The organism is Myroides marinus, assembly GCF_900109075.1.
Taxonomy (GTDB): Bacteria; Bacteroidota; Bacteroidia; order Flavobacteriales; family Flavobacteriaceae; genus Flavobacterium; species Flavobacterium marinum_A.
Genome location: NZ_FNYS01000002.1, coordinates 115,343 through 230,685, shown reverse-complemented (window position 1 = coordinate 230,685; position 115,343 = coordinate 115,343). Strand labels below are relative to the sequence as shown.

Sequence of the window (115,343 nt, the reverse complement as noted above, 5' to 3'; positions counted from 1 at the left end):
ATGGTATTTCTAAACAAACAGGAGAACGCTGGTGTGAATATTACTACAACAAATTTGGAGTAGACGTACGTAGTATCCGTTACCCAGGTTTAATCTCTTGGACTACACCTCCAGGTGGTGGTACTACAGATTACGCTGTAGATATATTCTATAAGGCTATTGAGGATAAACACTATAACTGTTTCTTATCTGAGGGGTCAGCTCTTCCGATGATGTATATGGAAGATGCTCTTAATGCTACTGTAGGTATTATGCAAGCGAAGAAAGAAGATGTAAAGATTCGCTCTTCTTATAACTTAGGAGGTATCTCATTCACGCCAGAAGAGATCGCTGCTGAGATTACTAAACATATTCCTGATTTTACTATCGAGTATAATCCAGACTTTAGACAAGCTATCGCTGATAGCTGGCCAGCTAGTATCGATGATACATCTGCACAACAAGACTGGGGATGGAACCATAAGTATGACTTATCTTCTATGACAGAAGTAATGTTAGAAAACTTAGAAAGAGAATTAAAGAAATAAGTCTTTATATAAACGATAAGCCAGCTATAAGCTGGCTTTTTTTGTATTTTAGCATACTTAATTAGAGAGTAGTTCTCTAACGTGTAACTTTATAATCGTATTATGATTTTTATTTGGCAATTTTTTCTATTAGTATTACTTATATTAATACCGTATAGCCTGTATAGAGTAGGTAGAGCAGATCTAGAATATAATTATAAGATTATTTGGTGTTTATTAATCATATTCGTGCCTGTACTAGGTGCTATTGCATACTTACTAGTAGGAAATAGTAAAAAAACAAGCCAGCTATAATTAGCTGGCTTTTTTATTTTCTCAATCTTTTAAATACTAGATTGTATAGAGGTACTACTACTATTATCAATGCTATGATAGCCAATGCTAGGATAGCACTACTGTTAATAGCCGTTGCAGTTCGTAATATTATCGTGATTATAAATAGGATTGCTCCTAAAAGTAATAACTTTACATTTTTATCCATGCTTAGTTTTTTATTGCAAAAATAAGGTTTTAGTTTAACTTATTGAATAAATAGATCACTAATGGACTTACTATCATCACAAAAGACAGTAGAACGATAAAGTAAGCTAACTGCGCTCCGATAATATTCAGATAAAACAGGGTAAATGACAGGGCAAATAAAGCGATGCCAATTAGAAATATAACTTGATTTCTTCTCATGGTCATTTCATTAAAGTGTGGTACTAATTTAGTTATTTTAGAGTAGATATCAAATTTTATATCTGTACAACAGTGTTGATTATAAAACAATTATTAATTTTAGTAAATAGAAAATATACGATATATGAATGCATTAGTTTCAACAACTTTAGATAGAGCTAACCAATCTTTTCTAGAATGGAAAAGAGTGAGTATAGCAGAGAGAGTGGTTTACCTTCAACAAGTAAAAGCTAAATTATTAGCTAATCTACAGGAGTATGGTAAGTGTATGACACTAGATATGCATAAACCTATAAGGCAAGCAGTAGCTGAAGCGGAGAAGAGTGCAAGGCTGATAGATTATTATATCGACAATGGAGAAGAGATATTAAAAGGACGTACGATAAAGACTGACTGGACAGAGACTTATACAGTGAATGATCCGCTGGGGGTAATATTAGGAGTAATGCCGTGGAACTTTCCGTTCTGGCAAGTGTTTCGCTTCGCTATTCCTGCGATATTAGCTGGTAATACTGTAGTAGTGAAGCATGCTAGTAATGTACCTCTAAGTGCTAAAGCACTAGAAGACTGCTTTAGCATAGAAGGATTTGAACAAGTGTATTTTAATATTACAGTGTCTGGTAAGGAGGTAGATGCTATCATCGAGTCTCCTATCATTAAGGGGGTATCTCTGACAGGTAGTGAAGCTGCAGGTAGCTCAGTAGGTAAAAAAGCAGGAGAATTAATCAAACCTGTGGTGCTAGAGCTAGGAGGTAGTAATACCTTTATCGTAAGAGAAGACGTAGATATCGATGCTATAATACCGACTGCTATCAATGCTAGATTTCAGAATACCGGTCAAAGCTGTATAGCAGGGAAGCGATTTTTAATTCATAACTCTATAAAACAGGAGTTCACAGATAAATTGGTAGAAGCAGTTAAGTTGATTAAGTTTGGCGATTTAATGGACCACGAAACGAATATCGGACTTATGGCGAGAGAAGATCTAGCTGTAGAATTAGAGACAATCATGAATGACTCAGTGAAGATGGGAGCTAAGGTGTTAGTAGGAGGTAAGCGCGATGGAGTTAAATTTGAACCAACTGTAATCACTGATGTCACAGATCAGATGCCAGCGTTTCAGTTAGAGACTTTCGGTCCTCTAGCTGTGATAGTAGGGTATGAGACATTCGACGAAGCTATCTCGATGAGTAATGATTCGAGATTTGGGCTAGGAGTGGCGATGTTTAGTAAAGATGTTGAATATTTAAAGTCGAAGGTACACGAGTTTGACGAAGGGGCTGTATTTATCAACGAAATGGTTATTTCTGACCCTAGAGTACCCTTCGGAGGTAATAAGTTCTCAGGAATAGGTAGAGAGATGGCAGAAGAAGGACTATTATCATTTGTAAACAAAAAATCAGTTGTAATTAAGTAAGGCGGTTATCATATATATTGTCGTGTTATGCTAGATAAGTTTTTTGAGTTTTGGACTACAATACACTTTGTAGACATCATTGAGTTTTTTGGTACTTGTGCTTTTGCTATTTCGGGTATCCGTATGGCCTCAGCGAAGAGTCTTGATTGGTTCGGTGCATTAGTAGTAGGATTTGTCACTGCTACAGGAGGAGGTACATTACGTGACCTTCTATTAGGCGTTACTCCATTCTGGATGTTAAACAGTGTTTATGTATGGTGTACCATTATAGCATTATTCTTTGTAGTAGTCTTCAGAAAACAGTTAGTGCATCTAAACAATACATTCTTATGGTTTGACGGTATTGGTCTTGGGTTGTTCGTAGTAGTAGGTACTGAGAAGACGATGTCACTAGGCTATCCATTTTGGGTAGTGGTGATCATGGCTACTATCACTGGAGTAGTAGGAGGTATCGTCAGAGATATCATGATTAATGAAATACCAGCTATCTTTAAACAAGAGTGGTACGCATTGACTTGTATTTTCGGAGTGATGATCTATTATACTTTAGATTTTTTTAATGTAGGTACAGTTTTTACACAACTATTTTGTGCTACATCTGTTTTTGTAATTCGTTTGATAGCAACCCGTTATAAACTCGGGCTTCCGACACTCAAAAGCGAAGATTAAAAAAGTTTGATTTTTTTTATTTAAATGTTTGCAGATACTAAAAAACGTTATATATTTGCACCGCAATAAAGGTAATACACCTTCCTCCTTAGCTCAGTTGGTTAGAGCATCTGACTGTTAATCAGAGGGTCCTTGGTTCGAGCCCAAGAGGGGGAGCATAAGAGAAGCCAGTCGTAAGACTGGCTTTTTTATTTGGTATAGATTCTATTTAGTAGAATTCCATTTTCTTTTCTTCTTATGATTTCTTTGCTATCCCTCTAGCTTATCTTTTATACTTCTATTCAATATAACTCGAAAAACTTAGCTAATTACGGTCGTTTTTTAATTCTGTAATAGTACGTTTTGGGTTGTATTTATCTATATAGTGTATCGATTTTACTAATTGGGGTGTTTTTTTTAGAAAATAATTGAAGTTATTTCTAGCTGATTATGAGTTAGTTTTGTTTTAGAAGTAAATTTTTTTGACAAAAAATGCTCGTTAAACGTAGAAAACGTGCGGTATTTGGTCAAAAATATATATATTTGCAATGCAATAAAGGTAATACACCTTCCTCCTTAGCTCAGTTGGTTAGAGCATCTGACTGTTAATCAGAGGGTCCTTGGTTCGAGCCCAAGAGGGGGAGCATAACAGAAGCCAGTCTTACGACTGGCTTTTTTATTTGGTTATATTTTCATTACTTTTATTTTTGATAATTCCTCCTAGATCATTTCCTCTTTTCTTTTATTTAGATCTATAGTAGATCCTTTGGGTACGAGTTGGCTACGGTTTTGAAAACACCCTTCTAACCCAAGTAAACACTAGAAGTTACCGAACACTATCCAAACAAAACTAAAATCATTTATATTAAAATGCTGTAATTCAGTATTTTATTTGTTTTTTAAAACTTCATATGTGGTCAAAAAGTGCAGGAGAGGTCATTTTAACCAAATGAGGGCAAATCAATTGAGCATTAATGAGAGATTAAGTGTGATGTGGCTATGTGAAAATATAGTTTGAATAGGAGTTTACTTAGCTTTGTTTTTGGGGTAGGTATAGTATGCATTGTGTTATTTAAGAATATGTCCTTTGTTATTAGTTTTTGAGTACTTTTAGTAGAATAAAGTGTTATTAGAGAAATGGAAGAAAAATTTGCTGAATGTATTCCTTATGATAATAGTATCAAAGGAAGGATAGGTGGTAATGTGCCTGGTATAATAGAAAATGATATTCCTGAGGGATATGTGTTTTATGCTACAATAGTGCATCCAGATATGGAGGATAAGATGTTGTCTATTTTGATATATGAGGATTTTGAAATATTGCTTGATAAGTCGATTTATCCAGATATAGCTGTAAGAGTGATAGAACATGATTACTCTACGATGAGTAATAAGCAATCTGGTATAAAGGACTTAGGAATATGTTCTATATCTGAATATACTAGTAAAAGGATGGATGAAGAAGAAGCAATACTTATTAAATGTTATGGTGCTCCTGACCTAATCCAAGAAGAATCTTTTTATATTGAACCTTTAGAGAAAGATAATTATAGTTTTTATCTTATGATAGATGAGGATGGTTATAATACTGAAATACTTGGTGATTATGTTTTTATGTATGGAGCTTTGTATCTATATAAACATAATGAGACAGGTAAGGTGATAGCTGGTTACTGGCAATGTAGTTAGAAGATAGATTTAGAGTATGGAATAACTATGTATTGATATAAACACTCCCAATAAGATGTCCTATTGGGAGTGTTGTTCTGATTATTGTAGAGGTTAAGTGTCTTATTACTGTCCTTCTGTATTAAAATTGACCATCCACTGAATACCGTATTTGTCTATAGCCATCCCGAAGTAGTCCCCCCAGAAGGCATCGGCGATAGGCATAGTTACTATACCGCCTGCTGATATCTTTGCGAATAGTGTGTCTGCTTCCTCTTTAGAGTCTGCTGAGATAGATATAGAGAAGTTATTACCCATGACTAACTGCATTGGGGTACTACTAGTTATATCGCTTCCCATTAAGATCGATTGTCCTATAGGTAGTGAGACGTGCATAATCTTATGTTTGTCTTCTACGGATGTTACGTATTCAGGACTGTCTGGGATACTGTCAAATCTGACTAAGTATGCAAATTCTCCTCCAAATACAGATTTGTAAAAATTAAATGCTTCTTCACAATTACCATCAAAGGTTAAATAGGTGTTCGTTGTTGCCATATTAACTAATTTAAGTTGTTAACTATGAGGCAATTTAGAAAAAAAGAGCGTTCGTATGTTGAGGTGTTTTGAGATAAATTATAACAATCTTTATTTTTTGAGGAATGATAAGGTATGAGCTGAGGTATTTGTGCCTTTATATTCGAGTTATGTGATTAAAAAGTATTGTTTTTGAATGAGTTGTTATATAATTTATGACATTTTTATTTACTAAAAACTGCTTTTTATCATGTATTATGAATTTACAATGTACAATCTTTGTACTAGCATAATAAAATAACTAACACTATGAAACAAAGAGTTCCTGTATCACAAATTATGGCTAAAGCTCTTATAGCTGTGCCTACGAACAAAAAATTGAGCGAAGTAAATCAGTTATTTATCGAATACAATATTCGACACATTCCAGTGGTAGAAGCTGAGACTGTGGTAGGAATAGTGAGTAGTAATGATATCCTTAAGATCGGATACGGAGTGTCAGATCTAGATAAGGATGCGTTAGATGCTATCTATGATGCATATAAATTAACTGATGTAATGACTAAGAATCCGATAGTGGTAACGGATGAAACGAGTATTAAAGACGTGGCAGAGATATTCTCTAAACAACAGTTCCACTCTCTTCCTGTAGTGAATAAAGACAATGAGCTACAAGGAATAGTAACAACAACAGATATGATCAATTACTTGATCGCACAATACTAATTTGTACTTTTTTTAAGTCCCCACAAACAACCTTTTAGGCAGAAATAATAAATGGTAACATAGCGCAGTTTATCACTATTGTAAATAAAAAGGTTTTGTATGAAAGTATTCATCTTTGCTAGTCATAGATGAGTACTTTTGTTTTTTATGGAAGGCTGATTTACTTTTTATTGTTGTAATAAAGAGGAAGTATTAAGAATGAGAGTGCTCCTAATACAACTACAATAGCAGTCTGTGTAGTCCATAATATCCAACCAAATGCGGTACCTGCTACTGTGGATATACCATATAGAGATAGTAGCTCGGCAATAATAAGCGGAAAGGCTCCAAAACCTCCATTAGTAAACGATACAGCAAAACTGCCTGCTACGAATGCTGACATAACGATGGGGAAGCTCAGTGTACTGGTGGATGCTAGGGCATGTGTGCCAAAGTAGAAGGTGGCTATATATCCAAACCAAATTAAGAAGGTATGAAATAGAAATCCTGCTCGATGTGGCATCTTAAAAATACTGATAGCACCTTCAGTTAATCCTTTTACTTTTTGTTTAATAAAGAGAATAATTCTCCATTTACTGTAATAAAATATCGCGACTACTACTAAGAAGCCTGTTAAGGCTATAGTACCTAATATGGCTAGTTTTTCTATGGGTACTTTAGCTAATAAGAAGTCTTTTAGTACTTGATACTGTAATAATAATGCAGCTAATACACATATAAGTAAACAGATTAGATCTATTACTCGCTCAGATACTATAGAGCCAAACCCTTTGTCAAAAGGGACTTTCTCGTATTTCTGTAATACAATAGCTCGTGATACTTCTCCAGATCTAGGTACGGTAAGATTGAGCAAATAACCAATGGAAATGGCCATAAAATTAGTAGAAGTAGAGACAGGGTGCCCCATGTAGTTTAGTGCATATTTCCATCTATAGGCGCGTGCCCAAAGGCTCAGTAAAGAAAAGAATGAGGAGATGAGAATATAATTGTAATTCGCATCTCTAAATTGAGATTTCATCTCCTCAATCTGTTGGTCAGTAAATTGACTATAGGCATAATAAACCAAAAAAACTCCCAACAAAAGTGGGAGTAGTATATTAGTTAATTTACTGATATTTTTTTTCAAAAAGAGGCTATGTTAAAGTGTTTGTCTCTTCATTAGGGAATACGATAGAAGGCTTAAATGACTTAGCTTCTTCGAAGTCCATAATACCGTAAGTGATAATGATAATGATATCCCCTTTATGCACTTTACGTGCAGCAGGACCGTTTAAGCAGATTTCTCCACTGTTACGAGGACCTGGGATAGCGTAAGTTTCAAAACGTTCTCCATTGTTAATGTTAACAATCGAAACTTTCTCGCCTTCTATGATGTTAGAAGCTTCCATTAAAACTTCGTCAATCGTAATACTTCCGATGTAGTGTAGGTCTGCTCCAGTTACAGTTACTCGGTGAATTTTTGATTTTACTACTTCAACTTGCATTTCGCGTGAGTTTTAGTTAAAAGATAAATTGTCGATTAGTCGAACACCTTCAATATGAGCTACTAAGAATCCTCTGTATTTATGGTCTACTTTTTTATCAGTAGCTGTTTTTAGAGAATCTTCTTCTGCGATAGTGAAGTATTCGAGTTCAAAGTTAGAATTATTTTTAAATTCATTCTCTACAAAAGCATTAACTTTAGAAATACTTTCACTTTTAAATAATTCCTTGGCTTTCAATAAGACTTGGTATAAGAAAGTAGATTTTTGAAGTCCTTCTGCAGATACGCGCTCATTACGCGAGCTCATCGCTAAACCATCGCTTCCTCTAAAGATAGGAACTCCAATTACTTGTACAGGAATGTGAAGTTTCTGTACCATCTTGCGAATGATTTGTAACTGTTGGAAGTCTTTTTCTCCAAAATAAGCTTTGGTAGGTGACACAAGTTCGAATAATTTACCCACGATAGTTCCTACTCCATCAAAATGGCCAGGGCGAGAAGCACCTTCCATTTCGTTTTCTAGTCCATCAAAGTCAAATGATTGGGCTACAGTATTTCCACCATAAATTTCATCAACTGATGGTGCAAATATTACAATTTGTTCAGAAAGAGACTTAATAATCTCCTTATCTCTTTCTAAAGTACGAGGGTATTTTTCTAAATCTTCCGCATTATTAAATTGCGTAGGATTTACGAAAATACTTACTACCGTACATTCATTTTCGTTTAAAGATTGTTCCATTAATGAGAGGTGCCCGTTATGAATGGCCCCCATTGTTGGTACAAGACCAATTGCCTTATTAGCATCGCGAAATGTTTTTAAATACGCTTGTAATTCGGCTTTTGTACTAAAAAGAAACATTAGCTTCGTGTTTAAAATAATGGCAAAATTAGTTATTTAGAAAATAACTGCATAAATTTTTGTAAATTTGCAATGTTTATTTATTTCAAACACAGAAATTATAATTGAAGATGAAAGAAAAGAGGATATTATATGTATCATCTGAAGTGGTACCTTATTTAGCAGAAAACGAAGTTTCATTAATGTCTTATGATGCTCCAAAAATGATTAATGATCAAGGTGGACAGATAAGAATATTTATGCCTAGATATGGTAGTATAAATGAGAGAAGACATCAATTACACGAAGTTATTAGACTGTCTGGTATGAATCTAGTCGTGAATGACATGGATATGCCATTGATTATAAAAGTAGCTTCTATCCCAAAAGAGCGAATTCAAGTTTACTTTATAGATAATGATGAGTACTTTAAAAGAAAATCTACATTCTCGGATGAAGACGGGACGTTATATCCTGATAATGACGAGAGAGCGATATTCTTTACTAAAGGTGTTATCGAGACAGTTAAGAAGCTTAACTGGGTGCCTGATGTGATACATGTACAAGGGTGGATGGCGTCACTACTGCCTACATACCTAAAACATTATTATAAAGATGAAGCTATCTTCTCTGATACGAAGGTGGTTACTTCTATCTTTAGCGAAGGATTCGAAGGAGTACTTGATGCTACTATGAAAGAAAAAATCGCATTTGACGGTTTCTCAGAGGATATTGTAAGTGATTTTACAGAGCCTACGTATGAGAATATCATGAAAAATGCTATTAAAAATTCTGATGGGGTGATCATTGCTTCTGAAGAGGTAAGCTCAAATTTAACAAAATTTATAGAGTCTTCTGAAAAACCTTTTTTACCTTTCGTAGCTAAAGATGAGTTTGCTCAGGCTTATACTGAATTTTATCAGAAGTTTTTTTAATAACTACATCTCTATAGAATAGTAATAACCCATATACATTGGATTGACTAGATGAACCATAAAAAAATATTAAAAGGAATATCTCTTGTAGTAGGCTTAGTAGCCTTACAAGCTTGTGAAAGTGATTTTACATCAACAGGAAATGATTTAATCGGTGGAGGAGCTTTTGAGATTGTTCCACATACAGTTAAAGATTTGAAGGCTTATAATAAGTCTTATGGTGTTGTAGATGGAAGTAGATTAAACGAGGTGCCTTTTGGGTATTTAGACAATGGTTTATTCGGTGCTACTAGCAGTAACTTAGTATTGCAACTGGTAAATCAAACTAGTACTATTAGTGAGATAACGGATAAAGTTAAAGTAGATTCTGTATATGTGTATATTCCTTATTACTCTCAATTTGATAAAGTAGAGGATAAGGTGACTAAGTATAAATTAAAGAACGTTTATGGTGAAGGATTGATAGATCTTAAGGTTTATCAAAATGGATACTATCTTATGGATGTTGATCTAAGTGATGGTAGTACTTCTAAGTTCTTTACTAATAAGAATAGTGACTTCGAACAGAATAAAGTAGGAGATGTTCTGAATAAAAAGAGAAGCTTCTTCTTCGACAATAAAGAAATCGTTATCTATAAAAAAGATAAAGACGGTGCTCCTATTAAGGATCCAAAAACTGGTGAGAACTTAGTAAAAGAGCGTTTGACTCCTGGTGCTTGGTTAGATCTAGATGAGGCACATTTCACTAAGTTTATGAAAGACAATAAATCTAAGTTGACTACAGGAAGTGGGTTTAACGAAGCGTTTAAAGGTCTTTACTTTGAAACTAATCAAGGGGTTAATGGAGGAACAGGTTCTGTGGGTCTTTTAGATGTAACTAAAGGGAAAATGGTAATTATTTATCATGATGATGTTACAACTAAGGATAAAGATGGTAAAGAAACTGTGACGAATGAAAGAAAAGAAATCAGTATTCCTTTTGGAAATAATAGCTTAGGATCTAAGAAATTTACAGTTAATACTTATAAGTCTCAAAAAGATGCTGTGTATCAATCGGCTGTAGCTAAAGCTAATACCATGCAAGGTGATGAGTCTATCCTTTTAAGAGGAGGAGAAGGTAGTATTGCTATTATCGAATTATTAAGAGATAATGATTTCGCAGAGTTAAAAGCTATTAAAGAAAGTGAAGGTTTACTAAATGATGCTTATCTAACTATTTTTGTAGATAAAGAAAAGATGAGTGGGCAGCCTATTCCTGAGCGTTTATATTTATATGACTACGATAACAGTATTGCTATAACGGATTTTGCGAATGATGCAGTAAGTTCTGCTCAGTATATCAAACAAGGGTATAATGGTATATTCGTAAAAGAGGATACTGAAAAAGGTAAACAAGGATATTACTATAAGTTTAAAATCACTGATCACATTAGAGGTTTACTGAAGAGTAAAAATACTGTAAGTCCTAGATTAGCTCTTACTGTAGCAAATAACTTTGCTGTAGCAGGATATACTAATCAAAAACTACAAACAGAAATAACTAACACCCCAACTAACGTAACTGTCATTCCATCATTCTCTGTGAGTGCTCCAATAGGTGTAGCACTTTATGGTACAAATGCTCCGGAAGGCAAAAAAATGAAGTTAGAAATCTATTATACAAAAGCTAAAAAGTAATAAAAAGTAACAGCTATGTGTGGAATTGTTGGATATATAGGGCATCGCGATGCGTTTCCTGTTATTATTAAGGGATTAACAAGATTAGAGTATAGAGGATATGACTCTGCTGGTCTTGCTATATTTGATGGAGAGACGATTAACCTTTGTAAAACAAAGGGAAAGGTTGTTGATTTAGAAGAAAAAAGTACAGAAGCAATAAAAAAAGGAACTGTAGGAATAGGGCACACTAGATGGGCTACTCACGGTGTTCCTAATGATGTAAACTCTCACCCTCACTTCTCTAATTCTGGAGAATTAGTGTTGATTCACAATGGGATTATTGAGAACTACGATTCATTAAAACAAGAATTAATCAAAAGAGGATATACGTTTAAGTCTGATACAGATACTGAGGTGTTAATCAACTTAATCGAAGATGTTCAAAAAACACAAGGAGTAAAATTAGGTAAGGCTGTACAGATTGCACTTAATCAAGTTGTAGGTGCGTATGCTATAGCCGTAATGGATATCAAGAAGCCAGACGAAATTATCGCTGCTAGATTAGGAAGTCCATTAGCTATCGGTATTGGAGAGAATGAATATTTCATTACTTCTGATGCTTCTCCTTTTATTGAGTATACTAATAATGCTATTTATTTAGAAGATGAGGAGATGGCTATTATTAGATTACACAAGCCATTGCGTATCCGTAAGATTAAAGATGACTCTTTAGTAACACACTATGTTCAAGAGTTGCAATTAAACTTAGAACAAATAGAGAAAAATGGTTATGACCATTTTATGCTTAAAGAAATATATGAACAACCAGAAGTAATTAAAGATACTTTTAGAGGACGTTTAATCGCTGACCAGGGTCTAATCAGAATGGCTGGTATCGAGGATAATATCGATAAGTTTTTAAACGCTAAGAGAATTATTATTGCTGCTTGTGGTACTTCATGGCATGCTGCGCTAGTAGCTGAGTATGTAATCGAGGAGTTCGCTAGAATACCTGTAGAGGTAGAATATGCATCTGAGTTTAGATATAGAAACCCTATTATTGATTCTAGTGATGTATTAATTGCTATTTCTCAATCTGGAGAAACTGCAGATACATTAGCAGCTATTAAATTGGCTAAAGAAAAAGGTGCTTTCGTATTTGGTGTATGTAACGTAGTTGGTTCTTCTATTTCTAGAGAGACACATGCAGGTGCTTATACACATGCAGGTCCTGAAATTGGTGTAGCATCTACAAAAGCATTTACAACTCAAATTACGGTATTGACTTTAATTGCTCTTAGATTAGCTAAGGCAAAAGGAACTTTAGCAAACTCTGAGTATTTAAAATATTTACACGAATTAGAATTAGTTCCAGAACGTGTAGAAGAGGCATTAACTCAAAATGAGGAGATTTTAAGCATTGCTAATGTTTATAAAGATTCTACAAACTGTCTTTACTTAGGAAGAGGGTATAACTATCCAGTGGCATTAGAAGGAGCTCTTAAATTAAAAGAGATTTCTTATATCCATGCAGAAGGATATCCAGCTGCTGAAATGAAACACGGTCCAATCGCATTAATCGATGAGCATATGCCTGTGATTGTGATTGCACCAAGTCAAGATCACTATGATAAGGTAGTGAGCAACATTCAAGAGATTAAAGCAAGAAACGGAAAAATTATTGCTGTGGTAACTAAAGGGGATAAACAAGTTAGAGAACTTGCTGACCACGTTATCGAAGTACCTGGTATTTCTGAGGCTTTAACTCCGATATTAACGACAATCCCATTACAATTATTATCTTACCACATCGCTGTTTTAAGAGAATGTAATGTTGACCAACCGAGAAACTTAGCTAAGTCAGTAACGGTTGAATAATAATAAGAAAGTGAGCCTTTTTTAGGCTCGCTTTTTTTTGTGTAAAATAAAATTTCAAACTTTTTAATATTCAGAGAAAAAAACTATCTTTGCACTCTGAAAAAGTAGAATTTTTCGATAAACGTAAATAGCTGTTAAATAAATACATAAGCAATGTCTAAAGTTACAGGAAAAGTTGCGCAAGTTATCGGACCAGTAGTTGACGTAGTATTCAACACTGCAAATGCCGAGCTTCCAAAGATTTATGATTCATTAGAAATCACAAAACCAAATGGTACGAAATTAATCCTAGAGGTACAATCTCACATTGGAGAAGATACAGTAAGAACAATTTCAATGGACTCTACAGACGGTTTAAGTAGAGGATATGAAGTTTCTTCTACTGGAGCACCTATACAAGTTCCAATTGGAAAAGATGTATTTGGTAGATTGTTTAATGTAGTAGGAGACGCTATTGACGGTCTTGGAAACTTACCTAAAGAAGGTACTAATGGTTTACCAATCCACCGTTCAGCTCCAAAATTTGAAGATTTATCTACTTCAACTGAAGTATTATTCACAGGAATCAAAGTAATCGACTTAATTGAGCCTTACGCAAAAGGAGGTAAAATTGGTTTATTCGGAGGTGCTGGAGTTGGTAAAACAGTATTAATTCAAGAATTAATTAACAATATCGCTAAAGGACACGGAGGACTTTCAGTATTCGCTGGAGTTGGTGAGCGTACTCGTGAGGGTAACGACTTACTACGTGAGATGTTAGAGTCAGGTATTATTAAATATGGTGATGATTTCATGCACTCTATGGAAAATGGAGGATGGGATTTATCAAAAGTTGATCGTCCAGGAATGAAAGAATCGAAAGCTACTTTCGTATTCGGACAGATGAATGAGCCACCAGGAGCACGTGCTCGTGTTGCGTTATCAGGATTAACAATCGCTGAGTTCTTCCGTGATGGAGCTGGAGATGATCAAGGTAAAGACGTATTATTCTTCGTTGATAATATCTTCCGTTTTACTCAAGCTGGTTCTGAGGTATCTGCATTATTAGGTCGTATGCCTTCTGCAGTAGGATACCAACCAACATTAGCTACTGAGATGGGAGCTATGCAAGAGCGTATTACTTCTACTAAAAAAGGATCTATTACTTCTGTACAGGCGGTTTACGTTCCTGCGGATGACTTAACTGACCCTGCACCAGCAACAACGTTTGCTCACTTAGATGCTACTACAGTATTATCTCGTAAGATTGCTGAGTTAGGTATTTATCCTGCAGTGGATCCATTAGAGTCTTCTTCTCGTATCTTAACACCAGAGATCTTAGGAAAAGATCACTATGCTTGTGCTCAAAGAGTAAAAGAGATTTTACAGAAATACAAACAATTACAAGATATCATCGCGATCTTAGGTATGGAAGAGTTATCTGAAGAAGATAAACAAGCTGTATACAGAGCTCGTCGTGTTCAACGTTTCTTATCTCAACCATTCCACGTTGCGGAGCAGTTTACTGGTATCCCAGGTGTATTAGTTGATATTAAAGATACTATCAAAGGATTTAATATGATTATCGATGGTGAGTTAGACCACTTACCAGAAGCAGCTTTCAACTTAAAAGGTTCAATCGAAGAAGCGATTGCAGCTGGAGAGAAAATGTTAGCAGAAATATAATCTAATTAATATTTAAAGAGATCAACATGAGATTAGAAATTGTATCACCTGAGGCTACTTTATTTTCTGGAGAAGTTACTTCAGTATCGGTTCCAGGAGCAAATGGAGAGTTTCAGATGTTAAATAATCACGCTCCTATTGTTTCTATCCTAACAAAAGGGAATGTAAAGTTTACAGGGCAAAACATTTCTATTGCACCAGAGTTTAGTTCTAAATTCGAGAAAGTAAGTAATGATACTTATCATTTACCTATCAATCTTGGTACTATCGAATTAAGCGATAATAAGATTATTATATTAGCTAACTAATTAGCTGATTATAAATATTAAAAAAGACCTACTCATTGAGTAGGTCTTTTTTGTTTAATGTATTTTAAAAGTTGTAGCCTATAGATAGCCTTATAGCTGGCCCTGTTCTATTCTCTGTTGGGGCATTGTTATAGTGTATTTTATAAAAATCTAAACCTATACCTGCTTCGTAGTTGAAGTTTGATTGACCAATGTTTCTTCTAATATTCCACATTGGCGATAAGTGAGATGATTTTTCGACTTTAATGTTATCTGATGAACTCGTGCTTGTTAATAGGTCTGGCATATAATCAAAGCCTAGAGAAAAGAAATTAGCAGCATTGTGTTTAACATTTTTGCCCTTTTGAACTCTTTTGTTGTAATTGTAGTAGTATCTTGATTCTATTCCTAATGAGAGTGAAGCTATGTAATCAACATAGTCAGAGTTCCCAAAGATGCCCATTTGATATTGAGCTTTACCTAGTACTGTCAATTGATCTATAATAGGATATTCATAGCTTATTCCTACTCCTAGTAAGTGTACTCCTGCTTCAAAGTGCTTCTCTAGTGGTTTTTCTTGTGCGTGTACAATTGTTATACCTAAGGCTGTAATCGCAAGTATAGCACAACAAAGTGTCTTTTTCATATTTATTTAAGTGTTTTTATGTATAAGTAAATATAATTATTATTTAATTGTTCGGATTATATCTTTAATTGCTTATTTGATTAGTGTTACGATTTATAGTACCTATTCCTTTCTAATAATACTTTTTCTGATGTTTTCTTGTCTAATCATAACATCGTATCTTCGTATGTAGATTTAAATAGTATATCTAATGGCAAAGGTAAAAACAGCTTTTTTCTGTCAGAGTTGCGGTACGCAGTATGCTAAATGGCAAGGACAGTGCAATGCATGTAAAGAGTGGAATACACTAGTAGAAGAGGTTATTCAGAAGGAAGAAAAGACTGCATGGAAAGCAGTTAGTAGTTCTGCAAGTGTTGTAAAGACAGTAGCCAAACCTTTAAAGGTTCGTGATATTGACAGTACTGCTGAGATCCGTATGAATACGATGGATGGAGAACTTAATCGTGTATTAGGAGGAGGTCTTGTGCCTGGGTCTATGGTATTGCTTGGTGGTGAACCAGGTATTGGTAAGAGTACCTTACTACTACAGATCTCTCTGAGATTGCCATTTAAGACACTTTATGTGTCTGGTGAGGAAAGTCAGAAGCAAATTAAGATGCGTGCTGAGCGTATTAACCCTGCTAATGATAACTGTTATATCCTAACGGAGACGAATACACAGAACATCTTCCGTCAGATAGAAGAGATACAACCTGATGTATTAATTATTGACTCTATTCAAACACTACATACCGAATATATCGAATCATCTGCAGGTACTGTTTCCCAGATTAAGGAATGTACAGCAGAGCTTACTAAGTTCGCTAAAGAGACAGGTACCCCCGTATTGATTATTGGACATATTACTAAAGATGGAAGTATTGCAGGACCTAAGATGTTAGAGCATATGGTAGACACTGTGCTTCAGTTTGAGGGTGATCGCAATCACGTCTATCGTATACTAAGAGCGAATAAGAACCGTTTTGGTTCTACAGCAGAACTTGGTATATATGAGATGCAAGGCAGTGGGCTTAGGGAAGTATCTAATCCATCAGAGATATTAATTTCGCATAAAGAAGAAGAACTATCAGGTACAGCTATTGCTGCAACTTTAGAAGGGATGAGACCACTGATGGTAGAGGTACAGGCTTTAGTTAGTACAGCAGTATATGGTACTCCTCAGCGCAGTGCCACAGGGTATAATCTGAAGAGACTTAATATGATATTGGCTGTATTAGAAAAAAGAGCTGGATTTAGATTAGGACAGAAAGACGTTTTCTTGAATATCACAGGAGGTATCTCAGTAGATGACCCAGCTATTGACTTGGGAGTGGTAGCGGCTATTCTTTCTTCAGATCAAGATGTCTCAATAGGTAAAGACTTTGCTTTTGCAGGTGAAGTAGGATTGTCTGGAGAGATTAGACCTGTTAATCGTGTAGATCAACGCATACAAGAAGCAGAGAAGCTTGGATTCTCAACAATCTTTGTATCTAAGTATAATAAGATTAGTCATAACAGTTCTGCCATTAAAGTGATACTAGTGACTAAAATCGAAGATGTAGTAGAATACCTCTTTGGTTAATTTAAAAATTGAAAACTATGAAAAAGAACCTAACAATTGTTGCTTTAGCTTTGTGTTCAGTTGTGACTTGGGGGCAGAAGCCCGTGTTTACACAAGCTAGTTTAGAGAGTGCTCGCGTTTACTTTAACAGTGCTGAACTAACACATAAAGCAAAAGTGAAGTTACCAAAAGGAACTTCTGAACTTGTAATTACTAACGTAGCTGATTATTTAAATGAGAGCTCTATACAGATAGGATCTATCAGTGATGTGACAGTGATGTCTATTCAGTATAGTAATCGTTATGTAGAGGAATATGATAGCGCAGTAGATTCCCCATTGATTAAACCTGTAAAGGATAGTATCAAATTAATTAAAGCTGAGATTAAGAAATTAAGCAATGCTTTAAACGTAGAAAATAAAACTATAGATCTATTAGATAAGAACCAGAATGTAGGAGGGGAGAATGGTACGACTACTGCTGAAGTAATGAAGATGGTTGATTATTATAAAACAAAGAGATTACAATTAGTTACAGAAGTTGACAAGCTAACAGAGAAGAAAGAGATCTTAGAAATAAAGCTTTCTAACTTAGAAAGTAAACTTGCATTTAACGAAGGTAAAGACGAGAAGTCAAGTAAAGGAAAGCTTATCATACAAGTGATGAATGATAAAGAAGGAGATGTACCTTTTCAGATTAAATATCTTACTCAATCTGCGTCTTGGAAGCCGTTCTATGACTTAAGAGTAGATAAGATTAACTCGCCAGTTAAAGTAGTGTATAAAGCAGATGTGAAACAGTATTCAGGTATTGACTGGAGAGGAGTGAATCTTAGCTTGACTAGTGGTGTAGCTAATCAGAGTAATGTTATCCCTACTTGGAGAACGTGGTTTTTAGACTATAGATCTAATGCAACTTATGGGCAGTATGGTAAAGGGGTAGGTATAGGTGTAAAGAAAATCAGTCCTTCAGCTATGTTGGACGTGTCAGATAGCTATGAAACTAAGGACTATGCTAAGGCAGATAAATCTGTAGTTTATGAAACGAAGAGTGTGAGTAGCTATACACAAGTAAATGAATCTCAACTTAACGTATCATTTGATATCAGTATTCCTTATACGATATTATCTAATGGGAAGTCTCATAGTGTATCGTTAAATGACTTTAGTATTCCAGCAGAGTACAAGTATTACGTTGCTCCTAAGCTAGATCTAAATGCTTATTTAGTTGCTACTATCACTGATTATGGGAACTATAATTTATTAGCAGGAGAGGCTAATGTGATATTTGACGGAGTATATGTGGGTAAAACTATTCTTAACCCTGCGAATACAGAGGAAGAGATGAAGTTAAATATGGGTAAAGATCCTAAAGTAACTGTAACTCGCACGCTGATGAAAGATAAGTCTGGTACGAAGGTATTATCATCTAAGAAGACTCAAAACTTCGTTTATGATATTACTGTTCGCAATAATAAATCAGAACAAGTAGTGATACAGGTGGAAGATCAATATCCTCTAAGTAATAATACAAGTATAGAAATTGAATTAACAGATACATCTTCTGGTGTTGTAGATACTGAAAAAGGATTGGTGAAATGGGATCTTAAGCTAAAAGCAAATGAGACTAAGACACTTCGTTTTGGGTATCAAGTGAGATCTGATAAGAGCCAAAATCTTAATTTGTAAATAGATTGCCTAGATAGTTTTATAGACAGTATTTTTAAGAAGTATCTGTCTTATAAGATAAAGAAGGGAAGCATTTTGTGCTTCCCTTTTTTTGTTTGCAGAAGTATGATTAGACAACCAATAGTTGCTTAAGCGAATCGTTGTTTGATGTTTAAGGTTCGATTAGTTATGTAAGTATACTTTTATCATAATGCTAGTATAGTTTTAGTACCATTTTATGCTGTTTTGGTACTTGCACTATACTTACACTATACTTGCATTGTACTAGCACTAGGTAAAAAGTACAACTTATTATAAAGAGAAATGGAAGCGGGGAATGACCTTTTTTAAGCCTTCTTTGGTATTTCTACAAGAGCCTAAATTTGTCTTATGTGGTCGTCAATAGAAGTATTGTTGTTGATCATGTTTTTTAATTTCTCAATTGTATGATGTATGGATTAACGAAGTAGGATAGTATATTATAGCGATGAGTTTACTATTAAAGCAGATTTTAATATGGGTTGAGAATAAGAGTAGGGAATTTAGAGCAGGCTAATTCATAATGTGAGATCTGGATTAGTGTATTGCAATCTGAGAGATATAGCTTTTTAGTTATATCTTTATCAGTAGTGATGTTATGGCTCTACTTTTGCTATTGATTATTAAGCTAAAAACAATTGATTATGGAGTATTTAGATATTGTATTGAGAAGTGTAGTTGTATATCTGTTTATGATTATAGCGATGCGTGTCTTCGGTAAGAAGCAATTATCTCAATTAAACACGTTTGACGTTGTTTTAATGCTCTTAATTAGTAATTCGGTACAGAATGCTATGGTGGGTCCTAATACGAGCTTAGAAGGTGGTATTTTGGCTGCGTTTATTTTGTTTTCGTTAAACTATGGGATGAAGCGTCTGATCGCTCGCAATAAATTTGTCAATAGGTTATTACAACAAAAACCAGAGGTGATAATACAGCATGGGGTGGTAGACTTCGCTAAGGCGACTCAACTAGGAATAACATCTGAGGAGCTTACTGAGGCAATGCATGAGCATGGAGTAGAGTATTTTAAGCAGGTGAAGTTAGCTACCTTAGAGATTAATGGTAGCATCAGTATAATCGCTAAGGATAGTAAAGGAAACTACAAAGAGACATTTCACAACAGAAAGATAAAACCGTTAGGAGATAATAGTGATATAAATTAACATTGCTAGATTAAACGTTACGCATTGTTAACCTGGTTTTAATTCTCTAATAATACCATAAGAGTTGTTTTGTAATAAAAGTAAGTATTATGAAACAACCACAATTAAACAGAAGAAACTTCTTGCGTTCTTCTCTGTTAGCTTCAAGCAGTATATTCTTGGCACCAGTTATCATTAGTTGCTCTAACGATGATAATAATAACTCTACTAATGAACAAATAGGTGATTTAAACATTCGCAACTTTGATTATGGAGTAGCTAGTTTTGACCCTACTGCTACTAGTGTTATTATCTGGTCTCGTTATGCTAAGGCTGATGTAGAAGTTAATTGGCAAGTAGCACGAGATATTGCGTTTAAGGATGTGGTGCGTCAGGGTGCTGTACTGATTCAATCTGCTACCGATAATACATTAGCTATAGAGGTACAAGGGTTGCCATCTAATAGCAAGTTTTACTACAGATTCTTTAATAAATCTTCTAAAGATACTTCAGTGATAGGGGAGACTATCACACTACCAGCCTATACAGATAATGTGTCTAATGTGAAGCTAGCTGTAGCATCGTGTTCTAACTATCCAGCAGGATTGTTTAATGTATATGCTGAGATGGCTAAGTCTGATGCAGATGTGATTATCCATCTAGGAGATTATATCTATGAATATGCACCTGGTCAATATGGTACTAATGCCAGTACAGCATTGTTAAACAGGGCACATAAACCGAATAAAGAGATAATAAGTCTAGATGACTATAGAGAGCGATATAGACAGTATCGCAGTGATGTTAATCTGCAGTTGGCACATCAGAAAAAACCTTTTATATGTGTATGGGATGATCACGAAATAGCAAATGATACATATAAGGATGGTGCTGAGAACCATCAACCAGAAACAGAAGGTAGCTTTGAGGTTAGAAAGCGTGCTGCACTTCAGGCATACAGCGAGTTTATTCCATTAAAAACGGGGAAAGATACTCGAATCTATAGAAGCTTTGACTTCGGTAATATCTTATCACTTCACATGTTAGATACTCGTGTTATCGCTAGAGATAAGCAGTTGAGTTATAATGACTATTTTACTAAAGAAGGCTTTGATACTAATGGCTTTATGCAAGCGTATATGAACCCTAATCGCCAACTTATGGGACAAGAACAACTAGGGTGGTTAGCAGGACAAATGAATAATAGTAAAGCTTCTTGGCAAGTATTAGGACAACAAGTCTTAATGGCTAAGATGTTAGTGCCTGCAGAATTTCTGATGATTGTTAATCAGATTATGGCTGAGATAGAGAAGACAGGTAGCGCATCAGCAGCTTCGTTAGGAGCTCTTCAGAAGGCTATCAGTGAATTAGTAGTAATCAAAACTAGAATGCTAAAGGGTGATCCTACTTTAACTTCAGCAGAAAAAGCGAGAATAACGACTGTACTACCATATAACTTAGATGCTTGGGATGGATATGCAGTGGAACGCGAGAAGTTATACAGCCTATGTAAAGGCAAAAAAGTAATGACATTGGCAGGAGATACACATAACGCATGGTATAGTCAGATGAAGACTCAGACAGGAGAAGTAGTAGGTTATGAGTTGGCGACTAGTTCTATTAGTTCACCAGGGATGGAGACTTACTTAGGACTTTCTAATGATATGTCTCAGGCAAGACAACTAGAACAGGTAATGCCAATGTTAATAGATGAACTAGAATATGTCAATTTATCTGATAGAGGGTATTTATATGTTGACTATACTTCTGCTGGGGCTAAGGCAGAGTGGAGATATGTTGATACTATAACTAGTGCTAGCTATAGCACACAGACTAAAAAGACAGTTGTAATATAAGTTTTGTTGTTGTGTTTTTGTTCTAAGAGGGTCATTATGGCTCTCTTTTTTGTTATAAAGAATATAGGTAGTTGATTTCGTAATAGTTAAGAGGAGAATTGATTGGATATTAACTAATATGGTTTGATTTGCAGTCTTTTAGGCGTGAAATTTAGTGATTCATGTGTTTTTGTTGATTGATTATGAATTGTTTATAGATGTTTAGAGGATTTGAAATAATGGAGTACATTTGTGTAAGAAAGTAAGTATAATTATTATGAAAAAAGTTTTATTATCTGCATGTTTAGTGTGTTTCGCAATCGGAACCGCTAACGCACAATTTGGTAAATTAAATCCAAAGAAAATCGAAGCTGGTCTAAAAGCTGTTTCTGCATTTACAGTATCTGATGAGGATATCGCTCAGTCAGCAGCTGCATCTGTGAAGTGGATGGATGAGCATAACCCTGTATGTTCAGTTAAGGATAAAGATCCTAAGAAGAAAGCATATGCTGAACGTCTAGAGCGTATCTTCGGGCCATACAAGAACTACGATGGACTTAATTTAAACTACAAAGTGTACTATGTGACTGATGTTAACGCATTCGCATGTCCTGATGGTAGTGTACGTGTGTTCTCTTCATTGATGGACATTATGACTGATGATGAGTTATTGGGAATCATCGGACACGAGATTGGACACGTTAAGTTAGAGCACTCTAAAAAAGCGTACAGACAAACATTAATCACTGAGGCTGCTGTGCAGTTTGCTGGTTCTACTCAAGGAACTGTTGGAGATTTAATGAAGTCTAACTTAGGAGGAATGGCTGAGAAATTAACTGGAGCTCAATTCTCTCAATCTCAAGAGTCTGATTCAGATGATTACTCTTATAAATTCTTAGTAGCTAATGGTAAAAATCCTCAAGCTTTAGCAGATGGATTTAAGAAATTTGCTGATATGGAAAAAGAGTATGGAGCTGATAAGTCTATGGGATCTAAAATGTTCTCAAGCCACCCAGACAGTGAAAAACGTGCTAAACGCGTAGAAGAAAAAATTAAAAAAGACGCTAAGAAAAAATAACCTAAGCGTATAGAATACAAGAAGTCACCTCTGCAAAGAGGTGACTTTTTTAGTTTATAGCGATGTTAGATAGTGAGTATTAAAGGAACTCTTTAGTTTATCATCATGGATAGTATAATAGCTATGAGCATGATTATAGAACAGAGGAGTATCGTTTTAAGACGTGTATTCTGTGTAGATCTTTCGGGTTCTGTAATTTCGTTATCTTCCCAATCAATTGTATTTGCATTCTGATAGGACAGTAGGTCTTCGAAAGCTTCATTATACTCAGTCGGTATCCCTGTACCTGTATAGATGAGTTCTGTAAGGATGAGAAATCTTGTTTCAGTGTAGAAAAGATATTCTAATGCTTTTACTTCATTAGTCATTTCAGTGATAAAATCCTGTTGGTTCTTATAGCACCATATGTACTCATGTATATCTAGGCGGATGACAGCTCCTTCGTAGAGATGCTGAGTAAGGTTAGTGACAAAGTCAGTAAATAACGGGAGTGCAGTAGGATAGTATTCTGCTATAAAAGGTTTGTGTTTAGCGGAGTTAGTTAGTAATTTTTCTTTGGTGATGAGAATGTCATGATTGATCAGACTAACTTCATCTTCTTTTAGATTGGCATCTAGATAGGTAGCAGGTTCTAACCAATCCGATTCCTTATTTGCTATCAATTCAAGGTCTAATAGACATATCCAAAAATAAGGGAAGCAGTTCTCTATTTCGAATAGTACAGTGTTCAACCTGTCTTTATAAATACTTAAATAAATAGTCACGTCCATCTTTAAAATGTCTTATAGGTTAAAGAAAAATGTAGGTATGTGAGTTTATGGTTAGAGATGTTGTTGTTTTCTTTTCTTTTTTATATCATCTGTTAACATTCGTAAACTGATATAGTAGAATAATAAGTTGAATAGCGCTACTATGATAATAGCTACCCTTGGTACATCTGCTATGTACATCCAATAGATAATACCTGAAAATAGCACACAAACTAATAGCCATATAAAGCCAGACTTAATATCTCCATGTTTATATGGGGAGTCTTGATGTTTAGGATTGATTCTTATTTCTTCAGCTAGTTTATAGTTGTCTAATGTATTAAACACTTGATTATCTATTGACGGGAAGCCTGTCCCCATATTAGTTAGATCAGTAAGACTTAAATATCTTATCTCAGTAGATGTGTTATTCTCTATCGCCTGTACTTCATTTAGTAGCGAGTCGGTAAACTCTTGTACAGTATCATAGAACCAAATGTGCTCTATCAATTCTATAGCAACCACTCCATTGTCGTTAATATGTTTGTTGATACAGTTGAGAAAGTCATCATACAGTGGTAAAGTAGTTGGGAAGTGTTGTTCTAGAAATGTCCTTGACCTATCAGCATTAGAGATGTAAATATCTTTCGCCAATATGAGGATGCATTTGTCACTTTGTTCATCTTGATCAAAGTCTTCCTCTTCTTCCTCCGCCATCGCTTCTTTCCAAAGTTGACTTTTGTTATTGACTATATTTTGATCTAGTAGACATATCCAAAAGAAGGGTAGAGTGCCCTTTCCTTCAAATAGGTAGTGAGATACATTGTCTTTAATAACACTTAAGTAAGTATAGTTAGCCATAACACTATTTTATATTATAGTGTTAAATATAAGATATTTATGAATAGAAGGAGACAAAAAAATACGTTACTGAGGAGTAACGGATTGTGTATTTATCGTTTGATTATCTTTTTGATAACGGTATTTTCAAATTTGTAAACCATCCCTAAGAAAGCAATTATAAAGGCGATGCCGATGTAGTAGTTCTCTCTGAAACAGTAGAAGTAAACAAAGCTCAATAGTATCGATAGTCCTAGATATCCACCTATTGCTTTTTTGTCATAAGGGATAGGGTATTGTTTTTGTCCCAGCACATATGAAACTAGCATCATAGAAGCGTAAGCTATTAGTGTTGCGATAGCAGACCCCATATAACCCCAAATAGGGATTAATAGGTAGTTAAATATTAGAGTGAACACAGCTCCCATAATAGAGATATAAGCTCCTATAGCGGTCTTATCTCTTAGTTTATACCACACAGATAGATTGGTATAGATACCCATACACAGGTTTGCCAATATGATTAGGGGTACAACTATCATTGCATCCCAATAAGACTCGTTTCTGATAAAAAGCACTTTTAATACATCTGCAAAGACTATAACTCCTAACATGATAAGGCTCCCGAAGATAGTAAAGTACTTCGTGATAGTAGCATACTTAGTAGGTGCATCATCGTTCTTAGCATAGTTAAAGAAGAAAGGTTCTATTCCTAAAGTATATGCTTGTCTAAACAGCACCATGAACAATCCTAGCTTATAACACGCTGCGTATTTACCTACTTCTGATAAGGCAACGTCTGCTGGCAATAAGCGCTCTAATAATATCTTGTCAAATCCTTCATTAACAGCAAAAGCAAGTCCTCCTACCATAATAGGGAAACTGTACTTAAGCATTTGTTTATTTAGGTCTTTATTAAACTTAAATTTGATACCAAAGTAGTCTTTGTAGAATACTAAGAAGGTAGCTAAACTAGCGATAAGGTTAGCAACGAAGATGTAAACTACTTGATTTCCTTCTCTAAACAAGCTGTGAAATATGCTGTCTGGGTAGCTAGTACTAAGTTTAGGAAGGTAGTATAAGAAGAATATATTAAGTACTGTGTAGATACACACATTCGCAATTCTGATAGCACTGTAGTAAAGTGGACGTTGGTCAGCTCTCAGTTTAGCAAATGGTACAATAACTAAAGCATCTAGCACTAGAATACATAATACATAGTATAATAGTTTTGTAGAAACATTAAGTATAGATGCCCAATAATCAATAGTCAATAATCCAAAAGCAGCGAAAATCAGTGAGGTGCAGCCAAGAAATAACAAACTGTTATTAATAACTTCTTTCTTGTCATCTTGTTTGTTATAGAATCTAAAGAAAGCTGTTTCCATCCCGAAAGATAGGATAACATTAAGAAACATCATGATCGAAAAAATAACGCTATACTGGCCATAGTCGTTATTTTGCATGATGTCTGTGTGAAATGGAACTAGGAAGAAACCAATTACTTTAGGGAATACAGCTGCTAGTCCATAAATAGCTGTTTGTTTAAAAATTTTCTTGTAAATGCTCACAATCTGAGGTTCTAGTATTGTTTAGGAAATATTATTTGTTGGTATTAGGCTTAGGCGTTAAGTCAAAGCTTAAGTATGGTGTTACTTCTTCTTTAGTTAGCGTGATAGTAATTACCTTGTTAGCTAAAGCTCCTAATTCACTGCTGTTAAAGTTAAGAACAATACTATCTTCGTAGATGAAGATATCTTCAGGAAGTTGGAAAGAGCTCTCGTCAAAAGCTAATTCGTCTTTCTGTATTGTATCTCCTTTGTCAATACTTTTAGAGCCTTTTAGTTTAGTAATAACTAATTGTTTAAAGTCGTTATAGTTTTTAAACAATTGCTCATTTGTATATTGTTCACCAGTAGTTGGATTGTAGTGTATAGCTTTCTCTCCTTTAAATCCACTAGCACCACCTGTAGACATATAGTAATCTAAGGTGAAACTTAGTAAGTTGTCATTATAGAATGTGACAACATTATCTGCTGTAGCTTGCCATGGAATAGTAGCTTTAGGATATTTAGCTACTAGAGCAGTATAAGCATTAATGAATGACTGTACGATGTCATCATATGTAGTAGCCGTCTTCTTTTCATCTTCAAACGAAAGAATGTCAGTGATAATCGCTAAGTTGTTTTGATTAATTTTAGTACTTATCTCATCTGTAGGCTTTATTATTTCGGCTGTAGTGATTTTGATTTCAGTACAGTCGTCTTCTACACATGTTTCTAATAATAATTTTTGGTACACTTTCTCCTCAAAAGAGAAGCTTTTATCCTTTTTACAGCTTATAACTGCTATAGAAAGGAATAGGATTAGTAGGGTTTTCTTCATGGTGTTTTTTTCATAGGTAATTGCAAAGCTATGAAAATTGTAGTGATTATAATCTCATATTGTAAGATTTCGTTTGTCCTTATTTTTAGATGTATTTATACTGTGTAATAGTCTTTTAAGAATAGAATTGTGCTATGTTTTTTACACCAATGAGAGATGTGTTCGCTTATTATTTTAATACTTTTGCACAGAATTAGACTAAGATGATTATTTTTAGACGTTTAAATGGAGGGATAAATGCAGATAAAGACTAAAGCAATTGTACTTAGTGCTTTAAAATACCAAGAGAAGAGTTTGATAGTGAAGTGCTTCACAGAAGAGGTTGGTGTGGTTAGTTTCTTCGTGCGCAATGCTTTCGCTAAAGGAAAATCAGCACAGAAGATGGCTTACTTTCAACCATTGACTATACTTGATCTTGATTTTACGTATAAGAATAAGGGAGGACTTGAGTATTTTAAAGAGGTTAAAGTAGCTCAGGTATATCAGGATATCTATTATAACTATAATAAGAACTGCATTGCTATATTCGTAGGGGAAGTATTACATTCAGCATTTAGAGAGCCTGTAGTAGATAAGGACTTCTTTGCTTTCTTAGAAGCAGCCTTACTGTGGTTTGATACCCATGATGAGGTAGCTAACTTCCATTTGATTTTAATGTTAGAGTTGACTAAATACTTTGGTTTTTACCCAGCGGTTGATACTCAAAATAGTTTGTATTTTGATTGGGAAGAAGGGGTGTTTACCAACCGTTTTTCTCCTTGTTGTTTTGATGAAGAACCTACTTTTTTGTTCAAAAAACTATTGGATTTGGGATTCTCTACAGATCAAAAAGTATTTAATAACCGAGATAGAAAGAGGTTGTTAACCATGTTGATTAGCTATTATGAGCAACACCTAAATGACTTCAGGAAACCTAATTCTTTGGAGGTTTTGAAGGAGGTTTTCTCTAATTGACTATTTTTAATGTTTTTCCTACCAATTAATTAGGGAGATATTAAAGTAAATTGTTTAAATTCGCGAAATTGATTAAAAAATATTATAATAATAACGATGAGCACTAAATTTACAGAATATAAGAATCTTGACATGTCAGGGGTAGCATCGGAGATGCTAGAGTTTTGGAAAGAACAATCAATATTCGAAAAAAGTATTAGTACTAGAGAGGATAATAAACCTTTCGTGTTTTTCGAAGGCCCACCTTCAGCTAATGGTAAACCAGGAATTCACCACGTGATGGCTCGTGCTATTAAGGATATTTTTTGTCGTTATAAAACTCAAAAAGGGTACCAAGTAAAGCGTAAAGCTGGATGGGATACGCATGGATTACCTGTAGAGTTAGGTACAGAGAAAGAACTTGGAATCACAAAAGAAGATATCGGAACAAAGATTACAGTAGAAGAATACAACCAAGCGTGTAAGCGTACTGTAATGCGTTATACTGACCTATGGAATGACCTGACTGAGAAGATGGGTTACTGGGTAGATATGAACGATCCTTATGTGACATACAAGTCTAAATATATGGAATCAGTATGGTGGTTGTTAAAACAAATCTATGATAAAGACTTGTTATACAAAGGATATACTATCCAACCATATTCTCCTAAAGCTGGTACAGGTTTATCATCTCATGAGATTAACCAACCAGGAGCATATAAAGATATTACAGATACGACTATCGTAGCACAGTTTAAAGCTATTGATGAGACTTTACCTGCTTTTTTACAAGGGTTCGGTACTATTCATTTCTTAGCTTGGACGACTACTCCATGGACGTTACCATCTAATACAGCATTAACTGTAGGACCTAAAATAGACTATGTACTTGTTAAGTCATTTAACCAGTATACAGGAGAAGCTATTAATGTAGTATTAGGTAAACCATTAGTTGGAAAACAGTTTGCTGGTAAGTTTGCAGCTGTAGAAACAGAAGAAGAATTAAACGCATATAAAGAAGGTGACAAGAAGATTCCTTACTTAGTAGTTAAGGAGTTTAAAGGTGCTGACTTAGTAGGTACTAAGTATGAGCAATTGTTGCCATATACATTACCATACCAAAACCCTGAGAACGCATTCAGAGTAATTGCTGGAGACTTCGTTACTACGGAAGATGGTACAGGTATCGTGCATACAGCTCCTACTTTTGGTGCTGATGATGCTAAGGTAGCTAAAGAGGCTACACCAGAAGTACCTCCAATGCTTATCCTTGATGCTGATGAGAACCCTGTTCCATTAGTAGATTTACAAGGTCGTTTCGTTAAAGAAATGGGTGACTTAGCAGGTAAGTATGTGAAGAATGAATACTATGACGATGGGCAAGCGCCAGAGCGTTCTGTAGACGTTGAAATAGCTATTCGCTTAAAAGAAGAGAACAAAGCATTTAAAGTAGAAAAATACGTTCACAGTTACCCACATTGTTGGAGAACTAATAAACCAGTGTTATACTACCCACTTGATTCTTGGTTTATCAAGATCACTGAAGTGAAAGAGCGCATGTTTGAGTTAAACGAAGAAGTAAACTGGAAACCTAAAGCGACTGGAGAAGGACGTTTTGGTAACTGGATTAAGAATGCAAATGACTGGAACTTATCTCGTTCACGTTTCTGGGGTATTCCATTGCCAATCTGGAGATCTGAAGATAAGACAGAAGAATTAGTAGTTGGTTCTGTTGAAGAATTAATGAAAGAGATTGAGAAGTCAATGGCTGCTGGTATTCAAACGACTAATCCTTTTGAAGGATTCGTAGTTGGAGACATGAGTGAAGAGAACTATGATTTAGTGGATTTACACAAGAATGTAGTTGACAATATCGTATTAGTATCTCCATCTGGTAAACCGATGCGTCGTGAGTCAGATTTAATTGACGTTTGGTTTGATTCTGGATCAATGCCTTATGCACAATGGCACTATCCATTTGAAAACAAAGAGTTAATAGATAATAATCAATCATACCCAGCTGACTTTATTGCAGAAGGAGTTGATCAAACTCGTGGATGGTTCTATACACTTCATGCTATTGCTACATTAGTATTCGATACTAAAGCATATAAAAATGTTGTATCTAATGGATTAGTGTTAGACAAGAATGGATTGAAAATGTCTAAGAGTTTAGGTAATACTGTAGATCCATTTGAAACATTAGCAGAACACGGACCAGATGCTACTCGTTGGTATATGATTTCGAATGCTAACCCATGGGATAACTTGAAGTTTGACCTTGATGGTATCACAGAAGTGAGAAGAAAGTTCTTTGGAACATTATATAATACATATAACTTCTTTGCGTTATATGCTAATATTGATGGATTTAAATACGAAGAGAAAGACATCCCATTAGCAGATAGACCAGAGATAGATAGATGGATTTTATCAGAATTAAATACATTAGTTCAACGTGTAGACGAATTCTATGCAGAGTATGAACCAACAAAAGCGGCTCGTGCTATTACAGATTTCGTGACAGAGAACTTGAGTAACTGGTACGTTCGTTTATGTAGAAGAAGATTCTGGAAAGGTGAATATGCTCAAGATAAGATTGCTGCTTACCAAACATTATATACATGTTTATTAACAGTGTCTAAGTTAGGAGCACCTATTGCACCATTCTTTATGGATAAACTTTACAGAGACTTAACTTTAGCAACACATGGAGAAAGTTTTGAATCTGTACATTTGGCTAACTTCCCTGAGTTTAAGGAAGAGTTCGTTGATAAAGCGTTAGAAAGCAGAATGCAAAAAGCTCAAATCATTTCATCATTAGTGTTATCACTTCGTAAGAAAGAAATGATTAAGGTACGTCAACCACTACAGAGAGTTATGATTCCTGTATTAGATGTAAACCAAAAGAACGAGATTTTAGCTATCGCTGATTTAATTAAGGCTGAGGTTAATGTTAAAGAAATTGAATTGTTAGATGATGCTTCAGGTATCTTAGTAAAACAGATCAAACCTAACTTCAAAACTTTAGGTCCACGATTCGGTAAGGATATGGGGCTGATTGCGAATAAGATACAAGGTTTTGGCCAAGAAGAAATCGCAGAACTTGAAAGAAAAGGTGAGATAACACTAGATATCTCGGATAAAAGTGTTAATTTAACAGTTGCAGACGTAGAGATTACATCTCAAGATATAGAAGGATGGTTAGTTGCTAACGAAGGAGGACTTACAGTAGCTCTTGATATAACAATCAGCCCAGAATTGAGAAAAGAAGGTATCTCTAGAGAGTTAGTAAACAGAATCCAGAATATTAGAAAAGATTCAGGATTAGAGGTTACTGATAAGATTACAGTAAAAATACTAGAAGAAAAAGAAATAAAAGAGGCTGTTTTGGCGAATGAAGACTATATTAAGTCTGAAACACTAACACACACATTAGAATTCGTGACTGAGTTAAGCGAGGGTGTAGATGTAGAGTTTGATGAGCTAAAAACACGAGTGTTAATTTTAAAATAATTAAAATTATGAAAGAAGTAGGTGAAATGGTACGTTATTCTGATGCGGATTTAGCTGAATTTAAAACATTAATATCGGCTAAAATTGAGAAGGCTCAAGCAGACTTAGAATTAATAAAAAGCGCCTATATGAATGATTTGAACAACGGTACTGATGATACATCACCTACATTCAAGGCATTCGAAGAGGGAAGCGAGACTATGTCTAAAGAAGCAAATGCTCAGTTAGCAATACGTCAAGAGAAGTTTATTCGCGACTTAAAAAATGCATTAATTCGTATTGAAAATAAGACTTACGGAATATGCAAAGTAACAGGGAAATTAATCGATAAAGAGAGATTAAAATTAGTTCCACATGCTACTATGAGTATCGAGGCAAAGAATCTGCAACGTTAATCTTTAATAAATTTGAAAACGCTCCATTAGGAGCGTTTTTTTTATCTGATAAAATAACTACATTTGTTGCTTGAAATTAGAGAAAAATGTCGTTAAAGAAAGCATACTTACTTGTTTTGGTAGTTTTAGTATTAGATCAAGTATTAAAGATATACATTAAAACAAACTTTTTATTGAATGATGAAATCATATTTTTTGATTGGTTTCGTATCCATTTTATAGAGAATGAAGGTATGGCATGGGGTGTTGAGTTACCAGGAGATTATGGTAAACTTGCCCTTACACTGTTTAGAATTGTAGCTGTATTTGGTATCGGTTGGTGGTTAAATGATTCTTTTAAGAAGAAAGCATCTAATTATCTTATCGTGGCTATTGCTTTAATTATGGCAGGAGCTTTAGGTAATATTATAGATTCTATTTTCTACGGCGTTATCTTCAACGAGAGTACTCCAGGTCAGATAGCTACTATGTTCTCTAATGAACCTTATGGTTCTTGGTTTCACGGTAAGGTAGTAGATATGTTCTATTTTCCTATCTGGAAAGGGTATTTACCTAGTTGGTTACCTATTTGGGGAGGTAAATACTTTACATTCTTCAATGCGATATTTAATCTAGCGGATGTGGCTATATCTGTAGGTGTAGGTATCCTGATTATATTTAATAAAAAAGTATTCAAAAACTAATATACGGCTTCCTTTTAGGGAGCCTTTTTTTTGTTTTATACGAGTATGTGATTTGACAGTGATAATGGCTAAGAATGCTTTATTATAACTCTATGATTAGTATAGATGAGGTAGTTCACTATATATAAATTAAAAAGGCTTCCCTAGGGAAGCCTTTTACGTATTATTTGATATCTTTTAATATCTCTTGAACAGCTCTCTCTAATTGAGGATCGTTGTTGTTCAGTCTATCTGTAAATGTATTTTTTACATAGATATCCGGTGCTACACCTGTTTTCTCTAAGTTTTGTCCATCTAATGTATATGTACCCCAAGAAGGTAATCTGTATGAAGAACCATCTACCAGACTCTTACCAGAAGTAAAGATGATCCATCTATAGGTCTCTTGACCGATGATCTTACCTAACTTAAGGGCTTTAAATCCTGCTGCAGTCATCTCAGCATCACTCAGTGACGATTCGTTTATTAGCAGTACTATTGGTTTTCCACTAGGAGTGAAGTTACTTTGTACTGTTAACTTACCTTCTCTATACTTCCATTGTAAATAAGGTCTTTGAGCTAAGAAGTTTAATACTTTATCGTGTACATTACCACCAGTATTATAACGCAAGTCTAAGATCACACCTTCTTTATTCGCTTCTTGCTCCACCATATCAAGTAAGAATCTATCTAACTCAGGCGAAGTCATATTCTTCATATATGAGTAAGCGATACGGTTATTACTCAGCTGGTTCACACGTTGTTTATTAGTATGTATCCACTCGTCGTATAGCAATGACTTCATTGTAGAAGAAGAGATAGGATGTAGTTTAGTATTTATTTCTTTACCACCTCTGTTAAATGTCAATGTGATTTCGTCTTGACTATTAGCGAAAGTGAAGTAAGTATCTCTATTTATCTTTTCATCAACCTTCTGACCGTTAACTTTGATTAATACATCATTAGGTTGTACATCGATGTCTGTAGCATAAGCAGGTGATTTGCGTGCGATTCGCTCCACCTGATAAGGTTTGTCAGCACTGAATACGATACCAGTTTCATACGTTCTATAGTTAAGTTTAGTTTTCTCTTCGTCTCCACTAGAATTGAAACCTAAGTGAGAAGAACCTAACTCTCCTAACATATCGTTTAATAGTATACGTAGATCATTTCTGCTATTTACCTCAGGTAAGTATTGAGCAAACTGACCTTTCATTTTATTCCAGTCTATTCCGTGGAAAGTTTCGTCATAGAAGTTTTCTTCTACACCTGCCCAAGTCTCATAGTACATCTGGTTAAACTCATCAGATAAGTTTTTAGTAAAGCTGTGTTTGATTTTGATTTGCTCAGGTTTTCCTTTGCTTAGTTCAAAACTGTAGATGTTGCTATCTATCAATGCGTACATCTTTTTGTCTCGTTTTTGTAACTGACTAGCTCTTTTATCAAATACTTTCTCTGCTTTTGGAGCTTCGAAGTCCTCGTATACTTTTTTGTATAAGTTGCCTTTCCCGTTTTCTTGATTTGTGTTATAGAACACTACCTCTTTCTTATCATCAGCGAATACCATAGGAGCATATTGGTTACCAAAACGGTCACTCACTAGTTCTATACGGTCTAGTATTCCCTCTGTATTTACTTTGATAGACGATATTTTAGGGCTTTCTACTTTAGCAGTTTCTTTCGCTTTTTTATCTTTTTTAGAAGGCTCTTTTTTTACCTCTTCTTTCTTTTCTACAAATAGTTTGTCAAACTGATCAGACTTAAATGGATCTGTTGTCCAGTCTAGTGAGAATCTGTAGATACTTGGGTTTTGTAACCCTAGAGGATAAGATGGATTAAATCTATCACTCGTAAAATAGATATACTTACCATTAGGAGACCAATATGGATTAGACTCAGATACTCCAGTATTTGTCAGGTTTGTAGTCTCATTCTTTGCTATGTTGTGGATAAAGATATCCTCTTCGAAGTTGCGCTTAGCAGTGAATAACACATACTCTCCTTTAGGAGAGAACGAAGGCACAGAGTTTTGGAATGCCCATATCTCATCCTTAACTATCGTCTTAGAAGTAAACGAAGTCAAGTCTAATAACCTTACTTCATCTCTACCACTGATATATACAGCCTTCGTCATATCACTATTTAATGTGATATCTCGATTATTTCTAGCATCACTAGTTAATTGCGTAGGAGTACCTTTGCCATTAGCATTGATCTTAAACCAGTTTTGATATCCATTATACGTCTGACTGTAGACTAATGTCTTGTTATCCTTCATCCATACAACCTCCATTACACGCTCTTTACCATCTGTAATGCTTTGGATAAACTTCCCTTCAATATCAGACACGAATAGCGTACCTCTACTCACAAAAGCAATTTTCTTAGCATCAGGAGACACATCGAAGTTGCTGATATTATTTTCCACAGCGTATGATTGATCTTTCTCTATAGCCTTGTTTGTATTTACAGAAGAGGCTAGAGGAGACACAGTCTTAGTAACAGTATCAAAAACATAGATCATATAATCCTTTTCGAATACTACCTTGCTACCATCAGCCGACACATAAGGTTTCTTAATTGAAGAGTCGAAGTTAGTTAATGCTACCTTTTTACCGTTGTCGAATGTATATAAGTTATAGTTCCCGTTATTCTCATCTGAGATAAAGTATATCTTACCATTCTTGTCCACAGTAGGATTAAAGTCTTTTCCTTCGTAATCAGTATATGATTTGAATGCTTTAGTAGTTGGGTTATATCCTAAGATATCAGGGTTATTCTCCCCTTTATATCTCTTACGAGTAGTCTGGCTAGCACTCTCCATAGAGCTAGTGAATAAGTATTCACCAGCAGGTGTAACTACTAGTCCATTAGTATTATTAAAGTAGTTCGTAAACAGTGGTCTAGGTGTACCACCAGTAACATCTATGGCAAAAGAACCAAAGTTATTATTTGCAGTCGAAGTGAAGTAAATCGTCTTGCTATCCCAGCTCCAACTCTCTACTTCTTCAGAAGCTTGGTGATAAGTAAGTTGAGTGATTTGACCTCCAGTCAAAGGCATTAAGAATACATCTTTATTGCCATACTGATCAGAAGTGAACGCTAACCATTTGCCATCAGGAGACACGCGTGGATTAGACTCATTCCCTTCTAGAGCAGTTATTCTTAAGGCTTCACCTCCAGCAGTAGGAGCTTGCCATATATCGCCATTATAGCTAAAGTAAGTTGTCTTTCCATCTGGGCTAAGCGATGGAGTAGAAGCAAATTTAGGCGACTTCTGCCCCCAAGCCAAACTCACTAAAGAAAGAGTAAGTAATGTTATAGTATTTTTGATCATTGGTGAATATTTTCAATAAACATAAAAATATTTTTGCTAACTCACCAATACTTGTTCAGTTTTAGTATTTAAAACCAGACTATTTAGTTCAAAATTAGAACTAAAAAAGCCGAAACAGTATATAGATACTATTTCGGCTGTGTATAATTAGAATTTGAATACTTCTGTTGGAGTAATGCAATAATCAAGAGGAATATCTCCATCTCTTACATCACTGATACGCTCTTCAGGAGGGAAGAAACTCAGTCCAACTTTGATAACATCAGGTTTGCACTCCGCTAAGAAGCGGTCATAAAATCCTTTGCCATATCCGATGCGATTACCCTGTTTATCATACGCTAACAATGGGATAAATACAACATCAAGTTGTTTCTCACTAACCTGTATACCATCTACAGGCTCAGGTATTCCATAACTATTCACTTTAATAGTCGTATTGTCAGTCAATAGGTAATGTGCTAACGTCCCTTCCTTAAAGTCAGATTTAGATAGGATAACATTCTTATCCTTACCCGCCAATATCTGAAGTAAGTATTCTGTATCTATCTCTTTCTTATTCTGAATACTCAAAAATAAATGATAGTTTGTCTTATCCCATATTGGTAGTTGTAAGGCTTGATTAGCGATATCAAGACTTAGGTTGTCTATTGCCTCTGATGGCAACTCCTCGCGTAATGCCTTATACTTTAATCGTAGTTTGTCTTTGTTCATTATTTAATTGTTTTTGAGATATGGAATACCGCATCTCCTTGATACACTATAGGAGCGTCATTTACGTTGATTACATAACCAGCATTTGGAGCCTTGATAGCGACATTCTCTTTCCCATATGGATCAGATATTTCAGCTAACACTTGTCCTTTCTCAACATAAGCCCCAATCTTTACTTGATCGTGTAACAAACCCGACTGCCTAGCGCGAACCCACAGCGAATTAGTAATCACAGTCATCTCTTCAGTAGGTGTCTCTACCTTAAACTTATCTCTAAGCATATCAAACGAATGTAAAAATCGTTTAGTACCCTCAACCCCCATATCAGATACAGTAGAGTTAATATCTAAAGATTTTCCACCTTCGAATAACAGCATTTTAATTCCTTTTTTAGCACATGCACTTCTAAACGAACCTGATATCTGAGCAGAGTACAATAAGAATGGAGGATGAAAGATAGAAGCTAACTCCTCTAATTCTTGGCTCTCTGGAGCAATTCTGATTTGGGGAGCGTTAAATCTGCTCGCCCCACCTGCGTGAAAATCGATAGCATAATCCACATGAGGTAGTATGTAGGTCACTAGATAATGAGCAAATCTCCCAGCTAAAGAACCTGTCTTACTACCCGGGAACACTCTGTTCATATCACGCCCGTCAGGGAACTCACGAGTCTTGTTGATAAACCCGAATATATTAATCACAGGAATACAGATTATCGTTCCTCTCTTAGGTACATTCATTTCACTATGTACGATTTGGCGTACGATATCTACTCCGTTTAGTTCGTCACCATGAAGTCCAGCAGATAATAGTACAGTAGGCCCATCTAGCTTAGCTCTAGATACGATTACAGGTATCTTTAGCTTAGTAGCTGTATGTAGTCTGGCGATTTCTAAGTTAAGTGTCTTAGTCTCACCAGGCAATATCGTTTCGTCTAATATGGTCATCTTCCTAACAATTTTTGATTGTGAAGATATTAAAAGTTTCGAATTTAGGCAGTATCCCAATTGAGTTTTAATTGAAAGGGTTTAAACTTGCTCTAATATTGTAACACAGATAGTAGATGCTTTGGGTACGAGTTTGCTACGGTTTTGAAAACAGCCTCTCATCCCAAGTAAACACAGAGAATTACCAAACACTATCAAAACAAAAGTAAATTTATATTTTGTTGTATATTGATAATCAGTAATTTATGTTGTTTTTGAATGATCATATTAGCTCGTTTTAATCAAATGAGCTTATTATCTCCAAATGAGGGCAATGTAAGTAAGCGATTGATTAAAAATCAGGACATACCTATTTGATTTGTGATGTTATTATTGATGAGGATTAAGTATATTTACTATTGACTTAGTATAAATGAAGAGGGAAATTATTAAAGATAAATTAAAAATATATGCCTAAACTTAAGTGTGTATGTAGTGAGGTAATCAACTTAAGTGAGATACCTTCTCCTCATCAGTATTTGATGATATCAGATCAGAAGTATGATAACTTTCAGGGATTGGTAGATACAGAAGTGTTGTATCGTGAGATGATAATAACTGTTAAATGTCCTACTTGTAGTAGGTTGCACATTTTTGAAAACGGATTTGATAACCCTGCTATTACTTATCAATTAGAGTCCTGATGGATCCTATAAATTATAGTGTCGATTTGTAATTTAGGCTAGGTAGGCTATAAAGCTTTAACAGCATAATTGTGCGTTAGATTATGGAAGGATTAGAAAAGGAGGTATTGGACTTCTTTAAAAAAGGGTTAGTAGAAAACTCACAATCGAATCATATCTTACTGATTACTAGGGTGAGGGTGATGTTTTTTTCTTGTTAATAAAGTTTTTTGAGAAGTATACAATTGTTTTCAGGACTATCCTAAGTGAATATTATTATCAAATTGTAGTTATGGATATAGTAGAGGTTAAAGTAAACAGATGGAAAGAAAAAATTACGGGTGTGATTTATGAAAACAAGAGTGATTTCATAGTGCTAAAAGAAGTAACAGACGATTTCTTCTTGGATGGGGTAATAATAGTCAATATGAAGTATGTGCGAAGGATTACTTCTATCGATAATCAGGTAAAAAAATATGTCATTAATGAGAAGCTTAAATTACTTGCTCAGTCAGATAGTAGATGGGTAAATGAAGAAAGCATAGATGGTGTACTTAATTGTTTATTTACGAATAATATTTTGTTTCAGATAGGTTTGGAGTCTAGTGATTATATTTTGGTCGGGTATATTGAGAATATTTTTAAACATTCAATACGAGTATCTTTAATCGATGTGAAAGGTGAGTTCTTCCGAAGTTTAAATATTAGAAAAGAGCTGATAAGAACTATTACGATTGATAATGAGTATTTAGTAGGATTATTGTTGTATATGAGAAGAGAGGAAAAGTAATAGATAAAAACAACGCAGTAAAATCTATCCTAAGATATGATAAGAAGATTAGTAAAAAGAGAAGAAACTCCTAAGTACACACTTAGGAGTTTCTTCTCTTTCTAGAAGTATGCATTACTGCTAGTATTGTTGTCTTGATTTAGGGTGTAGTGGACACCATAAGGAAATACTGGAGTATATGCTATACGGGTATTTCTATATCTTATTTCAAATTGAAGAGGATTGGAAGAGATAAGTATTATCGTTTGTTTGATGGCTAATGTGAACCTCTTGTCTAAACCATCTAATTGTTCTTTATACCAATGCTTAGCTGATATAATATCATGTGTAGCATCTGTATGATAAAGAACAGTATATGAAATAGTTAATCCAATAAATCTAATAATTCATCTATTGGCTTCAAATTGCTTTCGTGTTCTAGGTTTTTAAGTCTCTGGTCTAGAATGTCTTTTTGCCATTGAGGCAATTCACCTAGTATATGGTCATACTGAGGAATAGAGGAAATATGCGTCAAAACACTAGCTGTATTCTCTTCGCTATTTGATATAGTTTGTTTTTTCATATCGTTTTGACTAATTCATTGATACAAGGATGTTTAAAATGCTTTTATACTGTTAGAATATAGGGCGTTAAATAATTGTAATGAGTTTGATACTAATGACTACACTCAATACAGTGCTAAGAAAGTTAAGTAGAACAATAAACTTATCTCGAAACGGGATAAGTATTTCATAAAGTTTAAATTTGTATTTCATAACAGATTATTATGCAGGTTACACCTTCTTTAGCGATACAGATTCAGACATTACCAGATCAACCAGGAGTATATCAATACTATGACAAGGATGATAAGATCCTCTATGTCGGTAAGGCAAAGAATTTAAAGAAAAGAGTTAGTTCGTACTTTAATAAGGTTCACGATAACGCTAAGACGAATGTATTAGTTAAGAAGATAGTGACGATAAAGCACATCGTAGTTCCTACGGAGACAGATGCATTATTGTTAGAGAATAACTTGATTAAGCAGTTGCAACCTCGCTATAATGTGTTGTTAAAAGATGATAAGAGTTATCCATGGATATGTATTAAGAAAGAACCTTTTCCGAGAGTGTTCACTACTCGTCGTATGGTAAAGGACGGGTCAGAATATTTCGGTCCTTATACGAGTATTAAGACTGTGCATACACTTATAGACTTGATTAAAGAGTTATACCCGTTGCGTACGTGTAACCTAGATTTGACTACGAGTAATATCCGAAGTGGTAAGTATAAAGTCTGTTTAGAATATCATATCGGCAACTGTGGTGGGCCATGTGAAGAACGCGAATCTGATGTGAAGTATGACAATAAGATAAAAGCAATACGTGATATTCTGAAAGGAAACTTTAAAGATAGTCTGAAGGACTTTAAGGATTATATGATGGAGTTGGCTTCGAATATGGAGTTTGAAGAAGCGCAGAAGGTCAAGGATAAGATAGACTTGTTAGAGAATTACCAGTCTAAGTCTACTATCGTGAGCTCTAAGATTAGTAATGTAGATGTGTTCTCAATTATCTCTGATGAGTCAGCGGCGTATGTAAACTTCTTACAAGTATCATACGGTGCCATTATCCGATCGCATACGATGGAGTTAAAGAAGAAACTGGATGAGACAGATGAGGAGCTGTTAGAATTAGCAATTACAGAATTAAGAGAGCGTTTTCACTTGAACTCGAAAGAGATTATTGTTCCTTTTGATGTTGAGGTTCAGGATGGAATACATGTGACTGTGCCAAAGTTAGGGGATAAGAAGAAGCTACTAGACTTATCTGAACGAAACGCTAAGTACTACAGAATAGATCAACTAAAACAAATCAAGATAGTAGATCCTGAACGTCATGTGAATCGTATCATGACTCAGATGAAGAAGGATTTGCGTATGCATGTGGAACCTCGACATATAGAGTGTTTTGATAACTCGAATATACACGGTACTAATCCAGTGTCTGCCTGTGTAGTGTTTAAAGATGGGAAGCCAAGTAAGAAGGATTATCGCCACTTTAATGTGAAGACTGTGGAGGGGCCGAATGATTATGATACGATGGAAGAAATCGTGTATAGACGCTATAAGAGAGTACTAGAAGAGGGACAACCTTTGCCTGACTTAATCGTGATAGATGGAGGTAAAGGACAGCTGGGTGTAGCTGTGGGATGTCTGGAGCGATTAGGTATTAGAGGGAAAGTGGCTATCATCAGTTTGGCTGAGAGACTAGAAGAAATCTTTTATCCAGGAGATAGCATTCCGCTGTATCTAGATAAGCGATCGGAGACGATGAAGGTGATTATTCACTTGAGAGATGAGGCACACCGATTCGGATTAACTTTCCATAGAAATCAAAGAAGTAAGAATGCAATAACAAGTGAAATGGATAGCATAAGTGGTGTGGGTGAGAAGACAAAGACTACACTAATGAACCATTTTAAATCAACAAAAAGAATCAAAGAGGCTAGTCTAGAGGACTTAGAAAAAGTTATAGGAAAGTCTAAAGGAAAGCTAGTATTTGATTTTTTTCAAGTAAATTAGAGGAAAAATTGAAAAAGCTATGCGAAGAATAATTACAGTGATTTTACTCGCTATATGTTTAACATCAAATAGTTATGCTGCGGAGGGTGAAAAGGATAGACCGAAGGTAGGTTTAGTACTAAGTGGAGGTGGTGCTAAGGGATTAGCTCATATCGGAGTGCTAAAAGTATTGGAGGAAGAAGGGGTGAAAGTTGACTATATAGCAGGGACCAGTATGGGAGCTATAGTCGGGGGTCTGTATGCATCTGGATATACAGCTACTGAGCTTGACTCTATCTTTAATAGTATAGATGTGTCAGCTCTGATTAAGGATTATATACCTCGTATCTCTAAATCGTTCTATGAGAAGAAAAATGATGAGATATACGCATTGACATTGCCGTTCGATAAGTTTAAGATTGGTTTTCCAAAGGCATTATCTCGAGGGATGTACAATTATAACCTGATGAATAAACTATTGGCGCATGTGCGTCACGTAGACGATTTTAGTAAGTTAAAGGTTCCTTTTTTATGTATCGCTACTAACCTTGAGACAGGAGAGCCAGTGATATTAAAAGAAGGGTACCTACCACAAGTAATACTTGCAAGTGGCGCGTTTCCATCTTTGTTTGCTCCAGTGGAGATAGATGGTAAATACTTGATCGATGGAGGTGTGGTGAATAACTATCCGATCGATGAGTTACGTAAAATGGGAGCTGATATTGTTATCGGTGTAGATGTACAGGATGACTTAAAGACGATAAAAGAGATAGAAGGTGCGCCTGATTTATTACTGCAGATATCTAATTATTCTACGATTAGACAGATGAAAGATAAGCTGCCTAAGACTGATGTATATATCAAACCTGATATTGTAGGATATACAGTGGTTTCTTTTGACGAAGGAGAGCCAATTATTTCTAGAGGGGTAGACGCCGCTAATAAGGTGATAGTAGATCTTAAGTTATTAGGAGGGAATAAGGATGTGGCTAAAGAGCACTATGTGCCTAAAGAGTCAGACTCGATAAGTGTGTCTAAGATAGATATACATGGACTGAACCGATTCACTCGAAGATATGTACATGGTAAGCTAGGGTTCAAGCCTAATACTAAGATATCTTTTGATCAATTAGCAGATGGTATTACACAGCTAAATGGTACAGAAAACTTTAGTAGTATGACTTACCGCTTTATCGCTGACGGAGAAAAGGATGAGTTAGATATGACGTTAGTAGAGAATCCTGTAAATCGCTACTTAAAACTTGGAGTACACTATGACGGACTGTATAAAGCAGCTGCATTAGTCAATGTGACTCAGAAGAACTTATTTACGAAGAGTGATGTTGCGTCTTTAGATTTAGCTTTAGGAGATAATGTTCGTTATAATTTTAATTATTTTATCGATAACGGTTTCTATTGGAGTGTAGGAGTATCATCTCGATATAATCAATTTAAAAGAGATTTGCCATTCTCTATTCTTAGTGAAGCAAGTGGAGAACCTATCGTGATAGAAGGAGCTCCATCTATGTTCGGGGTAGACTATGCTGACTTAGAAAACAAGCTGTATTTTCAGTCTTTCTATAAGCAGAAGTATTTATTAAATATTGGTATAGAACACCGCTTCTTAGATATTAGAAGTAAGACGATAAATATTCCTTATTCTCGTTTTGATAGAAATCATTATTTGGGAGGATTCTTAAATGTGACGATGGATACTTATGACAATAGGTATTTCCCAAGAAAGGGATTCTTATTTAAAGGGGAGTATAAAAACTTCTTTTACTCTTCAAATAATGGGAATAGTCTAGCGTATGACTTTGATAACTTTTCTACGATTACTGGACAGGTAGGATATGCTACACGTATTACTAATAAGTTGGCAGTAGACCTTAGATCTAGATTAGGTACATCATTAGGAGGAAGTATTCCTAGTATTGGATTTGGATATTATTTAGGAGGATACGGATTTGCTGATAGAGATAATGTTGTTCCGTTTTATGGATACGATTTGTTGAGTATAGGTGGGAACTCTTTTATAACAGGTAGTATTACTTTTGACTATGAGATATTCAAGAAGCACCACATTAATTTTACAGCAAACTATGCTAATGCAGGAGATAATATCTTCGGTAGTTCCGATTGGTTTACTCGTGCGAAGTATACTGGATATGCTGTAGGATATGGTATGCAGACCATGATAGGACCTATAGAGTTTAAATATACTTATTCGCCTGATACAGGTAGTACATCAGCAATATTTGCTGTTGGATTCTGGTTCTAGTATGTAAGTGTAATGATATAAATAAAGCCCATTAAACACGTGTTTAATGGGCTTTATTTATTGTAAGTTTTTATACTGTTTAAAGTTTTTCTAATAAAAAACGTTTGCATTGTTTGATATGTGTTATGTGTGTTTGAGAATATGATTTTATATGGGATGTTTTGTTGTGGATATGTAAAATAAATTTAGACTAAAAGTTGTATAATTCATTTTTATGTCGATATTTGTGTTATTATGAAAACACAATGGGACGGTTTATTGGCTTATTTAAAGTTTCTCATCAAGCGCAAGCCTGAGTGAGAACTCTTACTTATTATACTTTATAGATAGCCTTTATTTACTACAATAGTAAAACCCTTTTATGTGTAACTTTTAATAGCGTGTTAAGCACTTGAATGATGTTTATAGCTATTTCTGTGTATGTGTAATACTTTATTATTTCAACTGTTTTGTTGATTATAATTGTCTTGATACGGTTGAATGTTGAGGTTTTACTTTGTTGATATGTTATAGGTGACTCTATGTTTTTTATTACCAACCAAAAAATTATAAGTAATTATGCCTTTATATCATCACTTAGGGAGTATTCCCCCTAAACGTCATACGGTGTTCCGAAAGGAAAACGGAGACTTGTATTATGAGCAATTGTTCGGTACAATTGGTTTTGACGGGATGTCAACTAATATGTATCACGAGCATAGACCTACTCAAGTAAAAAAGATCTTAGGGCAGTATAGTGTAGCTCCTAAAATCGCAAAAGCAAACAACATTCAATCTTATCGATTAAGAGGATTTCAAGTAGATCCTGAGAATGATTATTTAGACAGCCGAAAAGCAGTTTTGACCAATAGTGACTGTACCATTGTATTAGCGGCTCCTAAACAATCGATGAAGGATTATTTCTACAAGAACACAGATTCGGATGAGTTGTTATTCATACATAAGGGAACGGGAACTCTACGCACTATGCTGGGGAACCTTACTTTTAAGTATGGAGATTATTTATTAATACCACGTGGTATTATCTATCAGATAGACTTCGATACTGAAGATAATAGATTGTTTATAGTAGAGTCTAGAAGACCTATCTATACTCCTAAGCGTTACCGCAACTGGTTTGGACAGTTATTAGAACATTCTCCATTCTGTGAACGTGATATCCGTAGACCTCAAGAATTAGAAACGTATAATGAAACGGGTGATTTCTTAATTAAAGTACGTAAGCAGGATGAGATATTCGATATGGTATACGCTACTCACCCTTTCGATGTGGTAGGGTATGATGGGTACAACTATCCGTATGCGTTCTCTATCCATGACTTCGAGCCTATAACTGGTAGAATACACCAACCACCACCAGTACATCAGACTTTTGAGACAGATGCATTTGTGATCTGTTCGTTTGTACCACGCCTTTATGACTATCATCCTGATTCTATTCCGGCACCATATAATCACAGTAATATTGATAGTGATGAGGTGTTGTACTATGTAGATGGAGATTTTATGAGTCGAAATGATATTGCAGCTGGACATATCTCATTGCACCCAGCGGGTATTCCACATGGGCCTCATCCTGGTGCTGTAGAACGCTCTATAGGTAAAACTGAAACACAAGAGTTAGCAGTGATGGTGGATACATTCAAACCATTAATGTTGACAGAAGAAGCTATGAAAATAGCAGATGAAAAATATTACCAATCTTGGTTAGAACCAGAGAAATAACTAAAAAACAAACAACAACCTAAAAAACTATAAATTATGAGTAAAGAAGTAACGTCAGTAGAATTTGGCTTAGAGAAGATATTTGAAGGAGCACAAGATTTCTTGCCTTTATTAGGAACTGATTATGTTGAATTTATTGTTGGGAATGCTAAGCAAGCGGCTCATTTCTATAAAACTGCATTTGGTTTTCAGTCATTAGCGTATGCAGGATTAGAGACAGGAGTTAGAGATAGAGCGTCTTATGTATTAGTACAAGACAAAATCAGAATAGTATTAACTACTCCGTTAACTGCGGAGTCAGAGTTAAATAATCATATTGTACAGCACGGTGATGGAGTTAAAGTAGTGGCGTTATGGGTAGAAGATGCTCGTAAGGCTTATGAAGAGACAACTAGTCGTGGTGCTAAATCATATATGGAACCAGTGGTAGAGAAAGATGAGTTTGGTGAAGTGGTGAGAGCTGGTATCTATACTTATGGAGAGACTGTGCACATGTTCGTAGAACGCAAAAACTACAAAGGGACATTCTTACCAGGGTTTAAGAAATGGGAAAGTGATTATAATCCTTCTCCAGTAGGATTAAAGTATGTAGATCATATGGTAGGTAATGTGGGATGGAATGAGATGAACACATGGGTTAAGTGGTATGAGGATGTGATGGGATTTGTGAATTTCTTGTCTTTTGATGATAAGCAGATCAATACAGAGTACTCTGCTCTAATGAGTAAAGTGATGTCTAATGGAAATGGAAGAATTAAGTTTCCTATTAATGAACCTGCAGAAGGTAAAAAGAAATCACAAGTAGAGGAGTATTTAGACTTCTACAATGGAGCAGGTATACAACATATTGCTGTAGCTACTGATGATATCATCAAAACTGTAGCTGCGATGAAGAATAGAGGAGTAGAATTCTTGTCTGCACCACCTCAATCTTATTATGATATGATCCCTGCGCGTTTAGGTGTACATATGGATATGATGAAGGAAGATATTAAAGAACTTCAGAAGCTAGGTATTATGATTGATGCTGATGAAGAAGGGTACTTATTACAAATATTTACTAAGCCTGTAGAGGATCGTCCTACTTTATTTTTCGAAATTATCCAACGTATGGGAGCTAGAGGATTCGGAGCAGGTAACTTTAAGGCGCTTTTTGAGTCTATCGAGAGAGAACAAGAGAAGAGAGGAACGCTTTAAGATTCAGTTAATTAAATACTAAATACGGTTGTTATAAGGACTGTAAAGTTAATTATAAGTTAAAAACCAATAAGGATAGTATTAATCCGTAAAAAGCTATACATTTGCACTCGCAAAAATAAAGTCGTCATAAGCTTTATTTGAGTGTAATAAATTTTTCATAATTTATAGTTTTTTGGTTGGTTAATAGCATAAAAACTCAGTCATTTCTTTGACTGGGTTTTTTTGTTTTATATTTTTGAATTAAAATGCTGCCAAAATATGAAAAAGAACTTCCTAATGTTACTAGTGACTATGCTATGCACTAGTTTTCTGTATTCACAAACTTCTGTGAAGGCCTTTGATAACAAAGAATTTCTACAATTTAAGATTAGTTATGGACTTGTCAATGCTGGTATCGCTACTTTAACTTTAAGCGAAACTATGCAAGGAGGGGTACCTGTATATCATGCTAAAGGTATTGGGTATACTACTGGTATTACTAAAGCTTTCTTTAAGGTATATGATAATTACGAGAGCTATTTTGAGAGAGATAACGTCGTTCCACATCGTTTTGTTCGTAAAATAGATGAGGGAGGGTATACAAAAGATCAAGAAGGATGGTTTGATTATAAGACAATGAAGGTGACTGTGAAGGATTATGAGAAGAAAACAGAAAAGTCTTTTAATATCACTCGAAACGCTCAGGATATAGTGTCAGCCTTCTATTATCTGCGTAAATACCCTGGGTTAAATAGCTTAAAAGTAGGTGAGTCTGTGGAGATAGATATGTTCTTCGACGGAGAAATATCTAAATTTAAATTAAAATATCTAGGAACTGAAGTTTTAAAGACAAAATTTGGTAAATTGAAAACCTTAAAGTTTAGGCCATATGTAATGGCAGGACGTGTGTTTAAGGAGCAAGAAAGTTTGACTGTTTGGGTAAGTGCAGATGTAAATAAAGTACCTGTGCGTATTAAAGCAAGTTTATTAGTTGGTTCTTTAAAAGCTGATCTTGATAATTACAAGAATCTGGTTAAACAATTAGAATTCGAAAAGTAAGACATACCAAAAACTATGATAGATAATAAATTCTCTGAAGTAGTGAATCGCTTTAATGACTTAGGGATTAAAGCTGAGACACAGATAGAGGGCATGCTTTATGCAAAGCCAATTACGTATTGGGATTATATCCAAACAGACGCATTGCTTAATCTCCAAACTCAGAGAACTGTCTTGCCCGACGAGATGGTGTTTATTATGTATCACCAAGTGAATGAACTTCTTTTTAAAATGATTTTATGGGAGTTAGATCAAGTTAGTTCTTGTTCTGATGAAGCACTTACTGTAGCTTTCTTTACAGATAGGCTAGCTCGTATTAGTCGTTATTTTGATATGTTGACTTCTTCTTTTACTATTATGAAAGAAGGGATGGAGGTAGAGCAATATTTAAAATTCAGAAATACTTTAGCTCCTGCTAGTGGATTTCAGAGTAGTCAATATCGTTTGATCGAGTTTGGTTGTACAGATTGGATTAATTTGATAGATAAACGTTATGTGGCTGATTTACCACAAAATATTTCTGAACGTGATGCGTTAGAATATATGTATTGGCAAGCAGCTGGTAAAGATTATAGGACAGGGGAAAAATCATATCTTCTAAGAGAGTTTGAAAACAAGTATTGTGAAATATTTGTTAAAGCCATGAAAGATTATGAAAAAACAAATTTATGGCAGAAATTTGTGAAATTACCCGAAGAAGCCAAATCGGATAAAGGACTGATAGATGCTATGCGTCATTTAGATAAAACGGTGAATGTGACATGGGTGATGGGACACTATGAAGCAGCTGTGAAGTATCTAGAAAGCCATACAGGGGAAACGAAGGAAGCTACTGGAGGTAGTGACTGGAAGAAATATATGTTGCCACAATATCAAAAACGCATATTCTTTCCAGAATTATGGAGTGAGGAAGAGAAGGCTAATTGGGGGAAATAGTAAGGAGAAGAAGTTGAAAAATAAAGAGATTATAGAGTTTTGAAGCATTTTATATACAGTATACTTGTCAGTGCTGCACTTTTTTCGTGTAAAAAGACAGAAGAAATTACAATAGAAGAACAACCAAAGACTGAACATGCAGAAGAGATAGTTGGGGAGCTTTACGGTTTTCAGTTAAAAGATTATGTTTTAGTAGAGGATACTATTCGCAGTGGAGATAATCTAGGTAAAATATTTGGAGATAATAATATTGGTTCTACAGAAGTGCTTAATATCGTAACTCAAGTAAAAGATACGTTTAACGTTAGAAATATTAGAGTTGGACAACCTTATGCGTTAGTTAAGTATAGAAAAAATCAAGAGAAGTTAGCTGCATTTATTTATCATCCTAATGTAACAGGGTACCAAGTTATCGACTTACGTGATTCTATTAGTGCATATACAATCACATATCCAGTAACTATTAAGCGTAGAACTGTCGCGTCTGAGATAGAAGGTTCTCTTTCTGCTAGTTTAGCAAGAGAGGGTGTAGATCAATCTTTAGCTACTAAAATGTCACAGATATTTGCATGGTCTATTGACTTCTTTAAACTTCGCCCAGAGGATAGATTTGCATTTACTATTGAAGAGAAATATATTAATGACAGTGTTTATCTAGGAATTTCTAAGATTGAAGCTGCTTATTTTAGATATAGAGGAAAGGATTTATATTCTTTCCCGTATAAAAGAGAGGGGTATAAATCTACTGAGTATTTTGATGAGCTAGGAAGACCTATGAAGGCAATGTTCTTAAAGGCTCCTTTAAAATTCTTTAGAATTACTTCGAAATACACAAAGAGTCGTTTTCATCCTGTGCAAAAAACATGGAAAGCTCACAATGGAACAGATTATGCTGCTCCATCGGGAACGCCGATTATGACGACTGCGGCAGGTGTGGTAGAAAGAGCTGGATATACTGCTGGAAATGGTAACTTTGTAAAAGTGAAACACAGTGGTACATATTCAACTCAGTATTTACACATGTCTAAAATACTTGTGAAAACTGGTCAGCGTGTAGATCAGGGGCAAACAATTGGGCTGGTAGGTAGTACTGGTCTAGCAACTGGACCACACGTATGTTATAGATTTTGGAAAAATGGAGTACAGGTAGATCCATTGAGTCAAAACCTTCCTAACTCTGAACCAATGGAAAAAAGAGATATGCCTGCATTTAAGGCTTATATGACTCCTTTAAAAGAGGAATTGGATAAAGTATTAAACGAAAAATTTCAAGGAGAATAATAGTTAGTTGTTGTAATGTTAGAGAGTATAAATCCTTCGGGTACTTTAGCTTGGAAAAAGCTTAGGGAGCATTTTGCACAAATGGAGTTTGTGCAGATGCAAGATCTTTTTGCTAATGATTCAGAGAGAGCTAATAAGATGCACATTGAGTGGAATGATTTTTTATTAGATTACTCAAAGAATAAAGTAACTGAAGAAACAATAGATTTGTTATTAGAGCTGGCTGATGAGTTAAAGCTTAAGGATGCAATCAAAGCTATGTATCAGGGGCAAATTATTAATGCAACAGAACAAAGAGCTGTGCTGCATACAGCATTGAGAAATTTGTCAGCAGATGAATCTGTAGTAGTTGCAGGAGAAGATGTTTTACCTGAGATTAGAGATACTCGTATACGTATCAAAGACTTTACTAGTAGAGTGCTTAATGGGACTTATACTTCATATTCTGGAAAGAAATTTACAGATGTAATTAATATTGGTATTGGAGGTTCTGACTTGGGACCAAAGATGGTAGTGCATGCATTAGCTAATTATCGCAATGAATTGGGAATGCATTATATCTCTAATGTAGATGATGATTACTTACAGTCTGTTTTAAATAAATTAAATCCTGAAACTACGTTAGTGTTGATTGTGTCGAAGACATTTACAACACAAGAAACCATTGAAAATGCTAAGAAAGTAAAACAATGGTTAGTTCGTAGTTTAGGTGATGTTGACTTGAGTTCTCATTATGTTGGTGTGTCTGTAGCTATAGAAGAAGCAATGAGCTTCGGACTAAAGCGAGAGAATATTTATCCAATGTGGGATTTCGTAGGTGGACGTTTTTCTCTATGGAGTGCGGTAGGTCTTTCTATAGCATTAGCTGTAGGGTATGATAATTTTGAGAAATTGTTAGATGGGGCTTATGCGATGGATCGCCATTTCTTAGAAGAAGAAAATAAGAATAATATTCCTGTGGTACTTGCTTTATTAAGTGTGTGGTACAATAACTTTTATGGTTATGAAACGGAGGCTGTTGTTCCGTATAGTCAGTTGTTAGGTAAATTACCTGCTCACTTACAACAAATGATTATGGAGAGTAATGGTAAGAATAAAGATAGAAGTGGAAGCCCAGTTAATTATCAAACAGGAACATTAATTTGGGGTGAAGTGGGAGTATCTGCTCAACATGCTTTCTTTCAGCTGTTTCACCAAGGGACAAAAGTAATTCCAATAGATTTTATTGGATTTGTTAATCCTCACTTTAAAGAGAGTTCGAATCATGATATTTTGATGTCTAATTTCTTTGGGCAGAGCGAAGCGCTTTTAAAAGGGAAAGATGGAGAGCAATATGAAAGTGATGGAGGGCCTTTTTTAAGTAACTTTAGAGAGTTTTGTGGTAATAAACCATCAAATACAATCTTGATACAGAAATTATGTCCAAGGTCTTTAGGTGAATTAATCGCATTGTATGAACATAAGACATTTGTACAGGGGGTGATATGGAACATTTTTAGTTTCGATCAGTTCGGTGTAGAGTACGGTAAAATTTTGGCAAAGAATATACAAAACGAAATTAAAACCAAAAATATATGTGAACATGATAGTTCTACTGAGTTTTTATTGAGATATTTTGTGAAAAACAGAATTGTAGAATAAGTCTAAATAGTGATAAAACGTTAATTTTAATGTTTTGGTAACATTGCGTATATATGTTTTTGTACATTTGTCGCGAAAATAATTTTATCACTTACACTTACAAAATGAAAAACTTGAAGAACTGGATGCTGATGATGGTAATGATTCTTACCTCAGTGTCTGCATTTTCACAAAACAAAATCACTGGTATAGTTGTAGATGGAGAATTCCAATCGGGATTACCTGGTGCAACAGTGATAGTAAAAGGGACTCAAAACGGTACGTCATCTGATATGGATGGTAAATTCGAATTGACTGTTTCTGGTGATAAAGGAGAAGTAGTTATCTCTTTTATTGGTTATCAATCAAAAACTGTAGCTTTCAAAGTTGGCGCTGATAAGAAAGCTGATCTTGGATCTGTAGTACTTTCTGCAGACGAAAACTTGTTAGAAGACATCGTTATTATGGGTGTTGCTGACGTAGCGAAAGATCGTAAAACTCCAGTAGCTGTTTCTACAATTAAAGCAGCTCAAATTCAAGAAAAACTTGGTTCTCAAGAATTTCCTGAAATTTTAAACACAACACCTTCAGTTTATACTTCTAAATCAGGAGGAGGATTTGGTGATTCTAAAATTAACATTCGTGGATTTGATCAAAAGAATATCGCTGTAATGGTTAACGGTATGCCTGTTAACGATATGGAGAACTCTTCTGTTTATTGGTCAAACTGGGCTGGTTTATCAGATGTTACATCTGCTATGCAAGTTCAACGTGGATTAGGATCTTCTAAATTAGCTATTTCTTCTATCGGAGGAACTATTAATATTCTTACTCGTACAGCTGATGCTAGACAAGGAGGATCTATTATGGCTAGTGTTGGTAATAATGATTACTTTAAAGGAACTGCTTCTTATAATACAGGTGTTTTAGAGAGCGGATTCTCTGCTTCTGTATTAATGAGCTACAACCGTGGAAATGGTTATGTTCAAGGAACAAATTTTGAGGCTAGTAACTATTTCGTTGGGTTAGGATACCGTTCTAAAGATTCTAAACACAATGTTCAGTTTACATTTACTGGTGCTCCTCAAACTCACGGACAACGTTCTACTTATACTTCTATCGATGAGTATATTGCTCAAGGAAGTAATGGAGATCCAAATATCAAATACAACAAAGATTGGGGATATTTAGATGGTAAAATGTATAATGGTAAACAAAACTATTATCATAAACCAGTAATGTCTATCAACTATGATTGGCAAATTAATGAAACTACTAAATTAGGTGCAGTTGTTTACGGTTCTTGGGGCCGTGGAGGTGGAGCTAGCATGAATGGTAAAGTTGCGACTACTGATAAAGACGGTAAGACTGTTTACAAATATGCTGATGGAGTACTTGGAGCTGATGGACAGTTACGTATGGATGACATCGTAGCATATAATCAAGGATTAACAAATCCATTTGGAGGTCCTGCTAAAGGAACTTCTATTAATGATAATAACAACGGTATCACACGTTTAAACTCTGTTAACTCACATAACTGGTATGGGACAGTAATTAACTTAAACAAAAAGTTAAGTGAGAACTTTACTTGGGATATTGGAGTTGATGCTCGTACTTATAAAGGATACCACTTTAATAACGTATCTGATTTCTTAGGATCAACAGGTTATAAAGAAACAGGAAATCTTAACTATGGTAAAGATGGATACATTGTTACTAATAGTTATGGATCACAAGTTAGTTACAACCCATGGGCTGATAAAAACAATGTAGGAGATGTAAAATACAACAATGATGGTAATGTTCGTTGGTATGGTGCATTTACTCAATTTGAGTACTCTAAAGATAACTTTACTGCTTTCATTCAAGGAGCTATCTCTAATCAAGATTTCCAACGTGTAGATAATTTTGTACAAGACGGAAGAACTCATGGTAATGATGGTAAAGAATTAAAACCTTGGAAACAACAATCAACTACTTCTTGGAAAAGTTTAGTTGGAGGTAATGTTAAAGGGGGAGTGAACTACAACATTAATGAACACCACAATGTATTCGGAAATGTTGGTTACTATTCTAAACAACCATTCTTTAATGGGGTTTATATTAACAATACAAACCAATTGAACCCAGATTTAATGAATGAAAAAATCTTTGGTGTTGAATTAGGTTACGGATTCCGTTCTGCATACTTTAATGCTAACGTTAACGTTTATAGAACTTCTTGGGAAGATCGTATTGAAAGAAAATCATCTACTATTGAATTACCTGGAGCTGATGGTAAACCTATCAAGTATCAAGGGAATGTTCAGTTAAACGGATTAGCTCAATTACACAAAGGTGTTGAGTTCGATTTCAATTCTCGCCCAACAGATCGTTTAACAATTAATGGGTCTTTCTCTTATGGAGATTGGAATTATACTAAGGATATAAAAGGAGCTACTTTATTAGATCGTGATACAAATGAAGCTATGACAGATAAAGATGGAAATGTTCTTACAAGAGATTTGTATTTAAAAGATTCTAAAGTAGGATCAGCTCCTCAGTTGACTGCAAGTTTAGGTTTAGACTATGAAGTAATCGAAGGATTAAAATTTGATGGTACTTACCGTTTTGTAGATAAGTTATATTCAAATATTGATGTAATGGCTGCTTCTGATCGTAATTATAAAGGAGCAATGGAATTACCAAGCTTTAACTTATTTGATTTAGGTATGACTTATACTATGAAAGTAGGAAAAGATAAATCTAACTCAGTAGTTATTAGAGCAAACGTAAACAACGTATTTGATACAGTATACATTGCTGAAGGTAATACTTCTAAGAGAGTTGGAGATAAAGGAACTACAGGAAAAACATGGAAAGGTGTTGATACATCTAACCAAGTTTGGTTTGGTGCTGGAAGAACTTGGAACGTAGCATTACGTTATAACTTCTAATCAGTTATACAAAATATATCACAAAAAAGGAGATCATTTATGGTCTCCTTTTTTTATTGTGTAATTTTACTTGAGTAGTTAATTGATAAATATAGAATATATGAAAAAATATAAGTTAGGTAAATCTGAATTAGAGGTGCCAGCATTGTCTTTTGGAGGTAATGTATTCGGATGGACATTAGATGAAAAGGCATCTTTCAAGATGCTAGATGAATTATATGAGAATGGGTTGACTTTTATCGATACAGCTAATAATTATTCACATTGGGCTCCTGCCAATGTAGGTGGTGAATCAGAGGCTATTATCGGGAAATGGTTTAAAGAGAGTAAGAAGAGACATAATATAGTTCTATCTACTAAAGTTGGTGGACGTATGGGCGACGGTACTAGAGGATTGAAAAAAGAATATATATATGACTGTGTTGATGCTTCACTTAAGCGTTTACAAACAGATTATATTGATTTGTATTTCTCTCACTATGATGACTTAGAAACATCACAAGAGGAAACAATGGAAGCCTTTAATGATCTTATTAAGGCTGGTAAGGTTCGTTATTTAGGTGCTTCTAATCTTGAAGTGGATCGTATAGTAAGTAGTAATGCTATAGCTAGAGATAAGGGATGGGCTGAGTATATAGCTATTCAACCTCTTTATAATCTTTATGACCGTATTAAGTATGAGCAAGAGTACTTGTCTTTGGTAGAAGAGGAGAAGTTAGCTGTAATGAGCTATTTTGCCTTAGCAAGTGGTTTTCTTAGTGGTAAGTATAGATCATTAGAAGATATTGAAAAGAGTGCGCGTAAAGATATGGTGAAAGGTTATATTAATGAACGCGGATTAAATATTCTAAATCTCTGTGATAAGATTGCTAAAGACTATAATGCAACGATAGCTGAAGTTGCTATTGCTTGGCAAATACATAAACCATCAATAAGTACTCCGATAGTAAGTGCAACATCTAATGAACAATTAAAGAGCTTACTTCGTTCAGTTGATATTAAGTTATCTGTAGAAGAAATGAATTTACTTGATAAAGTAAGTGCATACTAAGTAAGATATCAAATGTATAGAATAGTAAAAGGGGAGCTCAATTAGAACTCCCCTTTTGTTATTTATTAGAAGCGAATACTAGTTAATAGTTGCTCCGTTTTTTACGTTTTGATCATCTGGATTAACGAATACCAACTTACCATCTTGGTCTTCTGTCATTAGGATCATACCTTGGCTCTCTACACCTCTTAAAGCACGAGGAGCAAGGTTAGCTAACACAGTCACACGTTTACCAATTACTTCTTCTGGTTTAAAGTGTTCTGCTATACCAGATACAATAGTACGTACATCCATACCAGTATCTACCTTTAGTACTAGTAGTTTATTTGCTTTTGGCATCTTCTCTGCTTCTACGATAGTACCTACACGTAGATCTAACTTAGCGAAGTCTTCATAAGTAGCTGTTTCTTTTTGAGGATCTACAACTTTTGCAGCAGCAGCGTTAGCCTTTTTAGAAGCTTCTAAGCGATCTAATTGTTTTTGCACTTCCTCATCTTCTATCTTAGCGAATAATAACTCAGCTTGTCCGATAGTATGCCCAGCAGGTAATAATACTTTATCTTCAGCTATAGTACTCCATTTGATAGGAGACTCTAACTTAAGAATTGATTTCAACTTATCTGCAGTGAATGGTAAGAATGGCTCAGCTAAAGTACTTAAAGCAGCAGCTATTTGAAGTGCTACATACATTTGTGTTTTTACTCTTTCTGGATTCTCCTTGATTAGTTTCCAAGGTTCCTCATCAGCCAAGTATTTATTACCTAAACGAGCTACATTCATCATTTCTGACAATGCCTCTCTGAATCTATATCTATCTACTGAACTTTCGATTACACCTGGGTACGCTCTAAGTTCAGTCAATGTAGCAATGTCAACATCAGAGAACTCATTAGGTTGAGGCACTACACCTTCGTAATATTTGTTAGTTAATACAACTACACGGTTAATAAAGTTACCGAAGATAGCAACTAACTCATTGTTATTTCTTGCTTGGAAGTCTTTCCAAGTAAAGTCATTATCTTTTGTCTCAGGAGCATTAGATGTCAAGGCATAGCGAAGCACATCTTGTTTACCAGGAAAATCTTCTAAGTACTCATGAAGCCATACAGCCCAGTTTTTAGACGTAGAAAGTTTGTTACCTTCTAAGTTTAAGAACTCATTAGCAGGCACGTTGTCAGGAAGGATATAACTACCTTCTGCTTTCAACATTGCAGGGAAAATAACACAGTGGAATACAATATTATCTTTACCAATAAAGTGTACTAACTTAGTATCATCAGACTTCCAATATGGTTCCCAATCTTTACCTTCGCGTAGAGCCCATTCTTTAGTAGAAGAGATGTATCCGATAGGAGCATCAAACCACACATAAAGAACCTTTCCTTCAGCACCTTCTACAGGCACAGGAATACCCCAATCTAAGTCACGCGTTACAGCACGAGGTTTTAACCCATCTTCTAACCAAGACTTTACTTGACCATATACGTTAGGTTTCCAGTCGTTTTTATGACCTTCTAAGATCCACTCACGTAAGAATGTATCATATTGGTCTAATGGTAAGAACCAGTGCTTTGTAGATTTTAAAATAGGCTTAGTCCCAGTGATTGTTGACTTAGGGTTGATAAGATCAGTAGCATTTAATGAAGTACCACATTTCTCACATTGATCCCCGTAAGCTTCCTCATTCGCACACTTCGGACAAGTCCCAGTTACGAAACGGTCAGCTAAGAACTGATCAGCCTTCTCATCATATAACTGTTCTGTTACTTCTTCAATAAACTTACCTTCGTTGTATAGTTTTTTAAAGAATTCAGAAGCTGTTTGATGGTGAATAGATGAAGACGTACGAGAGTAATTGTCTAAAGAAATACCAAAATCCATAAAAGATTGCTTGATAATACCATTGTATTTATCAATTACTTGTTGAGGCGTAATACCTTCTTTCTTTGCTTTCATAGAGATAGCTACTCCATGCTCATCACTTCCACATATAAAAGCTACGTCTTTTCCTTGCAAACGCAAGAATCTTGCATAAATATCAGCAGGTACATATACACCAGCTAAGTGCCCGATATGGATAGGTCCATTCGTGTAAGGCAATGCTGCTGTAATAGTATATCTTTTAGGTTCTTGTATCATATATCAATTACTGTTAATATCAAACGAATTTAATAAGAATGCAAAAATAAACAATACTAACGGATTACGACTATTTATTTTTGACTCAAATTCGAGATAGGTTGTTTATTCTTTAAATTATTTATAAAAAAAAATGACCTTAGAAAAACGTAAGTAGTTCTAAGGTCATACTAATTTGTAAAATGTATAGGCGTCTTATTGTTGAGCCTTTTGATCTTGGATATTTTTTTTCATATCCTCATCCATTTTAAAACTTCCATTAGTAGCAGAAGAACTATTCTCACCAGTGCCATGCATTGGTATAGCCATTGATCCCTCGTTATCAGAATTCTTCATTGACGAAGACTCTGCAGGAGTAGGCTCATTAGGAGTAGTAGCTTTATTTTCTTTGCATCCTACAGCCATCATAGCCATAGTTGCCATTAACATAATGTGTTTATTCATGGTGAGTAATATTGTTGTTTTATTTATTCTAAATTTGGTTGCATTGGTTGGTTTATATCCTCTGGAGTATCTACTGTAACTTTCTTTTTCCCTTTAAGGAAGAAGAAGTAAATACAGCTCAATATCCAGTTAAACCAAAACAAGTAAAACCCAAGGTGGAAGTAAAACTTCATATACTTATGAGAAGTCGTAGTGAAATCAAGGTAAGTATAATAAACACCTATAGCTCCAATTACCAAAAATACAAAAGAAATGGTATGACTAACCTTATTTGAAGCAAAACGTTTAAATAATGCTAATAACAAGATTAAGAATACCTGTATCCCAAAGATTATTAGAGCAGTTTTCCACGGAGTTTTGAATACAGTATACTGTTTATACATCAGAGAGATACCTATCTTACCTATAAATGACATCTTAGAGATAAGTATTGAAGACACTATAGCTAAACTCAGCTGTAAAAGAGCTAATATGGTAATATTCTTTCCCATTGCTTATTAGTTAATTGTCCAACCGTTCTCTTCACTAAAGCGAAGCTTGTATTTCTTCGTGATGAACTTTGTATTTGGGTTTTTATCTTTAGCTAGCGCGATGAATGGCGTATATTCTTTGTTAAGCATTACAGATGCAGTAGCAGATTTTTTACTTCTATTGTTCAGCTGTAGATTACTACTATCGCCTAGAGTATATAGTACTGTTTTTACAGTGACTTTATCATTCTTTTGGTCGATCACATACGGATGAGCCTTTTCTGTCAGCTTAAGTGTTACATTCCAGATAGAATCTTTAGATAGCCATTTCTTTTTAGAAGTCTCTTCCGCGAATTCTATATAACCATCTTTTTCTAAGTTTTTGTATTGTTCTATTTGCAGACTATCTTTTTTCATTCTCAGCTTTTTCTTTCCTAAATGAATAGTTGTGCTTTCGAACTCGGGTTTATCTGCCAAGTATGCCTCTACAGTATCATAAGCTTTAGATGCAGTAATATCTTTATTGTTACAGCTACTAAGTAAGATCACTAAGAATAGTGATAATGTAGTTAGTAAAGTTCTTGTTTTCATAGCTTAAATTTTAATCAAAAGTACGAAAAAAGATATTACTTGATTAACAATTTTCACTTGTCTTTTTTAGCTTAGTATCTTAAACAAGAAAGGCTGCTTTAAAGCAACCTTTCGTTTTATAATCAGTAGGATAGAGTTATTCTCTAACCCAAACTTCTACGTTTTTTTGAACCTTTTTTCCATTCGAAATAACCGTCATACTCATTGCCGTTTTTCCGATTTTACTACTTGGTTTTAGCACTAATTCTTCCCCTTCGATAGTAGCATATCCGAACTCGTTTTCTAAGTTCTTTACAGACTTTTCTATCAATGCATAAGGGCTATCCTGATCTACCACGATATCTTTAAGAGCAACTCTAAATTCCTTGTTTGCTTTTAGTACTATTTGGTTTACTAAAATCTCAGGAGCATTATTGTCTTGGAAGAATGGAATAGAAGGGAACCAATAATGTCCTTTAGCCTCATTGACAGTTCCACCTTCCATAAATACAGATCCTTTAGCACTACCAGTATTAGATACTATTTTTGTCCAGTTATACCCACCATTATCACCCCAACCTGCTCTTTTATACACTAGTACTAAATCATCCTTTACTGGATCTACCCTTAATCCAGCAGCATAGAATTCTAAACTTTTACCTAGGTCATCTTTACCAAGATCAAAAAACTCAGTGTTTAATTCTCCTGTTTGAGTATTAAATTTAGCTATTTTACTTCCTCCATTCCATGCACCATCATTAGCGATCCAGTAGATAGCATCTTCTTTCATACTAGGCGACATAGATCCAGGATTCCATGCCCCCCATTTACCCTGTATTGGAGCATTAGCTATAGAGAAAGACTTATTGTCTTTGTTATCTTTTGGGTTTATGCGTTCTATTTCATTTCCTTTACCAGCCCATACGATACCATTTTTATCTAGTGTTACTTGAGTATATACACCTTCTTTAGTACCTATCACAGCATCCGTGTCTGTGTCGATTATTACTAGACCTCCACCCTGTACTACAGCATATACTTTACCATCCACATAGACCATATTACCAGTCATCTTAGTAACTCCGTTTACAGTTCCTCTGATGATAAGGTCAGAAGTGTTAAGTATCGCGATACCATTAGTAGTTGATATATACGCTTTGTTGTTAGAGATACCTACGAATGCGTTAGCTTGTGATCCAGGTATATCCTTGATAGTTTTTATTTCTTTAAAAGATTTGTCTGTTACTACCAGTTTATTTCGTTGTTTAGATATTAGATAGTAATTCTCACCGAATGTCACTCCCATTGTAGTAGTTGTACCTAGAGTCTTACCTTCATTAGCGTTAGCATATATTCTATATGATCTATTTAATCCGTAATCTAAGAAGTTTACACTTCCTTCTTCATGACCAAACCAACCTTCATTAGCGATATAGAACCCACTAGGTTGAATCAATGGAGTAGGTTGTGAAGGAGGAATGATTTTAAAACCATTCTCATTTTGATTGTCATCATTAGAACTACATGCTATAGTAAAGGCAAGTAATGAGAATACTAGAGAGCGAGTTAATATCGTTTTTTTCATTGTAGCTTTTTTAGTTTAAGTTTCTACAAAAATAACTCTTCATACCAAGGAACAAAGACTTTCTCGTTTTCTTTTTTTAAAGAATGTCCATAAATACTAGGATTTTACTATTTTAGAGGAATAAAGACACCTTGTAATATGAGAAAAATAGGAAGTTTATTATTCGCGAGTGTATTGTTGTTCTCTTGTACAGAGAAACAGAAGTCGTCGAATGAACCTGTTACCACAGAAGATCAACCAACATTAGCCCTTACAGTAGCTGAGGCTAAGAAGATTATAGAATTACCTCTACACTGTATAGAAATAGAGTACCCTAATAAGTTAGGACAAGTATTAGGCAAAGATGAAGATCTAAAAACACCTAAACAATTGCGCCCTATTTTTTACGGTTGTTTTGATTGGCACTCTTCTGTACATGGCTTTTGGTCTATTGTGACTTTATTACAGAAGTTTCCAGAATTAGATGCGGATGGGCAGATTAGAGCTAGGTTAAACAATCTGATTACAGATGAAAACGTAGCAGTAGAATTAGCCTTTTTTCACGATCCGAATAATAAGACATTTGAACGTACTTATGGATGGGCATGGTTATTCCAGCTACACGGTACACTGTCTAAATGGGAAGATGCCGATGCTCAACGTTGGGCAAAGACTATCGAACCTTTAGCTAAAATCATGAAAGAACGCTATGCAGAGTACTTACCTAAATTATTATACCCAATACGCACGGGTACACATGACAACACAGCCTTTGGATTGTCTTTATCATTAGACTATGCTCGCCAGATGGGAGATACCGCATTCGAGGAACTTATAGAGACTAACGCTAAGCGACTATATGGAGCTGATAAAGGATGTAATATTGCATTTGAGCCAAGCGGACATGACTTTTTATCACCGTGTTTAGAAGAAGCACGTCTGATGAGTAAAGTATTAAAGCAAGGCGAATACCATACTTGGGCTAAGGCATTCTTACCTCAATTGTTTGATAAGAACTTTACTTTAGAAGTTGCAAAAGTATCAGATCGAACAGATGGACATTTAGTACATCTAGACGGACTGAACTTCAGTAGAGCTACCTGTCTAAAAGAAATAGGGAAAGCACTACCAGAGTTAGCACCTAATCTTAATCAGTTATCAGTAAAGCACTTTGAGAATTCGTTTGGCAATATCACTGGAGATGACTATATGGGAAGCCATTGGTTAGGTACTTTTGCCTTGTACACATTATTACACCAGTAGTCTATAGATTAACGAGAAGGAGTAACACAATAGAAATAGTATGAAATTAAGAGAATTGTTTAGCATCGAAGATAAAGACAGAGACTTATCTATAGATGCAGTAAGAAAGATATTCAGCTTGTCTATTGTTCAGAGTTTATATTATAACAGATGGCTTATACTTAGAGATGATGAGACAATCTCAGACTTTGTAGAAGCCTATGATATTAGCGAGAATGAAACAGAAGATACTGATAAGTTTGCAGTTTATTTTCAAGAAGATGAGTTTAATACCCGCTTAGTCATATCTAAGGATTATATCAATGCAGAAGGAGAGAAAGATGCAGAGATGTATCACTATTTTATCCGTCGTCTAGGATTAGAAGTTAGCAGTGTTTTGATATTTTATCAAGAGCACAATGCATACTCAGATCAGCTATCCTTATTAACACCTAAAGATGAAGAACATATAGAGAGAGCTAATAGCTGGTTTACTTCTATATGTGATTTATTGTATTCAGCGAACCACTTTTTTGAGTTTGATGATAAGATAGCTAATATGGTAGAACATGCTCAGATGTTTAGCTTAGATGTAATCAATCAAGAACCTGATATAGAAACCATTTTTTACAATGGTATTATATATAAAGTAGTCAGTATTCGCAAAGGATTAGAGATACTTAAAGGGCTCAAAGGAGTCAATAATAAAGAGGAAGAACTATATACATTAGATAATCTAATGTATGATCTGAGTGACGAGAATTCTTTCTTTCTTGTAGTGGAGAGTGATGCAGAAGTAGATGAGTTAGAGATACTAAACTTTATAGAAGACTATGAGATAGACATTCAGGGATATATCTTTATGGGAGATCTGAAAGTCACTGATTCATTATTCTGTCAAGAGTTAGACTTCTCACCTGTATTAGTAGTCATGGGTGACCTAGTGATAAAGAATGCTTATTTCTGTGGCAATGTGCATTACATTGGAGGTAGTGTATATGGAGAAGTAGTTTATGCTAAGTATAATCATGGCGAACTACACGTAAAAGGGACCTTAGATGTCAGATGTCTCGTATCAGTAGACATGCCTTGCTATATTAATAAGATATGTATCACGTGTATCATCTCTGATAACTCAGTATATGGATTAGACCAGGTAACAGGTGAAGACGGACTACCATTCTTTATGCTTAATGTCTATCCTAGTACACATCGTACACGTGATGTGTTTATAGATGAGATAGCAGAAGAGTTTGCTTGGGGAGAGAACTTCCCTAATGATGACGATATCATCGATGCTATGCGCTTAGGCAAGACTTTGATAAAAGATAGTGTATTCAGTGTATACAGTGAGTTTAGTGATACCGTAGCAGAACGTTTTAATAAGCTATTTATAGAACTGATAGACAGTAATGGATTGACTACTCAGCGTATAGATGGTGGTTATGTCAGTGAGTACTTCTTTAATGTATATATGTATGAAGGACAAAAGTATAGGGAGTTAGGCAGAAAGGACAAGACAAGTAACTATCAATGTCGTATTTTGCACAATATCGATACAGGAGAATATATAGCAGTAGTAGATTTCTTTAAACCTGATGGTAAATCACTATACAGTGCATTTAGATCTAAACTAACAGATACTTTTACCTCTACACATGCAGCAATGTATGCTTTTAATCAAGCAGAATCAGCATTCTTAAAGAAATTAGGAATGTAAGTATTGTACTCTGTTCAGAGTTATAAAAAAAGACTATTCAACACTTGAATAGTCTTTTTTTATGATCATATATTGTTAAGCAATAATGGTCATCCTATATCAGAGACATCCGATCTACCAACTGTACACCGAAAACTGTCAATCAACTTATCCTATTCTTAAACCATTTTTAGTTGGTTTATCCATAGTCATAAGAGTTACTTCTTTTCCTTCTACAGCACCCATGACTAAGCATTCACTCATAAGAGTAGCTATTTGTTTAGGAGGGAAGTTTACTACAGCCACCACTTGTTTACCGATAAGTTCTTCTGGAGTATATAGTTTAGTGATTTGAGCAGAAGATTTGCGTTTACCTATTTCTTCTCCGAAATCCACTATTAATTTATAAGCAGGGTTTCTCACTTCAGCGAATACTTCCGCCTCTATAATTGTACCGACTCTCATCTCTACCTTAGAAAACTCATCCCAAGTCAATGTATTGTTGTTATTTTCCATGTTTTAGATTTGTGATTAAATCCAAAAATAGGGAAAATAAAATAAAAACGATTTACTAGATAGTTTTTAACACGAATTCAGAGTTACAGTAACGAATCATAAATCCCCAACAACTAGAACTAGAATTAAAACAGCGATAACTGTTCTGGTTCTGTAGACGGTAGTCCTAAAAATGGGAATATATCTATGATATCATACTGTCTTCTGTCCGGGTTAAAGCGGCGAAGAGCTACCTGATTACACATAAATGAGATAGTAGGTTTATCAAAAAAAGTTAGTGCACGCTGAAGCCTCTCAGGATCTAATTTACGAGCGATAGACATATGAGGCTCGTTACTTTTATATACATCAGGTAGAGATACCTTACTCATCACCTTTTTGGCATATTCGCGTAGAGGGATTTGCGCCTCAGCCTCTACAGCTAAGAAGAAAGCACCATTAGGATACTGCCCATAATCATTAAATACTACAGGAGTAGGAGTGAATGTACTACACTGTAGTCTCACTAATTCGGCAATCTTATTTACGCCTACTGTATCTGTCTGAAACTTAGAGATAGTCATATGAGCTAGAGAGTTCTTACTGTTATACCAACCAATTTCATCAGCTAATCTTAGCTTCATTTGTCTAACTATTTCTATAGTCATTTCATCAGGTTGAAAACACAAGGAGTATCTAGCTATCATAATCTAGGGATAATGGGTAAATGTATTTGTCAGTTATAAGTTGGAGACACCTCTTCTATATTGCGAATTACGAATCATAGATCTGTAACAACTAATAACAACGGGATAAAAGTACTCAAAAAAAATAAGACTAGAAGTAATCTAAGCTGTTGATATGACCTATAATGACCTCATTTGGAGATAATGCCCCCGCATGCTCTTTTTGACCATTTCTACACATTGGATTTGTGTGTAACTTGCTGATATTTAGTATTTACTGTTATTTTGTTTTGTTTTTGGTTGGATAGTGTTCGGTAATTACTAGTGTTTACTTGGGATAAGAGGCTGTTTTCAAAACCGTAGCAAACTCGTACCCAAAGAATCTCCTTATAAAGATGTAATCTTCTCTATCGTGCAGATGTTAGAATGAATCAATAAGAGAAGAGGCCATCAACATTACTGTTGATGACCTCTTCTGTGATTTTATATTGATGTTGTTTCCTTATCGGATCACTATTCTACCTCTAAAAGGGACATCTGTAGCGATATCGATATTGTGAGCTTTAGAGATAAATATCTTACATGGTTTGACCTGATATACGAACTCGTCTATAATCTCCGAAACCTGTACCATAGGGTTTTCGATTTGATGGTCTTTAAAGTCTACTACTAGAATATTACTATCGAAATCTAGTGCAGAAAATTCTTTTACATATTTCATAATTGGGTGGTTTTTAAATTATATATTAAGTTACGGATAATATAATAGTTAGACGAACGAAAGGGCTAAAATCTTTTAAATCAGTACTTTTTTAACGTAAGGTTGATTATATTTGTTAAAATTGTCTTTAACATATTTAGAAGCTTAGTAAAGTATAACAGAGAGTATGAATATTATCAACATATTAGTAGAGGGAGGAATAGATTCGATAGGAGTAGATATATTGTTGTTAGTATTGTGGTTCTGGTTAGCAAACAAGATGTCATATCGTTTCTTACAACGAAGTCTCTTTAAAAAGGAAAATAGGCGTGCAGTTTGGTTACCCGTAGTTGTTGGGATGATCGTATTACATGTAATCTATAATATTGCACTGTTTAGTTTTTTAGTTTTTAAGAAACATGTTATCTCTTTGTTTTATGGAGATGATTATTTACTATTGAGTTTGATTTACGTCTTGTTTTACGCGGCTGTATTGGCCGTAGAGTTCATCTTTATCAGTGCGTTATGTAGTTATGCTTTGGGGAGAGAGAAAGTTCTTTTTTATGATTTAATTACTGGACCTTTTGTTAAAGCGGGAAACTGGCTATTTACAAAAGTAGGTATACCTGGTGTACTTTTATTTTTTCTGTTTGGTTGTATCTATGGTTTTTTTAAAGCGAAGACATTGTCTGAAGCTCTCGATATTTTAATTGTTTTAGGAATAAGCGCATTAGGATGTTATATCTATTTTAAAACAGGTTTTTTAGATCAAAATAAGGATGCAGACCCTGTACAGAAACATAAATGGACGAGACGCTATGCCCGTGTAGGTCTTCGAGATATTGATCTTAAACATGCAGCATTACAGAAAAAGAAATAATACGAGCAGTTCTTACAAGAAATGAGTTATGATAGACATCAGAAACCCCTAAATAGTGAAGAGCAGCTTAATGAAGTAACTCAGTCGACACAGAATGAAGAAAGGTCTGAAGTGAATGTAATCGATAGAGCTAGAGCTGAGAGTAGTACACATGGATTTAATAATAGAGTAGAGTAGTAATGTTAGTACTGATAGGTATTGTTATTATAGGATGGCTGGTGTATAGAGTGCCAGCTATACATAAACGCGAAGGGATATATGTTAGAGATGGAGCTAGCGGGACACGTCTGTTTATTCTATTTATGACTGCGATGGCTCTTGGGCTTGGTCAATATACAATCAAAGAAGTGCAATATACTAAGTGGCTATTAACTCAGACAGATAAATACACTGCTGTACTAACAGATTATTATGTAAATCAGAATGGAACAGGCAAGTGGGGAACTACTACTTATTTTCCTTTCTATGAGTTTAGAACTGTAGCTGGGGACAGTATCGAGTATAGTCCGAGAACTACGAGTCTAGTAAAGCCTGTGATAGGGAGTACATATACGGTATATTATAATAAAGAAAGTAAGCGTACTTATGTGCTAGATGGACAGACTATAATCGGTGGTGCTGTGGTGCTAGCAGTGTTAGTAATCGCTCTATATTTTACGTTAGGTTTATTGCTGTATAGTATCATGCCTATTAAGATACGGTATAGATGGGTAGATATGGAGATGTGTTTAGCGATGGTTAAAGTCTCTGCATTTATTCTTATACAGTTGTGTATATGTCTATTGATATTTAGTGGATATCACTATTCTTGGGCGATGATTATAGTATATCTGGTTATCTCTACGTATTTGACAGTAAGGGCATTTAGAACAAATATTAAGGAGTGGATAGAGGAGTTTAAGTTGAGGTGATTGATGCCTTGACACAATAGTAGAGTAAATATGATAGAAGAATATAAGAATGTGTGGATAGGATGTACTATAGTAGCTGCTGTAGTAGGGACTTTATTTATCATACGGATGAATGCAAGGTCAAAAGAAGGGGATGGATTAGGATGCTTTTTAACAGGAGGTACCTTCTTTGGTGTATGGGTGCTGACTTGTGTAGGGTTAGGAGGTAATATTGTCTTAGTATCAAAACTTGTGGATAAGGCAGAGACTATCTATAGTGGTGATAAGTATGTAGCTAGTGTAGTGAACTATGTACGTACGGAGCACTACGACGAAAAGACAAAAAGCTATAGATCTAGTTATAGGACAGTGTTAGGGTTCACAACAAAAAATTATAAACCGATTACTTATACATTCGAGATAGGTAGTAATAAGGTTCCTAAGATGGGTAAGCTATATGAAGTTTACTATAATGAGGCCACGGGTATTACGACTACATTTAGTCTAGGTAGTCTGGCATTGATTCTGATATTAGCTGGTATATTATACTTTGCCTTAGCTTTGTTTTTGAATGTGATAGGATATAGTGTAGGGATTTCTACTATTCGTTTTTGGAAAGTAGTAGTTAATGTTGGGGTGTTCTTGTTTATACCTCTACTTATGTTGGTTTTAGAGTCAGCTTTTTTGTACAGACTCATTGTAGATGGTAGTAATTTGGGAGATGAACGCACGAGGTATATTTTTCTTTCAGTAGTTTTTGGAGCTTTTATGATAGGCTATATCTATGTGCTTATTAATATAGATAAGTACAGGAGAGAGTATGGTGATCTAGTAAAGAGTTACGTGAAATCTCGTACTTTAGAAGGTAGAATAAGAGAGCTTCAGAATGTTCAAGATAGGAGTAATCAAAGACATTTATAATTGAGATGATAGAAGATATAGTTTATAATCAGTGGTCTATTATACTAGGGCTGTTATACATTGGGTGGTTAACAGCTAGGATAGTAAAACGGACAACGAATGGTCGAAAAGAGAAGGCGGGGTGTCTAGATGTGATAAGGGTGTTCTTAATTATGGGAGGGTTATTCTTTCTGACCATACTAGGAGCAGTAGCTTTTGGCAGTGCTTTTATACGCAACTTGAGTTTAGTACTCAGTGGACAGCTCTATGTAGATATGATATTGGTAGCTAAGTTTATTACTTACGGTACGATGACAGCTGTACTGGTATTTACGTTTATAGGAGTGATGATATATGGTATGGGGTGGGATATGAAGAGGTATAATCAGTTAGCTCGTATGTTAGGACTGGGGATAGTGGTACCTATAGTGATGCTGATGTTTAATGGTGCATTAATCTATGCATTGTGTATCAACCTAGATAAGATAGCGCTGTCTGTATTGCTGATATTTTTTATCCTTATCATGACTGCAGGTACACTGATGTATGTGAAGATTATGATAGACGATCGCATCTTTAGCTTAGAGAGTACAGAAAGTAAAAGTAACAAAGGAAATAAGGGGAATAAACGAAGTAAGTCTAATGATAAAGGGGAACGTACTAGACAGACTGCAAATCAGTCTATGCAAATGAGTGATAAGACAACTCATGAGGTGAATAGTAATAAAGGTCCAAAGAATGTGGAATGGACGCGTAGAAGTAATAGACGTAAAAAGAGATAAGTATGAGTGAGGTGAGAGTAAATCAGATAGCGTTAGTATTAGGTATAGCATATACGATATGGTTGACTTATAAGATACTGAAGCGTACCTATAGTGGTAAAAATGAGAAAATAGGATGTGTAGCAGCGGGTTATATTTATCTTATCGTAGCTTCTATTTCTTCTTTAGCTATAGGTGGAACGGTAGCCTTATCTATGATGTTAGTATCTAAGGTACAGACGGTGTCTAATGGGGATAAATATGAGGCTAAGGTGGTGTCATTCACTAGCTATGAGAGTCGTAACTCGGATGATAATGGATATACTACGATGTATACACCTACAGTACACTTCACTACACATAGTGGAGAGGTGGTAGAATATGAGCTGGACTACTCTAGTAGTGGGAGGCCTACTTTAGGAGATAAACACACAGTGTATTACGATGAGGTGAATGATCGTGTGACTACCTTTGGGCTAGGCACAGTGGCTCTGATTCTTGCTTTCGGAGCGATGATAGCTATACTGGTATATCTATTTATAGGGATGATAATCTATGCGATGAACTGGTCGATGACTAGATATAAGGATATCGGTGTGATTATAGGTCTAGCGGTTATCTTGCCTTTATTTATGATTTTGTTTGATGGAGCTATGATTTATGCTCTGTTTAATGGTGAGGAAAAGCCAATGTGGGTGAATGTGATATTGGTATTCTTTACATTAGTATTAACTATGGCTATCTGGGCATATCTAAAGAATATCTATGGCGATGGAATCAAGAATATGGGAATGAATAGAAAGGGAGTAAGGAGGGTAGATGCTAGTAGGTTTAGTAATACAAGTAGAAATAAATAGGAAAAAGTCTTAGAGTACACTCTAAGACTTTTTCTTTTTATTAGTTTCGGTTGTGTATAAGTTTAGTGTTAATAGTGCGAAAATCATTATATACACTAATGGTTCTGTGTGAAAGCCAATCATTAGCTTTAGCAGGTATAGGGTTGCAAAAGCGATTAGCAGACCTATAATGGATTTAATGTAAATATTCATAGACTTGTGTTCTATAATTATTTGAAGTAAAGGTACTTACTTGATTTGTGTTAATCTGTTATGTTTCAAATAAATATTGACAAAGTGTGAAAGTTATCAAAGTTCTTTTATAACAACTTTTCAAAACAAAGACTGCTCTCTACTCCTTTGTACTGACCATAGTTTGGGATTACAGTATAATTGTTCTTGCGATAGAGTATTTCTGCCTGAGTCTGTTGTTTACCCATCTCTAAGATACATCGCGTGTATCCTAGCTCTAGACTCCACTGCTCTAGTTCTCTTAATACTGTAGAAGCAATACCCTTACCACGAGCAGCAGGTGAGGTAAACATACGTTTGACTTCCATCGTACCTACTTCGTATTCTTTTATCGCTCCACAGGCTATAGCCAAGTTGTCTTGGTATATAACGATGACGTGATTAATGTGATCTACTTTGTTAAACTGGGCAAAGAAGCTATGATCTTCTCCATCTAAAACTCGTAGATATTGGTCTAGGTGTGTGATGAGGTTGAGAAAATCAGTGTTGTCTGAGTTGGTTCTTACTATGTTTAGCATATGGTTGTGTTTAGGCTTCTAAAAGTACTGTTTTTGTCTAGAATATGACAATGTAATCTTGGAGAGTATTGTGTATCTTTATGTAAATAAAAAGAAGTTGATATGGATTTAGATTTTGAGAGTAAATTCTTTATGGTGTGGATAGTATCTAGTGTTGTTATAGCGATATTTGGTACACTGCTTTATAGGGTAATTCAAGATGCAAAACAGAAGAAAATGAGTATTGTGAAGTATGTAGTTGCTTTTATAGTAAGTTTAGTGATGGGGCTAGCTTTTGAGTGGGTATTGTTCTATCTGGCATTATAGCTTTGAATATGTTTATAGATTGATTGTAATTGTTTGAATTGCATTGTGTTGGTTGTTTTTTAGTAGCGTATTTTTATTAAACCAATATTTAAAAGCTACAGCAATGAAATACACTATCTATTTAATAATTACCTCTATGGTATTATATGGCTTTTATAAAGTTTATTTTATTAGTCATGGCGTTAGTATAGATAACTATACTAGTTACTTAAAGGATCCTATCTTTTATGTCGCTCTAGCAATCTCTTTAATAGTAGATTTTTTCGTATTATATTCAGTATCTAAAACTAAAAATGGTATTTAAAAACTTATTGACAAAGTGGGTAACTAGTAATAGTTATCCACTTTGTTGTTTTATTATGTTTGGTGAAGAATGTAATAAATAGAAGATTTATGACGTTACTTATATCTATAGAAATATTGGAACAATGATAGGACTTTTGTTATTATTACTTCTGGCTTTTTATGGAACAGTGGGAGGCTTGAGTGTATTGGTGGTATTTAGAATTGTGATGGCAATTATGGGAATTAAATTAGATTGGAAGTATTACCTTGCTGTATTCATTTCTAGTTTCTTTACATCTATTTTTATTGCATTAATTATTTATACAAATGCATAAATAAAAAGGCTGCCTTTATCAGACAGCCTTAGTAATATTATTCTTTAGTGACGATTTGCATTGTCTCTCTATTTACCTGTTTAAGTAGGAGTGTTTTGTCTCCTAATATTTTCTGAGCAGAGTCTTCGTCGAAGTGTCTGATAGTGTATAAAGACACATTCTCATTATAACTTACTTTAAATTTATCTGTAAGTAGTAGTCTTACGTCTTCAAAGTGGTTAAACTTATCTTCTACACATACAGAGAAGCTGATAGCAGAGTTCTGTATCACGTTAACCTTAATGTTATACTCTCCGAATAGCTTAAAGATATCACTAATGTTTTGTTCCATAATAAAAGAAAAATCTTTAGATGATAGTGAAATCAATAGTTGATTTTTCTTTACGATGAAGCAAGGTACATGTGGTGTCAATGGAGCTCCTTTAGATACATTAGTTCCCTCTAATAACGGATTAAGGAATGACTTAACGTATAATGGTATTTCTTTTTGACGAAGCGGTTGTAGTGTCTTAGGATGTATAACTGAGGCTCCGTAGAACGCTAACTCTATAGCTTCAGCATAAGAGATATGCTGTAATAGGGTAGTGTCTTCAAAGTATCGTGGATCTGCATTAAGTACTCCTGGTACGTCTTTCCATATTGTCACGCTCTCTGCATCTAGTGCGTAGGCAAAGATAGCTGCTGAGTAGTCTGATCCTTCACGTCCTAAGGTGGTAGAGAATCCGTTATAGTCTGATCCGATAAACCCCTGTACTACAAATAATTGTTTAGTACAGATTTGTTCTTTTATATTCTGTATTGTGATGTCCCAGTTAACATTGGCATCTCTATAGGTAGTGTCTGTCTTCACTAAGTTACGAGAGTCTAACCAGTTGTTCTCTATACCTGATTCGATAAGGTAATAGTGTAAGATAGTAGTAGAAATAATTTCTCCATAACTTACGATTTGGTCATAGACGAAGTTGTAATTAGGTGATTTGTTATTCAATAAGAAATAGGTGATATCTTCGAACAAACCTTTTAGGGATGCGTAGATATCGTGGTCTTCATTAGGGAATAGGTCTCTAACGATGTTGTAGTGATACTCTTTGACAACATCTACAGATTCGGCTAGATCAAATCTGTTTTGAAAATAGTTGTGCACTACTACTTCTAAGGCATTAGTGGTCTTACCCATAGCCGAAGCAATAATTAGACTGTCTTCATATCCTACTGTTTTTAGAACGTGACATACGTTCTTTACGTTCTCTGCGTCTCTTACTGAGGCTCCTCCAAATTTGAATACTCTCATTACTTAGATTGACTAAATTGTTCTATTCCGTTATGATCCATCTGTACAGTATACCAATCTTCTAATACTGTAGCTCCTGATTTTTTATAAAAGTTAATAGCTGGATCGTTCCAATTAAGAACTACCCATTCTACTCTGCGTACACCTTCTCTCTTAGCGATGTTCATCACTTCGGCATACAGTTTATAACCTGCACCTGTACCTCTCATAGATTCTGTCACGATAAGGTCTTCTAGATGGATAGTCTTTCCTTTCCAAGTAGAAAATCTGTTGTAGAATAAAGCCATACCAATGATTCGATTATCTAGTTCGGCAACAATAACATTGAATAAAGGATTAGCTCCAAAGCCCTCTCTCACTAGGTCCTCAACAGTAACTTCGACTGCATCAGGTTCTTTCTCAAATGTAGCTAGTTCTTGTATTAAAGCTAGTACGTCTGTCATGTCTAAAGGGGTAGCTGGTCTAATATTCATTTTAGTTATTGATTTAATGGTTAATATCTTCGGTTACACGACAAAATTAACGATATTTGCACTGTAAAATACACAACTAAAGAATCATTTTTAAAAATGACAACAGAAAGATCTCAAACTTTAGGAGAGTTTATTATTGAAAAACAAGAAGACTTTAAATATTCTTCTGGTGAGTTATCAAGATTAATTAATTCTCTTAGACTTGCTGCTAAGGTAGTAAGTCACCAAGTTAACCAAGCAGGTTTAGTTGACATCGTAGGTGCTTTTGGTAAACAAAATGTACAAGGTGAGCAACAGCAAAAACTTGACGTTTTTGCAAACGAAGTATTCATTAAAACACTTATCAATAGAGAAATTGTTTGTGGTATCGCTTCTGAAGAGGAAGATGATTTCATCTCTATCCACGGAAGAGATGGTAGCAACGATAACAAGTATGTGGTGTTAATGGATCCACTAGACGGTTCGTCTAATATTGATGTGAATGTGTCAGTAGGTACTATCTTCTCTATCTATAGACGTGTGACTCCTGTGGGAACTCCTGTGACTAAAGAAGACTTCTTACAAAAAGGAGATAACCAAGTAGCAGCAGGATATATTGTTTATGGTTCTTCTACTATGTTAGTTTATACTACTGGTAATGGGGTACACGGATTTACATTAAACCCTGCTATCGGTACATTCTTCTTGTCTCACCCGAATATGAAGATCAATGAGGATGGACATATCTACTCTATCAACGAGGGGAACTATGTACACTTCCCTCAAGGAGTAAAAGATTATTTAAAATACTGTCAAGCTGAAGAAGGTGATAGACCTTATACTTCTAGATATATCGGTAGTTTAGTGTCTGATATTCACCGTAACATTCTTAAAGGAGGTATCTATATTTACCCAACTAGTACAAAAGCACCAAAAGGTAAATTGAGATTGTTATACGAATGTAATCCTATAGCATTTATTATCGAGCAGGCTGGTGGTAGAGCTTCTGACGGTTATAACCGTATTATGGAGGTAGAACCTACAGAATTGCATCAACGTGTTCCTTTCTTCTGTGGTAGTAAAAACATGGTAGAAAAGGCTGAAGAGTTTATGAAGAAATAATGTTTCTATAAATAGAAAGCGAGCTAATGAATAATTAGCTCGCTTTTTTTATTTGTTGAAATTGTGAATCTCTGTTATAAATGTATCGATATCTACATTTAGTACTAAGAGTGATAATGCTTTATCTACTAGGTGGTCGATGTTCTTAGTGAACCCTAATGCAACAGTAAATTTCTTTAATATTTCTTTTTGTTTAGGGCCTAACACATGGTTTACATATACCATTCTAGCTAAATCGTATAATCTTTCGATGCGATTTGTTTCTAAATATGGAGGGTTAACTGGGTAACTCTCTGGTTTTGCAAGTATCTTAGCGTAGTCTTCTTCTGAGATTTCTAAACGAATAGCTAACTCATCTAAGAAAGCTTTTTCTTCTGGACTAAAATGTCCATTAGCTAACGCCACACGTACTATGGAAGCAAAGTGCCCTTTGTTTCTCTCTCTAAATCCTAAATCGAATAATTCTGAGTATGACATCTTAGTTTGTATTTGGTTAATAATTTGGTTTATATATGTAATGTAAGAAAAAATTATGAGATTGAAAATGTAAGGTGCTTAATTTTATATTTCTTTTAGCAATTATTGATTTTGATTTAGGGTTCCGTAATCTGATGGTTAATATTGAGGTGCTGTAAAGTAACTGAACAAGTTAGTACAGTGTAGGTAGTAAATTAACAAGAATGTTTGTGTATTTTTGTTAGGTCGAAGTTTTAATTTACTTTGTATAACATACTAACTAAAATATGGAAGTTTCTAAAATAACAAAATACGATAAAGCTTATCTACGCATTGCTCGAGAGTGGGGGCAACTATCTTACTGCAAGAGAAAGAAGGTGGGAGCTATTATCGTTAAAGATAGAATGATTATCTCTGATGGATATAATGGTACTCCTACTGGATTCGAGAATTGTTGTGAGGATGAGAATGGGAGTACGAATTGGTATGTACTACATGCTGAAGCGAATGCTATACTAAAAGTGGCAGGGTCTACTCAGAGCTGTAAAGGTGCGACATTGTATATAACGATGTCTCCATGTAGAGATTGTAGTAAGCTTATCCATCAGGCGGGTATTACTAGAGTTGTTTATTTCGAGGGATATAGAGATACTGAAGGAATAGACTTCTTAGAGAAGGCTGGTGTAGAGGTAGTATATCTACCAGACCTAGACTAAAATAGTTAGCAGATGAGAAAAATCTTTTGGCCACTTATTGTTTCCATTTCTTTGGCTCTAGGTATTTTACTAGGGGGCTTTATTGTATCTGCTTCTTATAGAGGAAAGACTGGATTATATACTAATCACAATAAGCTAAAGTTAAATAGACTGATTGACTTTATAGAACAGGAATATGTGGATAATGTAGATACTGATTCTATAGTAGATAGAACAGTTACTACTATTCTAGAACAGCTAGATCCTCACTCTATTTATATTGCTAAGAATGAGTTACAATCTGTGACTGAATCTATGCAAGGAAGTTTTGTTGGAATTGGTATTAATTACTATTACTATAAAGATAGTGTAGCTGTAATTAAGGATATTAAAGCTGGACCATCATTTAAGGCTGGCATAGAACCTGGTGATCGTATATTAGCTGCTGATGGACATAAGTTATCAGGGAAAGAGATTACTTCTGATACGATAGCGAAGTACTTAAGAGGGGCAGAGGGAACTGATGTAGTTTTAGATGTTTATAGAAAAACAACTGATCAACATCTGAAGATTACTGTGAATAGACAACCTATTCCGATTAAGAGTGTAGACATTGCTTTTAAAATGTCTGATGGACGTGGGTATATTAAGCTTAACCGCTTCTCTAGTACTACTTACGTGGAATTTAAAGAGGCTTTAGATAAATTGATTAAACAGGATATATCTAGTCTGGTATTGGATCTACGTGATAATGGTGGTGGATATATGGAGCAGGCAATCAAGATGCTCGACGATTTATTAGAGAAAGGACAAGTGATAGTCAAAACTGTTAATAAGGGAGGGAAAAGTACAGTGATGAAGTCTAAAGGGACTGGTTTATTCACAGAGAAGCCCTTATATGTGTTGATTAATGAGAACTCTGCATCAGCAAGTGAGATTATAGCTGGAGCTATACAAGATAATGATAGAGGGACAATAGTAGGACGTAGAAGCTTCGGTAAGGGACTTGTACAACGAGAACTGATGCTTGGTGATGGTTCTGCTATTCGGTTGACTACAGCGCGTTATTATACGCCTTCAGGACGTTCGATACAGAAGTCTTATAAGATGGGAATAGAAGAGTATAATAATGACTTTAGATCCCGCTATACGCATGGAGAGCTTTATGCAGCTGATAGTATTAAGGTGGCAGATAGCTTACAATACAAGACACTAAAAGGGCGTACAGTCTATGGTGGAGGGGGTATTGTACCTGATATGTTTGTATCTATAGGGAATAAGCATGGAGATGATACTATCGTGTTATTGATGAAGTCTGGTGTAGTTAGCTACTTTGTATTCCAGGAATTAGATAAACAACGCGCAATGTTTAATAAGTTTTCTAAAGAAGAGGTTATAGAATATGTAATGTCTAATGATAAAGTGTTTAAAGCGTATGTGAAACACCTAGAAGGAAATAAATTATTCTTTAAGTTAGATAAGCGTAAAGAGATTGTAAAACGCTTCTTAGTTGGGGAGTTTTTAAGTCAGTTGTTCTCAGAGGAGGAGTATTATACTTGGATGTTAGAGTATGACCCGATGATAAAGAAAATAGATAGTAAGCTTAGTAAATAGGCTGTATACTTTATAAATAATAAAAAACGCACTGTGGTATTCTCAGTGCGTTTTTTGTTATTTCTCATTTGTATCTAAGAGTCTTGATATAGAGAATATAATTTCGTTCATTCTACTTCTACGTACAATCTTTCGGATAATTAATAAGAAAGAGATAAAGTATAGTACTTTTTGAGTATTTGTTAGCTAGGACACTACAAGGTGAATACGTCGACCATTGGTGGAGGAAAGGCGCCTCTAGTCTAATAAACACTAGCTATTGTCTAAGGTTTGTCCAACAATCGAAATACTAGGTTGTATTCTATAAGATGGGAGCAATGCTGTTGTACAATAAGATTTGTTGTTTTAGATATTTAGTAGTCTGTATTGTTGTTCTGAAGTACTAGATAGAAAAAGTTGTGGTTATTTCTATTCTTTAAAAAGTAAAAAGGTTGATTAATAGTTGTTTAGGTATGGTTTTTGTTATACTTTTAATAACCTAAACTATTTATTATGAAAAGATTAATTCTGTTTTTTGCTTTGTTTTTAGTAGGTATTAGTTATGCCTCTGATAAAACAAGTCCTAAGTCAAGAGAAGTTGCTAAACCAGCTAGTTTTATAGGTTTAGATATTGCTTCTATAGACTTCTTTGATGCGAAGGAGCTTACGACTAGCTCTACTTATAACCTTAATGCATATTTTACCAACTACGAGTTGAATAAGATGTTTAATGACTTCGTTAGAAAATATGATATAAAGCAGGCTAATTATTCTGTAACTAGAATTGAAACGATAAAGGGTAAACCTTATTTACGTTCTTATTCAGCTGATGGGTTTGTAGCTACTACAGGTTTGGATATTGTTCATTCTGTTGAGAAGAATGCTTTTGTACTTAGAACTGAAGGAATAACATGTAGATCTCAAGGAGGTTGTTTGCCAAATGGGACTTATTGTGTCAAAGATGGTTTGAGTGATGATGATTGCATAAAGACTGTTACAAGCGAGTAAAAGAATACAAAAGTTGATATATAGAAATAAAGATATAATTAGATTTGTTTTTGGTATAAGGGTAAAAAAATAGGGCTATCTCAATGAGATAGCCCTATTACATTTTGTTTATGTGATCTTACCAGATTTTAACTCTGTTCTCTGGTTTGATATATAATTTATCACCTTCTTTAATTCCAAATGCTTCATAGAAAGCATCTACGTTTTGAAGAGGTACGTAAGCTCTGTAGTGTCCTGGAGCGTGTGGATCAGTTTTAACTTGATTCTTAATAGCTTCATCACGAGCTTTAGTTCTCCAGATAGTTCCCCAAGAAATGAAGAAACGTTGTTGAGGTGTGAAACCATCAATTAAACCTGGATCTCCGTTTTCTTTTAAGAAGATTTTTAATCCGTCATAAGCAGCGTTAACTCCACCTAAATCTCCGATGTTCTCACCTAAAGTGAACTTACCATCAACGAATACTCCTGGAAGTGGCTCTAAAGCACTGTATTGACCAGCTAAAGCATCACCTAGTTTAGTGAAACGCTCTAAGTCAGCATCAGTCCACCAGTTGTTAAGGTTACCATTTTTGTCATAACGAGCTCCTGAGTCATCAAAACTGTGAGAAATCTCGTGTCCGATTACTGCTCCGATACCACCGTAGTTGATAGCTTCGTCAGCTTTATAATCATAGAATGGAGGTTGTAAAATAGCTGCTGGGAATACGATTTCGTTATAAATTGGGTTGAAGTAAGCATTCACTGTTTGTGGTGCCATACCCCAACGAGATTTATCTACTGGTTTTCCGAAGTCAGACATATTTTTAGCAATATCCCATTTCTCTGCATTTTTCATGTTTTCGAAGTGGTTACCACCATCTTTAGGAGATTTGATAGCCATAGCTGAGTAGTCTTCCCATTTGTCTGGGTAACCAATCTTAACTGTTGTAGTAGCTAATTTTTCTAAAGCTCCTTTTTTAGTTTCTTCAGCCATCCATGGTAAAGCTTTAATACGCTCACCGAAAGCTGTAAGTACGTTTTTAATCATCGCTTGTGCTTTAGCTTTAGCTTCAGCAGGGAATTTCTTAGCCACATATAATTGACCTAAAGCTTCTCCTACAGTACCGTTAACTACAGCAAGAGCTCTTTCGTCAACTGGTCTTTGCTCTTTAGCACCTTCTAAAGTTTTAGAATAGAACTCCCAGTTAGCTTTTTCCATATCTGTTGATAAGTAACTAGCATTACCGTTTACTAAAGTCCATTTCATATAAGCTTTTAACTCATCGATATTCTTAGCAGAAAGGATTTCGTTAAGTGCTTTCATGTATTTTGGTTGAGATATGATTACTTTATCTACATTTTTAAGTCCTGTAGCAGCAATGTATGCATTCCAATCAACAGCTGGAGTAATTTTTTGTAACTCAGCAATTGTCATTGGGTTATAAGTAAGACGGCTATCTCTACGCTCTACTCTAGTAAGACGTGGTGTAGCCATTTTAGTTTCGATAGATAATACACGTTTAGAATCTGTAGTAGCTTCTTCTTTAGATTCACCAGCTAATTCTAACATACGAGCTACGTGAGCTACATATTGATCGCGTTTTTCTTTAATATCTTTATCGTTTAGTACATAGTAATCACGGTCAGGTAAACCTAAAGAACCTGTACTTAGATATACTGCATTTGCCTGTGAGTTTTTAGCATCTGCGTAAACGTAGATAGAGTAAAGCCCAAGGCCTCCTTCAGCAACTAATTCATTAATTAATTTAGTAGCATCTTCAGGAGTTTTGATAGCGTTGATTTTATCTAAATATGGTTTAAGTGGACTAACACCTAATTCATTTCTTTTAGCATCATCAAGGTATGTTTGGTAGATAGCCACAGCTTTTGCTTGATCAGATTTAGGATCAAGTTTAGTGTCAGCTACAGCCTCTTTTAAGATGTCAATAGCGTCTTTATCTGTGTTCTTTCTTAATTCGTCAAAACTTCCCCAACGTGTTCTATCGTCTGGAATTTCAGTTTTGTCATACCAAGCACCGTTTACATAACGGAAGAAATCATCACCAGGTTTTACATTTTTATCCATGTATTCTAGGTTGATTCCATGAGCTACTTGATCTTCTTTGTCAGCAGTAGTCTTAGCATCTTTACAAGCTACTAATGATACTACAGCAAAGGCTGAAGTTAATAATACTCTTTTGTTCATAGTATAAAATTGATTATGTATCTATTGATATTCTAACAAAAATAGAAAATATCTTTAATTATCGTAAAGTTCCATGGTAGAAATAAGAGTTCCTCTATTTATAAACTCTTTAACCTTAAAGATGGAAGCGTTTTTGTAAGTTTGTCGAAACTCTATTTAAAATGTTACACTTTTTCAAGAAATATAAGTACTTTTTTATTTTCTTCTTCCTTTTATGTGCTGTAATCATGTACTTGTTTTATGATGCATTGAAGTATAGAAAATCACTACCTGTCTATACACCATCTATGGTTAATCCTGAAATGGTAGATAGTTTAATCCAACATGAAGCTAATAAACAAAAGCATAAAATAGCTGCTTTTAAGTTTATTAACCAAAATGGAGATACTATTACTAATAAGGATTACGAGGGGCATATCTATGTAGCAGATTTCTTCTTTACTACTTGTCAAACGATTTGTCCAATTATGAGTGATAATATGGTTTGGTTACAAGAAAAAATTAAAACCTTACCAGGAGTTAAATTATTATCTCACTCTGTAACTCCAGATATTGATACAGTACCTGTATTAAAAGAATATGCACTACACAAAGGAGCTGATGATAAGATTTGGAATTTTGTGACAGGTGATAAGCGTGAGATTTATTACATCGCACGTAATTCGTATCTAGCAGTGAAGACTGGTTCACCAGAACAGATGTATGATATGGTACATACAGAAAACTTTATTCTAGTAGATGGTAATGGTCGTATCAGAGGATTCTATGATGGAACTAATTTAGATACACCAGATAAAGAAACAAAGAATATGCAGCAGCTATGGGAAGATATCCAGTGGCTATATGAGCATGAAAAGAGTAAGAAGTAATAAGACTTTAGTCTACTATCTATATAACCACTTAACTTTAGATGTTAAGTGGTTTTTTTGTTCGCTATAGATTTGTAAAATTATGCCTGCTTTTTGCACTTCACCCTGTTTAAAGGTTCTAAAGAAGGTGTAAATAAGAAGATTAGTAGTTTTTATTATGAGATTTAATCTAAATAATACTTCTTAAATCTTTTTAATTGACTAAATTTGCAATATAAATTAAATCTAAATAAGGTGAGTACAACTTTAGACTTATTGAAAAGAAATGAAAAAGGAGTAATAGCAGACTTTGATATGCATAAAGTTCCTTTAAAATTATTGGAAATGGGATGTTTACCTGGTAACGCCGTAGAACTTTTAGAAGTTGCTCCTCTTGGGGATCCAATATATCTGTGTATCAACGATACGCATTTATCTATTCGCAAAGAATTAGCTAGAGAAATTCAAGTAGAACTAGTAGGCTAATTAGATTAAGATATTATAAGGAATTAATGAAAAAAAAAATAAAAGTTGCCCTAATAGGTAATCCTAACGTAGGGAAAACCTCTGTATTCAATGCCTTAACAGGGCTTAACCATAAGATAGGTAACTATCCAGGTATTACTGTTGACAAGAAGTCTGGTGTAGCAAAGTTAGATGATGAAGTGAACGCTACTATCATTGACTTACCAGGTACATATAGTATTAATGCGAGTTCTGAAGATGAACGTATCGTACTTGATTTATTGTTCGACCCAACGAATGAAGACTATCCAGATGTAGCTATTGTTGTAGCTGATATCGAAAACTTAAAACGTAACTTATTACTGTTTACTCAAGTTAAAGAGCTTGGGTTCCCTACTGTGTTAGCTATTAATATGGCTGACCACATGGAGGAGAAAGGTATTAGTATTAAGATAGCCGAGTTAGAAAAGAAATTAAATACAAAGATTGTTTTAATCAGTGCTAAGAAGAAACTTGGTATTCAAGAGTTAAAACAAGCTGTATTAGACTATAAAAACTTTTCTATAGAACCATGTCTTAACGCTACGGCTGTGGACACTGAGTTCTTTAGTAAACTTGCTTTGACATTCTCTAATCTTTCAGTATTTAAACTGTGGATGATTTATTCACAAGATATCAAGATTGGAAATATTGGTAAGAAAGAAATAGAAGCTAAAGGGATTCATTTGTCTGAGAATGAAATCAAGAAGCTTCAGCATAAGAAGACTATTAAGCGTTACCAATTTATCAATGATGCTTTAAAAGAGACTTACTCACGTGATGTAAATAAAGCTAGTGATATTCGTACTAAAGTTGATAGAATTCTTACACATAAAGTGTATGGATATCTTATCTTCTTCTTTATTATGATGTTGGTGTTTCAGGCTATTTTTGAATGGTCTAGTATTCCAATGGATTGGATAGATGAGCAGTTTGCTAATCTTAGCACTTGGGTACATGAAGTAATGGAACCAGGTAAACTTACTGATCTTATAGCAGATGGTATCGTACCAGGTATTGGAGGGGTAATGCCTTTCATTCCACAGATTGCTATCTTGTTTATGTTTATCTCTATCCTAGAGGAGACAGGATATATGAGTAGAGTAGTATTCTTAATGGATAAGTTGATGCGTCCATTTGGATTAAGTGGTAAGTCAGTTGTGCCTCTTATCTCAGGTAATGCATGTGCTATCCCAGCTATTATGTCTGCTCGTAATATCGAGAATCCAAAAGAGAGATTGATTACAATACTTGTGACACCGTTTACAACGTGTTCAGCACGTATTCCAGTATATATTATCATTATTGCTTTAGTTATTCCAGATACCCGTATTTTCGGTTTCTTGAGTATACAAGGATTAACACTAACACTGTTCTATCTAATCGGATTTTTAGCAGCATTAGTTTCTTCTTGGGCTTTAAGTAAATATATTAAGAGTGAGCGCAAATCTTACTTCGTAATCGAGATGCCTAACTACCGTACTCCAATTATCAAGAACGTAGTAGTAAATATGTATGAGAAGACTAAAGCATTCGTAGTAGGTGCTGGTAAGATCATCTTTGTATTATCTATTATTATTTGGTTCTTAGGTGCACACGGACCAGGAGAGCGTTTTGAGAATGCAGAACAACATATCACAGAAGTATATCAAGATAAAGAAGTAAGTGAAGAAGAACTAAGCGAGCATATAGCTAGTTATAAGTTAGAGAACTCTTACATTGGTATTCTTGGAAAAACAATAGAACCAGTAATCAAACCATTAGGGTATGACTGGAAGGTAGGTATCGCAGTATTATCATCTTTCGTAGGACGTGAAATCTTCGTAGGTGTACTAGGTACTATTTATAACGTAGGTTCTGGTGATGAGAATGACGAGGACGGACGTATTAAACAAAAGATGGCAGCTGAGATATGGCCAGATACTGGCCAGCCAGTGTTTACACTAGCGAGTGGAGTATCACTGATGTTCTTTTATGCTTTTGCAATGCAGTGTACAGCTACAGTAGCAATTGTGAGAAGAGAAACTAAGTCATGGAAGTGGACTATTTACCAATTGGTATTTATGACAGTTCTAGCTTATGTTGCAGCACTTATAGCATATCAACTTTTAAAATAAAACAATATGGGATACCAAGAAATAATTGCCTATGCAATTGTAATTATTGCACTAGGGTATATCATTAAAAAAGGTTTTTGGAAAGGTAATAATAAGAAGAAAGGTTCTTGTGGCGGAGGTAGCTGCGGATGTTCTTAAGGTATAACCTTTGATAAAATATAAAGGCAGTCTGATCAGACTGCCTTTTTTTGTATTTGTGGTTTTGTTAGGGGAACAATTAGTTAATTGAGATGAATGTGTTATAATAGGGACAGTATTAATTATCTAATACCTTTTACGAAGTTTTGTATTGAATCTGTATCTATCCCATGTTCACTAATGTGCTTCATAAATGCTGTACCTATTATCGCCCCAGAACTGTATTGATTAGTTAATTCATACGTCTGCTTATCTCTTACGCCAAAACCTATTAAAGCTGGATTATTTAGCTCTAGGCTTCGTATATGTCTGTAATAATCCTGTTGGCTTTCTAGTGATTTATTAGAACCTGTAGTACCATTAGAAGACACTAGGTATATAAATCCGTTAGTCTGCTCATCTATCTGGCGTACTCGTTCTACAGAAGTATCATTACTTATCAACATAATATTACTGATATTATAATATTCACAGTGAGTCTTAAAGTGTGACAGATAGTAATCCATAGGTAGATCAGGTAAGATAATACCATCTACACCTACCTCTGCACATTTGGCTAAGAAAGCTTCTACACCATATCGCATTACAGGGTTAAGGTATCCCATTAATACAATAGGCATAGTAATGTGTTGTCTCATCTCTTTTAGCTGCTCAAATAATCTTGCTATTGTAATACCATTTAGTAATGCCTGTTCGCTGCTGTGCTGTATCACTGGACCATCTGCTAATGGATCAGAGAATGGCATTCCTATCTCTGCTAGATCAACACCTGCTGTATCTAGATTCTTTAAGATAGTCATCGTGTCGTCTAATGCAGGATAACCTGCAGTGAAGTATATCGAAAGTATATTAGATTTCTTCTCAGAGAAGAGTGTATTAATTCTGTTATTCATGGTTAAAGTATTTAGAGTAAGTAATCATGTCTTTATCTCCACGTCCTGATAAGTTCACTACTACGATATCACTTTCTTTTAAGTTCATCTTATTTAAGTAGGCTAATGCATGAGCAGACTCTAGAGCGGGTATGATACCATCTATACGTGTTAGTTCAAAAGCCGCCTTGATAGCCTCGTCATCAGTGATACTACCCACAGTTATCTTGCCCATATCACTTAGATAAGCGTGTGCAGGTCCTATACCAGGGTAATCTAATCCAGCAGAGATAGAGTAAGGCTCTATAATCTGCCCGTCTTCAGTTTGTATAAGATAAGTTTTACTACCGTGGATAATACCTTGTTTACCTAGAGCTATAGTAGCTGCAGTTTGTCCAGTATTCACTCCTTTACCAGCAGCCTCTACCGCGATAAGATTAGTATGACCATTGTCTATAAAATGATAGAATGCTCCCATAGCATTACTACCACCACCTACACAAGCTACCACATAGTCAGGATTAGGTGTGCCTTCCTGTTCTTCTAGTTGTACCTTAATCTCCTTGCTGATAATAGATTGAAACTTAGCTACCATATCAGGATAAGGGTGAGGACCTACTACAGAACCAATCACATAGTAAGTCTCTTGTGGGTTATTTATCCATTCTCTAATAGCCTCGTTAGTTGCATCCTTTAATGTTTTACTACCACTCTCTGCCGCTACTACTTTAGCCCCTAACATGCGCATACGTTCTACATTTGGCTTTTGACGTTCTATATCGTGAGCTCCCATAAATACTGTGCACTCTAAGTTTAACAATGCACACGTAGTAGCAGTAGCTACTCCATGCTGTCCCGCACCTGTCTCTGCTATAATTCTCTTTTTACCTAAGCGTTTTGCTAATAGAACTTGCCCTATTGTATTGTTTATCTTATGAGCACCCGTATGGTTTAGATCTTCTCTCTTTAGATAGATCTTAGCTTTGTATTTAGCTGATAAGTTAGCAGAGTAGAATAGAGGAGTAGGTCTTCCTACATAATCTTTAAGCAACTGGTTAAGCTCCTGCTGAAAATCTTCTGTCTGTATAATCTCTAAGTATTTCTCTTGTAAGTCAGATACATTTTTATAGAGCATCTCAGGGATAAATGCACCTCCGTATTCGCCGTAGTATCCTTGTTCGTTTGGATTAAATTCTTTCATATTCTCGTATATTTTTGACTAGCTCTCTCACTAGTGTTATGTCTTTATGATGTTGATCGTTTTCTAATTTACTGTTGAGGTCAAATCCTATTAATCTATCATCTCGTAATAGTAAGGCAGACTCTATGTTATGTAATCCTAGTCCTCCACTTAGTAGATAGGGGGTATCTTGGCGATAATGTTTTAATACATCCCAGTCAAATGATAATCCACTACCACCATAATCCGAAGTAGGAGTATCGAATATAAATAGATCACAGTAGTTACTGTAAGGAGCTACCATTTCTAAATCTGCAACTTGTCCAATAGAAAAGGCTTTGATTACCTTAATACCTTTATCTTTATAATACGCACAATCTTCTGGGCTTTCGTCACCGTGTAGTTGTACATAATCTAAGTGATATTGAGTTATTCGTTTAATTACCTCTTCTCTAGTTGCATTGACGAATACACCTACCTTTTTGATATGTTGAGGTAGGTTATCAACAGCCTTGTTGATATCTTCTCGCACATAGCGTTTAGACTTAGAATAAAATATGAACCCCATAAGATCGATATCTTCTTGACTGATGGTATCGATATTCTTAGGATCAAACATTCCACATATCTTTATCTTTTTCATCTATGACTACCTCCTGATTTCTTGTTGTAACGCATTTAACTGTTCTGCAGGATTAGCAGTCTTCATAAAGTATTCACCCATTAAGAAACCAGAGAAACCATTGTTTGCCAATTCGAGTAAAGTATTAGCGTCTTGTATACCGCTTTCTGCTATCTTCACTGCTTGTTGAGGTAGTAGATTAGCTAGAGCTATACTGTGCTTTATATTTACCTCAAAGGTGTTAAGGTCTCTATTATTTATCCCTATAAGATCAAACTCAGTATGTAAGTGATCTAGTATCTCTTGTTCAGTATGCGTTTCTAGCAGTACCTGTAACCCTAATTGATGTGCATAGTCTGCAAGTACCTTTATACGTTCTACTGGGAGCATCTTTGCGATTAATAAGATAGCATCAGCTCCTATTGCTTTTGCCTCTACTAATTGATATTCATCGAGAATAAAATCCTTTTGTAGCAATGGAAGGTTTACAGATGCTCTAGCATTAGCAAAGTCTGTCTCTAATGCCCCGAAGAAGTGATTATCGTTTAGTATCGACAGTGCTGCAGCTCCATTAGATTCATACCCCTTTACTATCGAGATAACATCAGCATCTGGGTGAATCACTCCTTTAGAAGGAGACTGTCTCTTAAACTCAGCGATGATGGCTCTGTTGTTTTTAGACAGTATACTAGCCTTAAAGTCTATTGATACTCTGTTATATAGCTCAGATAGTTTAAGCTGTTCTATGCTCTTTATTTGCTTTCTCTGTTGTATCTCGATAAGCTTATGTGCTTTTATTTTTTCTAGTATTTTCATCTCAAATCTTTTAATATCTCAAATGTCTGTTTTGCTTTTCCTCCAAATAAAGATTCTGTCGCTTTCTCTTTAGCTTCTAGAATACTTAGTTCAGGGTAATAGGTATTTATGGCAAGGGCACTATTCGCAAGTACAACTTCGTTCTGAGCAGATGTACCTTTGCCTTTAAGTATCTGCCAGAAGATATAAGCTGATTCTTCCACTGTTCTTCCTCCTTTGATATCTTCTTCTAATACTGGAAGTGTATTAAAGTAAGCAGCATCTATAATCTTTTCTTCTTTGTTATTAATCAGTTTTACTGTTTTAGTCAGACTACATTCATCATAACCATCTAAGGCGTGGATGATGCTATACTGTGTATTCTCTGCCTGTAAGAAATACTTATACATACGCAGTAACTCTAGATTAAACAGACCTACTAGCTGAACCTTAGGTTGAGCAGGATTAGTCAGAGGGCCTAGCATATTAAAGAACGTCTTAACTCCTAATGCCTTGCGGACTGGAGCGATACGCTTCATAGCAGGATGAAATAAGGGTGCGTGAAGGAAGCAGATATTAGCAGCCTCTAACTGCTCTTTTAATTCAGCTTCTGTACTTTTAAATGGGATACCTAGCATCTCCATCACGCTAGAAGACCCAGATATAGAAGACACTCCATAGTTACCATGTTTAGCTACTGGTACACCTGCACCAGCAGTGATGAATGAAGATAGAGTAGATATATTAAAGGTGTCTTTACCATCTCCACCTGTACCGCATAGATCCATAGGATTATAGTCTGATAGATCTACCTTATTGGCCAGAAGTAGCATTCCTTCTCTAAATCCTCTTAACTCATCTAGCGTAATCGGTCTCATGATAAACGTGGTCAATAGAGCTGCCATCTGAGCGTCTGAGTATTGATCATTAGCCATATTGATAACAATATCTTTAGCCTGATCTGTAGTTAATGTCTTATGTTGTATTAGGTGATTTAATGTCTCTTTCATAACCTTAGTTTTTAATCCAATTTTTAATAATCTCTTTGCCGTAAGTAGTGAGGATAGACTCTGGGTGAAACTGTACTCCTCTGATATTTAGCGAGCGATGCTTTAGCGCCATAATATTCTGATGCTCATCATAGGCAGTGATATCTAGCTCGCTATCACTTTCCTCTATAACCCACGAGTGATAATGTGCGATAGGAGAATGATCAGCTACATTAGCAAAGAGTGTATCTGATACAGCTAACTGTATAGGAGATGAGATACCATGTAGGGGAGCTGCTAATCTCTTAAGGTTATGTCCATAATACTCTCCTATAGCCTGATGTCCTAGACAGATACCTAGTATATCCTTATGGGGAGCAGCATAGGCTATGACCTCCATTAGCTTACCTGCCTCAGAGGGAATGCCTGGACCAGGAGATAAAATAATCTTGTCATAGTTATCTATAGAAGTGATCTCTATTTTGTCGTTTTTCACTACATCTATATCCTTTATACCTAGTTCCTTTAGGATGTGTATCACATTATAGATAAACGAATCATAGTTGTCGATTACTAATACTCTCATAACTTATATGTTTTGTGCTTCACTGATGGCTTGTGTGATAGCGCTTAGTTTGTTTTCTATTTCTTTTAATTCTGATAAATCGTCTGACTTAGTCACTATACCACATCCCGCCTGATAGTGTATCTCATTCTGATAGCTCAGTGCTGAGCGGATAAAGATGGCATGGTTAATTCCTCCATCTAAGGTGATAAAGCCTATTGTTCCTCCATAGAATCCTCTATTTTCTGGCTCATATTTATCTATAAGCTCCATCGCTTTATGTTTAGGGGCTCCTGATAATGTACCTGCAGGGAAGGTATCTGTGAATACCTTAAGGCTATCGCGTTCCATATCTACAGATGCACTCACCTTAGAGACTAGGTGTATCACATGGGAGTACTGTTCTACAGTTTTGTATTGCTCTACAGTTACTTCATTTCCTGTAATACTTAAGTCATTTCTAGCTAAGTCTACTAGCATCACATGTTCTGCATTCTCTTTAGGATCGTCTAGTAGTTTTTGTGTTAGCAACTCATTCTGTGCCTTGTCTTCTGTCTTTCTAAATGTACCTGCGATAGGGTTGACATAAGCTTTATTATCTTTTACCACAACCTGAGCTTCTGGCGATGATCCGAATATTTTAAACGAACCGTAGTCAAAGTAGAATAGATAAGGAGAAGGATTGATAGAACGAAGTGCTCTATAAACATTAAACTCATCCCCTGTAAAACCTTGTTTATATTTGCGCGAGAGTACTAATTGAAATACATCTCCTCTAAAACAATGCTCTTTACCTCGTCTGATAATATCTAAGAACTCGTCATCTGTGTAAGGAGTACTAGGGCTATCTATAGCCTTAAACGGGTATGGCGTAATGCTATTTGTGTTTAAGTAACTGTGTATTTTGTCTAATTGACTAGTCTCATTTGCTGTAGTATATTCTACTAGGTGTAACTCGTTCTTATAGTGGTCATATACAATAACATATTTAAAGAAGTGATACTGCATAAGTGGTAAAGTCGTATCAGCAGGTTTAAACTGTATGTCGTGTACTAGCGGTATGCTATCATAGCTCGTATACCCATATATACCTGCCTTTAGCTGCTCATACACTGTGATGTTTTCTACATCTATCCCTTTGATAAAGGCTTGTAGCTGCTCCAGTACATCTATATCTGCAGTAGGGTAAGTCGTAGTCTGCTCTAATGTCTGTACTGTAGTGTGCTTAGCGTCTACGATGTAAGACATGATCGGCTCAAAGCAGATGTAGGAACAGCTGTTTTCTCTAGAGTGGTTACTAGAGTTCTCTAATAAGAAGCTGTTAGAAAATTTGTCTCTAAGCTTTAGGTAAATCTCGATAGGAGTGTAAAGGTCTCCTAGTATTTTTTTGTGATTAATGTGAAGTTTCATCTTTAATTTTCTTTGAGTTTAGTGCATAAAAAAAGCCTGCTAGGGGTTCCTAGCAGGCTTCTCGTATATATAATTGTTATATAATCTATCTATAATATATCACAACTTAAATACAAAGTACGTCCAACCGAACCCTGATAGGATTTAGCTAGCCACCACCAATTAGTATTTAAGAATTGTGTATTCATTTTTTGTTTCTTGTTATGAGTGCTAAATTATAATTTTTTTTAATATCAATGACATTTTTTTAAAAAAAGTGCATTTTTCCCTATTTTACTGGGTTTTTAGCCTCTTCTAATATGTTTTTGCACGTAATTAGTTCGTCTTTGAAAATAGTATCTTGGTAAAATAACTCAAAATCTTCTGTTTCATATTCTGGATTTGCACCTGTATGTGAAGTGACAAAGGCTCCTAGTGAAGCGGCTCTCTTAATCACTCTTATAGGATCATCTCCTCGTAACTTAGCAGCTAGGAATCCTGCTAAGAAGGAATCACCGCTACCTACTGTATCTCTAATCACTATGTCTACTGCTGGAAAGCTATACAGCATCTCTTTATTGAGATACATTCCTCCTTTATCACCTTTAGATACGATAATCTCATCACAGTTAAAGTGCTTCTGAGCAAACTTGATAGCTTCTTCTTCTGTTGTATACGGTTGTTCTAAATGAGTCAAAACTTCTTTTAACTCAAACTTGTTCATCTTTAATAAATCTGCTTTATGCATTAGCTCTATTACTGCATCTAGATCGTAGTGAGGCGGTCTAAAGTTGACATCATATACCTTATACTTAGCTGCATCTAGTAGCTTGTGCAGAGTCTCTCGTGTATGAGCCGTTCTACTGGCTAATGTACCGAATACGAATGCGTCAGACTGAGCGACTAGGTCATAGTCTTCTTGTTTAAAATCGATGAAGTCCCAGGCACTATTCTTTAAAAATTCATAACTAGCTTCATTTTTATCATCAAATGTAGCGAATACAGTACCTGTTTTTTGAGCTGGGTCTACTTGAATATATTTTGTACAGGCGTCTACTTCTTTAAGTCTAGATAAGATTTTTTGTCCCCCATCATCATTTCCTAGTTTAGTAATGATATGAGAGTCTATATTCATCTTATGTAAATGATATGCTACGTTAAGTGGGGCTCCACCAATCTTTTTGTAAGTAGGGAAGATGTCCCAAAGTATTTCACCAAAACATACAACCAATGGTCTCTGAGTATTATCTGACATAAAGAGTAATTCTTATATAAATTTGACATCACTAAGATACGAAAATCTTGTTTGATGTTAAATAACGTGATAAATATTGACAATGTTGTTTATTCATTGAAAATATTTGGATGTTTAGTCAAAAAGTATCCTTTTTAGCTCGTTATTGTGATGAGGTTTGGAAGTGTAGTGGATAGGAGATGGTTTGGGTACGAGTTTGGTATGATTTTGAAAACGGGTGCTCATCCCAAGTAAATACTAGGAATTACCGAACAGTATCCAAACAATATGGAATTTAATTTATGTAAATTGTTGATATATAGTATGTTGTTTGTTTTGTGTTGCTTCATAAATGGCCAAAAAAGGATTTATTAGCCATAAACTCCAAATGAGGTCAAAAGTGGGCAATGAAACAAAAAAACAGCTCTGCTAGCAGAGCTGTTCAAATGCTATTGATAATACATCTTCTTTACTTTGTTTTTTATCGCTTTTTTCTTGTAGAATCGATATTGAAACTTGATGGTTTCTAACCATAGTTTGATAAAGACATCTCTAGAACTCTTACCGATAAGTAGCGCATAGTGCGTGGCCATCTTCTCGATATCGTGAATGTTAGTAGTCAGGTGTGATAAGTTTTTCATTCGGTTAGAAAAACTCATCTCTTGGTTAAACTTCATTCGGTTAATGTCTACTAGATAGAAGTCAAATTCACCATTGTCTTTAGCTTTGATCAGGGTGTTTCCTGGAGAGTGGTCTAAGAAGTTGATTCCTTTCTCATGTAGTTTAAAAGTGAATTCAACAAATTTCTGTAAAACTAGTTCTCTCTGAGGACAATCCTGATGTTCGTCTATATCTCTATAGGTAATATCTGCCTGTATGTATTCTGATATGTAATATGAGTCTATAAGGGCTCCGTTGCTACTGTATTCGAAGTAGGCTATACCTTTAGGTGTCTTGATACCTAATTGATCTAATTGGTCTGCGTGTTCGTATGACCTGAGTCCTTTCGGCTTTCGCAGAAATGTGTAGACATAGCGATTAATAAAATTAGGTCGTTTAAAGGACTTGATTGCTATTTGAGTACCGTCAGACAGAGTTGCAAGCTTTATGGTATTTCGAGTTCCTTTGGCGATATAAGTAGTTAGTGCATCATAGGCTTGAATAATGTTAGTTAGTTCTTGTTGTTTATTTTTGAATTGAGGATGTATTATTGCATTTACTTTCAACTTCTTCATATAAAAAGTAATTACAATTAAGTGTTGAAGTTAATGAGTATTTAGGAAACTGAATTTTCAGAGGTTTTGTTTGTATTTTGTTGTTTATTAGTGTGTTGTGTTTTTGTTGATGAGGTGTTTATAGTAAGTTATCTGGTTTTTTAAGGTTGACTTTTTAACTTTTGTAGTAAGATTAAACTAATCTTCTATTCTAATAGTTCAGGTTTTGTAATTGATGGATTGTGTTGAGTGTGTTTTATGGATTTAGGGTAGTGAGGATATTGTGATTTTTGAGTTTATATCACTTTTATGCAATTTAGATTTTTAGTACTAAAATGTTGTTTTTTAGTCATTAAGAGAGTGCATAATTTGAGAATAAAGTATTGCTCAGTAAAAGGACTGAGAGGGGATAAGGTATAGGTATAAAAAAATAGGAGAGCATTTAAAGTTAAATGCTCTCCTATTCGTAATCTATCGAGTTGTTATTTATTTGTTCTTATGGAATAAGGTTTAACAAGATCGACGGACAAAGTCCAATGATAATGTTGATTGCGATAGCTGCAACACCTACTACTTTATACGCTAGTGGTACTTCGATAGTAGCAGTTTCTTCTTCTGTAGAAGAGTACATCGCTACGATCACTTTAAGGTAGTAATAGATACTTATGAATGAGTTAATCACCCCGAAGATAACTAGTGTTATAAACCCGTTGTTAATTGCTTGTGAGAACAAGAAGAACTTACCAAAGAATCCTGCGAAGATAGGTATACCTCCCATAGATAGTAATGCTATAGATAGTATTACTGCTAGTAGTGGGTTTTTCTTAGCTAATCCGTTGAAATTAGAGATTTGTTCGTTATCCTTGTTTTTAGTTACTGCGATTAATACTGTAAATGCTGCGATACCTGCTACAGCATATGCTGATGCGTAGTAGAATAGGTTAGCATCTGCAGTGCTTAACGCTGTAAGTGCCATCATCATAAACCCAGCATGAGATATACCAGAGTATGCTAATAGACGCTTCATGTTGTCTTGGCGAATAGCCATGATATTACCTACTGTCATCGTAAGTATAGCGATAACTACGATAACATTAATGATGTCTGTAGATAGTCCTCCGAATAGGTATTTGCTCATTCTGTATAGCGTTGCCACTGCTGCTACTTTTACTAATGTGCTCATTAGTGCCGTAGTTAAGCTAGGAGCCCCTTGGTATACGTCTGGTGCCCAGAAGTGGAATGGTACAGCTGCTACTTTAAACAACATACCGATGATGATCATAGCTACTCCTAAAGCATACCATACTGGCATAGCTGTAGAGAAGGCTAAGTTTTTAATCGTTACGATGTCAAAAGACCCTGTAGCACCATATACTAGAGCGATACCAAATAATACTACTCCTGAAGCGAATGATCCTAAAAGGAAGTACTTCATAGCTGATTCGTTACTCTTAATGTTTTTGCGATCTGTACCACATAGGATGTATAATGTGATAGATAAGATCTCAAGTCCTAAGAAGAACATAGCCATATTACCAAAGGCAACCATACACATAGCTCCCATTAATAAGAATAACTTTAATGAGATGTAGTCTGATATTTTTGATAATTCTGTTTTATAAAAATCTTTACTTAATGCTACTAAGAAAATAGTTAAGGCGATAAATAAAGATGAAAATGCGTTAGAAAAGTTAGTACTCACAAACATATTGTTATAATACGCTTGTGTCACATCAATATTACATACAGTATACCCTAAGATACCTAGTAGACCTAGAAGTGTCGCAGGGATGACTACTTTGCGCAAATTGATGATCTCTAGTACAAGTACTAAAACCGCTAATACTCCAATTGCTATTAATGTATTCATTTGTTCTATTTTGGAATTAAATTCATCAGTTATACTGACTCCTTACTATTTATTACTTAATATAAGATATTATTTCAGTCAAACTAGGTGTGATTAAGTCAGATAGTGGCTGTGGGAATATACCGAAGAATATTACAGCTACTACTAATACACCTAATACTACCGCTTCTTTAGTAGTTACATCTGCAAATGGTTTTGCATTAGTCTCTCCTAACATTGATTTTTGGAACATTCTAAGCATGTAGAACGCTCCTAGGATGATAGAAGAACCTCCTACTACTGCATACCAAATATTAACTTGTGATAAACCGAAAAGTAAGTTGAACTCTCCGATGAAACTGAATGTACCTGGTAATCCAATCGAAGCAAACATTAATATCATAAATAATGAGGCAAATTTAGGAGCTTGTTGTCTAATACCTCCCATTTCACCAATCATTCTTGTTTGGTAACGTTTATAGATCATTTCTGCTACGAAGAATAATCCTACGATCACAAATCCGTGAGCGATCATCTGTAATACTGCTCCTCTTAATCCGTCTAGTGTTAATGAATATGCACCAGCAGCAATAAGTCCAACGTGAGCTAATGACGAATAAGCAAAGAATCTTTTGATATTCGATTGTTTTAAAGCTACGATAGATCCATAAACTACTCCGATAATACACAACACTAAGATAGTAGGCATTACTTGTTTAGCCGCGATAGGTGAAATAGGTAATTGCCAACGGATGATAGAGTATAATCCCATCTTAAGCATAATCCCTGCTAATAACATAGTACCTACTGTAGGAGCTTTCTCGTATGTAGATGCCTGCCATGTGTGGAATGGGAATACTGGAATCTTAATTGCATAAGCAATAAAGAATGCTAAGAATATCCAATACTGTTCTGTAGCTGTTAATTGTACATTATAAAGGTCTAATAGCATAAAGCTTCCTGCACGTTGGTATAGGTAAATAAACCCAACTAACATGAATAATGAACCTGCAAATGTGTAGATAAAGAACTTGAAGATTGCTTTTTTACGTGCTTCGAAAGTATCATTCCCCCATAGTAATGCAATGAAGTAAATAGGTAGTAATGATAACTCCCAGAAGATGTAGTATAAGAATCCGTCTGATGCTAAGAATGTTCCTGTCATAGCAAATGACATAAACATTACTAGTGCATAGAATGTATTAGATTTCTCTATGTGATCTCCTAGTGATGATAATATAATCACTGGAGTTAATGCTGTCGTTAGTAAAACTAAAGCTAATCCTAATCCATCTGCTCTAAAGGCGATGTGGATATTAGGGTTAGTCATCCATTGCGTTACATATCCTGTGTCAACTCCAGAAGTATGTGAACAGATTAGAACTAAAGTTTCTACAAAAGCAACTAGTCCAAATAGCAAAGCTACTTTAGCAGCAGATTGTTTACCTACGAAATAAGTTGCTATAGCTCCGACTAATAACGTTAATAATAATATAGTTACGTTCATCTCTCTAAGTTATCTTGCAATGAATAAATAATATAAAATCAAACAGATTCCGAATACAAAGGCGAATAAATACAATCCGATATTACCGTTTTGTGCTTTTTTACCTTGTAGAGATAATCCGTCTGCTATCTTTCCTAAACCAAATATAGTTCCAGATAAAGCTACTTCTACTACATCTCTTAAGAATGTTGCTAAGTTGTAAATAGGATTTACAATTGCTTTTTGATAGATTTCATCGATATAGTATTTGTTGTAAAGTACTTTGTGGAAACCAACGATTTGTTCGTCTTCTTGAGGGACTTCACTTTTCTGAATATATTTATTGAATGCTAAACCTAAACCGATTAAGAATCCAATAGTAGCTACTCCCATTAGAGAGTATTCTAACACTCCTAGATCATGTCCATGTGCTGTAACTGTGTTTACAATTACAGGTTTTAAGTACTCGTTTAACCATGAGTAACCATTAGGTAAGCTGATTAATCCACCGAAGATAGATAGTGTAGCTAAGATGATTAATGGAGTAGTCATTGAAGCTGGACTCTCGTGTAAATGGTTCTTTTGTTCTTGAGTTCCTCTGAATCCTTTTTTGAATGTTAAGAAGAATAATCTGAACATATAGAATGCAGTCATAACAGAAGCTAATGAACCAATAGCGTAAAGAACGATATTGTGATTAAAAGCTGTTAATAAGATCTCGTCTTTAGAGAAGAAACCTGACATTAAAGGGAATCCTGAGATTGCTAAAGTAGCGATTAAGAAGGTAGCGTAAGTTATCTTCATAAATGGTTGTAATCCTCCCATTTTACGCATGTCTTGTTCTCCACCCATAGCGTGAATAACAGATCCAGATCCAAGGAATAAACAAGCTTTAAAGAAAGCATGTGTAATCACGTGGAATACTGCAATCTCGTATGCGCCAAAACCAATAGCCATAAACATTAATCCCAATTGAGATACTGTAGAGTAAGCTAATACTTTTTTGATATCGTTTTGTACTAGACCAATAGTTGCAGCGAATAGAGCAGTGAAAGCACCTACGATAGCAATTATATTTTGCACTTGTGGTGCAAGGTCAAATACGAAGTTTAATCTAGTAATTAAGAATATACCAGCTGTTACCATTGTTGCAGCGTGGATTAATGCAGATACAGGAGTTGGTCCTGCCATCGCATCAGGTAACCATGTGTATAATGGTATCTGTGCACTCTTACCAACAGCTCCGATAAATAAAGCTAGTGCAGCATATCCAACCCAAGTATTTACTTGGTGATTAGTACCACTTAAGATAGCTTCTTTAATAGTCATATAATCTAATGACTGGAATAAGAAAGCTAATATAAATACCCCTACTAAGAAACCTAAGTCTCCTATACGGTTCATAATGAATGCTTTCTTAGCTGCATCGTTATAAGATTGGTTCTTATGCCAGAATCCGATAAGTAAGTATGAACATAGTCCAACACCTTCCCATCCGATGAATGTGATAAGTAAGTTGCTACCTGTAACTAGAACTACCATAAAGAAGATAAACAAGTTAAGGTATCCAAAGAACTTAGCATAGTTCTCATCACCTTTCATATAGCTAGTAGAGTACCAGTGTATCAGTGTACCAATACCTGTTACGAATAATAACCATAATAATGAAAGTTGATCAAGTAAGAATCCAAAAGAGATGTCAAACCTTGCAGTTGATATCCAATTGAATAGATTAGCTTGTATTGGTTCATTTGTACTTGTTACTTGTACAAATGCAATGATTGTAATAATGAATGAAATTAAAACTGCAAGGGTAGCTATCATTCCAGCACTATTACCTAGCTTCTTTCCAAAGAAAAGATTAATTAGAGACCCTAATAAAGGAGTCAATAATAAAAGTAAAATTACGTTTGTATCCATGCGGAATTATCCTTTTAAGTTTTTTAATTTATCAATATCAATTGATCCAATATTTCTGTATATCGTTACTAAGATTGCTAGTCCTACAGCTACTTCAGCTGCTGCTACTGCCATAGTAAAGAATACGAATACTTGTCCTTGTGCATCTTGGTGATAAGTTGAGAAAGCAACTAATAACATATTAGCTGAGTTCAACATAATCTCGATACACATAAACATCACAATTGCGTTACGTCTATATAAAATACCAAATACTCCGATGCAGAATAAAATGATCGATAAGTAAATGTATCTGTCAATACCTATTATTTCAATTACGTTCTCCATAGTTATGCTACTTTATCAGTTTTGTCCTTTTTAGAGATTAGTACAGCACCTATCATAGCTAATAATAATAGAACTGCCACCATTTCGAAAGGCATTACGTATTCGTTTAACAATACTTTTCCTAATACTTGTACTGATTGGAAGTCTTCACCGTGATTTGCATATTGCAATTCATAAGTTTGAGCTCCACGCATAGTAATAGAAAGTAATAATAAACCTACTAAACAGAATGCTATAGTAGCAACAACTTTAGTTATGAAAGGTTTAGATACTTCGTGGCTAATATTTAGGTTCATTAACATGATCGTAAATAACATCAAGATCATAATAGCACCTGAGTATACCATGATATGTACCATACCTAAGAACTGAGAGTTCAATAGGATATAGTGACCTGCTATTGAAAAGAAACTTACTACTAACCATAGTGCACTATGGATAGGATTCTTGCTCAATAGGGTAAGGGCTGCACTTCCGAGTGTTATAGTCGAAAGGATATAAAATAATATTTCTACCATAATTAAGCTTGATTCTGTTGTTTAGTATTTTCAATAGCTGCTTCTAACGGCATAACTAATTTATCTTTTCCAAAGATGAAGTTATCACGAGAGATATCTGCTTTAGCAATCTGTTTTGATTTAGTTAAGTAGATAGCTTGTTTTGGACAAGCTTCCTCACATAAACCACAGAAGATACAACGCAACATATTAATCTCGTATATTTCTGCATATTTCTCTTCTCTGTATAAGTGCATTTCATCTGCTGTACGCTCAGCTGCTTTCATCGAAATAGCTTCTGCAGGACATGATAAAGCACATAAACCACAAGCTGTACAGCGCTCTCTACCTTCGTCATCGCGCATTAACATATGTTTACCGCGATATACATCACTAAATGGTCTAGTTTTTTCTGGATAAGAAATAGTTACTTTCTTTTTAAACATGTGTTTTAGAGTAACCATCATTCCTTTGAGGATTGCTACTAAGTAGATCTTCTCAGTCCAAGTTAGCTTCTTATTAGAAACTTCCTTTTTTCTTCCTGATAATGAGTAAGTATTTGTTGACATGTTTAGTTTTTTATAAGTAAGATTACAATAGCTGTAACTACTAAGTTCAACAATGCTAGTGGAATCAATGATTTCCACCCTAGGTTCATCAATTGGTCATAACGGAAACGTGGTAATGTCCAACGTACCCACATATAAACGAATATGAAGAAACAGATCTTAATGAATAAGGCAAAAATACCTATTACGTTAGCGATATTTACTCCCCAGTTTTCTACTGCCCATGACATACCTGGATAGTTATAAGCTCCAAAGTAAAGAACAGAGATAATAGCTGAAGAAATAAATAAGTTAGCATATTCAGCAAATAAGAAGAATCCCATCTTCATAGATGAATATTCTGTGTGGAAACCTCCAATAAGCTCTTGCTCACACTCTGCTAAATCGAATGGTGCACGGTTAGTCTCTGCGAAAGAACAAATTAAGAAGATTAAGAATCCTACTGGTTGGTAGAATACGTTCCAGTTCATTCCTTCTTGTTGTAGAGCTATTTCTCTCATACTTAGGGTTTGAGTCATTAATAGAAGTCCTATTAATGAAAGCCCCATTGCAATTTCGTATGAAATCATTTGAGAAGCTGCACGAATACCACTCATAAGAGAATATTTATTATTAGAAGCCCAAGCTCCAATCATAATACCATAAACTCCTACAGAAAGTACTGCGATTATATAAAGCAAACCTACGTTTAAGTCAGCTGCTTGTAATTCAATATCTCTTCCGAATAGGTGAAATTTATCTCCCCATGGAATAACAGCACTTGTCATAAGTGCTAAAGTCATCGCTAAGAAAGGACCAAATTTGAATAAGAACTTATTCGGCGTATTTGGTTGAGTCTCTTCTTTTGCGAATAGTTTTAAACCATCAGCAAGTGGTTGAAGAAGACCTCCTTTACCTGCACGGTTTGGACCTATACGATCCTGTATCCAGGCAGCGATCTTTCGTTCTGCAAGCGTGGCATACATCGCCATAAGCATTGTAACTGCAAAGACAACTACAATGATAACTGCTTTATCTATAATAATAGTTTTATCCATACTTATGCCGTTTATTCTTTTGATTCGTTATCTGTAAAAGGAATTTCCTTCATACTAATCTTCACTCTGTCCTGTTGACGTCCTTCTAAGATTTGTTTTTCAGTTTTCATAACTACTTTATCTAATTTCTGTGTGTAGTTATTTTGGTTGATAACTGAGAATTTCTCGAATTTACGAGGACCTTCTATAACCCAATCTTTAGTGTCTTTGTGATCAAAACGACAACTGTTACAGATAAATTCTTCTACTTCGTGGAACTCATCTTTACGAGCAGTGACTCTTTGGATTTCCTCTCCGAACATCCAAACTGTAGTTTTACCTGAGCAAGTTGGACAGTCTCTGTGTGCATTGTAAGGTTTGTTAAACCATACACGTGATTTGAAACGGAATGTCTTATCTGTAAGAGCTCCTACAGGACATACGTCAATCATATTTCCAGAGAATTCATTATCTATGGCAGCAGATATGTAAGTCGATATTTGTGCGTGATCACCACGTCCACATACACCATGTACTCGTTTATCTGTTAATTGCTCTGCTGTTTTTACACAACGGTAACAAAGAATACAACGGTTCATATGAAGTTGAATATTCTCTCCAATGTTTTCAGGTGCGAATGTTCTTTTTTCTTCTTTAAAACGTTTTTGTTCTTTACCGTGATTGAAAGCAAGGTTTTGTAAATCACATTCTCCTGCTTGGTCACATACTGGACAGTCAAGAGGGTGGTTGATTAATAAAAACTCAGTAACTGCTTTACGTGCCTCAAGTACTTTTGGTGAAGTGATACTTTTTACTTCCATACCATCCATAACTCCTGTTTTACAAGAAGCCATTAGTTTTGGCATTGGACGTGGATCAGCTTCACTTCCTTTAGATACTTCTACTAAACACGCTCTACATTTACCTCCTGTACCTTCTAATTTAGAATAGTAGCACATCGCTGGAGGTACTGATTCGCCTCCTATCATTCTTGCCGCTTGTAGAATGGATGTTCCTGGTTCTACTTCTATTTCATGTCCGTCTATAGTAACTTTCATAAACTGTGCTTTGTTTAAGCTGAATATTTAGTCAGCGTATATTATTTATTAATCAAGTGTTTTACTGTTGAGAAAGGTTCATTGACATAGTGGTCTCTGTTCTTTATTTTCTCTGGGTATAAAACGTGATATTCAAACTCTTCTCTAAAATGTCTAATAGCTGCAGCTACAGGCCATGCAGCAGCATCTCCTAAAGGACAGATAGTATTTCCTTCGATATTACTTTGGATATTCCATAATAGGTCAATATCCTCCATAGTACCATTACCTGTTTCTATTCGGTGTAAGATTTTTTCTAACCAACCTGTACCTTCACGACATGGAGAACATTGTCCACAACTTTCGTGAGCATAGAATCTAGCGAAGTTCCAAGTATTTCTAACGATACATGCAGTATCATTGTATACGATAAATCCTCCAGATCCTAACATTGATCCTGTCTCAAAACCTCCATCAGATAATGATTCATACGTCATCAGACGATCTTCACCATTAGCTGTTTTGTAGATTAAATGTTCTGGTAAGATTGGTACTGATGATCCACCAGGGATTAATGCTTTGATAGGACGATCATCCATCATTCCTCCACAGTACTCATCTGAGTTAATGAATTCATGAACAGTGATTCCCATCTCTATTTCATACACACCAGGTTTTCTGATATGACCAGAAGCAGAGATTAACTTAGTACCTGCTGATCTACCTAAACCAATTTTAGAGTAAGCTTCACCAGAATTATTAACAATCCAAGGCACGTTAGCGATTGACTCTACGTTGTTCACTACAGTCGGATTACTCCATAATCCACTTACAGCAGGGAAAGGTGGTTTTATACGAGGGTTACCTCTTTTTCCTTCTAGTGATTCGATAAGAGCAGTTTCCTCACCGCAGATATACGCTCCAGCACCACAGTGCACGTGTAAGTCTAGTGAATAATCTGATCCTAAGATATTTTTACCAAGCCATCCAGCAGCATAAGCTTCTTTGATCGCTCTTTCTAAGATTTTAAAAACCCACATATATTCTCCACGAATATAAATGTAAGATAGGTTAGCTCCTAAAGCGTAACTTGATGTAATCATACCCTCGATAAGTAAGTGAGGAATATGTTCCATTAAGTAACGGTCTTTAAAAGTACCTGGTTCAGACTCATCGGCATTGCAAACTAAGTGTCTTGGTTTACCTGATTTCTTGTCGATGAAGCTCCATTTTAATCCAACAGGGAATCCTGCACCACCACGACCTCTCAATCCAGAAGCTTTTACTTCTTCAGTGATTTCATCAGGAGTCATAGATTTGATAGCCTTTTCTACAGAAGCATAACCGCCATTTTGGCGATATACGTCATAAGACTTAATCCCTGGAATATTGATTTTATCTAATAATATTTTTGTTGCCATATTACTATTTGTCGTGAAGAATTACATTACCAGCTTTACAATCTTCGATGATTTTATCTATCTTTTCTCTTGTTAAATGCTCTTTATAGAAATCTCCTAATTGCATCATAGGAGCATATCCACAAGCACCTAGACATTGTACACCTACTACAGAGAACATTCCATCAGGAGTAGTTTCTCCAGGTTGTACACCTAGTTTTTCACAAGCGTATTCCATCATATCATCAGCACCTCTAATACCACAGCATGATGTTAAGCAGAACTCAAACATATACTTACCTACAGGTTTTTGGTTGTACATTGTATAGAATGTTACTACCTCATAAACCTCGATAGGAGTGATGTTTAAAATCTCAGCTACCTTATCCATTAATTCAGCACTTAACCAGTTATCATGAGCATCTTGTACTTCATGTAATACCGGTAGTAGAGCTGACTTTCTTTTATCAGCAGGGTAGTGGCTAATCAACTCATCAATGCGTTGTTGCAACTCTGGCGTGATATTTATGTTTTGTTTGTATTTTTTAACTTCCATAATCTTAAGCGTCTAATTCTCCTGCGATAATATTTAAACTTGACAATGTGATAATTGCATCTGATAACATACCACCTTTAACGATGTCATTATATGCTTGGTAGATGATAAAACAAGGTCTTCTAAAGTGTAAGCGATAAGGAGTTCTACTACCATCAGTGATCAAGTAGAAACCAAGCTCACCATTTCCACCTTCTACTGGATGATAAAGTTCTGTAACAGGTACAGGTACTTCTCCCATGATTATTTTAAAGTGGTAGATAAGCGCTTCCATGTTAGTATAAACATCTTCTTTAGGAGGAAGGTAATAATCAGGAACATCAGCATGATATGGACCTTCTGGCATTTTATCTAATGCTTGTCTAATGATTTTTAAACTTTCCCAGATCTCTGCATTACGTACACAGAATCTGTCATAACAGTCACCACTAGTTCCTACTGGAATTTCGAAGTCGAAATCTTCATAAGAACAATAAGGAGTAGCCACACGTACGTCATAATCTACACCTGCAGCTCTTAAGTTTGGTCCTGTAAAACCGAAGTTGATAGCATCCTCTGCAGATATACCACCTACACCGATTGTTCTATCCATGAAGATTCTATTACGAGTAAGTAGCCCTTCAAATTCTGACCAAATAGCAGGGAATTCTTTTAAGAACTCTTCAATTAGTTGGAATACTTTAGGAGACCACTCTCTTTCGAATCCTCCGATTCTACCCATATTAGTAGTCAAACGAGCACCACTAATTTCTTCGAATATTTCGTATATTTTTTCTCTGTATTGGAATACGTATAAGAACCCTGTAAGAGCTCCTGTATCCACCCCCATAACTGAACTACAGATAATGTGGTCAGCTATACGAGCAAGTTCCATTACGATAACACGTAAGTACTGAACTCTTTTAGGAATTTCAATACCTAATGCTTTTTCTACAGTCAACCACCAAGCAGTATTGTTGATAGGTGAAGAACAGTAATTTAAACGATCTGTTAGTACGTTGATTTGATAGAAAGGTCTATTCTCAGCAATCTTTTCGAATGCTCTATGGATGTAACCTACAGTTCCTTCTCCTTCTACAACTCTTTCTCCATCAAGTAAAATGATGTTTTGAAAGATACCATGCGTAGCAGGGTGAGTAGGACCTAGGTTTAATATTTGTAGTTCTGTCCCGTCTTCTTGAAACTTTTCTTCAATAAGTTTAGCGTAGCGCTTTTCAGGAGGTAATAATAAGTCTGACATAGTTACGATACTTTAAGTTTTAAGAATTATGAACTGTTCTACCAAAGAATCTATCATCTTTGTCTGTTCTTCCTGGATCTTCCATCGGGAATTCTTTTCTCAATGGGAAAGACTCCATTTCATCCATGTTTAAGATTCTCTTTAACTGTGGATGATTTTTAAAGATAATTCCGTAAAAATCATATGTTTCTCTCTCTTGCCAGTTAGCACTTCTGAACAAATCAGTTGCTGACTCTACAACAGGGTTTTTTATATCTAAGAAAGTTTTAAAACGAACTCGAACATTATCAATCCAATTATGCATGTGATAAACCACTGCTAATTGTTTTTCCGAAGGTAAGTCAGCATAATGAACTCCACAAACATCTGTAAGGAAGTTGAAGTTCATCTCAGCATTCTCTTTTAAAAACTTAAGAACATCATGCGTAGCATTAGTAGCAACTTCAAATGACAACATTCCATGTTGTTCATGAAACTCACTAACTGACATTCCGAATGTCTCTATTAGTTTTTTTTGTAATGTAGTATTATCTAATGCCATACTATTTATCTAAGTTGTATGAAGTTAATAAATCATCGTATTCTTTTGTACCTCTACGATTTACTGACTCAGACTTTACAATTTCTTGTAATCTAAGTACTCCATCTAAAATTTGCTCTGGTCTAGGAGGACATCCAGGAACATATACGTCAACTGGGATTACCTTGTCTATTCCTTGTAATACAGAGTATGTATCAAAAACCCCACCAGAACATGCACATGCACCAACAGCGATAACCCATTTTGGCTCAGCCATTTGTTCATATACTTGTCTTAGGATAGGAGCCATCTTTTTAGAAATAGTACCCATAACCATTAGCATATCTGCCTGTCTTGGAGAGAAACTCATACGCTCAGAACCAAAACGAGCTACGTCATACGTAGCTGCCATCGTTGCCATGAATTCAATACCACAACATGAAGTTGCAAAAGGTAATGGCCACATAGAGTTTGCACGTGCTAAACCAACTACTGAACTTAGTTTAGTAGCAAAGAATCCTTCTCCTACATATCCCTCAGGAGCTTCTACTGTGTTATATTTATTATCGCTCATCTCTTTCTAATTTGTTAGTCCCACTCAAGGCCTTTTTTCTTAAATTCATATAGTAACCCTAAAAGAATGATAAATAAAAATATTCCCATTTTTAGTAAACCATCCCATCCTAACTCAAGGAAGTTAACCGCCCAAGGGTAAAGGAAAATTACTTCTACATCAAATAATACGAATAATATAGCTACAAGGAAATATTTTACATTGAATGGAATACGAGCACTTCCTAGTGACTCTAAACCACATTCCCAAGTACTGTCTTTAATCTTAGTAGATTTCTTTGGACCTAGTTTGCCAGATACCCAAATAGTCATTGACACAAATCCAGCGGCTAACGCTATTTGCATCAAAATTGGGATAAAATCAAGTTGACTTGCCTGCATATGTAAAGTATTTATATTAATACAACATACAAATATACATTTGAGTTATCGTTTTACAAAGCTTTGGTACTCTATGTGTTGTACAGATTGGTTTGTTTGCCTTAATATGTATTTAGATTAATTTTAAATAGAAGTAATGCTAATAAAAAAAGCTACCCATAATTAATATGGGTAGCTTTTTAGTAATTGAAAATTTATATTGTAAAAAATTAATTTCCTATCACTTCTACATCAACAGCGATTATACCTTTTTTACCTTTTTCTTCAGTGTAAGAAACGCGGTCTCCTTGGTTAATGCTTTTAGTTTTTAAACCTGTGATGTGAACAAAAATGTCTTGTTTAGTAGCCTCATTTGTGATAAAGCCAAATCCTTTGTCTTCGTTGAAGAACTTAATTACGCCTGTATGCATTGTATTGAAATAAATAAAATTATCCTCAAATATAATGTTTGTTTCGAACTAAGTTTACTTTTTTTTGACTTTTTTTTAAAAATTATAGTTTATTTAATGTTGAGGACTATTTTTATTTTCAAAACATTAAGTAAGTTATAAAAATGTTTGATATCCTTCTGATATTATTAGAAAGTGTTGCAATTGAATAGATATCTATTTTGCTGATTACAGAAGGTTTACGTTTAGGGAGTATTGTTGCTTTTTGTGCTTTATAGTAATAAAAAAGGGCTATTCTATAATAAGAATAGCCCTTAATATGTGTTATGGATTTATTCCTCTTCTAAAGGTTTCATTTTAAAAGTCTCCATAAACGCTGTTGTATAATTACCAGCGATATAGTTTGGATCATCCATTAATTGTCTATGGAATGGAATAGTCGTTTTAATTCCTTCGATTACGAATTCGTCTAACGCTCTTCTCATCTTGTTAATAGCTTCTTCTCTTGTTTGAGCAGTAGTGATTAACTTAGCGATCATAGAGTCATAGTTAGGCGGGATAGCATATCCAGAATATACGTGAGTATCTAGACGTACACCGTGTCCACCAGGAGTATGTAATGTAGTAATTCTACCTGGAGAAGGACGGAAGTCATTAAATGGGTCCTCAGCGTTAATACGACATTCTATAGAGTGCATTTTAGGCAAGTAGTTTTTACCAGAGATTGGTGTACCAGCTGCTACTAAGATTTGTTCTCTAATAAGGTCATAATCGATTACTTGTTCAGTGATAGGGTGTTCTACTTGGATACGAGTATTCATTTCCATAAAGTAGAAGTTTCTGTCCTTATCTACTAAGAATTCGATAGTACCAGCACCTTCATATTTAATGAATTCAGCAGCCTTAACAGCAGCCTCACCCATTTTATGTCTCAATTCATCAGTCATGAATGGAGAAGGTGTTTCTTCAGTAAGTTTCTGGTGACGTCTTTGGATAGAACAGTCACGCTCAGAAAGGTGACATGCTTTACCATAAGAATCTCCTACTACTTGGATCTCGATGTGACGTGGGTCTACGATAAGTTTCTCCATGTACATACCATCGTTACCGAAGGCAGCAGAAGCCTCTTGACGAGCACTTTCCCATGCTCTATCTAATTCTTCTTCTTTGAAGATTTCACGCATACCTTTACCACCACCACCAGCAGTAGCTTTCATCATTACTGGGTAACCGATAGCTTTAGCTGTTTTTTTAGCGTGTTCTAATGATTCTAATAATCCATCAGAACCTGGTACAGTAGGTACTCCAGCTAATTTCATTGTTTCTTTAGCTGTAGCTTTATCTCCCATTTTCTCGATCATCTCTGGTCCAGCACCGATGAATTTAACACCATGCTCTTGACAGATTTTAGAGAATTTAGCGTTTTCTGATAAGAAACCGTAACCTGGGTGTATAGCATCTGCATTAGTAATCTCAGCAGCAGCTATTATATTTGAAATCTTTAAATACGATAAGTTACTTGGAGCAGGTCCAATACAAACAGCTTCATCCGCAAAACGAACGTGTAAACTATCTGCATCCGCAGTAGAGTAAACTGCTACAGTCTTAATGCCCATTTCTTTACATGTTCTGATAACACGTAGGGCAATTTCACCTCTATTAGCGATTAATATTTTTTTAAACATCTCTTGAAACTTTAATTTAACTTTAGTGAGTTTACTTCCATAAGAAGTAAAGATTGTGTATTATAGATTTCTTAAGATGGATCAACTAAGAATAATGGTTGATCAAATTCTACTGGAGAAGCATCATCAACTAATACTTTAACGATTTTACCTGAAATCTCAGATTCGATCTCGTTAAATAATTTCATTGCTTCGATAACACATACTACATCTCCTGCTTTGATAGTTTTTCCTACTTCAGCAAATGGTTCTTTGTCTGGAGCTGGTTTTCTATAGAAAGTACCGATGATTGGAGATTTTACAGTAATGTATTTAGAATCTTCGTTTGTTGTATTTTCTGTTGTTGCAGCAGCTACTGGAGCTACTGGAGCAGCTTGTTGAGCTACTGGAGCTTGTGATAAAGCAGAAGCTACTGGTACTTGTTGGATGTAAGTAGTCTCAGTGTTTCCTGTTTCAGTTGTTTTAATGGTGATTTTAAAATCATCCATTTCTAATTTTACTTCTGTAGCACCTGATTTAGCTACGAATTTAATTAAGTTTTGAATCTCTCTAATGTCCATACCTAATGTATTGGTTAGTTGTTTTTATTTCGCTGTGTACGCCCACTTTAAGTACATTGCACCCCACGTGAATCCACCTCCAAAAGTAGCGAAAATAATATTATCACCCTTTTTAAGTTGTTTTTCGTAATCGCAAAGTAGTAATGGTAAAGTGGCAGACGTTGTATTTCCGTATCTTTCGATATTCATTAATACCTTAGAATCATCTAGACCCATTCTATGAGCAGTAGCATCGATGATTCGTTTATTAGCTTGGTGTGCAGCTAACCAAGTTACGTCTCCATGAGTAAGATTGTTGCGTTGCATGATTTTTTCACTCACATCAGCCATGTTAGATACAGCATATTTAAATACTGTTTTTCCATCTTGGAACACATAGTGTTGTTTGTTTGCAACTGTTTCTGCACTTGCTGGTAGGATAGACCCACCTGCGTCTATTTTTAAGTATTCACGACCTATACCGTCGCTTCTTAAGTATTCGTCTTGTACTCCATAACCTTCTGAGTTAGGTTCGAATAATACTGCACCAGCAGCATCTCCGAAAATAATACAAGTTGCACGATCTGTATAATCGATAATTGAAGACATTTTATCTGACCCGATTAACAGTACTTTCTTATATCTACCTGATTCGATATATGCAGAAGCTACTGACATACCATATAAAAAGCTAGAACAAGCTGCTTGTAAATCAAATGAAAATGCATTCGTTGCGCCAATTTTAGTAGCAACATAAACTCCTGTAGAAGCTACAGGCATATCTGGTGTAGCTGTAGATAAGATAATACAATCAATATCTTTAGGATTAGTACCTGATTTGCGTAATAAGTCTTCAGCGGCTTTAATGGCCATATATGAAGCACCTTCTCCAGGTTCTTTAAGAATTCTTCTTTCTTTAATTCCTGTACGGCTAGTAATCCATTCGTCGTTCGTGTCTACCATTGTTTCTAAGTCAGCATTTGTCAACTTAGTTTCTGGTAGGTAGCATCCGATCGCTGTAATGGCTGCGTGTATTTTTGTCATATGGTGTTGCTTTACTTTATAAAAACATTCCAAAAAGAAGCGAAAATTACAAAAAAAAAACGAATTAACGGTTCTTTGGTGGCGTAAAGTACGTTTTTTGGGCTATATACCAAAAAAAAACTCTCACACATTGTGAGAGTTAATTTGTACTTTGTCTAAAGTTATGCCTCTACTTCAGCTGTTTTGTCAATTACAACTTGCCCTCTGTAGTACATTTTTCCTTCATGCCAGTAAGCTCTGTGATATAAGTGAGCTTCTCCTGTTACAGGACATGTAGCGATTGTTGGAGCTACAGCTTTGTAATGAGTTCTTCTCTTATCTCTTCTTGTTTTCGAGGTTTTTCTCTTAGGATGTGCCATTTTACTATATTATTTATCCGTTAATAGTTTCTTTAATTCTGCCCATCTAGGGTCAATATCTTTATTTGTATTTTCTTCTTCCTCTTCTACATCTTCTTCCTCGTCTAAGTCATCTATTAGATTAAAGATATCTTCATCTTCATCGTCGAATAAGTCACCGAACTCATCTTCATCTTCATTGACATAACCTAGATAATCTAGAGCTGCAGAATCTAACGTTCCGTCTTTAACACCAGGGTGAACCCTTTTCTGTGGTATAGCCAGAACTATCATTTCATATATATATTGAGCTACATTTAATTGATGTTCAGTAAATGGGATGATTAATATCTCATCGTGATCATCATTAAAGCTGTCTCCAAACTTGACTACCAAATCAATCTCACTCTCAATTGGCATGTCAAAATCTTGGTTTGTCACATCACATGGTACATTTGCTATACCTTTTGCAGTGAAGTGTAACTCAAATAGATTAATTTTCTTATCAAAAAGAACGTTTATTTCGGCATTGATATGGTTGAAATCATTGTAATTGTAATTTTCAAAAAAACTACTATCTACTTTAAAATCAAACGAATGTTTGCCATTTTTTAATCCTGTAAATGGAATTAAAAAGTCTTTTTCAATATTCATGGAATACATGATTTGAGCGTGCAAAGATAAAAAATTATTATAATTACAAGCTAGTTATCAAATTTTTTTGTGCTAAAATCTTTTTCTTGAGGCTGTAAAGGGTTTGCAGCTGCTTCGATATTTCTACTTCTATTCGTGTAAATATCGATAGCTAGATAAAGAGCTTCTTTAAATGAAGTCTCATCAGCCATACCTTTTCCAGCTATTTCATAAGCAGTTCCGTGGTCAGGTGACGTTCTAATTTTGTCAAGACCAGCAGTGTAGTTAACTCCACTACCGAACGAAAGCGCTTTGAAAGGGGCTAAACCTTGATCGTGATAGCATGCTATAACTGCATCAAAGTGTTTATGTGTTCCAGATCCGAAGAATCCATCGGCAGGGAACGGACCAGATAATAATATTCCGTCTTGATTTAGTTTTTCTACAGTTGGTTTTATGATTGTTAATTCCTCTTGACCGATTACGCCACCATCACCAGCATGTGGGTTTAACCCTAGGATAGCGATACGTGGTTTAAATATATTAAAATCTTTAATTAACGTGTCGTTGATTGTTTTTACCTTTTGTTCTATTAACTCAGGAGTTATAGCCTTTGCTACATCTTGTATAGGAAGATGGTCTGTTAATAAACCGATCTTAAGGTCTTCGCTTACTAATAACATTAGTGCTTGTCCTTCTAGCTGTTCGTTAAGATAATCTGTGTGTCCAGGATATTTAAATTCTTCGTCCACACTATTATACTTATTGATTGGAGCAGTAACTAATACGTCAATATCTCCATTTTTAAGCGCCTCAGTAGCAGCTATAAATGATTTGATAGCATATTTACCTACTAAAGGGTCGTTCTTACCGAAAGTGATATTTATATTCTCCTTCCACAGGTTTAGAACATTTAATTTATTTGGAATGATCTGGTCTAAACTGTCTATTCCTTGTATTGCAGTATTGCTATTGATAGTTTTTTTTACGTAAGATAGAGGCTTCGAATTTCCGAATATAACAGGAGTGCAAAGTTCTAGCATTCTATTGTCTTCGAAACATTTGAGTATAACTTCACAGCCTATCCCATTTAGGTCCCCGATAGAGATTCCTACTTTTATAATTTCTTCTTTATGGCTCATAGTTTCGTCTAAATTATTCCTATTTTTGAAAGCAAATTTAATAAAAATAAATGGAGTTATGTTTACAGGTATAGTTGAAAACATCGGAAATATAAAAAGAATAGAGAAAGAACAAGAAAACTTACACATCACTGTATCTTGTGATTTTGCTCATGAATTACAGGTTGATCAGAGTGTATTGCACAACGGGATTTGTCTTACAGTTGTGTCTTTAGAAGAAGGTGGATATACTGTGACAGCAATTAAAGAGACTATCGATGTGACTAGTATAGGTGAGTGGAAAGTAGGACAGTCAGTAAACCTAGAGAGAGCGATGCTTATGAATGGACGTCTAGACGGACATATCGTACAGGGGCACGTAGATCATATCGCTACCTGTGTAAGTATTGATGAAGTGGGAGGTAGTACATATTTCGGGTTCGAATATAAAAAGACTTCACAACATGTAACTATCGAAAAAGGGTCAATCACTATAGATGGTACTAGTCTTACGGTAGTAGATTCTGGTATTAATACCTTTAAAGTAGCGATTATTCCATATACATTAGAGCATACTATATTTAAAGATTATCACGTGGGGACTATTGTTAACCTTGAGTTTGATGTAGTAGGTAAGTATGTGTCTAAGTTGATGCAAGTGAGAGAATTAAATTAAATTGTCACGAAATTTAGTTAACTATTGGTGCAAAAGAGTTTACTTTGCACCTGAAAAACAATTATATGAAGTTTAATTCGCAAAATAGTAATTTTGCAGCTATGACAGATGAAGAGTTAGTACAATTCATAGTTCATAGTAGCAATACTAACTTATTTGGGATACTTTATGATCGGTACGCACAGAAGGTATATGGTAAGTGTTTAGGTTTTGCAGAGTCAAGAGATGTGGCAGAGGACTTAACCCAAGATATTTTTGTGAAGTTATATTTAAACTTAAAGAACTTCAGAGGGGAGTCTAAGTTTTCTACTTGGCTATATTCTTTTGCGTATAATCATTGTGTCAATTATTCTAAGTTAGTCCTTAAAAAGAAAAGGAACGAAGAAGTATTAGATGATGAGAATCAATACGCACTGTCTATAGAAGACGAAATCTCAGATGAAGAAATATTCTCTTTGAGTGTAGATAAATTACAGGAGTCATTAGTCAAACTAGATCCGGAAGATAAAATCGTACTGCTGATGAAATATCAGGACGATAAGTCGATAAAGGAAATAGCTACTCTATTAGATTTAGGAGAGAGCGCCGTAAAGATGCGACTCCATAGGGCTAAGAAAAAGATAGTAGAAATTTATAACTCGTTGTAATATGGATAATCCGTTCAAAAAAATACTTCAGGATGAAAAATTACCAGATTACTTAAAAAATCGGGTGATAGATAATCTCAACTTTATCAAGTTGTCACTTGACGTGTCCGAATTATACACAGTCAAGGTGCCTCAGACATTAGGTAGTATCTTAGGAGAAAAAGATGTCAAAAAAGAAAATGAAATAATCAATAAAATTAAAAATAGTGAGAATGATGGAACTATATAATTTTGAATATCCGAGTCAGATGATCAACTCTGTATTGAATTCGCTGTTACAAGGGTTAATAGGATTTGTTTTTTTAGTAGGCTATGTTTTAGTTTCATGGTTGATTATTAGAGTATGTTCTTATTTACTAAAAAAAATATTCAAAGTAGTACGCTTAGAAAAAGTACAAAACTTATTAAGCGAAAACGACTTTTTAAATAAAGTGAACATTAAGATAAGTGTATCAGGAGTGTTAATCTTCTTCGTGAAGGTGTTCTTGGTTTTTTTATTAGTGGTAGTAGGAGCAGAGTTGTTTGGTTTAGAGATTGTGTCTCGTGAGATCAGTAATCTGATGTTGTATATACCTAAAGTATTCGTAGCGCTATTAATCTTCGTAGGAGGATTATATTTCGCAACATGGATAAAGAAGGCTATCGTGGAAGTGCTAAAGGCTGTGGACTTCAGTGGAGCACGTATGATAGGTAATATCTTGTTTTATCTAATACTAGTATTTGTGTTTATCACTACACTTAATCAGATGGGGATTAACACAGATATTATTACTAATAATATCTCTATCATAGTAGGGGCTATACTGTTGACTGTAGCGCTATCATTAGGATTGGGATCTAAGGATGTGGTGACTCGACTGCTGTATTCGTTTTATGCACGTAAGAATTTAGAGTTAGGGCAGCTAGTACGCATAGATGGGTTAGAAGGATATGTGATCTCTATTGATAATATCTACTTATGTCTATTAGTAGAAGGTAAAAAGCATTACCTACCGATAGCTAAAGTATCTGAAAGTCATATCGAAATACTGAAATAATACTGAAGTTTAGTAGGTATATTAGAATATATAATAAGGCGGATATCCATTGGGTATCCGCCTTACTTATTTAATTTGACCATTTTTGACCTCATTTGGTCTTTTTGGCTCTATAATCCCTTTTTGGCTATTTATGCTCTTTTGTTTTTGATATAACTTATTGTTATTCAGTGTTTAGTGTGGGGTAGTTTTATTTTTGTTTTGATAGTGTTCGGTAATCTCTAGTGTTTAGTTGGGTTGAGAGGGTGTTTTCAAAACCGTACCAAACTCGTACCCAAAGGAAGTGCTTATAATAAGCGTAATATAGTAACGAAGAGTAGTGATGAGAGTGTAATAAAAAAAGCTGATTGCGAATAGCAATCAGCTTTTGAGTATATCGGTAGATAGTCTTTAGTCTATCTTAATAGTTAATACTGATATCGGAGAGTGGTTCACTAGATCTTCACTGATACTTCCGTTAAAGAAGTGTGCTAACCCAGTACGCCCATGAGTAGCGATAGTGATTAGGTCAGAATTTACTTTCTTAGCGAAGTTAAGTATTCCTTTTTCTACAGTAAGGTCATTGTAGATAGATAGGTCATACTCTGTCTCTGTGATGTCTTCTAAGAAGTTATCTAATATTTCCTCGGCTACATGAGTAGGTTTAAAACTGTTAGGCGTGTTCACCATCAGTAGGTGTAGGTTAGTCTTAAACATATTGTGTAGGCGTAGTATTCTTTTAAATGGTTCTTTCATACCGTCTGTAAAGTCAGAAGCGAATACTAAGTCATTTACTTTAAAGTCGTCACCATCGCCTTTGATTACTAATACTGGCGCTTCAGATGTTCTAACTACTTTCTGCGTATTAGATCCTACGAAGTATTCTCTAGCACCACTAGCACCATGAGATCCCATCACGATAAGGTCTACGTTATTAGTCTCTGCGGTCTTAGTCACACCATAAGCAGTTCTGTCTAGTATTAGACTAGTCGATACTTTTATTCCTTCGAATATTTTAGATAGAGCTAACTCTTTTAGTTTCTCTTCTGCAGCATTTTTAAAGAACATTACTTCAGGAGCAGGGGTACCTTTCTGAACGCTGTCACTACCTTGTTGTGGTAAGTCTAGGATATGTAGAAGTAAGATTTCGGCATTGTCAGACTTCTGAGCAATGCATGCGGCTACTTTAATAGCATTA

114 protein-coding genes and 2 tRNA genes (2 of these 116 running past the window's edge) are annotated in these 115,343 nt (G+C 35.1%); 57 read left to right on the top strand and 59 right to left on the bottom strand.

All coding sequences use genetic code 11. From position 1 onward, the window contains the following. Together BMX53_RS03415 and BMX53_RS03410 are read left to right on the top strand one after the other, a co-directional pair. A protein-coding gene (locus BMX53_RS03415) for an NAD-dependent epimerase/dehydratase family protein (RefSeq protein ID WP_038985281.1) crosses the window boundary here: on the top strand, nt 1-527 show its 3' portion. Its footprint begins 427 nt before the window's first position; only the last 527 of its 954 coding nucleotides appear in the window; its start codon lies off the left edge, out of view; the stop codon is at nt 525-527. Between the two features lie 102 nt (nt 528-629). Next, the gene (locus tag BMX53_RS03410) at nt 630-821 is read left to right on the top strand and encodes a PLD nuclease N-terminal domain-containing protein (protein ID WP_242651202.1); all 192 of its coding nucleotides are present in this window, start codon (nt 630-632) and stop codon (nt 819-821) included. A gap of 13 nt (nt 822-834) precedes the next feature. On the opposite strand, the gene BMX53_RS19065 is transcribed toward BMX53_RS03410, so the two are convergent. Both BMX53_RS19065 and BMX53_RS19060 read right to left on the bottom strand, forming a co-directional pair. After that, nucleotides 835-1,008, bottom strand: a complete 174-nt coding sequence (locus BMX53_RS19065; protein ID WP_167357236.1) for a hypothetical protein — start codon at nt 1,006-1,008, stop codon at nt 835-837. Nucleotides 1,009-1,037: 29 nt separating this feature from the next. Further along, nucleotides 1,038-1,208: a hypothetical protein gene (locus BMX53_RS19060; protein WP_164071954.1), complete on the bottom strand. Its 171-nt coding sequence runs from the start codon at nt 1,206-1,208 to the stop codon at nt 1,038-1,040. A gap of 124 nt (nt 1,209-1,332) precedes the next feature. Here BMX53_RS19060 and BMX53_RS03405 point away from each other — a divergent pair, with 124 nt between their 5' ends. The 5 genes from BMX53_RS03405 (at nt 1,333) to BMX53_RS03385 (ending at nt 4,962) form a co-directional block, all read left to right on the top strand. Then, nucleotides 1,333-2,625, top strand: a complete 1,293-nt coding sequence (locus tag BMX53_RS03405; protein ID WP_074744677.1) for an aldehyde dehydrogenase family protein — start codon at nt 1,333-1,335, stop codon at nt 2,623-2,625. A gap of 27 nt (nt 2,626-2,652) precedes the next feature. Beyond that, nucleotides 2,653-3,294, top strand: a complete 642-nt coding sequence (locus tag BMX53_RS03400; RefSeq protein ID WP_038985285.1) for a trimeric intracellular cation channel family protein — start codon at nt 2,653-2,655, stop codon at nt 3,292-3,294. Between the two features lie 82 nt (nt 3,295-3,376). Then, a tRNA-Asn gene (locus tag BMX53_RS03395) sits at nt 3,377-3,450 on the top strand. A gap of 393 nt (nt 3,451-3,843) precedes the next feature. Beyond that, nucleotides 3,844-3,917: transfer RNA gene (locus BMX53_RS03390), tRNA-Asn, on the top strand. 493 nt (nt 3,918-4,410) lie between these two features. After that, on the top strand, nt 4,411-4,962 hold the full coding sequence (locus tag BMX53_RS03385; RefSeq protein WP_074744675.1) for a hypothetical protein: 552 nt from the start codon (nt 4,411-4,413) through the stop codon (nt 4,960-4,962). Nucleotides 4,963-5,067: 105 nt separating this feature from the next. Here the strand turns inward: BMX53_RS03385 and BMX53_RS03380 are convergent, their stop codons facing one another. After that, nucleotides 5,068-5,499, bottom strand: a complete 432-nt coding sequence (locus BMX53_RS03380) for a VOC family protein (RefSeq protein WP_074744673.1) — start codon at nt 5,497-5,499, stop codon at nt 5,068-5,070. 288 nt (nt 5,500-5,787) lie between these two features. Here BMX53_RS03380 and BMX53_RS03375 point away from each other — a divergent pair, with 288 nt between their 5' ends. Then, the gene (locus tag BMX53_RS03375) at nt 5,788-6,204 is read left to right on the top strand and encodes a CBS domain-containing protein (protein WP_063176970.1); all 417 of its coding nucleotides are present in this window, start codon (nt 5,788-5,790) and stop codon (nt 6,202-6,204) included. A gap of 160 nt (nt 6,205-6,364) precedes the next feature. On the opposite strand, the gene BMX53_RS03370 is transcribed toward BMX53_RS03375, so the two are convergent. From BMX53_RS03370 to panC, 3 genes are read right to left on the bottom strand one after another with little or no spacing between them, the layout of a single operon-like run. Continuing rightward, a complete protein-coding gene (locus BMX53_RS03370) occupies nt 6,365-7,330 on the bottom strand; it encodes a lysylphosphatidylglycerol synthase transmembrane domain-containing protein (protein ID WP_074744671.1) in 966 nt (321 codons plus the stop codon). 7 nt (nt 7,331-7,337) lie between these two features. After that, the gene (gene panD, locus BMX53_RS03365; RefSeq protein WP_038987252.1) at nt 7,338-7,688 is read right to left on the bottom strand and encodes an aspartate 1-decarboxylase; all 351 of its coding nucleotides are present in this window, start codon (nt 7,686-7,688) and stop codon (nt 7,338-7,340) included. 12 nt (nt 7,689-7,700) lie between these two features. Next, complete coding sequence (panC, locus tag BMX53_RS03360) at nt 7,701-8,549, bottom strand: pantoate--beta-alanine ligase (protein WP_063176972.1); 849 nt, start codon at nt 8,547-8,549, stop codon at nt 7,701-7,703. A gap of 110 nt (nt 8,550-8,659) precedes the next feature. Here panC and BMX53_RS03355 point away from each other — a divergent pair, with 110 nt between their 5' ends. The 5 genes from BMX53_RS03355 (at nt 8,660) to BMX53_RS03335 (ending at nt 14,973) form a co-directional block, all read left to right on the top strand. Then, nucleotides 8,660-9,463, top strand: coding sequence for a glycogen/starch synthase (locus BMX53_RS03355; protein WP_074744669.1), 804 nt, complete (start codon nt 8,660-8,662; stop codon nt 9,461-9,463). Nucleotides 9,464-9,514: 51 nt separating this feature from the next. Beyond that, entirely contained in the window at nt 9,515-11,140 is a 1,626-nt protein-coding gene (locus BMX53_RS03350; RefSeq protein ID WP_074744667.1) for a BamH family beta-barrel-assembly machinery protein, read from the top strand. Between the two features lie 15 nt (nt 11,141-11,155). Further along, nucleotides 11,156-13,000: a glutamine--fructose-6-phosphate transaminase (isomerizing) gene (gene glmS / locus BMX53_RS03345; protein ID WP_074744665.1), complete on the top strand. Its 1,845-nt coding sequence runs from the start codon at nt 11,156-11,158 to the stop codon at nt 12,998-13,000. Nucleotides 13,001-13,153: 153 nt separating this feature from the next. Then, the gene (atpD, locus tag BMX53_RS03340) at nt 13,154-14,665 is read left to right on the top strand and encodes a F0F1 ATP synthase subunit beta (protein WP_038987257.1); all 1,512 of its coding nucleotides are present in this window, start codon (nt 13,154-13,156) and stop codon (nt 14,663-14,665) included. A 26-nt stretch (nt 14,666-14,691) separates the two neighbouring features. Further along, nucleotides 14,692-14,973, top strand: coding sequence for a F0F1 ATP synthase subunit delta/epsilon (locus BMX53_RS03335; protein ID WP_038987258.1), 282 nt, complete (start codon nt 14,692-14,694; stop codon nt 14,971-14,973). A 64-nt stretch (nt 14,974-15,037) separates the two neighbouring features. Here the strand turns inward: BMX53_RS03335 and BMX53_RS03330 are convergent, their stop codons facing one another. Beyond that, complete coding sequence (locus tag BMX53_RS03330) at nt 15,038-15,598, bottom strand: hypothetical protein (RefSeq protein WP_074744663.1); 561 nt, start codon at nt 15,596-15,598, stop codon at nt 15,038-15,040. A gap of 190 nt (nt 15,599-15,788) precedes the next feature. Between BMX53_RS03330 and radA the strand changes: the two genes are divergently transcribed. From radA to BMX53_RS03305, 5 genes are all read left to right on the top strand, one after another. After that, entirely contained in the window at nt 15,789-17,159 is a 1,371-nt protein-coding gene (radA, locus tag BMX53_RS03325; protein WP_074744661.1) for a DNA repair protein RadA, read from the top strand. 17 nt (nt 17,160-17,176) lie between these two features. After that, nucleotides 17,177-18,826, top strand: a complete 1,650-nt coding sequence (locus tag BMX53_RS03320) for a DUF4139 domain-containing protein (protein WP_074744659.1) — start codon at nt 17,177-17,179, stop codon at nt 18,824-18,826. Between the two features lie 662 nt (nt 18,827-19,488). Further along, entirely contained in the window at nt 19,489-20,010 is a 522-nt protein-coding gene (locus BMX53_RS03315; protein WP_038987262.1) for a DUF421 domain-containing protein, read from the top strand. Between the two features lie 89 nt (nt 20,011-20,099). Continuing rightward, entirely contained in the window at nt 20,100-21,845 is a 1,746-nt protein-coding gene (locus tag BMX53_RS03310; protein WP_074744657.1) for an alkaline phosphatase D family protein, read from the top strand. A 256-nt stretch (nt 21,846-22,101) separates the two neighbouring features. After that, nucleotides 22,102-22,902: a M48 family metallopeptidase gene (locus BMX53_RS03305; RefSeq protein WP_074744655.1), complete on the top strand. Its 801-nt coding sequence runs from the start codon at nt 22,102-22,104 to the stop codon at nt 22,900-22,902. 92 nt (nt 22,903-22,994) lie between these two features. Here the strand turns inward: BMX53_RS03305 and BMX53_RS03300 are convergent, their stop codons facing one another. The 4 genes from BMX53_RS03300 to BMX53_RS03285 form a co-directional block, all read right to left on the bottom strand. After that, the gene (locus tag BMX53_RS03300; protein WP_074744653.1) at nt 22,995-23,672 is read right to left on the bottom strand and encodes a hypothetical protein; all 678 of its coding nucleotides are present in this window, start codon (nt 23,670-23,672) and stop codon (nt 22,995-22,997) included. A 51-nt stretch (nt 23,673-23,723) separates the two neighbouring features. Then, entirely contained in the window at nt 23,724-24,512 is a 789-nt protein-coding gene (locus BMX53_RS03295; protein WP_074744651.1) for a hypothetical protein, read from the bottom strand. A gap of 92 nt (nt 24,513-24,604) precedes the next feature. Next, a complete protein-coding gene (locus BMX53_RS03290) occupies nt 24,605-26,062 on the bottom strand; it encodes an oligosaccharide flippase family protein (protein WP_074744649.1) in 1,458 nt (485 codons plus the stop codon). A 31-nt stretch (nt 26,063-26,093) separates the two neighbouring features. Then, on the bottom strand, nt 26,094-26,876 hold the full coding sequence (locus tag BMX53_RS03285; protein WP_074744647.1) for a PdaC/SigV domain-containing protein: 783 nt from the start codon (nt 26,874-26,876) through the stop codon (nt 26,094-26,096). A 237-nt stretch (nt 26,877-27,113) separates the two neighbouring features. Between BMX53_RS03285 and recO the strand changes: the two genes are divergently transcribed. From recO to BMX53_RS03265, 4 genes are all read left to right on the top strand, one after another. Then, nucleotides 27,114-27,830, top strand: a complete 717-nt coding sequence (recO, locus tag BMX53_RS03280; RefSeq protein ID WP_074744645.1) for a DNA repair protein RecO — start codon at nt 27,114-27,116, stop codon at nt 27,828-27,830. A gap of 96 nt (nt 27,831-27,926) precedes the next feature. Then, nucleotides 27,927-31,328 carry an isoleucine--tRNA ligase gene (ileS, locus tag BMX53_RS03275; RefSeq protein ID WP_074744643.1) on the top strand — a complete coding sequence of 1,134 codons (3,402 nt, stop codon included), beginning with the start codon at nt 27,927-27,929 and terminating at the stop codon, nt 31,326-31,328. Between the two features lie 8 nt (nt 31,329-31,336). Then, entirely contained in the window at nt 31,337-31,723 is a 387-nt protein-coding gene (locus BMX53_RS03270; RefSeq protein ID WP_038987270.1) for a TraR/DksA family transcriptional regulator, read from the top strand. Between the two features lie 86 nt (nt 31,724-31,809). Further along, nucleotides 31,810-32,406, top strand: a complete 597-nt coding sequence (locus tag BMX53_RS03265; RefSeq protein ID WP_074744641.1) for a lipoprotein signal peptidase — start codon at nt 31,810-31,812, stop codon at nt 32,404-32,406. Between the two features lie 163 nt (nt 32,407-32,569). Here the strand turns inward: BMX53_RS03265 and BMX53_RS03260 are convergent, their stop codons facing one another. From BMX53_RS03260 to BMX53_RS03250, 3 genes are all read right to left on the bottom strand, one after another. Beyond that, nucleotides 32,570-35,722 (bottom strand): S41 family peptidase, encoded by a 3,153-nt coding sequence (locus tag BMX53_RS03260; protein WP_074744639.1) that lies wholly within the window; start codon nt 35,720-35,722, stop codon nt 32,570-32,572. A gap of 147 nt (nt 35,723-35,869) precedes the next feature. After that, on the bottom strand, nt 35,870-36,433 hold the full coding sequence (locus tag BMX53_RS03255) for a 5-formyltetrahydrofolate cyclo-ligase (RefSeq protein ID WP_074744637.1): 564 nt from the start codon (nt 36,431-36,433) through the stop codon (nt 35,870-35,872). Then, nucleotides 36,433-37,380 (bottom strand): succinylglutamate desuccinylase/aspartoacylase family protein, encoded by a 948-nt coding sequence (locus tag BMX53_RS03250; RefSeq protein WP_038987274.1) that lies wholly within the window; start codon nt 37,378-37,380, stop codon nt 36,433-36,435. The genes BMX53_RS03255 and BMX53_RS03250 overlap by 1 nt, the downstream gene beginning before the upstream one ends. 449 nt (nt 37,381-37,829) lie before the next feature. Between BMX53_RS03250 and BMX53_RS03245 the strand changes: the two genes are divergently transcribed. Further along, on the top strand, nt 37,830-38,063 hold the full coding sequence (locus BMX53_RS03245; RefSeq protein WP_038987276.1) for a hypothetical protein: 234 nt from the start codon (nt 37,830-37,832) through the stop codon (nt 38,061-38,063). A 271-nt stretch (nt 38,064-38,334) separates the two neighbouring features. After that, complete coding sequence (locus BMX53_RS03240; RefSeq protein WP_074744635.1) at nt 38,335-38,832, top strand: hypothetical protein; 498 nt, start codon at nt 38,335-38,337, stop codon at nt 38,830-38,832. Nucleotides 38,833-39,196: 364 nt separating this feature from the next. Here BMX53_RS03240 and BMX53_RS03230 read toward each other — a convergent pair whose 3' ends face one another. Then, nucleotides 39,197-39,394 carry a hypothetical protein gene (locus tag BMX53_RS03230; RefSeq protein WP_074744633.1) on the bottom strand — a complete coding sequence of 66 codons (198 nt, stop codon included), beginning with the start codon at nt 39,392-39,394 and terminating at the stop codon, nt 39,197-39,199. 204 nt (nt 39,395-39,598) lie between these two features. Between BMX53_RS03230 and uvrC the strand changes: the two genes are divergently transcribed. The 10 genes from uvrC (at nt 39,599) to BMX53_RS03180 (ending at nt 55,445) form a co-directional block, all read left to right on the top strand. After that, entirely contained in the window at nt 39,599-41,395 is a 1,797-nt protein-coding gene (gene uvrC / locus BMX53_RS03225) for an excinuclease ABC subunit UvrC (RefSeq protein WP_038985891.1), read from the top strand. A 19-nt stretch (nt 41,396-41,414) separates the two neighbouring features. Next, on the top strand, nt 41,415-43,655 hold the full coding sequence (locus tag BMX53_RS03220; RefSeq protein WP_074744631.1) for a patatin-like phospholipase family protein: 2,241 nt from the start codon (nt 41,415-41,417) through the stop codon (nt 43,653-43,655). A gap of 558 nt (nt 43,656-44,213) precedes the next feature. Then, nucleotides 44,214-45,380 carry a homogentisate 1,2-dioxygenase gene (locus tag BMX53_RS03215; protein ID WP_038985893.1) on the top strand — a complete coding sequence of 389 codons (1,167 nt, stop codon included), beginning with the start codon at nt 44,214-44,216 and terminating at the stop codon, nt 45,378-45,380. 36 nt (nt 45,381-45,416) lie between these two features. Continuing rightward, on the top strand, nt 45,417-46,577 hold the full coding sequence (gene hppD, locus BMX53_RS03210; protein WP_074744629.1) for a 4-hydroxyphenylpyruvate dioxygenase: 1,161 nt from the start codon (nt 45,417-45,419) through the stop codon (nt 46,575-46,577). A 261-nt stretch (nt 46,578-46,838) separates the two neighbouring features. After that, complete coding sequence (locus BMX53_RS03205; RefSeq protein ID WP_038985895.1) at nt 46,839-47,618, top strand: DUF3108 domain-containing protein; 780 nt, start codon at nt 46,839-46,841, stop codon at nt 47,616-47,618. A 15-nt stretch (nt 47,619-47,633) separates the two neighbouring features. Beyond that, nucleotides 47,634-48,554 carry a tryptophan 2,3-dioxygenase family protein gene (locus BMX53_RS03200; protein WP_074744627.1) on the top strand — a complete coding sequence of 307 codons (921 nt, stop codon included), beginning with the start codon at nt 47,634-47,636 and terminating at the stop codon, nt 48,552-48,554. A 39-nt stretch (nt 48,555-48,593) separates the two neighbouring features. After that, nucleotides 48,594-49,835 carry a M23 family metallopeptidase gene (locus BMX53_RS03195; RefSeq protein WP_038985897.1) on the top strand — a complete coding sequence of 414 codons (1,242 nt, stop codon included), beginning with the start codon at nt 48,594-48,596 and terminating at the stop codon, nt 49,833-49,835. A gap of 15 nt (nt 49,836-49,850) precedes the next feature. Then, a complete protein-coding gene (gene pgi / locus BMX53_RS03190; RefSeq protein ID WP_074744625.1) occupies nt 49,851-51,476 on the top strand; it encodes a glucose-6-phosphate isomerase in 1,626 nt (541 codons plus the stop codon). A 104-nt stretch (nt 51,477-51,580) separates the two neighbouring features. Beyond that, complete coding sequence (locus tag BMX53_RS03185; protein WP_074744623.1) at nt 51,581-54,394, top strand: TonB-dependent receptor; 2,814 nt, start codon at nt 51,581-51,583, stop codon at nt 54,392-54,394. 100 nt (nt 54,395-54,494) lie between these two features. Beyond that, a complete protein-coding gene (locus BMX53_RS03180; protein ID WP_074744620.1) occupies nt 54,495-55,445 on the top strand; it encodes an aldo/keto reductase in 951 nt (316 codons plus the stop codon). 78 nt (nt 55,446-55,523) lie between these two features. On the opposite strand, the gene metG is transcribed toward BMX53_RS03180, so the two are convergent. The 5 genes from metG to BMX53_RS03155 form a co-directional block, all read right to left on the bottom strand. After that, nucleotides 55,524-57,584 (bottom strand): methionine--tRNA ligase, encoded by a 2,061-nt coding sequence (gene metG, locus BMX53_RS03175; RefSeq protein ID WP_074744618.1) that lies wholly within the window; start codon nt 57,582-57,584, stop codon nt 55,524-55,526. Between the two features lie 195 nt (nt 57,585-57,779). Then, entirely contained in the window at nt 57,780-58,028 is a 249-nt protein-coding gene (locus BMX53_RS03170) for a hypothetical protein (RefSeq protein ID WP_038985902.1), read from the bottom strand. A 23-nt stretch (nt 58,029-58,051) separates the two neighbouring features. Then, nucleotides 58,052-58,519, bottom strand: a complete 468-nt coding sequence (locus tag BMX53_RS03165; RefSeq protein WP_074744616.1) for a cytochrome d ubiquinol oxidase subunit II — start codon at nt 58,517-58,519, stop codon at nt 58,052-58,054. Nucleotides 58,520-58,525: 6 nt separating this feature from the next. Further along, nucleotides 58,526-59,089: a hypothetical protein gene (locus BMX53_RS03160; protein WP_038985904.1), complete on the bottom strand. Its 564-nt coding sequence runs from the start codon at nt 59,087-59,089 to the stop codon at nt 58,526-58,528. 136 nt (nt 59,090-59,225) lie between these two features. Then, nucleotides 59,226-60,653: a DUF5074 domain-containing protein gene (locus tag BMX53_RS03155; protein ID WP_074744614.1), complete on the bottom strand. Its 1,428-nt coding sequence runs from the start codon at nt 60,651-60,653 to the stop codon at nt 59,226-59,228. A gap of 138 nt (nt 60,654-60,791) precedes the next feature. On the opposite strand from BMX53_RS03155, the gene BMX53_RS03150 reads away from it, so the two are divergent. Both BMX53_RS03150 and BMX53_RS03145 read left to right on the top strand, forming a co-directional pair. Beyond that, on the top strand, nt 60,792-61,895 hold the full coding sequence (locus tag BMX53_RS03150; protein ID WP_074744612.1) for a DUF2891 domain-containing protein: 1,104 nt from the start codon (nt 60,792-60,794) through the stop codon (nt 61,893-61,895). 40 nt (nt 61,896-61,935) lie between these two features. Beyond that, the gene (locus BMX53_RS03145; protein ID WP_074744610.1) at nt 61,936-63,594 is read left to right on the top strand and encodes a hypothetical protein; all 1,659 of its coding nucleotides are present in this window, start codon (nt 61,936-61,938) and stop codon (nt 63,592-63,594) included. Nucleotides 63,595-63,741: 147 nt separating this feature from the next. Here BMX53_RS03145 and BMX53_RS03140 read toward each other — a convergent pair whose 3' ends face one another. The 3 genes from BMX53_RS03140 to BMX53_RS03130 form a co-directional block, all read right to left on the bottom strand. Next, nucleotides 63,742-64,089, bottom strand: a complete 348-nt coding sequence (locus tag BMX53_RS03140; RefSeq protein WP_038985908.1) for a tRNA-binding protein — start codon at nt 64,087-64,089, stop codon at nt 63,742-63,744. A 125-nt stretch (nt 64,090-64,214) separates the two neighbouring features. Next, on the bottom strand, nt 64,215-64,736 hold the full coding sequence (locus BMX53_RS03135) for a 2'-5' RNA ligase family protein (protein ID WP_244154462.1): 522 nt from the start codon (nt 64,734-64,736) through the stop codon (nt 64,215-64,217). A gap of 520 nt (nt 64,737-65,256) precedes the next feature. Further along, nucleotides 65,257-65,475: a hypothetical protein gene (locus BMX53_RS03130; protein WP_038985910.1), complete on the bottom strand. Its 219-nt coding sequence runs from the start codon at nt 65,473-65,475 to the stop codon at nt 65,257-65,259. A 166-nt stretch (nt 65,476-65,641) separates the two neighbouring features. On the opposite strand from BMX53_RS03130, the gene BMX53_RS03125 reads away from it, so the two are divergent. The 6 genes from BMX53_RS03125 to BMX53_RS03105 are packed head-to-tail and all read left to right on the top strand — an operon-like array spanning nt 65,642 to nt 69,742. After that, nucleotides 65,642-66,334 carry a hypothetical protein gene (locus BMX53_RS03125; RefSeq protein ID WP_074744606.1) on the top strand — a complete coding sequence of 231 codons (693 nt, stop codon included), beginning with the start codon at nt 65,642-65,644 and terminating at the stop codon, nt 66,332-66,334. A gap of 21 nt (nt 66,335-66,355) precedes the next feature. Then, the gene (locus tag BMX53_RS19055; protein WP_167357235.1) at nt 66,356-66,511 is read left to right on the top strand and encodes a hypothetical protein; all 156 of its coding nucleotides are present in this window, start codon (nt 66,356-66,358) and stop codon (nt 66,509-66,511) included. A gap of 2 nt (nt 66,512-66,513) precedes the next feature. Beyond that, nucleotides 66,514-67,245 (top strand): DUF3592 domain-containing protein, encoded by a 732-nt coding sequence (locus tag BMX53_RS03120; protein ID WP_074744605.1) that lies wholly within the window; start codon nt 66,514-66,516, stop codon nt 67,243-67,245. A gap of 30 nt (nt 67,246-67,275) precedes the next feature. Beyond that, a complete protein-coding gene (locus tag BMX53_RS03115; RefSeq protein WP_074744603.1) occupies nt 67,276-68,145 on the top strand; it encodes a hypothetical protein in 870 nt (289 codons plus the stop codon). Nucleotides 68,146-68,150: 5 nt separating this feature from the next. Beyond that, a complete protein-coding gene (locus BMX53_RS03110) occupies nt 68,151-68,906 on the top strand; it encodes a hypothetical protein (RefSeq protein WP_074744601.1) in 756 nt (251 codons plus the stop codon). A gap of 2 nt (nt 68,907-68,908) precedes the next feature. Next, on the top strand, nt 68,909-69,742 hold the full coding sequence (locus BMX53_RS03105) for a DUF3592 domain-containing protein (protein ID WP_074744599.1): 834 nt from the start codon (nt 68,909-68,911) through the stop codon (nt 69,740-69,742). 299 nt (nt 69,743-70,041) lie between these two features. Here BMX53_RS03105 and BMX53_RS03100 read toward each other — a convergent pair whose 3' ends face one another. Beyond that, entirely contained in the window at nt 70,042-70,491 is a 450-nt protein-coding gene (locus tag BMX53_RS03100) for a GNAT family N-acetyltransferase (protein WP_074744597.1), read from the bottom strand. A gap of 102 nt (nt 70,492-70,593) precedes the next feature. Here BMX53_RS03100 and BMX53_RS03095 point away from each other — a divergent pair, with 102 nt between their 5' ends. The 3 genes from BMX53_RS03095 to BMX53_RS03085 all read left to right on the top strand — a co-directional run bounded on the left by BMX53_RS03095 (nt 70,594) and on the right by BMX53_RS03085 (nt 71,417). Next, entirely contained in the window at nt 70,594-70,797 is a 204-nt protein-coding gene (locus tag BMX53_RS03095; RefSeq protein WP_074744595.1) for a hypothetical protein, read from the top strand. A 103-nt stretch (nt 70,798-70,900) separates the two neighbouring features. After that, nucleotides 70,901-71,101, top strand: a complete 201-nt coding sequence (locus tag BMX53_RS03090; protein ID WP_038985918.1) for a hypothetical protein — start codon at nt 70,901-70,903, stop codon at nt 71,099-71,101. A gap of 124 nt (nt 71,102-71,225) precedes the next feature. After that, complete coding sequence (locus BMX53_RS03085) at nt 71,226-71,417, top strand: hypothetical protein (RefSeq protein ID WP_074744593.1); 192 nt, start codon at nt 71,226-71,228, stop codon at nt 71,415-71,417. Nucleotides 71,418-71,454: 37 nt separating this feature from the next. On the opposite strand, the gene BMX53_RS03080 is transcribed toward BMX53_RS03085, so the two are convergent. Both BMX53_RS03080 and BMX53_RS03075 read right to left on the bottom strand, forming a co-directional pair. Further along, nucleotides 71,455-72,708: an aspartate kinase gene (locus BMX53_RS03080; RefSeq protein ID WP_038985920.1), complete on the bottom strand. Its 1,254-nt coding sequence runs from the start codon at nt 72,706-72,708 to the stop codon at nt 71,455-71,457. Next, entirely contained in the window at nt 72,708-73,181 is a 474-nt protein-coding gene (locus BMX53_RS03075; RefSeq protein WP_038985921.1) for a GNAT family N-acetyltransferase, read from the bottom strand. Before BMX53_RS03075 ends, BMX53_RS03080 begins: the two co-directional genes overlap by 1 nt. 96 nt (nt 73,182-73,277) lie before the next feature. Here BMX53_RS03075 and fbp point away from each other — a divergent pair, with 96 nt between their 5' ends. Then, nucleotides 73,278-74,282, top strand: a complete 1,005-nt coding sequence (fbp, locus tag BMX53_RS03070) for a class 1 fructose-bisphosphatase (protein WP_038985922.1) — start codon at nt 73,278-73,280, stop codon at nt 74,280-74,282. A gap of 48 nt (nt 74,283-74,330) precedes the next feature. Here the strand turns inward: fbp and BMX53_RS03065 are convergent, their stop codons facing one another. After that, on the bottom strand, nt 74,331-74,759 hold the full coding sequence (locus tag BMX53_RS03065; protein WP_038985923.1) for a tellurite resistance TerB family protein: 429 nt from the start codon (nt 74,757-74,759) through the stop codon (nt 74,331-74,333). 266 nt (nt 74,760-75,025) lie between these two features. On the opposite strand from BMX53_RS03065, the gene BMX53_RS03060 reads away from it, so the two are divergent. The 3 genes from BMX53_RS03060 (at nt 75,026) to BMX53_RS03050 (ending at nt 78,034) form a co-directional block, all read left to right on the top strand. Further along, a complete protein-coding gene (locus tag BMX53_RS03060; RefSeq protein WP_038985924.1) occupies nt 75,026-75,454 on the top strand; it encodes a deoxycytidylate deaminase in 429 nt (142 codons plus the stop codon). 12 nt (nt 75,455-75,466) lie between these two features. Next, complete coding sequence (locus tag BMX53_RS03055) at nt 75,467-77,047, top strand: S41 family peptidase (protein WP_074744591.1); 1,581 nt, start codon at nt 75,467-75,469, stop codon at nt 77,045-77,047. A 492-nt stretch (nt 77,048-77,539) separates the two neighbouring features. After that, nucleotides 77,540-78,034: a hypothetical protein gene (locus BMX53_RS03050; protein ID WP_038985926.1), complete on the top strand. Its 495-nt coding sequence runs from the start codon at nt 77,540-77,542 to the stop codon at nt 78,032-78,034. 118 nt (nt 78,035-78,152) lie between these two features. Here BMX53_RS03050 and BMX53_RS03045 read toward each other — a convergent pair whose 3' ends face one another. Continuing rightward, the gene (locus tag BMX53_RS03045) at nt 78,153-80,219 is read right to left on the bottom strand and encodes a M13 family metallopeptidase (RefSeq protein WP_074744589.1); all 2,067 of its coding nucleotides are present in this window, start codon (nt 80,217-80,219) and stop codon (nt 78,153-78,155) included. Between the two features lie 161 nt (nt 80,220-80,380). Here BMX53_RS03045 and BMX53_RS03040 point away from each other — a divergent pair, with 161 nt between their 5' ends. The 4 genes from BMX53_RS03040 (at nt 80,381) to BMX53_RS03025 (ending at nt 83,826) form a co-directional block, all read left to right on the top strand. After that, nucleotides 80,381-81,088: an SCO family protein gene (locus tag BMX53_RS03040; protein ID WP_038985928.1), complete on the top strand. Its 708-nt coding sequence runs from the start codon at nt 80,381-80,383 to the stop codon at nt 81,086-81,088. 234 nt (nt 81,089-81,322) lie between these two features. Further along, a complete protein-coding gene (locus BMX53_RS03035) occupies nt 81,323-81,553 on the top strand; it encodes a FeoA family protein (RefSeq protein WP_038985929.1) in 231 nt (76 codons plus the stop codon). Nucleotides 81,554-81,579: 26 nt separating this feature from the next. Further along, the gene (gene feoB / locus BMX53_RS03030) at nt 81,580-83,688 is read left to right on the top strand and encodes a ferrous iron transport protein B (RefSeq protein ID WP_074744587.1); all 2,109 of its coding nucleotides are present in this window, start codon (nt 81,580-81,582) and stop codon (nt 83,686-83,688) included. Nucleotides 83,689-83,694: 6 nt separating this feature from the next. Then, nucleotides 83,695-83,826, top strand: coding sequence for a FeoB-associated Cys-rich membrane protein (locus BMX53_RS03025; RefSeq protein ID WP_074744585.1), 132 nt, complete (start codon nt 83,695-83,697; stop codon nt 83,824-83,826). Between the two features lie 122 nt (nt 83,827-83,948). Here BMX53_RS03025 and trpA read toward each other — a convergent pair whose 3' ends face one another. The 30 genes from trpA to pdxA all read right to left on the bottom strand — a co-directional run bounded on the left by trpA (nt 83,949) and on the right by pdxA (nt 111,827). Continuing rightward, nucleotides 83,949-84,719 (bottom strand): tryptophan synthase subunit alpha, encoded by a 771-nt coding sequence (trpA, locus tag BMX53_RS03020; RefSeq protein ID WP_074744583.1) that lies wholly within the window; start codon nt 84,717-84,719, stop codon nt 83,949-83,951. Then, a complete protein-coding gene (trpB, locus tag BMX53_RS03015) occupies nt 84,712-85,899 on the bottom strand; it encodes a tryptophan synthase subunit beta (RefSeq protein WP_074744581.1) in 1,188 nt (395 codons plus the stop codon). Before trpB ends, trpA begins: the two co-directional genes overlap by 8 nt. Then, on the bottom strand, nt 85,886-86,521 hold the full coding sequence (locus BMX53_RS03010; protein ID WP_074744579.1) for a phosphoribosylanthranilate isomerase: 636 nt from the start codon (nt 86,519-86,521) through the stop codon (nt 85,886-85,888). Before BMX53_RS03010 ends, trpB begins: the two co-directional genes overlap by 14 nt. A 6-nt stretch (nt 86,522-86,527) precedes the next feature. Further along, nucleotides 86,528-87,316, bottom strand: a complete 789-nt coding sequence (trpC, locus tag BMX53_RS03005) for an indole-3-glycerol phosphate synthase TrpC (protein ID WP_074744577.1) — start codon at nt 87,314-87,316, stop codon at nt 86,528-86,530. Further along, on the bottom strand, nt 87,313-88,305 hold the full coding sequence (trpD, locus tag BMX53_RS03000) for an anthranilate phosphoribosyltransferase (RefSeq protein WP_074744575.1): 993 nt from the start codon (nt 88,303-88,305) through the stop codon (nt 87,313-87,315). Before trpD ends, trpC begins: the two co-directional genes overlap by 4 nt. Before the next feature lie 4 nt (nt 88,306-88,309). Then, nucleotides 88,310-88,870 (bottom strand): anthranilate synthase component II, encoded by a 561-nt coding sequence (locus BMX53_RS02995; RefSeq protein WP_074744573.1) that lies wholly within the window; start codon nt 88,868-88,870, stop codon nt 88,310-88,312. A 3-nt stretch (nt 88,871-88,873) separates the two neighbouring features. After that, complete coding sequence (locus BMX53_RS02990; RefSeq protein ID WP_074744571.1) at nt 88,874-90,259, bottom strand: anthranilate synthase component I family protein; 1,386 nt, start codon at nt 90,257-90,259, stop codon at nt 88,874-88,876. A gap of 268 nt (nt 90,260-90,527) precedes the next feature. After that, nucleotides 90,528-91,493 (bottom strand): carbohydrate kinase family protein, encoded by a 966-nt coding sequence (locus tag BMX53_RS02985; protein WP_038985939.1) that lies wholly within the window; start codon nt 91,491-91,493, stop codon nt 90,528-90,530. Between the two features lie 428 nt (nt 91,494-91,921). Continuing rightward, the gene (locus BMX53_RS02980) at nt 91,922-92,707 is read right to left on the bottom strand and encodes a lipopolysaccharide kinase InaA family protein (protein ID WP_074744569.1); all 786 of its coding nucleotides are present in this window, start codon (nt 92,705-92,707) and stop codon (nt 91,922-91,924) included. Nucleotides 92,708-93,182: 475 nt separating this feature from the next. Continuing rightward, nucleotides 93,183-94,556, bottom strand: coding sequence for an NADH-quinone oxidoreductase subunit N (locus tag BMX53_RS02975; protein WP_074744567.1), 1,374 nt, complete (start codon nt 94,554-94,556; stop codon nt 93,183-93,185). A 52-nt stretch (nt 94,557-94,608) separates the two neighbouring features. Continuing rightward, complete coding sequence (locus BMX53_RS02970) at nt 94,609-96,042, bottom strand: complex I subunit 4 family protein (RefSeq protein WP_074744565.1); 1,434 nt, start codon at nt 96,040-96,042, stop codon at nt 94,609-94,611. 9 nt (nt 96,043-96,051) lie between these two features. Continuing rightward, nucleotides 96,052-97,941, bottom strand: coding sequence for an NADH-quinone oxidoreductase subunit L (gene nuoL, locus BMX53_RS02965; protein ID WP_074744563.1), 1,890 nt, complete (start codon nt 97,939-97,941; stop codon nt 96,052-96,054). A 6-nt stretch (nt 97,942-97,947) separates the two neighbouring features. Further along, the gene (gene nuoK / locus BMX53_RS02960) at nt 97,948-98,268 is read right to left on the bottom strand and encodes an NADH-quinone oxidoreductase subunit NuoK (RefSeq protein ID WP_006257701.1); all 321 of its coding nucleotides are present in this window, start codon (nt 98,266-98,268) and stop codon (nt 97,948-97,950) included. Between the two features lie 2 nt (nt 98,269-98,270). Further along, a complete protein-coding gene (locus BMX53_RS02955) occupies nt 98,271-98,786 on the bottom strand; it encodes an NADH-quinone oxidoreductase subunit J family protein (protein ID WP_038985945.1) in 516 nt (171 codons plus the stop codon). 2 nt (nt 98,787-98,788) lie between these two features. Then, a complete protein-coding gene (locus tag BMX53_RS02950) occupies nt 98,789-99,334 on the bottom strand; it encodes a NuoI/complex I 23 kDa subunit family protein (RefSeq protein WP_074744561.1) in 546 nt (181 codons plus the stop codon). Nucleotides 99,335-99,336: 2 nt separating this feature from the next. Further along, nucleotides 99,337-100,371 (bottom strand): NADH-quinone oxidoreductase subunit NuoH, encoded by a 1,035-nt coding sequence (gene nuoH, locus BMX53_RS02945; RefSeq protein WP_038985947.1) that lies wholly within the window; start codon nt 100,369-100,371, stop codon nt 99,337-99,339. Between the two features lie 11 nt (nt 100,372-100,382). After that, a complete protein-coding gene (locus BMX53_RS02940) occupies nt 100,383-101,408 on the bottom strand; it encodes an NADH-quinone oxidoreductase subunit G (RefSeq protein WP_038985948.1) in 1,026 nt (341 codons plus the stop codon). A 41-nt stretch (nt 101,409-101,449) separates the two neighbouring features. Beyond that, the gene (gene nuoF / locus BMX53_RS02935) at nt 101,450-102,808 is read right to left on the bottom strand and encodes an NADH-quinone oxidoreductase subunit NuoF (protein WP_074744559.1); all 1,359 of its coding nucleotides are present in this window, start codon (nt 102,806-102,808) and stop codon (nt 101,450-101,452) included. Nucleotides 102,809-102,812: 4 nt separating this feature from the next. Then, complete coding sequence (locus BMX53_RS02930; protein WP_038985950.1) at nt 102,813-103,343, bottom strand: NADH-quinone oxidoreductase subunit NuoE family protein; 531 nt, start codon at nt 103,341-103,343, stop codon at nt 102,813-102,815. Nucleotides 103,344-103,347: 4 nt separating this feature from the next. Next, complete coding sequence (locus tag BMX53_RS02925; protein WP_038985951.1) at nt 103,348-104,583, bottom strand: NADH-quinone oxidoreductase subunit D; 1,236 nt, start codon at nt 104,581-104,583, stop codon at nt 103,348-103,350. A 19-nt stretch (nt 104,584-104,602) separates the two neighbouring features. Then, nucleotides 104,603-105,124, bottom strand: a complete 522-nt coding sequence (locus BMX53_RS02920; RefSeq protein ID WP_063176985.1) for an NADH-quinone oxidoreductase subunit C — start codon at nt 105,122-105,124, stop codon at nt 104,603-104,605. Between the two features lies 1 nt (nt 105,125). Next, nucleotides 105,126-105,677 carry an NADH-quinone oxidoreductase subunit B gene (locus BMX53_RS02915; RefSeq protein ID WP_038985953.1) on the bottom strand — a complete coding sequence of 184 codons (552 nt, stop codon included), beginning with the start codon at nt 105,675-105,677 and terminating at the stop codon, nt 105,126-105,128. Between the two features lie 14 nt (nt 105,678-105,691). Further along, entirely contained in the window at nt 105,692-106,057 is a 366-nt protein-coding gene (locus BMX53_RS02910) for an NADH-quinone oxidoreductase subunit A (protein WP_038985954.1), read from the bottom strand. Nucleotides 106,058-106,266: 209 nt separating this feature from the next. Then, nucleotides 106,267-106,467, bottom strand: coding sequence for a cold-shock protein (locus BMX53_RS02905; RefSeq protein ID WP_038985955.1), 201 nt, complete (start codon nt 106,465-106,467; stop codon nt 106,267-106,269). Nucleotides 106,468-106,778: 311 nt separating this feature from the next. Next, the gene (accC, locus tag BMX53_RS02900; RefSeq protein WP_038985956.1) at nt 106,779-108,131 is read right to left on the bottom strand and encodes an acetyl-CoA carboxylase biotin carboxylase subunit; all 1,353 of its coding nucleotides are present in this window, start codon (nt 108,129-108,131) and stop codon (nt 106,779-106,781) included. A gap of 71 nt (nt 108,132-108,202) precedes the next feature. After that, nucleotides 108,203-108,691 (bottom strand): acetyl-CoA carboxylase biotin carboxyl carrier protein, encoded by a 489-nt coding sequence (gene accB, locus BMX53_RS02895; protein ID WP_074744556.1) that lies wholly within the window; start codon nt 108,689-108,691, stop codon nt 108,203-108,205. A 24-nt stretch (nt 108,692-108,715) separates the two neighbouring features. Then, entirely contained in the window at nt 108,716-109,714 is a 999-nt protein-coding gene (locus tag BMX53_RS02890; protein ID WP_074744554.1) for a beta-ketoacyl-ACP synthase III, read from the bottom strand. 161 nt (nt 109,715-109,875) lie between these two features. Continuing rightward, nucleotides 109,876-110,073, bottom strand: a complete 198-nt coding sequence (gene rpmF / locus BMX53_RS02885) for a 50S ribosomal protein L32 (protein ID WP_006257684.1) — start codon at nt 110,071-110,073, stop codon at nt 109,876-109,878. A gap of 9 nt (nt 110,074-110,082) precedes the next feature. Beyond that, nucleotides 110,083-110,706 carry a YceD family protein gene (locus BMX53_RS02880; RefSeq protein ID WP_074744552.1) on the bottom strand — a complete coding sequence of 208 codons (624 nt, stop codon included), beginning with the start codon at nt 110,704-110,706 and terminating at the stop codon, nt 110,083-110,085. A 50-nt stretch (nt 110,707-110,756) separates the two neighbouring features. Then, nucleotides 110,757-111,827 carry a 4-hydroxythreonine-4-phosphate dehydrogenase PdxA gene (gene pdxA / locus BMX53_RS02875; protein WP_074744792.1) on the bottom strand — a complete coding sequence of 357 codons (1,071 nt, stop codon included), beginning with the start codon at nt 111,825-111,827 and terminating at the stop codon, nt 110,757-110,759. A gap of 58 nt (nt 111,828-111,885) precedes the next feature. Between pdxA and BMX53_RS02870 the strand changes: the two genes are divergently transcribed. The 4 genes from BMX53_RS02870 (at nt 111,886) to BMX53_RS02855 (ending at nt 114,166) form a co-directional block, all read left to right on the top strand. Continuing rightward, on the top strand, nt 111,886-112,482 hold the full coding sequence (locus BMX53_RS02870; protein WP_074744550.1) for a riboflavin synthase: 597 nt from the start codon (nt 111,886-111,888) through the stop codon (nt 112,480-112,482). 65 nt (nt 112,483-112,547) lie between these two features. Beyond that, complete coding sequence (locus BMX53_RS02865) at nt 112,548-113,129, top strand: RNA polymerase sigma factor (protein ID WP_038985961.1); 582 nt, start codon at nt 112,548-112,550, stop codon at nt 113,127-113,129. Between the two features lies 1 nt (nt 113,130). Beyond that, the gene (locus BMX53_RS02860) at nt 113,131-113,358 is read left to right on the top strand and encodes a hypothetical protein (RefSeq protein WP_038985962.1); all 228 of its coding nucleotides are present in this window, start codon (nt 113,131-113,133) and stop codon (nt 113,356-113,358) included. Continuing rightward, on the top strand, nt 113,342-114,166 hold the full coding sequence (locus BMX53_RS02855) for a mechanosensitive ion channel family protein (protein WP_038985963.1): 825 nt from the start codon (nt 113,342-113,344) through the stop codon (nt 114,164-114,166). Before BMX53_RS02860 ends, BMX53_RS02855 begins: the two co-directional genes overlap by 17 nt. A gap of 390 nt (nt 114,167-114,556) precedes the next feature. On the opposite strand, the gene BMX53_RS02850 is transcribed toward BMX53_RS02855, so the two are convergent. Then, a protein-coding gene (locus tag BMX53_RS02850) for a universal stress protein (RefSeq protein WP_038985964.1) crosses the window boundary here: on the bottom strand, nt 114,557-115,343 show its 3' portion. Its footprint extends 44 nt past the window's final position; 787 of the gene's 831 nt are visible here — the last part of the coding sequence; its start codon lies beyond the right edge, outside the window; it ends in the stop codon at nt 114,557-114,559.

Coding starts and splice junctions, on each gene's coding strand:
- rpmF (WP_006257684.1), bottom strand. CDS start 110,073: ATGGCACATCCTAAGAGAAAAACCTCGAAAACAAGAAGAGATAAGAGA.
- accC (WP_038985956.1), bottom strand. CDS start 108,131: ATGTTTAAAAAAATATTAATCGCTAATAGAGGTGAAATTGCCCTACGT.
- BMX53_RS03300 (WP_074744653.1), bottom strand. CDS start 23,672: ATGGACGTGACTATTTATTTAAGTATTTATAAAGACAGGTTGAACACT.
- BMX53_RS03295 (WP_074744651.1), bottom strand. CDS start 24,512: ATGGCTAACTATACTTACTTAAGTGTTATTAAAGACAATGTATCTCAC.
- BMX53_RS03050 (WP_038985926.1), top strand. CDS start 77,540: ATGAAAAGATTAATTCTGTTTTTTGCTTTGTTTTTAGTAGGTATTAGT.
- BMX53_RS03400 (WP_038985285.1), top strand. CDS start 2,653: ATGCTAGATAAGTTTTTTGAGTTTTGGACTACAATACACTTTGTAGAC.
- BMX53_RS03155 (WP_074744614.1), bottom strand. CDS start 60,653: ATGAAAAAAACGATATTAACTCGCTCTCTAGTATTCTCATTACTTGCC.
- BMX53_RS03200 (WP_074744627.1), top strand. CDS start 47,634: ATGATAGATAATAAATTCTCTGAAGTAGTGAATCGCTTTAATGACTTA.
- BMX53_RS03140 (WP_038985908.1), bottom strand. CDS start 64,089: ATGGAAAATAACAACAATACATTGACTTGGGATGAGTTTTCTAAGGTA.
- BMX53_RS03315 (WP_038987262.1), top strand. CDS start 19,489: ATGGAGTATTTAGATATTGTATTGAGAAGTGTAGTTGTATATCTGTTT.
- panD (WP_038987252.1), bottom strand. CDS start 7,688: ATGCAAGTTGAAGTAGTAAAATCAAAAATTCACCGAGTAACTGTAACT.
- BMX53_RS03105 (WP_074744599.1), top strand. CDS start 68,909: ATGAGTGAGGTGAGAGTAAATCAGATAGCGTTAGTATTAGGTATAGCA.
- panC (WP_063176972.1), bottom strand. CDS start 8,549: ATGTTTCTTTTTAGTACAAAAGCCGAATTACAAGCGTATTTAAAAACA.
- radA (WP_074744661.1), top strand. CDS start 15,789: ATGGCAAAGGTAAAAACAGCTTTTTTCTGTCAGAGTTGCGGTACGCAG.
- BMX53_RS03265 (WP_074744641.1), top strand. CDS start 31,810: ATGTCGTTAAAGAAAGCATACTTACTTGTTTTGGTAGTTTTAGTATTA.
- BMX53_RS03350 (WP_074744667.1), top strand. CDS start 9,515: ATGAACCATAAAAAAATATTAAAAGGAATATCTCTTGTAGTAGGCTTA.
- ileS (WP_074744643.1), top strand. CDS start 27,927: ATGAGCACTAAATTTACAGAATATAAGAATCTTGACATGTCAGGGGTA.
- BMX53_RS02970 (WP_074744565.1), bottom strand. CDS start 96,042: ATGAACGTAACTATATTATTATTAACGTTATTAGTCGGAGCTATAGCA.
- BMX53_RS03060 (WP_038985924.1), top strand. CDS start 75,026: ATGGAAGTTTCTAAAATAACAAAATACGATAAAGCTTATCTACGCATT.
- uvrC (WP_038985891.1), top strand. CDS start 39,599: ATGCAGGTTACACCTTCTTTAGCGATACAGATTCAGACATTACCAGAT.
- BMX53_RS02940 (WP_038985948.1), bottom strand. CDS start 101,408: ATGAAAGTTACTATAGACGGACATGAAATAGAAGTAGAACCAGGAACA.
- BMX53_RS03080 (WP_038985920.1), bottom strand. CDS start 72,708: ATGAGAGTATTCAAATTTGGAGGAGCCTCAGTAAGAGACGCAGAGAAC.
- fbp (WP_038985922.1), top strand. CDS start 73,278: ATGACAACAGAAAGATCTCAAACTTTAGGAGAGTTTATTATTGAAAAA.
- BMX53_RS03025 (WP_074744585.1), top strand. CDS start 83,695: ATGGGATACCAAGAAATAATTGCCTATGCAATTGTAATTATTGCACTA.
- BMX53_RS02995 (WP_074744573.1), bottom strand. CDS start 88,870: ATGAGAGTATTAGTAATCGACAACTATGATTCGTTTATCTATAATGTG.
- BMX53_RS02930 (WP_038985950.1), bottom strand. CDS start 103,343: ATGGAAGTTAAAAAATACAAACAAAACATAAATATCACGCCAGAGTTG.
- BMX53_RS03075 (WP_038985921.1), bottom strand. CDS start 73,181: ATGAATATTAGACCAGCTACCCCTTTAGACATGACAGACGTACTAGCT.
- BMX53_RS03145 (WP_074744610.1), top strand. CDS start 61,936: ATGAAATTAAGAGAATTGTTTAGCATCGAAGATAAAGACAGAGACTTA.
- BMX53_RS03055 (WP_074744591.1), top strand. CDS start 75,467: ATGAGAAAAATCTTTTGGCCACTTATTGTTTCCATTTCTTTGGCTCTA.
- BMX53_RS03165 (WP_074744616.1), bottom strand. CDS start 58,519: ATGGGAAAGAATATTACCATATTAGCTCTTTTACAGCTGAGTTTAGCT.
- trpA (WP_074744583.1), bottom strand. CDS start 84,719: ATGAATAACAGAATTAATACACTCTTCTCTGAGAAGAAATCTAATATA.
- BMX53_RS03255 (WP_074744637.1), bottom strand. CDS start 36,433: ATGAACAAAGACAAACTACGATTAAAGTATAAGGCATTACGCGAGGAG.
- BMX53_RS03215 (WP_038985893.1), top strand. CDS start 44,214: ATGCCTTTATATCATCACTTAGGGAGTATTCCCCCTAAACGTCATACG.
- pgi (WP_074744625.1), top strand. CDS start 49,851: ATGTTAGAGAGTATAAATCCTTCGGGTACTTTAGCTTGGAAAAAGCTT.
- BMX53_RS03185 (WP_074744623.1), top strand. CDS start 51,581: ATGAAAAACTTGAAGAACTGGATGCTGATGATGGTAATGATTCTTACC.
- BMX53_RS19060 (WP_164071954.1), bottom strand. CDS start 1,208: ATGAGAAGAAATCAAGTTATATTTCTAATTGGCATCGCTTTATTTGCC.
- recO (WP_074744645.1), top strand. CDS start 27,114: ATGCAGATAAAGACTAAAGCAATTGTACTTAGTGCTTTAAAATACCAA.
- BMX53_RS02855 (WP_038985963.1), top strand. CDS start 113,342: ATGATGGAACTATATAATTTTGAATATCCGAGTCAGATGATCAACTCT.
- pdxA (WP_074744792.1), bottom strand. CDS start 111,827: ATGAGCCATAAAGAAGAAATTATAAAAGTAGGAATCTCTATCGGGGAC.
- BMX53_RS03160 (WP_038985904.1), bottom strand. CDS start 59,089: ATGAAAACAAGAACTTTACTAACTACATTATCACTATTCTTAGTGATC.
- BMX53_RS03135 (WP_244154462.1), bottom strand. CDS start 64,736: ATGACTATAGAAATAGTTAGACAAATGAAGCTAAGATTAGCTGATGAA.
- BMX53_RS02950 (WP_074744561.1), bottom strand. CDS start 99,334: ATGTCAACAAATACTTACTCATTATCAGGAAGAAAAAAGGAAGTTTCT.
- BMX53_RS03100 (WP_074744597.1), bottom strand. CDS start 70,491: ATGCTAAACATAGTAAGAACCAACTCAGACAACACTGATTTTCTCAAC.
- BMX53_RS03310 (WP_074744657.1), top strand. CDS start 20,100: ATGAAACAACCACAATTAAACAGAAGAAACTTCTTGCGTTCTTCTCTG.
- BMX53_RS03130 (WP_038985910.1), bottom strand. CDS start 65,475: ATGAAATATGTAAAAGAATTTTCTGCACTAGATTTCGATAGTAATATT.
- BMX53_RS03220 (WP_074744631.1), top strand. CDS start 41,415: ATGCGAAGAATAATTACAGTGATTTTACTCGCTATATGTTTAACATCA.
- BMX53_RS03065 (WP_038985923.1), bottom strand. CDS start 74,759: ATGTCATACTCAGAATTATTCGATTTAGGATTTAGAGAGAGAAACAAA.
- BMX53_RS02905 (WP_038985955.1), bottom strand. CDS start 106,467: ATGCATACAGGCGTAATTAAGTTCTTCAACGAAGACAAAGGATTTGGC.
- BMX53_RS03150 (WP_074744612.1), top strand. CDS start 60,792: ATGAGAAAAATAGGAAGTTTATTATTCGCGAGTGTATTGTTGTTCTCT.
- BMX53_RS03045 (WP_074744589.1), bottom strand. CDS start 80,219: ATGAACAAAAGAGTATTATTAACTTCAGCCTTTGCTGTAGTATCATTA.
- BMX53_RS02975 (WP_074744567.1), bottom strand. CDS start 94,556: ATGAATACATTAATAGCAATTGGAGTATTAGCGGTTTTAGTACTTGTA.
- metG (WP_074744618.1), bottom strand. CDS start 57,584: ATGATACAAGAACCTAAAAGATATACTATTACAGCAGCATTGCCTTAC.
- hppD (WP_074744629.1), top strand. CDS start 45,417: ATGAGTAAAGAAGTAACGTCAGTAGAATTTGGCTTAGAGAAGATATTT.
- BMX53_RS02865 (WP_038985961.1), top strand. CDS start 112,548: ATGAAGTTTAATTCGCAAAATAGTAATTTTGCAGCTATGACAGATGAA.
- BMX53_RS03170 (WP_038985902.1), bottom strand. CDS start 58,028: ATGAATAAACACATTATGTTAATGGCAACTATGGCTATGATGGCTGTA.
- BMX53_RS03285 (WP_074744647.1), bottom strand. CDS start 26,876: ATGAAGAAAACCCTACTAATCCTATTCCTTTCTATAGCAGTTATAAGC.
- BMX53_RS02920 (WP_063176985.1), bottom strand. CDS start 105,124: ATGGCATTAGATAATACTACATTACAAAAAAAACTAATAGAGACATTC.
- BMX53_RS03355 (WP_074744669.1), top strand. CDS start 8,660: ATGAAAGAAAAGAGGATATTATATGTATCATCTGAAGTGGTACCTTAT.
- BMX53_RS03335 (WP_038987258.1), top strand. CDS start 14,692: ATGAGATTAGAAATTGTATCACCTGAGGCTACTTTATTTTCTGGAGAA.
- BMX53_RS03090 (WP_038985918.1), top strand. CDS start 70,901: ATGAAATACACTATCTATTTAATAATTACCTCTATGGTATTATATGGC.
- BMX53_RS03010 (WP_074744579.1), bottom strand. CDS start 86,521: ATGAAAAAGATAAAGATATGTGGAATGTTTGATCCTAAGAATATCGAT.
- feoB (WP_074744587.1), top strand. CDS start 81,580: ATGAAAAAAAAAATAAAAGTTGCCCTAATAGGTAATCCTAACGTAGGG.
- BMX53_RS02910 (WP_038985954.1), bottom strand. CDS start 106,057: ATGCAGGCAAGTCAACTTGATTTTATCCCAATTTTGATGCAAATAGCG.
- BMX53_RS03405 (WP_074744677.1), top strand. CDS start 1,333: ATGAATGCATTAGTTTCAACAACTTTAGATAGAGCTAACCAATCTTTT.
- BMX53_RS03320 (WP_074744659.1), top strand. CDS start 17,177: ATGAAAAAGAACCTAACAATTGTTGCTTTAGCTTTGTGTTCAGTTGTG.
- BMX53_RS19065 (WP_167357236.1), bottom strand. CDS start 1,008: ATGGATAAAAATGTAAAGTTATTACTTTTAGGAGCAATCCTATTTATA.
- BMX53_RS19055 (WP_167357235.1), top strand. CDS start 66,356: ATGAGTTATGATAGACATCAGAAACCCCTAAATAGTGAAGAGCAGCTT.
- BMX53_RS03230 (WP_074744633.1), bottom strand. CDS start 39,394: ATGAAAAAACAAACTATATCAAATAGCGAAGAGAATACAGCTAGTGTT.
- BMX53_RS03040 (WP_038985928.1), top strand. CDS start 80,381: ATGTTACACTTTTTCAAGAAATATAAGTACTTTTTTATTTTCTTCTTC.
- BMX53_RS03110 (WP_074744601.1), top strand. CDS start 68,151: ATGATAGAAGATATAGTTTATAATCAGTGGTCTATTATACTAGGGCTG.
- BMX53_RS02880 (WP_074744552.1), bottom strand. CDS start 110,706: ATGAATATTGAAAAAGACTTTTTAATTCCATTTACAGGATTAAAAAAT.
- glmS (WP_074744665.1), top strand. CDS start 11,156: ATGTGTGGAATTGTTGGATATATAGGGCATCGCGATGCGTTTCCTGTT.
- BMX53_RS02870 (WP_074744550.1), top strand. CDS start 111,886: ATGTTTACAGGTATAGTTGAAAACATCGGAAATATAAAAAGAATAGAG.
- BMX53_RS03385 (WP_074744675.1), top strand. CDS start 4,411: ATGGAAGAAAAATTTGCTGAATGTATTCCTTATGATAATAGTATCAAA.
- BMX53_RS03115 (WP_074744603.1), top strand. CDS start 67,276: ATGATAGAAGAATATAAGAATGTGTGGATAGGATGTACTATAGTAGCT.
- BMX53_RS02990 (WP_074744571.1), bottom strand. CDS start 90,259: ATGAAACTTCACATTAATCACAAAAAAATACTAGGAGACCTTTACACT.
- atpD (WP_038987257.1), top strand. CDS start 13,154: ATGTCTAAAGTTACAGGAAAAGTTGCGCAAGTTATCGGACCAGTAGTT.
- BMX53_RS03380 (WP_074744673.1), bottom strand. CDS start 5,499: ATGGCAACAACGAACACCTATTTAACCTTTGATGGTAATTGTGAAGAA.
- trpC (WP_074744577.1), bottom strand. CDS start 87,316: ATGAAAATACTAGAAAAAATAAAAGCACATAAGCTTATCGAGATACAA.
- BMX53_RS03125 (WP_074744606.1), top strand. CDS start 65,642: ATGAATATTATCAACATATTAGTAGAGGGAGGAATAGATTCGATAGGA.
- BMX53_RS02980 (WP_074744569.1), bottom strand. CDS start 92,707: ATGAAGAAGTTGAAAGTAAATGCAATAATACATCCTCAATTCAAAAAT.
- trpB (WP_074744581.1), bottom strand. CDS start 85,899: ATGAAAGAATTTAATCCAAACGAACAAGGATACTACGGCGAATACGGA.
- BMX53_RS02955 (WP_038985945.1), bottom strand. CDS start 98,786: ATGGTAGAAATATTATTTTATATCCTTTCGACTATAACACTCGGAAGT.
- BMX53_RS03330 (WP_074744663.1), bottom strand. CDS start 15,598: ATGAAAAAGACACTTTGTTGTGCTATACTTGCGATTACAGCCTTAGGT.
- BMX53_RS02860 (WP_038985962.1), top strand. CDS start 113,131: ATGGATAATCCGTTCAAAAAAATACTTCAGGATGAAAAATTACCAGAT.
- BMX53_RS03180 (WP_074744620.1), top strand. CDS start 54,495: ATGAAAAAATATAAGTTAGGTAAATCTGAATTAGAGGTGCCAGCATTG.
- trpD (WP_074744575.1), bottom strand. CDS start 88,305: ATGAAAGAGACATTAAATCACCTAATACAACATAAGACATTAACTACA.
- BMX53_RS03305 (WP_074744655.1), top strand. CDS start 22,102: ATGAAAAAAGTTTTATTATCTGCATGTTTAGTGTGTTTCGCAATCGGA.
- BMX53_RS03095 (WP_074744595.1), top strand. CDS start 70,594: ATGGATTTAGATTTTGAGAGTAAATTCTTTATGGTGTGGATAGTATCT.
- BMX53_RS03270 (WP_038987270.1), top strand. CDS start 31,337: ATGAAAGAAGTAGGTGAAATGGTACGTTATTCTGATGCGGATTTAGCT.
- BMX53_RS02915 (WP_038985953.1), bottom strand. CDS start 105,677: ATGAGCGATAATAAATATAACACAGTAGAAGCTCCTGAGGGATATGTA.
- BMX53_RS03205 (WP_038985895.1), top strand. CDS start 46,839: ATGAAAAAGAACTTCCTAATGTTACTAGTGACTATGCTATGCACTAGT.
- BMX53_RS03375 (WP_063176970.1), top strand. CDS start 5,788: ATGAAACAAAGAGTTCCTGTATCACAAATTATGGCTAAAGCTCTTATA.
- nuoL (WP_074744563.1), bottom strand. CDS start 97,941: ATGGATACAAACGTAATTTTACTTTTATTATTGACTCCTTTATTAGGG.
- nuoH (WP_038985947.1), bottom strand. CDS start 100,371: ATGGATAAAACTATTATTATAGATAAAGCAGTTATCATTGTAGTTGTC.
- BMX53_RS03245 (WP_038987276.1), top strand. CDS start 37,830: ATGCCTAAACTTAAGTGTGTATGTAGTGAGGTAATCAACTTAAGTGAG.
- accB (WP_074744556.1), bottom strand. CDS start 108,691: ATGGACATTAGAGAGATTCAAAACTTAATTAAATTCGTAGCTAAATCA.
- BMX53_RS03240 (WP_074744635.1), top strand. CDS start 38,335: ATGGATATAGTAGAGGTTAAAGTAAACAGATGGAAAGAAAAAATTACG.
- BMX53_RS03410 (WP_242651202.1), top strand. CDS start 630: ATGATTTTTATTTGGCAATTTTTTCTATTAGTATTACTTATATTAATA.
- BMX53_RS03250 (WP_038987274.1), bottom strand. CDS start 37,380: ATGACCATATTAGACGAAACGATATTGCCTGGTGAGACTAAGACACTT.
- BMX53_RS03260 (WP_074744639.1), bottom strand. CDS start 35,722: ATGATCAAAAATACTATAACATTACTTACTCTTTCTTTAGTGAGTTTG.
- BMX53_RS02985 (WP_038985939.1), bottom strand. CDS start 91,493: ATGTCAGATAATACTCAGAGACCATTGGTTGTATGTTTTGGTGAAATA.
- BMX53_RS03085 (WP_074744593.1), top strand. CDS start 71,226: ATGATAGGACTTTTGTTATTATTACTTCTGGCTTTTTATGGAACAGTG.
- nuoF (WP_074744559.1), bottom strand. CDS start 102,808: ATGGCAACAAAAATATTATTAGATAAAATCAATATTCCAGGGATTAAG.
- BMX53_RS03120 (WP_074744605.1), top strand. CDS start 66,514: ATGTTAGTACTGATAGGTATTGTTATTATAGGATGGCTGGTGTATAGA.
- nuoK (WP_006257701.1), bottom strand. CDS start 98,268: ATGGAGAACGTAATTGAAATAATAGGTATTGACAGATACATTTACTTA.
- BMX53_RS02890 (WP_074744554.1), bottom strand. CDS start 109,714: ATGACAAAAATACACGCAGCCATTACAGCGATCGGATGCTACCTACCA.
- BMX53_RS02925 (WP_038985951.1), bottom strand. CDS start 104,583: ATGTCAGACTTATTATTACCTCCTGAAAAGCGCTACGCTAAACTTATT.